Annotated in this window: 92 protein-coding genes, 1 tRNA gene and 1 riboswitch (2 of these 94 cut by a window edge); of the genes, 29 read left to right on the top strand and 64 right to left on the bottom strand. The window is 59.3% G+C overall.

All coding sequences use genetic code 11. The annotated features are described in order from the left end of the window. The 4 genes from ugpC to HCG46_RS06635 all read right to left on the bottom strand — a co-directional run. On the bottom strand, positions 1 to 108 hold the start of the coding sequence (gene ugpC, locus HCG46_RS06620; RefSeq protein ID WP_023001182.1) for a sn-glycerol-3-phosphate ABC transporter ATP-binding protein UgpC. Its footprint begins 984 nt before the window's first position; 108 of the gene's 1,092 nt are visible here — the first part of the coding sequence; the start codon lies at positions 106 to 108; the stop codon falls past the left edge of the window. Between the two features lie 33 nt (positions 109 to 141). After that, on the bottom strand, positions 142 to 1,290 hold the full coding sequence (locus HCG46_RS06625) for a carbohydrate ABC transporter permease (RefSeq protein ID WP_055656415.1): 1,149 nt from the start codon (positions 1,288 to 1,290) through the stop codon (positions 142 to 144). Beyond that, positions 1,290 to 2,531, bottom strand: a complete 1,242-nt coding sequence (locus HCG46_RS06630) for a sugar ABC transporter permease (protein WP_075283675.1) — start codon at positions 2,529 to 2,531, stop codon at positions 1,290 to 1,292. Before HCG46_RS06630 ends, HCG46_RS06625 begins: the two co-directional genes overlap by 1 nt. Before the next feature lie 144 nt (positions 2,532 to 2,675). After that, entirely contained in the window at positions 2,676 to 4,043 is a 1,368-nt protein-coding gene (locus HCG46_RS06635; RefSeq protein ID WP_023001179.1) for an ABC transporter substrate-binding protein, read from the bottom strand. A 249-nt stretch (positions 4,044 to 4,292) separates the two neighbouring features. Here HCG46_RS06635 and HCG46_RS06640 point away from each other — a divergent pair, with 249 nt between their 5' ends. Next, positions 4,293 to 5,336: a substrate-binding domain-containing protein gene (locus HCG46_RS06640; RefSeq protein WP_023001178.1), complete on the top strand. Its 1,044-nt coding sequence runs from the start codon at positions 4,293 to 4,295 to the stop codon at positions 5,334 to 5,336. On the opposite strand, the gene HCG46_RS06645 is transcribed toward HCG46_RS06640, so the two are convergent. After that, a complete protein-coding gene (locus tag HCG46_RS06645; protein WP_168685268.1) occupies positions 5,337 to 6,005 on the bottom strand; it encodes a GntR family transcriptional regulator in 669 nt (222 codons plus the stop codon). Positions 6,006 to 6,679: 674 nt separating this feature from the next. Between HCG46_RS06645 and HCG46_RS06650 the strand changes: the two genes are divergently transcribed. After that, the gene (locus tag HCG46_RS06650; RefSeq protein WP_168685270.1) at positions 6,680 to 8,719 is read left to right on the top strand and encodes an EAL domain-containing protein; all 2,040 of its coding nucleotides are present in this window, start codon (positions 6,680 to 6,682) and stop codon (positions 8,717 to 8,719) included. A gap of 196 nt (positions 8,720 to 8,915) precedes the next feature. After that, positions 8,916 to 10,406 carry a TolC family outer membrane protein gene (locus tag HCG46_RS06655; RefSeq protein ID WP_209009332.1) on the top strand — a complete coding sequence of 497 codons (1,491 nt, stop codon included), beginning with the start codon at positions 8,916 to 8,918 and terminating at the stop codon, positions 10,404 to 10,406. A 54-nt stretch (positions 10,407 to 10,460) separates the two neighbouring features. Here HCG46_RS06655 and HCG46_RS06660 read toward each other — a convergent pair whose 3' ends face one another. Next, positions 10,461 to 16,010, bottom strand: a complete 5,550-nt coding sequence (locus tag HCG46_RS06660; RefSeq protein ID WP_168685272.1) for a cadherin domain-containing protein — start codon at positions 16,008 to 16,010, stop codon at positions 10,461 to 10,463. Between the two features lie 177 nt (positions 16,011 to 16,187). Here HCG46_RS06660 and HCG46_RS06665 point away from each other — a divergent pair, with 177 nt between their 5' ends. From HCG46_RS06665 to HCG46_RS06675, 3 genes are read left to right on the top strand one after another with little or no spacing between them, the layout of a single operon-like run. Then, the gene (locus HCG46_RS06665; RefSeq protein WP_168685281.1) at positions 16,188 to 17,951 is read left to right on the top strand and encodes an ATP-binding cassette domain-containing protein; all 1,764 of its coding nucleotides are present in this window, start codon (positions 16,188 to 16,190) and stop codon (positions 17,949 to 17,951) included. A gap of 9 nt (positions 17,952 to 17,960) precedes the next feature. Next, complete coding sequence (locus HCG46_RS06670; protein ID WP_168685290.1) at positions 17,961 to 20,147, top strand: ATP-binding cassette domain-containing protein; 2,187 nt, start codon at positions 17,961 to 17,963, stop codon at positions 20,145 to 20,147. 51 nt (positions 20,148 to 20,198) lie between these two features. Then, on the top strand, positions 20,199 to 21,539 hold the full coding sequence (locus HCG46_RS06675; RefSeq protein ID WP_055661245.1) for an HlyD family type I secretion periplasmic adaptor subunit: 1,341 nt from the start codon (positions 20,199 to 20,201) through the stop codon (positions 21,537 to 21,539). A gap of 163 nt (positions 21,540 to 21,702) precedes the next feature. On the opposite strand, the gene HCG46_RS06680 is transcribed toward HCG46_RS06675, so the two are convergent. From HCG46_RS06680 to HCG46_RS06695, 4 genes are all read right to left on the bottom strand, one after another. Next, the gene (locus HCG46_RS06680; RefSeq protein ID WP_077291809.1) at positions 21,703 to 22,734 is read right to left on the bottom strand and encodes a glycine betaine/L-proline ABC transporter ATP-binding protein; all 1,032 of its coding nucleotides are present in this window, start codon (positions 22,732 to 22,734) and stop codon (positions 21,703 to 21,705) included. Then, positions 22,727 to 23,611: a proline/glycine betaine ABC transporter permease gene (locus HCG46_RS06685; protein ID WP_023003361.1), complete on the bottom strand. Its 885-nt coding sequence runs from the start codon at positions 23,609 to 23,611 to the stop codon at positions 22,727 to 22,729. Before HCG46_RS06685 ends, HCG46_RS06680 begins: the two co-directional genes overlap by 8 nt. Positions 23,612 to 23,694: 83 nt before the next feature. Beyond that, positions 23,695 to 24,687 (bottom strand): ABC transporter substrate-binding protein, encoded by a 993-nt coding sequence (locus HCG46_RS06690; RefSeq protein ID WP_023003362.1) that lies wholly within the window; start codon positions 24,685 to 24,687, stop codon positions 23,695 to 23,697. Positions 24,688 to 25,165: 478 nt separating this feature from the next. Beyond that, positions 25,166 to 26,038, bottom strand: coding sequence for a LysR family transcriptional regulator (locus tag HCG46_RS06695; protein WP_168685292.1), 873 nt, complete (start codon positions 26,036 to 26,038; stop codon positions 25,166 to 25,168). A gap of 90 nt (positions 26,039 to 26,128) precedes the next feature. On the opposite strand from HCG46_RS06695, the gene HCG46_RS06700 reads away from it, so the two are divergent. The 3 genes from HCG46_RS06700 (at position 26,129) to HCG46_RS06710 (ending at position 28,390) form a co-directional block, all read left to right on the top strand. Continuing rightward, on the top strand, positions 26,129 to 26,542 hold the full coding sequence (locus tag HCG46_RS06700; RefSeq protein WP_023003365.1) for a VOC family protein: 414 nt from the start codon (positions 26,129 to 26,131) through the stop codon (positions 26,540 to 26,542). Then, positions 26,539 to 27,486: a glyoxylate/hydroxypyruvate reductase A gene (locus HCG46_RS06705; RefSeq protein ID WP_168685295.1), complete on the top strand. Its 948-nt coding sequence runs from the start codon at positions 26,539 to 26,541 to the stop codon at positions 27,484 to 27,486. The genes HCG46_RS06700 and HCG46_RS06705 overlap by 4 nt, the downstream gene beginning before the upstream one ends. An 85-nt stretch (positions 27,487 to 27,571) precedes the next feature. After that, on the top strand, positions 27,572 to 28,390 hold the full coding sequence (locus HCG46_RS06710) for a sugar phosphate isomerase/epimerase family protein (protein ID WP_168685297.1): 819 nt from the start codon (positions 27,572 to 27,574) through the stop codon (positions 28,388 to 28,390). Positions 28,391 to 28,515: 125 nt separating this feature from the next. Here HCG46_RS06710 and gndA read toward each other — a convergent pair whose 3' ends face one another. Both gndA and HCG46_RS06720 read right to left on the bottom strand, forming a co-directional pair. After that, positions 28,516 to 29,940 (bottom strand): NADP-dependent phosphogluconate dehydrogenase, encoded by a 1,425-nt coding sequence (gene gndA / locus HCG46_RS06715; RefSeq protein ID WP_208997645.1) that lies wholly within the window; start codon positions 29,938 to 29,940, stop codon positions 28,516 to 28,518. 102 nt (positions 29,941 to 30,042) lie between these two features. Further along, the gene (locus HCG46_RS06720) at positions 30,043 to 30,882 is read right to left on the bottom strand and encodes a LysR family transcriptional regulator (protein ID WP_168685299.1); all 840 of its coding nucleotides are present in this window, start codon (positions 30,880 to 30,882) and stop codon (positions 30,043 to 30,045) included. Positions 30,883 to 30,985: 103 nt separating this feature from the next. Between HCG46_RS06720 and HCG46_RS06725 the strand changes: the two genes are divergently transcribed. The 3 genes from HCG46_RS06725 to HCG46_RS06735 all read left to right on the top strand — a co-directional run bounded on the left by HCG46_RS06725 (position 30,986) and on the right by HCG46_RS06735 (position 35,030). After that, complete coding sequence (locus HCG46_RS06725) at positions 30,986 to 31,906, top strand: MBL fold metallo-hydrolase (protein WP_168685301.1); 921 nt, start codon at positions 30,986 to 30,988, stop codon at positions 31,904 to 31,906. 189 nt (positions 31,907 to 32,095) lie between these two features. Beyond that, positions 32,096 to 33,076 carry an ABC transporter substrate-binding protein gene (locus HCG46_RS06730; RefSeq protein ID WP_168685303.1) on the top strand — a complete coding sequence of 327 codons (981 nt, stop codon included), beginning with the start codon at positions 32,096 to 32,098 and terminating at the stop codon, positions 33,074 to 33,076. A 253-nt stretch (positions 33,077 to 33,329) separates the two neighbouring features. Next, positions 33,330 to 35,030 carry an iron ABC transporter permease gene (locus HCG46_RS06735; RefSeq protein WP_168685305.1) on the top strand — a complete coding sequence of 567 codons (1,701 nt, stop codon included), beginning with the start codon at positions 33,330 to 33,332 and terminating at the stop codon, positions 35,028 to 35,030. Positions 35,031 to 35,101: 71 nt separating this feature from the next. Here HCG46_RS06735 and HCG46_RS06740 read toward each other — a convergent pair whose 3' ends face one another. Then, positions 35,102 to 36,148 (bottom strand): ABC transporter ATP-binding protein, encoded by a 1,047-nt coding sequence (locus HCG46_RS06740; RefSeq protein WP_168685307.1) that lies wholly within the window; start codon positions 36,146 to 36,148, stop codon positions 35,102 to 35,104. 55 nt (positions 36,149 to 36,203) lie between these two features. Beyond that, on the bottom strand, positions 36,204 to 37,121 hold the full coding sequence (locus HCG46_RS06745) for a phosphotransferase (protein ID WP_062491377.1): 918 nt from the start codon (positions 37,119 to 37,121) through the stop codon (positions 36,204 to 36,206). A 253-nt stretch (positions 37,122 to 37,374) separates the two neighbouring features. Between HCG46_RS06745 and HCG46_RS06750 the strand changes: the two genes are divergently transcribed. Further along, the gene (locus HCG46_RS06750) at positions 37,375 to 38,952 is read left to right on the top strand and encodes a trimethylamine methyltransferase family protein (protein ID WP_168685309.1); all 1,578 of its coding nucleotides are present in this window, start codon (positions 37,375 to 37,377) and stop codon (positions 38,950 to 38,952) included. Positions 38,953 to 39,018: 66 nt separating this feature from the next. Beyond that, complete coding sequence (locus tag HCG46_RS06755) at positions 39,019 to 41,454, top strand: FAD-dependent oxidoreductase (protein WP_168685311.1); 2,436 nt, start codon at positions 39,019 to 39,021, stop codon at positions 41,452 to 41,454. A gap of 647 nt (positions 41,455 to 42,101) precedes the next feature. On the opposite strand, the gene HCG46_RS06760 is transcribed toward HCG46_RS06755, so the two are convergent. Together HCG46_RS06760 and HCG46_RS06765 are read right to left on the bottom strand one after the other, a co-directional pair. Next, the gene (locus HCG46_RS06760) at positions 42,102 to 42,410 is read right to left on the bottom strand and encodes a hypothetical protein (protein WP_062487112.1); all 309 of its coding nucleotides are present in this window, start codon (positions 42,408 to 42,410) and stop codon (positions 42,102 to 42,104) included. A gap of 122 nt (positions 42,411 to 42,532) precedes the next feature. After that, positions 42,533 to 43,435, bottom strand: coding sequence for a LysR substrate-binding domain-containing protein (locus tag HCG46_RS06765; RefSeq protein WP_062487111.1), 903 nt, complete (start codon positions 43,433 to 43,435; stop codon positions 42,533 to 42,535). A 168-nt stretch (positions 43,436 to 43,603) separates the two neighbouring features. Between HCG46_RS06765 and HCG46_RS28540 the strand changes: the two genes are divergently transcribed. After that, positions 43,604 to 43,732, top strand: a complete 129-nt coding sequence (locus HCG46_RS28540; protein WP_267480514.1) for a hypothetical protein — start codon at positions 43,604 to 43,606, stop codon at positions 43,730 to 43,732. Between the two features lie 78 nt (positions 43,733 to 43,810). Here the strand turns inward: HCG46_RS28540 and HCG46_RS06770 are convergent, their stop codons facing one another. After that, positions 43,811 to 44,638, bottom strand: coding sequence for a PhnD/SsuA/transferrin family substrate-binding protein (locus HCG46_RS06770; RefSeq protein WP_209009336.1), 828 nt, complete (start codon positions 44,636 to 44,638; stop codon positions 43,811 to 43,813). Next, positions 44,635 to 45,570 carry a fatty acid desaturase gene (locus HCG46_RS06775; protein WP_168685313.1) on the bottom strand — a complete coding sequence of 312 codons (936 nt, stop codon included), beginning with the start codon at positions 45,568 to 45,570 and terminating at the stop codon, positions 44,635 to 44,637. Before HCG46_RS06775 ends, HCG46_RS06770 begins: the two co-directional genes overlap by 4 nt. A 284-nt stretch (positions 45,571 to 45,854) precedes the next feature. On the opposite strand from HCG46_RS06775, the gene HCG46_RS06780 reads away from it, so the two are divergent. Together HCG46_RS06780 and HCG46_RS06785 are read left to right on the top strand one after the other, a co-directional pair. After that, the gene (locus tag HCG46_RS06780) at positions 45,855 to 47,177 is read left to right on the top strand and encodes an FAD-dependent oxidoreductase (protein WP_168685315.1); all 1,323 of its coding nucleotides are present in this window, start codon (positions 45,855 to 45,857) and stop codon (positions 47,175 to 47,177) included. Positions 47,178 to 47,584: 407 nt separating this feature from the next. Next, positions 47,585 to 48,706, top strand: coding sequence for an ATP-dependent RecD-like DNA helicase (locus tag HCG46_RS06785; RefSeq protein WP_023003383.1), 1,122 nt, complete (start codon positions 47,585 to 47,587; stop codon positions 48,704 to 48,706). On the opposite strand, the gene HCG46_RS06790 is transcribed toward HCG46_RS06785, so the two are convergent. Then, positions 48,690 to 49,340 carry a TetR/AcrR family transcriptional regulator gene (locus HCG46_RS06790; RefSeq protein ID WP_075284087.1) on the bottom strand — a complete coding sequence of 217 codons (651 nt, stop codon included), beginning with the start codon at positions 49,338 to 49,340 and terminating at the stop codon, positions 48,690 to 48,692. The two genes, HCG46_RS06785 and HCG46_RS06790, sit on opposite strands and share 17 nt — an antisense overlap. A gap of 407 nt (positions 49,341 to 49,747) precedes the next feature. On the opposite strand from HCG46_RS06790, the gene HCG46_RS06795 reads away from it, so the two are divergent. Beyond that, positions 49,748 to 52,198 (top strand): Tex family protein, encoded by a 2,451-nt coding sequence (locus HCG46_RS06795; protein ID WP_168685317.1) that lies wholly within the window; start codon positions 49,748 to 49,750, stop codon positions 52,196 to 52,198. 43 nt (positions 52,199 to 52,241) lie between these two features. Here HCG46_RS06795 and HCG46_RS06800 read toward each other — a convergent pair whose 3' ends face one another. Further along, positions 52,242 to 53,180 (bottom strand): MliC family protein, encoded by a 939-nt coding sequence (locus HCG46_RS06800; RefSeq protein WP_168685319.1) that lies wholly within the window; start codon positions 53,178 to 53,180, stop codon positions 52,242 to 52,244. A 252-nt stretch (positions 53,181 to 53,432) separates the two neighbouring features. Between HCG46_RS06800 and HCG46_RS06805 the strand changes: the two genes are divergently transcribed. Both HCG46_RS06805 and HCG46_RS06810 read left to right on the top strand, forming a co-directional pair. Continuing rightward, entirely contained in the window at positions 53,433 to 54,119 is a 687-nt protein-coding gene (locus HCG46_RS06805) for a DUF2270 domain-containing protein (protein WP_023003387.1), read from the top strand. 204 nt (positions 54,120 to 54,323) lie between these two features. After that, positions 54,324 to 54,749 (top strand): GNAT family N-acetyltransferase, encoded by a 426-nt coding sequence (locus HCG46_RS06810; protein WP_168685321.1) that lies wholly within the window; start codon positions 54,324 to 54,326, stop codon positions 54,747 to 54,749. A 42-nt stretch (positions 54,750 to 54,791) separates the two neighbouring features. On the opposite strand, the gene HCG46_RS06815 is transcribed toward HCG46_RS06810, so the two are convergent. Further along, positions 54,792 to 56,033: an FAD-dependent oxidoreductase gene (locus HCG46_RS06815; protein WP_168685324.1), complete on the bottom strand. Its 1,242-nt coding sequence runs from the start codon at positions 56,031 to 56,033 to the stop codon at positions 54,792 to 54,794. A gap of 192 nt (positions 56,034 to 56,225) precedes the next feature. Here HCG46_RS06815 and HCG46_RS06820 point away from each other — a divergent pair, with 192 nt between their 5' ends. After that, the gene (locus tag HCG46_RS06820; RefSeq protein ID WP_168685326.1) at positions 56,226 to 56,873 is read left to right on the top strand and encodes a GntR family transcriptional regulator; all 648 of its coding nucleotides are present in this window, start codon (positions 56,226 to 56,228) and stop codon (positions 56,871 to 56,873) included. On the opposite strand, the gene arsB is transcribed toward HCG46_RS06820, so the two are convergent. From arsB to HCG46_RS06870, 10 genes are all read right to left on the bottom strand, one after another. Beyond that, on the bottom strand, positions 56,870 to 57,916 hold the full coding sequence (gene arsB, locus HCG46_RS06825) for an ACR3 family arsenite efflux transporter (RefSeq protein WP_168685328.1): 1,047 nt from the start codon (positions 57,914 to 57,916) through the stop codon (positions 56,870 to 56,872). The two genes, HCG46_RS06820 and arsB, sit on opposite strands and share 4 nt — an antisense overlap. Before the next feature lie 158 nt (positions 57,917 to 58,074). Then, on the bottom strand, positions 58,075 to 58,428 hold the full coding sequence (locus tag HCG46_RS06830; protein ID WP_055661220.1) for a metalloregulator ArsR/SmtB family transcription factor: 354 nt from the start codon (positions 58,426 to 58,428) through the stop codon (positions 58,075 to 58,077). A 193-nt stretch (positions 58,429 to 58,621) separates the two neighbouring features. After that, on the bottom strand, positions 58,622 to 59,452 hold the full coding sequence (locus HCG46_RS06835; RefSeq protein ID WP_023003393.1) for a dipeptide ABC transporter ATP-binding protein: 831 nt from the start codon (positions 59,450 to 59,452) through the stop codon (positions 58,622 to 58,624). A 1-nt stretch (position 59,453) separates the two neighbouring features. Then, the gene (locus tag HCG46_RS06840; protein WP_168685330.1) at positions 59,454 to 60,290 is read right to left on the bottom strand and encodes an ABC transporter ATP-binding protein; all 837 of its coding nucleotides are present in this window, start codon (positions 60,288 to 60,290) and stop codon (positions 59,454 to 59,456) included. Positions 60,291 to 60,293: 3 nt separating this feature from the next. Then, positions 60,294 to 61,223, bottom strand: a complete 930-nt coding sequence (locus tag HCG46_RS06845) for an ABC transporter permease subunit (RefSeq protein ID WP_168685332.1) — start codon at positions 61,221 to 61,223, stop codon at positions 60,294 to 60,296. A gap of 16 nt (positions 61,224 to 61,239) precedes the next feature. Continuing rightward, complete coding sequence (locus tag HCG46_RS06850) at positions 61,240 to 62,247, bottom strand: ABC transporter permease subunit (protein ID WP_168685333.1); 1,008 nt, start codon at positions 62,245 to 62,247, stop codon at positions 61,240 to 61,242. Between the two features lie 118 nt (positions 62,248 to 62,365). After that, positions 62,366 to 63,970 carry an ABC transporter substrate-binding protein gene (locus tag HCG46_RS06855; RefSeq protein WP_023003397.1) on the bottom strand — a complete coding sequence of 535 codons (1,605 nt, stop codon included), beginning with the start codon at positions 63,968 to 63,970 and terminating at the stop codon, positions 62,366 to 62,368. A gap of 297 nt (positions 63,971 to 64,267) precedes the next feature. Beyond that, the gene (gene glpK, locus HCG46_RS06860) at positions 64,268 to 65,761 is read right to left on the bottom strand and encodes a glycerol kinase GlpK (RefSeq protein WP_023003398.1); all 1,494 of its coding nucleotides are present in this window, start codon (positions 65,759 to 65,761) and stop codon (positions 64,268 to 64,270) included. A gap of 76 nt (positions 65,762 to 65,837) precedes the next feature. Beyond that, a complete protein-coding gene (gene glpD / locus HCG46_RS06865) occupies positions 65,838 to 67,358 on the bottom strand; it encodes a glycerol-3-phosphate dehydrogenase (protein ID WP_168685335.1) in 1,521 nt (506 codons plus the stop codon). Positions 67,359 to 67,529: 171 nt separating this feature from the next. Further along, positions 67,530 to 69,833 carry a mechanosensitive ion channel domain-containing protein gene (locus HCG46_RS06870; protein ID WP_209009338.1) on the bottom strand — a complete coding sequence of 768 codons (2,304 nt, stop codon included), beginning with the start codon at positions 69,831 to 69,833 and terminating at the stop codon, positions 67,530 to 67,532. A gap of 298 nt (positions 69,834 to 70,131) precedes the next feature. Between HCG46_RS06870 and HCG46_RS06875 the strand changes: the two genes are divergently transcribed. Next, positions 70,132 to 71,247, top strand: a complete 1,116-nt coding sequence (locus HCG46_RS06875; protein WP_023003401.1) for a DUF2336 domain-containing protein — start codon at positions 70,132 to 70,134, stop codon at positions 71,245 to 71,247. Between the two features lie 86 nt (positions 71,248 to 71,333). Here HCG46_RS06875 and HCG46_RS06880 read toward each other — a convergent pair whose 3' ends face one another. The 3 genes from HCG46_RS06880 to fliI form a co-directional block, all read right to left on the bottom strand. Beyond that, the gene (locus HCG46_RS06880) at positions 71,334 to 71,768 is read right to left on the bottom strand and encodes a paraquat-inducible protein A (protein ID WP_055661214.1); all 435 of its coding nucleotides are present in this window, start codon (positions 71,766 to 71,768) and stop codon (positions 71,334 to 71,336) included. A 208-nt stretch (positions 71,769 to 71,976) separates the two neighbouring features. Continuing rightward, positions 71,977 to 72,384 carry a flagellar export protein FliJ gene (gene fliJ / locus HCG46_RS06885; RefSeq protein ID WP_023003403.1) on the bottom strand — a complete coding sequence of 136 codons (408 nt, stop codon included), beginning with the start codon at positions 72,382 to 72,384 and terminating at the stop codon, positions 71,977 to 71,979. A gap of 28 nt (positions 72,385 to 72,412) precedes the next feature. Then, complete coding sequence (gene fliI / locus HCG46_RS06890; protein WP_031270495.1) at positions 72,413 to 73,738, bottom strand: flagellar protein export ATPase FliI; 1,326 nt, start codon at positions 73,736 to 73,738, stop codon at positions 72,413 to 72,415. A 372-nt stretch (positions 73,739 to 74,110) separates the two neighbouring features. Here fliI and ctrA point away from each other — a divergent pair, with 372 nt between their 5' ends. Beyond that, positions 74,111 to 74,803 (top strand): response regulator transcription factor CtrA, encoded by a 693-nt coding sequence (ctrA, locus tag HCG46_RS06895; protein WP_031270498.1) that lies wholly within the window; start codon positions 74,111 to 74,113, stop codon positions 74,801 to 74,803. An 83-nt stretch (positions 74,804 to 74,886) separates the two neighbouring features. On the opposite strand, the gene HCG46_RS06900 is transcribed toward ctrA, so the two are convergent. The 9 genes from HCG46_RS06900 to HCG46_RS06940 all read right to left on the bottom strand — a co-directional run bounded on the left by HCG46_RS06900 (position 74,887) and on the right by HCG46_RS06940 (position 84,885). Continuing rightward, positions 74,887 to 76,242 carry a lamin tail domain-containing protein gene (locus HCG46_RS06900; protein WP_168685337.1) on the bottom strand — a complete coding sequence of 452 codons (1,356 nt, stop codon included), beginning with the start codon at positions 76,240 to 76,242 and terminating at the stop codon, positions 74,887 to 74,889. Between the two features lie 141 nt (positions 76,243 to 76,383). Beyond that, entirely contained in the window at positions 76,384 to 77,355 is a 972-nt protein-coding gene (locus HCG46_RS06905; protein WP_168685339.1) for an MBL fold metallo-hydrolase, read from the bottom strand. A gap of 310 nt (positions 77,356 to 77,665) precedes the next feature. Next, complete coding sequence (locus HCG46_RS06910) at positions 77,666 to 78,556, bottom strand: protein-glutamate O-methyltransferase CheR (RefSeq protein WP_023003408.1); 891 nt, start codon at positions 78,554 to 78,556, stop codon at positions 77,666 to 77,668. Then, the gene (locus tag HCG46_RS06915; protein ID WP_023003409.1) at positions 78,553 to 79,776 is read right to left on the bottom strand and encodes a chemotaxis response regulator protein-glutamate methylesterase; all 1,224 of its coding nucleotides are present in this window, start codon (positions 79,774 to 79,776) and stop codon (positions 78,553 to 78,555) included. The genes HCG46_RS06910 and HCG46_RS06915 overlap by 4 nt, the downstream gene beginning before the upstream one ends. A gap of 20 nt (positions 79,777 to 79,796) precedes the next feature. Continuing rightward, a complete protein-coding gene (locus HCG46_RS06920; protein ID WP_031270504.1) occupies positions 79,797 to 80,162 on the bottom strand; it encodes a response regulator in 366 nt (121 codons plus the stop codon). Between the two features lie 36 nt (positions 80,163 to 80,198). Then, positions 80,199 to 80,690, bottom strand: coding sequence for a chemotaxis protein CheW (locus tag HCG46_RS06925; protein WP_023003411.1), 492 nt, complete (start codon positions 80,688 to 80,690; stop codon positions 80,199 to 80,201). Further along, positions 80,687 to 83,485: a chemotaxis protein CheW gene (locus HCG46_RS06930; RefSeq protein WP_055661212.1), complete on the bottom strand. Its 2,799-nt coding sequence runs from the start codon at positions 83,483 to 83,485 to the stop codon at positions 80,687 to 80,689. Before HCG46_RS06930 ends, HCG46_RS06925 begins: the two co-directional genes overlap by 4 nt. 134 nt (positions 83,486 to 83,619) lie before the next feature. Continuing rightward, positions 83,620 to 84,264, bottom strand: coding sequence for a histidine phosphotransferase ChpT (gene chpT / locus HCG46_RS06935; RefSeq protein WP_023003413.1), 645 nt, complete (start codon positions 84,262 to 84,264; stop codon positions 83,620 to 83,622). 183 nt (positions 84,265 to 84,447) lie between these two features. Continuing rightward, positions 84,448 to 84,885, bottom strand: coding sequence for a YHS domain-containing (seleno)protein (locus HCG46_RS06940; RefSeq protein ID WP_023003414.1), 438 nt, complete (start codon positions 84,883 to 84,885; stop codon positions 84,448 to 84,450). A gap of 171 nt (positions 84,886 to 85,056) precedes the next feature. Between HCG46_RS06940 and HCG46_RS06945 the strand changes: the two genes are divergently transcribed. The 3 genes from HCG46_RS06945 to HCG46_RS06955 all read left to right on the top strand — a co-directional run bounded on the left by HCG46_RS06945 (position 85,057) and on the right by HCG46_RS06955 (position 88,043). After that, entirely contained in the window at positions 85,057 to 85,662 is a 606-nt protein-coding gene (locus HCG46_RS06945) for a DUF1134 domain-containing protein (RefSeq protein WP_023003415.1), read from the top strand. Between the two features lie 139 nt (positions 85,663 to 85,801). After that, positions 85,802 to 87,112, top strand: a complete 1,311-nt coding sequence (locus tag HCG46_RS06950) for a hypothetical protein (RefSeq protein WP_209009340.1) — start codon at positions 85,802 to 85,804, stop codon at positions 87,110 to 87,112. Positions 87,113 to 87,260: 148 nt separating this feature from the next. Then, positions 87,261 to 88,043: a DeoR/GlpR family DNA-binding transcription regulator gene (locus HCG46_RS06955; protein WP_031270508.1), complete on the top strand. Its 783-nt coding sequence runs from the start codon at positions 87,261 to 87,263 to the stop codon at positions 88,041 to 88,043. Between the two features lie 91 nt (positions 88,044 to 88,134). Here HCG46_RS06955 and HCG46_RS06960 read toward each other — a convergent pair. Both HCG46_RS06960 and HCG46_RS06965 read right to left on the bottom strand, forming a co-directional pair. Continuing rightward, positions 88,135 to 88,210 (bottom strand) — tRNA-Glu (locus tag HCG46_RS06960). 135 nt (positions 88,211 to 88,345) lie between these two features. Next, a complete protein-coding gene (locus HCG46_RS06965; protein ID WP_023003421.1) occupies positions 88,346 to 88,702 on the bottom strand; it encodes a hypothetical protein in 357 nt (118 codons plus the stop codon). On the opposite strand from HCG46_RS06965, the gene HCG46_RS06970 reads away from it, so the two are divergent. Continuing rightward, the gene (locus HCG46_RS06970) at positions 88,701 to 89,726 is read left to right on the top strand and encodes an RluA family pseudouridine synthase (RefSeq protein WP_075284841.1); all 1,026 of its coding nucleotides are present in this window, start codon (positions 88,701 to 88,703) and stop codon (positions 89,724 to 89,726) included. The two genes, HCG46_RS06965 and HCG46_RS06970, sit on opposite strands and share 2 nt — an antisense overlap. 177 nt (positions 89,727 to 89,903) lie before the next feature. Beyond that, positions 89,904 to 90,788: an RNA polymerase sigma factor RpoH gene (rpoH, locus tag HCG46_RS06975; protein ID WP_023003423.1), complete on the top strand. Its 885-nt coding sequence runs from the start codon at positions 89,904 to 89,906 to the stop codon at positions 90,786 to 90,788. A 74-nt stretch (positions 90,789 to 90,862) separates the two neighbouring features. Here the strand turns inward: rpoH and HCG46_RS06980 are convergent, their stop codons facing one another. The 5 genes from HCG46_RS06980 to HCG46_RS07000 all read right to left on the bottom strand — a co-directional run bounded on the left by HCG46_RS06980 (position 90,863) and on the right by HCG46_RS07000 (position 97,802). Then, on the bottom strand, positions 90,863 to 91,804 hold the full coding sequence (locus HCG46_RS06980; RefSeq protein WP_023003424.1) for an ABC transporter substrate-binding protein: 942 nt from the start codon (positions 91,802 to 91,804) through the stop codon (positions 90,863 to 90,865). A 22-nt stretch (positions 91,805 to 91,826) separates the two neighbouring features. Next, entirely contained in the window at positions 91,827 to 92,672 is an 846-nt protein-coding gene (locus HCG46_RS06985; protein WP_353621812.1) for an ABC transporter permease, read from the bottom strand. A gap of 57 nt (positions 92,673 to 92,729) precedes the next feature. Beyond that, positions 92,730 to 92,836: riboswitch (TPP riboswitch) on the bottom strand. Positions 92,837 to 92,917: 81 nt separating this feature from the next. Beyond that, on the bottom strand, positions 92,918 to 94,690 hold the full coding sequence (locus HCG46_RS06990; RefSeq protein WP_168685341.1) for a hypothetical protein: 1,773 nt from the start codon (positions 94,688 to 94,690) through the stop codon (positions 92,918 to 92,920). A 264-nt stretch (positions 94,691 to 94,954) separates the two neighbouring features. Next, the gene (locus HCG46_RS06995; protein ID WP_023003427.1) at positions 94,955 to 96,247 is read right to left on the bottom strand and encodes an adenylosuccinate synthase; all 1,293 of its coding nucleotides are present in this window, start codon (positions 96,245 to 96,247) and stop codon (positions 94,955 to 94,957) included. Positions 96,248 to 96,530: 283 nt separating this feature from the next. Beyond that, complete coding sequence (locus HCG46_RS07000; RefSeq protein ID WP_077291776.1) at positions 96,531 to 97,802, bottom strand: MFS transporter; 1,272 nt, start codon at positions 97,800 to 97,802, stop codon at positions 96,531 to 96,533. A 317-nt stretch (positions 97,803 to 98,119) separates the two neighbouring features. Between HCG46_RS07000 and HCG46_RS07005 the strand changes: the two genes are divergently transcribed. Next, the gene (locus HCG46_RS07005) at positions 98,120 to 99,016 is read left to right on the top strand and encodes a DMT family transporter (protein WP_168685343.1); all 897 of its coding nucleotides are present in this window, start codon (positions 98,120 to 98,122) and stop codon (positions 99,014 to 99,016) included. 158 nt (positions 99,017 to 99,174) lie between these two features. Here the strand turns inward: HCG46_RS07005 and serA are convergent, their stop codons facing one another. The 14 genes from serA to HCG46_RS07075 all read right to left on the bottom strand — a co-directional run. Beyond that, positions 99,175 to 100,761 carry a phosphoglycerate dehydrogenase gene (gene serA, locus HCG46_RS07010; RefSeq protein ID WP_023003430.1) on the bottom strand — a complete coding sequence of 529 codons (1,587 nt, stop codon included), beginning with the start codon at positions 100,759 to 100,761 and terminating at the stop codon, positions 99,175 to 99,177. A gap of 78 nt (positions 100,762 to 100,839) precedes the next feature. Further along, on the bottom strand, positions 100,840 to 102,018 hold the full coding sequence (locus HCG46_RS07015; RefSeq protein ID WP_168685345.1) for a phosphoserine transaminase: 1,179 nt from the start codon (positions 102,016 to 102,018) through the stop codon (positions 100,840 to 100,842). Between the two features lie 276 nt (positions 102,019 to 102,294). Next, positions 102,295 to 103,116: an outer membrane protein gene (locus HCG46_RS07020; protein ID WP_168685347.1), complete on the bottom strand. Its 822-nt coding sequence runs from the start codon at positions 103,114 to 103,116 to the stop codon at positions 102,295 to 102,297. Between the two features lie 434 nt (positions 103,117 to 103,550). After that, positions 103,551 to 104,894 (bottom strand): phosphoglucosamine mutase, encoded by a 1,344-nt coding sequence (gene glmM, locus HCG46_RS07025; RefSeq protein WP_023003434.1) that lies wholly within the window; start codon positions 104,892 to 104,894, stop codon positions 103,551 to 103,553. A gap of 186 nt (positions 104,895 to 105,080) precedes the next feature. Beyond that, entirely contained in the window at positions 105,081 to 107,000 is a 1,920-nt protein-coding gene (gene ftsH, locus HCG46_RS07030) for an ATP-dependent zinc metalloprotease FtsH (RefSeq protein WP_023003435.1), read from the bottom strand. 169 nt (positions 107,001 to 107,169) lie between these two features. After that, complete coding sequence (gene tilS, locus HCG46_RS07035) at positions 107,170 to 108,543, bottom strand: tRNA lysidine(34) synthetase TilS (protein WP_168685355.1); 1,374 nt, start codon at positions 108,541 to 108,543, stop codon at positions 107,170 to 107,172. Beyond that, positions 108,527 to 109,474: a tol-pal system protein YbgF gene (gene ybgF, locus HCG46_RS07040; protein ID WP_031270520.1), complete on the bottom strand. Its 948-nt coding sequence runs from the start codon at positions 109,472 to 109,474 to the stop codon at positions 108,527 to 108,529. Before ybgF ends, tilS begins: the two co-directional genes overlap by 17 nt. Positions 109,475 to 109,719: 245 nt before the next feature. Then, positions 109,720 to 110,205 (bottom strand): peptidoglycan-associated lipoprotein Pal, encoded by a 486-nt coding sequence (gene pal, locus HCG46_RS07045; protein WP_023003438.1) that lies wholly within the window; start codon positions 110,203 to 110,205, stop codon positions 109,720 to 109,722. A 151-nt stretch (positions 110,206 to 110,356) separates the two neighbouring features. Further along, positions 110,357 to 111,706, bottom strand: coding sequence for a Tol-Pal system beta propeller repeat protein TolB (gene tolB / locus HCG46_RS07050; protein WP_023003439.1), 1,350 nt, complete (start codon positions 111,704 to 111,706; stop codon positions 110,357 to 110,359). A 45-nt stretch (positions 111,707 to 111,751) separates the two neighbouring features. Continuing rightward, a complete protein-coding gene (locus HCG46_RS07055; protein WP_023003440.1) occupies positions 111,752 to 112,702 on the bottom strand; it encodes a cell envelope integrity protein TolA in 951 nt (316 codons plus the stop codon). 6 nt (positions 112,703 to 112,708) lie between these two features. Further along, positions 112,709 to 113,161 carry a protein TolR gene (gene tolR, locus HCG46_RS07060; RefSeq protein ID WP_023003441.1) on the bottom strand — a complete coding sequence of 151 codons (453 nt, stop codon included), beginning with the start codon at positions 113,159 to 113,161 and terminating at the stop codon, positions 112,709 to 112,711. A gap of 3 nt (positions 113,162 to 113,164) precedes the next feature. Further along, a complete protein-coding gene (tolQ, locus tag HCG46_RS07065; protein WP_023003442.1) occupies positions 113,165 to 113,869 on the bottom strand; it encodes a protein TolQ in 705 nt (234 codons plus the stop codon). A 265-nt stretch (positions 113,870 to 114,134) separates the two neighbouring features. Beyond that, on the bottom strand, positions 114,135 to 114,602 hold the full coding sequence (gene ybgC, locus HCG46_RS07070) for a tol-pal system-associated acyl-CoA thioesterase (RefSeq protein WP_023003443.1): 468 nt from the start codon (positions 114,600 to 114,602) through the stop codon (positions 114,135 to 114,137). 84 nt (positions 114,603 to 114,686) lie between these two features. Further along, on the bottom strand, positions 114,687 to 115,343 hold the 3' end of the coding sequence (locus HCG46_RS07075; RefSeq protein ID WP_023003444.1) for a methyl-accepting chemotaxis protein. It continues 1,398 nt past the right edge of the window; 657 of the gene's 2,055 nt are visible here — the last part of the coding sequence; the start codon falls outside the window, past its right edge; its stop codon occupies positions 114,687 to 114,689.

Raw genomic sequence — 115,343 nt, forward strand, 5'->3', positions numbered from 1 at the left:
ACCGACGAAAACGATCAGCTCGCCTGCGTTGATCTCCATGTTGATGTTGCGCAGAACTTCGACCGATCCATAGGACTTGCTGACATTCTTCAAGGACAACGATGTCATGCCGGCTGCTCCCGATTGTTGATTTTGTTCATGTTATTTCACCGACCCGGCCAACAGGCCGCGCACGAGATAGCGCTGCATCGCGAAGAACACGAAGAGCGGCACTGCGATGGACACAAAGGCCGCCGTCGCGAGAATTTCCCAGTTGCCGCCACGCGTTCCCAGGAGTTCGACGATCTGGTTGGTCATCACCGTGGTCGAGCCTGTGGCATCGATCAGGAACACCTTGGCCACCAGCAGATCGTTCCAGGTCCACAGGAACTGGAAGATGGCGAAGGACGCCAGGGCCGGAAAGCTGAGCGGCAGGATGATGCGGGTGAAGATCTGGAAATCCGTCGCTCCGTCCACCTTGGCATTCTCGATGATGTCCCGTGGCAATCCGACCATGTAGTTCCTGAGCAGATAGACCGCGAGCGGCATGCCGAAGGCCGTATGGGCCAGCCAGACCCCCATGTAGCCCTTGCCGATACCGACGGCGAGATGGAGCCGCAGCAGCGGAATGAGCGCCAGTTGCAACGGCACGACGAGCAGCGCCACAACGGCGGCGATCAAGAGGGCGCGGCCGGGAAATTCCATCCAGGCAAGGGCATAGGCTGCGAACGCCGCAATGACGATCGGGATGATCGTCGCCGGAATGGTGACCGTCAGCGTGTTGAAAAACGCCTTGCCCATGTTGTCCTGTCCGGTGCCGGAAAAGAGGATGGTCTGGTAGTTTTCCAGCGTGAATTCCGGCGGCACGGTCGCGGTCACGAAAACACGCTGGCCACGGCCGGAGATCTGCTTGTCATTGCCCTTCCAGACATAGGACCCGTCGGCGAGGAGCGTCAGGCTTTCGCCATCGCCCATATCCGCCGTTTCGCCCGGCTGGTAAGCAGACACGTCTCTGGACGAGACGCCCCACGAGCGGATCTCGCGCGGCTCACCTTCGAAGATGTTGCCCGACACGGTGAAAAGGTCTCCATCGGCAACACGGGTCTCGTCCGGATCCGAAGTCCGGTAGACCTCGTTCTGTTCGGCCGGAAACAGCGCCGCCCACCAGCCGGAGCTGGAGATCTGGTCCGCGGTCCGGAAGGACGAGACGAACAGCCCGACGGTCGGAAACAGCCACAACAGAACGAGCGCTGCGACGGAGATCTGAACGGCCCAGGTCAGGCCGGATTTTTTCCCAGCAATACTGGCCATCACTTCATCTCCTTCCGGGCGTTGTAAACGTTCCAGACGAGGATCGGCGTGACGAGCAGCATGATGATGATGGCACTCGCCGACCCCACTCCCCAATCGTTGGCACGGAAAAGCTTGTCGTACATGTAGTTGGCCAGAACCTGCGTCTCCCACTGGCCGTTGGTCATCGCGAAGACGATGTCGAACACCTTGAGCACGGTGAGCGTGATCGTGGTCCAGACCACCACGATGGTCCCCATGATCTGCGGCACCTTGATCTTGAAGAAGATCTGGAACGGATTGGCACCGTCAACGATCGCAGCTTCCACGGTTTCCTCCGGAATGCCACGCAGGGCCGCGGACAGGATCACCATGGCAAAACCGGTCTGGATCCAGATCAGCACCACCATCAGGAAGAAGTTGTTCCACAGCGGCAAGGTCAGCCAGGTCTGCGGTTCGCCGTAGGGCACTTCGGCAATCCAGACACCGAGCGCGGAACTCAGCGAAATCCAGATCAGCCAGATCCCGCCAACGGCGACCAGAAGGCGCAGGGGCAGAAGCCAGATCGACTTGTCCTCCCCCCGGGCGACAATGCCGCGCACGAAGGTCCAGGCCACATAGGCAACAACAACAGCGAATGCCAGCAGGAGAAGGGTCGGCAGAAGCTGAAGAAAGACAACGGAGCCAATGCCACCGTCAAACTTCAGCCAGATCGCGTTCAGAACGCCGATCTGGTTCTGATCGGCGGCGCGCGTATCGTAGATCAGCTTGAAGATGACCGATGCGCCAACGAAAGAGATCGCCATCGGCATGAAGATCAGCGACTTGGCGAAGTTGCCCCATCTGATCCGGTCCGTGAGCTGGGCGACCAGCAGCCCGAAAGCCGTCGAGGCAGCCGGCACGACAATCAGCCACAGCATGTTGTTGCGCACCGCTTCCCAGAACTTCGCCTCGTTCATCATCTGGCGATAGTTGGCAAGGCCGACAAAAGCCCCTCCCTGAGAGCGGTCTGTCAGCGACAGTCGCAAAGTCTCGAAGACCGGATAGGCAAGATACAGCGTCAGCGCGAACAAGGCCGGGAACAGGAACAGCCAGGGCCGGATCATGTTGGCCCGGTTGATGTTCTTTCCTGCATTGGGGCCGCGCGCCGGAAACAGGACCTTGTCGAGAAAGACATTCGAAAAGAAGAAATAGGCAAGGCAGGCTCCAACGCCAACGACGATGGTAAAGAGCCCTAACAGTGCCGGATTGTCCGATAGCATGGCCGTTCCCTCCCATTATTGATTATGGGGAGGCACCCGGAAGACCGGGGGCTTCCTGCGTTTAGGAACTTTGTTTGTTGGACGTTTTCGCCGATCCGTCAGAAGAACGGCCAGCCTCCCTGGGGAGACCGGCCGCCTGAAGGATTACTTGAGGGCGTCCCAGCTTTTCTGGATTTCCTCGGCGACGGCTTTTGCGTCCTTGCCGCCGGTATAGTCGACCATTCCGGTCCAGAACGTGCCCGCGCCAACGGCACCCGGCATCAGGTCGGAGCCATCGAAACGGAAAGTGCTGGCATTGACCAGGATCTCGCCCTGACCGCGCAGCGTGTCGTCCTTGTAGGCTGCCGGGTTGGCACCCTTGTGAGGCGTGAGGAAGCCGGTCTGGGCCATCATCACTTCATGCGAGAGCGGCAGTTCGAAGAACTTCATCAGTTCGTTGGTCGCGTCGGACGGATTGGTGATCGCCATCAGCGTGCCACCACCGAGGACCGGGCTGCCGAGATCCTTTTCCGCGTAGGCCGGGAAGTAGAAGAAGTCGACATCGGTGCCGAACTCGACGCCATCCGGGAAGAAGGCCGGCACGAAGGAAGCCTGGCGGTGCAGGTAGCACTGCGGCGGCGAGGAGAAGAGACCCTTCGGGCTGTCACGGAAATCGGTGGAAGCAACGGCTCCCGCACCGCCCGCGACCTTGGCATCGTCGCGTGCGAACCAGCCGAATTCCTCGATCGCGGCAACGACACGCTCGTCGTCAAAGGGGATCTCGTTGGTGGTCCACTGGTCGTAGACGTCAGCCGGCTGCGTGCGCAGCATCAGATCCTCGACCCAGTCGGTTGCCGGCCAGCCCGTGGCAGCACCTGAACCCAGACCGATACACCAGGGTGTTTCGCCATCGGCAACGATCTGCTCGGTCAGCGCCTTCAGCTCTTCCATGGTCGTCGGCACTTCATAGCCGGCGTCCTCGAAGTTTTCCGGCACGTACCAGACAAGGCTCTTGACGTTGACGTTGTAGAAGAAGCCGAACAGCTGATCCTGGCCGTCGGCATCCTTGTAGGTGCCGAGGTTGACCCAGCTTTCGCCGGCCCCGTAGTTGTTGGCGACCCAGTCGGCCATGCCTTCCGGAAGCGGCTTCAGCAGGCCGCGCGCAGCCATGTCGGCGGCAAGGCCCGGCTGCGGGAAGACAGCGATATTCGGTGCGGCGCCGGCTTCTGCATCAATCACGATCTGCTGTTCGAAGGAATCCGAACCGGTGTAAATGACTTCAGCGCCGGTAGCTTCGGTGAAATAGGCTAGCACGTTGCGGAAATAGCCGTCTTCCGGCTGCAGCCACGGGCCGGCGATCGTCACGGTCTGCCCCTTCAGGTCAGGCGCGCTCTCAGCCCATGCGTTGTAGCTGTCCCAGTTGAACGGGCCTTCGCCCGGAGCGAATTTCAGGTCAGCCGCGGATGCAGAGCCCGCGCCAAGCCCGATGGCAAGCGCCAGACCTGCCGTGCAGGCTTTCAAACGTAGTTTCATATCTGTCCTCCCAGATTGTCCCTATGCTGGAACACTCCACCCAAGGTGGCATACCTCGCCACCTTGCAGCAATACCTACCCGTTTTTCCAGGTCGGCAATTCTACCAGAACCCTTTATCCAAACCGCTTTGGATTTGGCCCTAACCATGTCTTCAGGCTTCGGCCTTGTCAAGCGCGCAACTCGCGAATTAATGTTGCATTTCAATAACAGCCTGTTGGGAGGGCGCTTTCAAAGCGTTTTGGGCCAGAATGAGCAATGGCGTAAACCTGAAAGAACTGTCGCAACGGCTGAACCTGTCTCAGACCACGGTAAGCCGCGCACTCAACGGCTATCCGGAAGTCAGCGAAGAAACGCGCAAACGCGTGACCGAGATGGCCGACAAGCTCGGCTACGCGCCCAACAGCCAGGCACGGCGGCTTGCAACCGGCCGCGCAATGGCCATCGGCCATGTCATACCGCGCTCAATTCACGAGATGATGAACCCGATCTTTCTGGAGTTCATAGCCGGCGCCGGGGAGACCTATTCGCGCCACGGCTACGACATGATCATTTCCGTCGTCGACGATGCCAAGGAAGAAGACGCCTACCGGCAGATCGCTTCACGCAAGAAGGCCGACGGCGTGATCATTCACGGCCCCGCAAATGACGAGCGCAGGCACAGGCTTCTGAAAGAACTCAATCTGCCCTTCGTCGTTCACGGACGCATCCCGGGCGCCGAGGAAGAAACATCGTGGATCGACATGAACAATCGGCGGGCCTTCGAGCGGGCGACGAACCTGCTGCTGGACCTCGGCCACACCCGGATCGCACTGTTGAACGGTCTGGAACATATGGACTTTGCCAACCGGCGCCGGCGCGGCTTCGAGGAAGCGCTGGCAGCACGGGGCCTGACACCGGACCCGGCCTTGATGCGCAGTGCGGACATGACCGAACCCTACGGCTGCGACAATGCGATGGAGATGCTGAAGAGCGACAATCCGCCGACCGCCTTCCTGATTTCGTCCATGATATCGGCGATCGGTGTCGCCCGCGCTGTCGGCCAGTGCGGATTGAAGACAGGCAGGGACGTGTCCATCATCACCCATGACGATGCCCTGTCTTTCCTGCCCAACAGCGGAGAAGTGCCAATTTTCACCTGCACCCGCTCCTCGGTGCGCTACGCCGGGGAAAAAGCTGCCGAGCTGCTTCTGAACATGATTTCCAACCCGGCCAGCAAACCGGCTTCCCTGCATCTGGACGCGGAGCTGATCATCGGACAGTCCACCGGCCCCGCCCCCGCCGCGCCAAAATGATCAGACGTGGCTGAGCCCGCAGTCCTGCAGCACATCCTTCATCCTGAGCATTCCGTTGAGACGGTGTAATCGCGCCGTCTCCGTGGCGCTGTCGGTGTCGCCGTCCCGGATCGCCTGTACAATCTTGCGATGATCGGCAGCATTTGAGGCCGGTGCCTTGTTCAGGCGCAGCAACACGGTGTTGGCGCGGTAGACCTGATCGAGAAACCCCTCGATTTCCGCTTCCAGACGCAGATTGCCGCTCGCCTTGGCCATCAGCCTGTGGAATCTGTCGTCGTGAACGGCCCAGGCCTCGATATCCTGACGTTCCAGCGCATCATCGGCCTCGTTGAGCACTTCTTCGATTTCCGCGAGCGTCTCGTCGCCCGCCTTGCGGCAAGCGGTGCCTGCGGCAAGGGCTTCAAGCGCCGAAAGGATCTGGTAGATCTCGCAGATGTCCTGCAGCGAAATCGGCAGAACCTTTGCTCCGCGGCGGGGCACGAGGTCCACCAGACCGTCAGCCTCCAGCCGGATAAGCGCTTCGCGAACCGGTGTCCGGCTCATGCCCAGCCGTGTCGCGATGTCCGGTTCCGGCGCCTGAAATCCGGGCGGCAATTGCCCGTTCAGGATCTCGGTTTTCAAGCGTTCATAAGCGTTGTCGACGCGAGTGGATCTGGCTTTCGTTGGCATTGCGGGATGCACCCGTTCTCCTGACGTGTCTTAAACAGTTTGCATTGTCCCGCACCTCTCGCTCGAGGCCGGAGCGGCATTTCTGATCGCTGAAGGCATTGCCCTCCGGCGCGGCCGCCCTGTTTTGGAAGCAAATCAATGCCGTATTGCTAATTATATCGATAGAATTTTATCCATCCCCATGCCCTGAGGGCACCCGGGCAGAGTCGCGACCTTTCGGATCCGCTCATTTGCTGGATTTTGCACGAATTTCGGGCTTTCTTGAGGCTCAAAAAATATTGTCAAAAATTACGGTGACTTAAGGACATGCTCCAGTTACCGAGGCGTCAAGTCAGTGCTGCAGAACGCGCCACTACCTGAAAATGCCGCGCTTTTGGCGGCAGATGTTTACGAATTTGCCTGGCTCAGGCAAAGGGCGGGTGCCGCCACGCTCTTCAGAAGCAGCTCTTCCGCTCCAATCGCACGCAGGCAAACCGGTAGCGGCACCCATGCACCCCAAAGCTGCTCGTAAAACAGGTCAATACTGACAATAAAAGCCACCAATTGCCGGATACTTCATGCGCAATTACAACAATACCAGATTAAACAAAGAGCAATACTTGAAATACACCAAAAAAACACAGTTTGTTATGCTTTTTAAGCTTTCATGAAATCAACCGTCGGTGGGAGCTTTTATGGAACGCGTCGCAACAGTTTTGTCTTTTGAGCATGACCATGCTCTTTTGACACTTGCGATCGCAACGTGTCTCTTCGGATGCGCCTTTTCCTTCCTGCTCCTTGCGAAGGTTGACCGCGATGCAAGCCCTGCGCGGGTCATCTGGCTCATCTGGTCTGCACTCGTCGGCGCCTCGGCAATCTGGGCGGCCCAGATCATCGCCTTTTCTTCGGTAAAGCTTCCCGCGGAATCAGGGTACCGGCTTCAAACGGCTCTGCTTGCCCTGCTTGTCGTCTTTGCCGGCCTCCTGTCAGGTTATGCACTTGCTGTGCGGCGAAACATCCGGCTCGCACCGGAACTTGGCGGCATCCTCTTTGGCCTTGCCATTGCAGGAATGGGTCTGACGCTGACGACGGCCAGGGAGATCGCCGGTTTACCTGATACGAGCGAAGCCTTCGGACTTTGGACATTTCTGTTCGGAACGTGCCTTGGGGCAATTGCAATGAGTTTCGTTCCGCAGCTGCAGTCCAGGCGCGCATATGTAAGTGCAACGCTGTTCCTTTTCCTGTCAGCAGTTTCGATACACTTGCCGGTGCATTCCCCGGCCACGCCCCTTCGCGAAGTCAGTTTCCCGCGCGAAATCATGCTCATGTCCGAAAGGCACATGATGGTGATGTCGCTGGTCATCTTCGGCCTATGCACCTTTGTGGCTGCAACTGGTGCGCTGCTCGACCGGTACAGGAAAAACGCGGCCAGGCGAGCTTATAAACACCTGTCGCTGCAGGATTCTCTGACACGACTTCCAAACCGGCATTTTGTACAGAAGGCTGCGGCAGACCTTCTGGAAAAGGCCGAACTGGAGGGCAAGACATGCGCCGTCGTGCTGATCAGCCTGGACCAGTTCAAGGCCATCAACGACCTTCACGGCTACGAAGTCGGCGACACTGTCCTGTGCACCCTGGCCAACACACTGAAAAACAACCTGAGCGACAGTGTCTTCATCTCCCGCTTTTACGGTGACGAATTTCTGGTCATCAATCCGTCGCTCGACACTTTGGATGACGCCGTAGACTTCGCCCGTCTGGTTCGCTCCCTTGCCCGAAGGCCGGTTCAGTGGAATTCCTACCGCCTGTCCATCCGCTCCAGTATTGGCCTTGCCGTGTTTCCGCGCGACGGCAAGGACCTGAACAAGCTGGTGCAAAGGGCAAACCTTGCTGCCAAGCAAGCAAAATCGATCGGCGGCAACCTGATCCAGCCCTATGTCACGGGCATGGAGGAAACCAATCGCTGGGAGGCGGGCCTGGCGGCTGACTTGCGCAATGCAACGCTCGAAAACCAGCTCAACCTGGTCTTCCAGAAACAGAATCTGACAAAGACCGGCGAGCTGATTGGCTACGAAGCGCTTGTCCGGTGGCGCCACGCGGAAAAAGGCCCGATTCCGCCGGAGGACTTCATTCCGATTGCCGAACGGTCAGGCATCATCCTGGATATCGGCAACTGGGTTCTGGAAGCAGCCTGCAAGGAAGCTGCCTGCTGGGAAAACCCGGTAACGCTGTCGGTCAACGCTTCCCCGCTGCAGTTCTCCCGTTGCGATTTTGCCGGTCTCGTTTCCACCGTACTTATGAAGACAGGCCTGCCGGCGGAACGCCTGGAAGTAGAACTCACCGAATCCACCCCGATCGAGGATCACGAACGGGTTCACGAGACGATCCTCTCGCTGCGCAAAATGGGCGTGCGCGTTGCCATGGACGACTTCGGCAAGGGCTATTCCTCGCTCAACACGCTGCAAGCCTTTCCCTTCGACAAGATCAAGGTCGACAGAGCCTTCACCCAGTCGCTGGAAACCAACCCTCATGCCCGGGCAATCCTGCGCTCTGCCGTTCTGCTCGGCCATAGTTTCAAGATCCCAGTAATCGCCGAAGGTGTCGAAACGGAACGACAGCTGCAATTCCTGCAACAAGCCGGATGCCTGCAGGTGCAGGGCTTTCTGTTCGGGAAACATCTACTGCCTTCGCAGATCAAAAAGTTTCACCCGAGTTTAGACAGAACGGGAAGCTGACTTATCACTGAATTCAACTTAAATTATTATCAAATTAAACCTTGATATTAATATCAATATCCTAAAAGAAGCAACGCCAAACAAAGATTACCCTAGGTAATTACTGAAAATTCTTGACCATATTCTCTAAGCTCAACTTACTTTTGATTAACTATAAAATTTTACCTTAAGGGCAGACAACGATCACGGTGCTGCAATGACGACCTTCCCTGCCCCTGCCAAACTGATGCACGGATTGAAAACCCGCCTTGCCGTTCTGCTGGCAGGCGCGTCACTGATCAGCCTGTCCTTCGCCAGCGCAACCGTATCCGCCCAGTCGCTCGAAGAAGCCATGGGGTCGGCCTACGCCATCAACCCGGGCCTCAAGGCGGAACGGTCGCGTTACGAAGCGACCAACCAGGACGTCTGGACCGCAAGGTCCGAGTTTCTGCCGACGGTTACCGGCACCTACCTGGGAGAACAGAACGCCTTCCGCAGCGAGCGCAGCGGCAACAGCGACAGGTCGTTCTTCCACGAGCTGGGCATCTCCATGTCCCAGACGGTGTTTCAGGGTTTTGCGGGTGTCAATCGGCTGAACCAGGCTCATGAGGAAGCGAATTCCGGTCGCAACCAGCTCATTGGCGCCGAACAGACGCTGCTGTTCAATACAGCTGATGCCTATCTGCGCGTTGTTCGCGATCGGGCGATCCTCGCTCACCTGCGGGCCTATACCAACGTGGTGCAACGGGAAGTGAACGCCGCCCGCGCCCGTTACAAGTCGGGAGACGCAACGCGCACCGATATCGAGCAGGCGCTTGCCCGTCTCGGTGAAGCGCAGGGGAATTCCGACCAGGCGGTCGGCGATCTGGAAGCCTCCGAGGCTGTCTATGAGCGCCTGACCGGACAAAAGCCGGGCAAGCTCGGCTGGCCTGGCATTCCGCAGACAATCGAGCCCGCCGGTCTGGATGACGCGATCAACGTCGCGCTGCAGAACAATCCGTCCATCCGCGCCGCAACGGCAGATGCAAGGGCCGCACGTTACGCCGCACGCGCCGCAGTCGGCGACATGCTGCCGCGCGTCTCGCTGGAAAGCGAATGGCAAACAGGTTACCAGGGCAACCTTGGCAATCAGGACGAAGAAGACTTCCGCTTTGGCGTGCGCGTCACGGCCCCTTTCTTCACCGGTGGCCGCAACATCGCCGCGGTCAAACGCGCAAACTTCACGGCAGCCCAACAGGAATACGAGCTGGACGACACCCAGCAGATCATCCGCGAGAACGTTGTCCGTGCGATGAAGCAGCGGGCTGCCTCAAGACTGAAGGTAAAGGCGGTAAAGCGCGCGATTGAGGCCAACCAGCGCGCGGTCAAGGGCCTGCAGGTGGAATTCGACAGCGGTCAGCGGTCCCTGCTCGATGTTCTGGACGGCGAGCGCGAACTATTGCTCAGCAAGGTCGACCATGTCCGGGCACGCTATGACAGCCGCATTGCCGACTTCTTCCTGCTGGCCAACATTGGTCGGCTGGCGCCGCAGCATTTCGGGATCATCGAAGAACGGCCGGCACCGGTCCCGCGCCTCATGCCTGAGTTCAATACCTGGGACCTGCGCCTTGGACCGTCGGAAAACGATGTCTTCCAGTCGACCGTTGTCGAGGTCGTGACCAGCGACACCGTCTTTATCGAGACAGAACCACTGCCTCCGATTCAATAACAGGCAACACAAAAAGCGGGCTTAACGAGCCCGCTATTTTTGCCTTCCTGCTGATCAGTACTGAACGCCTTCCAGATCCGTGAAGTCGATGCGTCCGCCATCGGCAAACTCGATGTAGCCCCCCGAATCCTGCGAAAGGGTGATCTCGCCCGCCGCTGCATCGATGCTCTCGATGGAACCTTCCGTCATGGTGATGGACCAGTCGACACCGTAGGTTCCGATATCGGTGCCATCGGCGGACTTGCTCAGATCGACGATATCGATCCAGCTCCCGCCGGCACCGCCGTAAATGCTGTCATGCCCGTCGCCGAGCATGTAGGCGAACAGATCCGACCCGTCACCGCCGGAAAGAACGTCGTCGCCCGCGCCACCCCGGATCACATCGTCACCAGCCCCGCCATAGATGAGGTCGTTGCCCCCCTGACCCAGCAGGATGTCATTTCCGCCAAGTCCGGAAATGCTGTCCACGAAATCGCCCCCAACAATCGTATCGGCATTACTTGTCCCGACCTCGCACAGGGGCACATCATCAAAGTCGACCACGTCCAGGGTAATTGTCTCGGTATCCGACAAGCCTCCGCTGTCCGTCGCGGTAACGTCTATCGTGATACTTTGCTCCGTTTCGTAGTCGACTGCCGCGTCATCCTTCAGCTTCAGCAGATAGCTGTCGCCGTTGCTGACGACTTCAAACCGGTCATCCGACACCGTGAAAGTGTGCGTGTCGCCGATATCGGGGTCCACTACCGAAAGCTCTATAAGTTCGACACCTGTCTGGTTTTCCGGAACGTGATACTCGTTGCCCGTACAGTCGTCGTCGTGGCCGTGATAGGTTTGACCGTGGACACCGTCATCTTCATGATAGTGTCCCGTTTCCCCGTCCTGGATATGCCCCCAATGGCCATCATGATGATCGTCCCAGTGCTTGTTGCCCTGGTCCGGCCGGTAGATCGCGTTGCCGACGATCAGATCAGGCGGCGCGTTCTCAGTCACACCCGAAGTCACCGTCACGGGAAAAACCGCGCTCGACTGGGATCCGTCACTTGATGTGGCGGTGATCGTCACGTCGATGATCTCGCCTGCAACCAGCGCTGCACCACTGGCGAGGGTCACCACACCGGTGTCTGCGTCGATATCAAACCGGCTGTCGTCGATGGAATAGGTCACCGTGTCTCCGGCATTAGCATCTTCCGCGAATGCCGTCAGGCCGATCACCATTCCGGCAGCAGCTGTCGCCGCAACCAGATTCTGGGCCGTATCGACATCCCGGACAGGCCCGATCGGCTCATTGTCGTCGGCAGGCCCTTCCGGCTCCACGTCGATGACGTCGATCACAATGGTTTCCGTGTCCGACAGCCCGCCGCTATCGGTAACGGTAACCTCAACGGTCACCTGGGTCTCGGTCTCATAATCGAGCGCCACACCGTCCTTCAGTTTGAGAATGTTCTCACCGTTGATCGATATGACCTCGAAGCGACTATCGGAAACCGTGAAACTGTGCGTATCGCCGACATCGGGATCGAATACCGACAAGGTACCGATTTCCGCCCCCGGATCTTCTTCATAAACCGCGGCACGAGCCGTGGTTTCGAAAGTTGTCTGGTCGAAGACGACGTCGTCGAAATCCTCGTCACCCCCGCCGGCAATGTCCTCAAAGCCGATCCTGATGCCGCTTTCCACCGTGTAGTCGTATCCATCGGGATTGAGTGACCCGTCACCGGAGAAAAGAACATTGGCCTCGGCCCCGACCAGCAGCGTCCCGTCAGGTCCGACGGCCTGCCAGTTCCCCTGCCCGTCTTTCTGGAACGTCACCTTGTCACCGGCAAGAAGACCATTGTTCGTGTCTGCACCATCCGGGATCAGGAAATAGCCGACTTCGCTCGCTTCGACGCCTTCCAGATAGAGGGTCGCCGTATCGCCCGGCGTCAATTGGTTCTGGTTGACCCAGACGATTTCGCCGGCCATGGGATTGCCGTTGCCGTCCACGTAGAAGACACCCAGCACATTGCTGTGGCCGGCGTATTCCTCGACAAAGGTCAGCGTCACGGAAACGCCAGGTCCAAGCTCCGGATCGAAGTCGAGGTCCGGCGCCTCATTGGCATCAGCAATCGCAATCGTGAAAGTTTCGGTCGAGACTGATCCGTCAGTCGAAGTAGCCGTCACCAGAACATCGATTTCCGGTTCGGTTTCCTTGTCGAATCTTGCCCCATTGGCGACGGTGATCACCCCCGACACCGGGTCGATCTCGAAGCGCGCGTCACCGCTGAGCTGATAACTCACGCTGTCGCCTGCATCCGGATCGTTTGCAAAGGCAGTTAGACCCACGACGGCACCTGCAGCGGCGTTTTCAAGAACCTGGTTTGCGCTGGCATCAATGTCGGTGAGCGGACCGATGGGAGAATTGGTGTCGTCGATATCGATCACGTCGATCACCACGATCTCCGTGTCGGAAAGGCCGCCCTGGTCAGTTGCCGTCACCTCAAGGCTCACCTGAGTCTCGGTTTCGTAATCGAAGGCCTGATCATCTTTCAATTTGAGCAGGTATCTGTCGCCGGAAACGACCACCTCAAACCGGTCGTCCGAAACCGTGAATGTATGCGTATCGCCCACATCCGGATCGAACACAGACAAGGGCGCAATCTCTGCGCCGTAATATTCCTCGACGACCGCAGTGCGGTTGTCGGAAACAATGGACACACTGTCGATCAGCGCACCACCCAGGTTATCGGAACCGATCTCAACGAATGTCAGCGTATTGGAGCCGTCGCCGGATCCGCCAACGATGTCATAGGCATAGGCCTGCCAGCCCGTTCCCGTTGTGGCCGGATCGATCGTGTCGATCAACTCGCCGTTCCAATAGACCTCGGCGACACTTTCCCCCACGCCGCCGCGCGATTTCATGTCGAATGTCAGATGATAGACCTGACCATCAAGCTGCCCCTCTATTTGCTGAGAAGCCCAGCCATTGTTCATGGCTGCAAGGTCCAGATGATGACCGCCGTCTGTCGCGCCGTAACTATTGTGCCCCGCCTCATGCACATCGACGTTGTCGTAGGCCCAACCCTCTATCGAAGTTGGGTTTTCGTACCAGCCGGACCCGGCGGGTCCGCCGTGAACCCCGTCATGGATTTCGAAACTGCCGTTGACGACAAACTGTTCTGAGCCGTTTTCCAGATGAACGATCAGATCCGGTGCTTCATTGTTGTCTGTCACGGCCACGGTGAAGGTCTTCGTTGAGGAAGAGCCATCCGTTGACGTTGCGGTGACAGTCATCTCGATGGAAGGTTCTGTTTCCGCATCGAACGTCGCGCCATCTTTTACGGTGATGACACCTGTGTCCGGATCGATCTCGAACCTGTCGTCACCAGTCAGCTGGTAGGTGACACTGTCCGCCGGATCAGGATCCTCGGCGAAGGCAGTGATCCCGGCAAATTCGCCCCCATTGGCGGTCTCTGAAATGCTGTTGGCTTCCGGGTCGATGTCGCTCACCGGCCCGATATCGAATTCGTTTTCGTCGCCCACAATAATCCGGAAGGTACCAGTCGAGGTTGACCCATCCGTTGACGTCGCCGTCACTTCAATATCGATAAAAGGCGTCGTCTCGCGGTCGATCACCGCGCCAACGGCAACGGTAATCACGCCCGTGTCCGGGTCGATCTCGAACCGGCTGTCTGTGATGGAATAGGTGACCGTGTCGGTCGCATCCGGATCCTCGGCAAACGCCGTCACACCAACGACTGTACCACCGGCAGAGTTCTCCTGGACGAAGTTGTCAGCACCATCAACGTCCGTCACCGGGCCAATGTCGAACTCGTTCTCGTCGCCCACCGTGATCCGGAAGGTTCCTGTCGAAGTCGATCCATCCGTGGACGTCGCCGTCACTTCAATATCGATATAGGGGGTCGTTTCGCGATCAATCACCGCGCCATCAGCAACGGTAATAACGCCCGTATCCGGGTCGATATCGAACCGACTATCGGTGATGGAATAGGAAACCGTGTCCGTCGCATCCGGATCTTCGGCAAACGCCGTCACGCCGACAACCGTGCCACCGGCCGAGTTCTCCTGAACGAAGTTGTCGGCACCATCAACGTCCGTCACCGGTCCAATGCCGAACTCGTTCTCGTCGCCCACCGTGACCCGGAAGATGCCGGTCGAAGTCGATCCATCCGTGGACGTCGCCGTCACTTCAATATCGATAAAAGGCGTCGTCTCGCGGTCGATCACCGCGCCATCGGCAACGGTAATCAAGCCCGTATCCGGATCGATTTCGAACCGACTATCGGTGATGGAATAGGTGACCGTGTCCGTTGCATCCGGGTCTTCAGCAAACGCCGTCACGCCGACAACGGTGCCGCCCACGGAGTTCTCCTGGACGAAGTTGTCGTCTCCGTCCACGTCCGTCACCGGGCCAATGTCGAATTCGTTCGCGTCTCCGACAATAATCCGGAAGGTCCCGGTCGAGGTTGACCCATCCGTTGACGTTGCCGTCACCTCGATGTCGATATAGGGGGTTGTCTCGCGGTCAATCACTGCGCCATCGGCAACGGTAATCACGCCCGTATCCGGGTCGATCTCGAACCGACCATCGGTGACGGAATAGGAAACCGTGTCCGTTGCATCCGGGTCTTCGGCAAACGCCGTCACACCGACGACTGTACCACCGGCGGAGTTCTCCTGGACGAAGTTGTCAGCACCATCAACGTCTGTCACCGGGCCTATATCGAACTCGTTCGCGTCGCCCACCGTGATCCGGAAGGTGCCGGTCGAAGTCGAGCCATCTGTCGAGGTGGCAGTGACTTCAATATCGATATAGGGGGTCGTCTCGCGGTCGATCACCGCGCCATCGGCAACGGTAATCACGCCCGTATCCGGGTCGATCTCGAACCGACTATCGGTGATCGAGTAGGTGACCGTGTCTGTCGCATCCGGATCATTTGCAAAGGCGACTACGCCGACAACGGTACCTCCTGCGGCGTTTTCCGTTACAAAATTGTCGGTGCTGTCGACGTCCTCGACAGGGCCGACCCCGGTGTTCCCACCATCGCCGCCTTCACCAGCACCTCCGCCTCCGCCGCTGGTTCCCTCACCAACCTGGGAGCCCGATGACTGAATGCCATCGCCGCCCAGATCGAATTGAGACAACGTCGGGTTGAGACCACGCGCTTCCGGAACGGCACCGTCGCCAAGGCCGCCGTCATCGTTTGGACCACCATCGGCGGTTTCGGCCACTTCGGTACCGCCGTCCGGCAGTAGCGTGTCACCGGTTCCAGCTCCGCCCAACCCCTGCCACAGATCCCCATGCGCACCCTGGCCGTCTCTGCCGCCGTCACCGCCAAGTCCCTCGGCATCCTGGGTTGAAGCACCAGATCCTCGATCTTCGAGGGGCACAGCCTGATAAAGGTTCGCCAAGGTTGCTTCACCGGTATCTTCCGGTTCCACGGACAGGGAATAATCATTGCCACCGGCTGGGCGGTAGGGATCGCCTGCTTGAGCCTCCATGCGTGCAGGCGACGGTTCTGATCCGCCGTTGGACTTTGCTGCGGTCTCCGTTGAAGAAGAAACGCCGGGCTTGCCTGCATTCGCTGAAGTATCGGTGTCGGCCATGACTTGCACGTGCTCCGTTAAAACCTAACGCCATCACACGCAGGGTTACCTTAATAAAAACCAACTTCAATCTTCGAATTACATGTATAACTTGATGTAAATTTAGAATTTGTGGTATTTTTGGTAAACGATTTTGAAACAATTACGCGCCTTAATGTATTCAAGGAGGCGCTTACTATGGCATCTTTTATCACTGATACTTTTTCCAGTATCAAACTGCCACAACTGGAGTTTTTTTCCTCCGAAACCGGAGAAAAAGTATCAACACCGAAACTCCCGCGCTCAGTGGTAACCGCTTCCATCCTGATCAATATCCTCGGTCTGGCGATGCCACTGACCATCTTGCAGGTCTATGACCGGATTCTGCCGAACAAGTCGACCGACACTCTCGTCATCCTGATCGCAGGACTGGGTTTCGTTCTGGTGATCGATGCGGTTCTGAAAACGACACGGTCCTATCTGACAGGCTGGCTTGCAGCCTCTTTTACCCATCAGGCCAACGTCGAAGCGGCCAGACGTCTTCTGCACTCCAGAGCGGACATCAACTCTGAGGCGACGGTCACCAAACATCTGGACTCGCTGCGCTCGCTGCAGGCAATGGGCGACCATTACGGTGGTCAGGCCCGCCTCCTGGCTATCGACCTTCCCGCCAGCCTCCTCTTTCTTGCCGTCCTGTTTCTTATTGGAGGGCCGATCGGCTTCGTCCCGCTTGTTCTTCTGGCCTTGTTTGCCCTGAGAACCGCGACCTTGAATACAAGGATCGACAGCCTCATTGAAAAACGTGCGGAGCAGGATCAGCGCAAATACGATTTCATCTTCGAGGTCCTGTCCGGCCTCAACACCATCAAGGCCATGGCTTTCGAGCCCGTCATCCTGCGCAGGTTTGAACGCCTGCAGACGCAAAACTCACGACTTGGCTACGATTATATCGATCTCACCAACCGGGCACGGAATTCCTCCGGGTTCTTCACCGTCCTCACAACAGTCTGCGTAGTGTCGGCCGGGGCCCTCATGGTCATGTCCGGGTTCATCAGTGTCGGGGCGGTTGCGGCCTGTACCCTGCTGGCAGGTCAGGTCGTGCAGCCGCTGCTGCGCGGCATCAACCACTGGACGGACATGCAGCGGGTCAAACATGATTTCCGCGAAGCGCGCGCCCTGTTCGATTTGCCAAAGGAAGAGCGGTCAGGAAACAGGAACCTGACAATTGCCGGCAACATCAAGCTGCAAAATGCCGGCTTTGCAGCGCGCAGCGATGCGATCGTGCCTGTCCAGAATCTGAGCCTGACGATCAATGCCGGAGAAACGGTTGCCTTTGAGGGCAGCGACGGCAGCGGCCGAACGACGCTAGCTCGCCTGATTTCCGGTGATATCGAACCGACCTCCGGCAAGATCATGATAGACGGACAGGATCTTTACGGTGTCGACCACCGGTATCTGTGCCGGCACATCGCCTACGTCAGCAACGACGCCCAGATGTTCGCCGGCACAATCCTGCAGAACCTGACTCTCTTCGGATCTCGCGCAAGCCCGCAAAAAGCCCGCATGGCCGCTGACCTGATCGGCCTTGAAAAGGACATTCACCTGCTGCCGCTGGGTTACGACACTCCGCTCGGCAACGCGATCGAGGAAAATCTCACCGACAGCATGGTACAGCGCATCGCCATTGCGCGCGCACTCGCGGGCGAACCGAAGATCCTTATCCTCAACGATGCCAACGGCGCTCTCGACCACAAGAGCGAAGCCCAGCTCGTTGAAGCGTTGAAGCGGCTCAAAGGCCAGTTGACGACATTGATCGTCAGCCACCGCCCTTCTTTCCGCGCCATTGCCGACAAGCAGTTTCTGATGGAGCACGGCCGGGTTAGCGCCTTGCCGGACACGCCGAACACCCCTCGATACAAATTGCGGCGGCGCGAGCCTGCCGACACCAAAAAGCAGGCTTAGGAGCTGAACATGTCCCTGGCGGCTTTTGAAAACGCGGACTCGATCTTTCAGAATCTGAACCCGGCAGAGAGCCGGATGAACCTGGAAACCCGTGTCCAGCAGCATTCAGGCAGTACGATCGACCGCGCGTCTCCGGCAGAGGCCTGTTTGCTGCCCCTGCTGGAAGCTCTCGGTTGGGATGGCATGGAACGCCATCTCTTCGAAGCCCTGCCTCACCTTGAAGGCATAAAGGGCATCTTCGACCTTCGCGCCGTGCTGACCCGGCTGAACTTTCGGGTCACTCCGACCGGACGGTCCGCAAAGCAGCTGACCGCGGAACAGTTTCCCTGCCTGGTGAAACACGGAGACAATCTACTGGTCGGTCTGGGGCGCACAAGCGACGGCCGGTTCCAGGCCTACAGTGGCGAAGCCCATCGCACGGTCGCCATTGCCTTCAGCGAACTCAAGGATGCCGAGATCTTCGTGATCGAGCCGGATGACAGCACCGAAAGCGCCGGTTTTCAGCACTGGTCCTCCCGCCTGTTCCATCAGTTCAGGGGCACGGTGCTGTCGATCATGACCGTCGGCCTGCTATCGAACATCCTGGCGCTCGGTCTGCCGCTCTTTGTCATGAGCGTTTACGACAAGGCTATCGGCGCCAAATCCGTTTCCGTGCTGGTCACGTTGCTGATCGGCATTGCGCTTGTGCTGATCATGGACTGGATGGTCAGAGGCACCAAATCGCATCTCCAGGCCTACCTGGGCGCCAGGCTCGACGCGGTGGTCGCCAACACCACCTTCCGCCATTTCCTGCATTTGCCGCTCCCCCTGATTTCGTCCGCCCCCATCGGAGCGCAGATCACCCGTCTGAAGCAGTTCGACGGTGTGCGTGACGTCTTTCACGGCAATCTCGCCAATGCATTGATCGACCTTCCCTTCTCGGTGATTTTCGTCATGGTTCTCGGCTTCATAGGCGGGCCGCTTGCACTGCTGCCGGCTGGGCTGCTGGTGCTCTATGTCCTGTCGGCCATGCTCATCGTTCCGCGCATGAAACAGGCAATCAATCAGGCCGGCGATGCAAAGTCGCGCATGCAGAACATCACCGTGGAGATCCTGTCGAAGCGAAAGGCCATCCGGGAACTGTCCGCCGACGACATCTGGGTCGAGAAATACCGGGCGATTTCCGCGGACTTTGCGCTGAAGAACCTGAAGACGAGGCAACTGTCGCAGGTCATGCAAGTGGTCTCGCAGATGTTCATGACCCTGTGCGGCATCGGTGTCCTCGGTTTCGGAGCCGTTCTGGTCATGAACCAGGACCTTTCTCAAGGCGCGCTCATTGCCGTCATGGCCCTTTCCTGGCGTGCGCTCAGCCCGATGCATCAGGCCTTTCTCAGCGTATCGCAACTGGGCCAGGCCCAGCAGACAATCGAACGGATCAACAGCCTTCTGAAAATCGAAATGGAACGCCAGCCCGGCAGGCTGCCGAGCCTGCACCGCCAGTTCCAGGGCACGATCCGCTTTTCCAACGTCGTGCTGCGCTATCCTTCCCGCCAGGAACCGGCCTTGCGCAATTTTTCGCTTCAGATGGAGCAGGGATCCGTAACCGCGATCACAGGCCCAAGTGGTTGCGGCAAGACCTCGCTCGTGCGGGCCGTGCTCGGGCTTTATCGACCCCAGATGGGCGCTGTCCTTGTCGACGATCTCGACATCCGCCAGCTCGACCCGGGCGAATGGCGCAACTCCATTGGCTATGCACCGGAACACCACGATTTCTTCTACGGTACGATTGCGCAGAACTTCCGCATGGCCAATCCGCAGGCGGACAACGATCAGGTTCGCAAGGCCTTCGAGGAATTCGGCCTCAACGCCTATGGCGAGCTTCTGCCTCAGGGTGTGGAGACCCGGTTGACCAGCCAGCTGATCGAAGTGCTGCCGGACAACGTCAAACAACGCCTGCTGCTGGCCAGGGCCTTCATGCGCCCTGCCCCGATCTATCTGCTAGACAACCCTGCCGGAAATCTGGATTTCGAAGGCGACAAGTTCCTGATGAAGAAGATCGACCAGGTTCGCGGCAAGTCGACCGTCGTCATCACGACCTACCGCCCCAGCCACATGCGCATGGCAGACAACCTCGTCTACATGCAGAACGGCATGGTGGCGATGGCCGGCGCTCCGAAGGACATCCTTGAAGACGTGCTCAAGCAGCAATCGAAATAACGTAAGGGGCCGTCGCCGGCCCGCCGCAAGACAACCGCCGAGGACTTTCCAATGGCAGCAAAAGACGATCCCGACACACTCCGCAAGGCGGTCTACGGCCGCGTCGGCCTTCCGCTGGAATTGGAAGACGGCGTGCCCCCAGCCTTTTATTCACGCCTCCTCATGGGACTGACCATCGCGACCGGCTTCCTGTTGCTGTGGGCTGCCATCGGCCAGATCCGGGAAGTGGCCAACACGATCGGGGAGATAGCGCCTGCCGGCCAGATTTTGAAAGTGGAGCACCTGGAAGGCGGCATCGTCTCGGAGATCCTTGTTGAGGAAGGCCAGCTGGTACAGGCGGGAGACCCACTCGCCCACCTGGAAAAACAGGATACGACCACGGAACTCGCCCGCATTCAAAGCCGTCTCAGCTATCTGGAACTTGAGGAACGCCGTCTGCTTGCACAGGAATACAGCGACGCCAACACCGTTGGCCTGCGCCTGGACCCGTCGGTGGATGGCCTGAGCACCCAGCAACGGGCTGCCTTGACCGCCAACCGCAAGGCGGTTGCCGACGAACAGGAAGCCTACACCGCACGTGTCGCCCAGAGGCGTGCCGAAGTGGTCAGCCTGGAAGCACAGGTCGAACTTCAAAAATCACAGGTCGAACTGGAAAAGGAAAAATTCCAGATCCAGGAAGGTTTGCTGAAAGACGGCTACACGTCGCGTCGCCGCTTCCTGGAGGCCAAGGGGGATTTTCAGCGGTCGCAGGTCACACTGGAACAGCTGTTCGGCAATCTCGCACAGGCCCGTGAAATGCTGACCGAAGCCCAGGCCAGCCTCAGTCAGGCCGGCGCCGAAGTGAACCGGGATGTCGCCGACGAGCGCGCCAGGATTGCCCAGGAGCGCGACGAACTGAAACAGGAAATCGCCAAACTGAAAGACCGGCAGGACCGCCTGTTCGTGAAGGCGCCGGTGGCAGGTTACGTCAAGAGCCTTGGTCCGACCGGTCGTGGTGCAGTCGTCAATCCCGGCGATCTGATTGCCGAGATCGTCCCCCTGTCCGAAAACCTCGTTGCCGAGGTGAAGGTCAATCCGAAGGACGTCGGCCATATCAACATCGGCGACAGGGCCGACATCACGATCACCAGCTACGACCCGAACATCTATGGCACCGTGGCCGCGGAAGTGGAGACCATTTCCGCCTCGAGTTTCCAGGACGAATTCGGCGAATACTACTTCAAGGCAACCCTCGCCTTTCCCGGCCAGGTCATCGGCGCCGGTTCACACGAACGGCCGATCCGCCCTGGCATGCAGGTCAACGCCCAAGTGGTCACCGGATCGAAATCGATCCTCCTTTACCTGCTGCACCCTGTAACACGTGCGGCACGAACGATCTTCACAGAGCGCTGAAGTCGAGTTTTCCGGAAATCCTGAAGCCCCGGAAACACTCCGGGGCTTTTTCTTCTTACAGATACACCGGGGCTTCTTCCGAGAAAGAGTGGAGGTCGCCGCCCAGGACACAAAAAACCCCGGAGCGAACTCCGGGGTTTTGACGTTTTCACACTTCATTGGCTCAGTGGGTTGCCGGCGTCACCATCGCGTAGATCGTGTCATGCACGTTGAGCACGCCGATCGGACGGCCATCGCTGTTGACGATGTTTGCCTCGCCCTCGCCCGTGTCGGCAAAGGTCCGGGCCGCTTCTTCCAGCAGGATGCCGCTGGAAATCGTCGGTCCGTTTTCCAGCGTCCGGGACGTATCCATGACCGTATCGACCAGGATCACCCGGCCACGGTTCACTTCCTTGACGAAGTCGGCAATGTAGGCGTCCGCAGGCTTCAGAACGATTTCCTGCCCGGTCCCCTGCTGCACGACTGCCCCGTCGCGCAGGATCGCGATCCTGTCGCCAAGGCGCAGCGCCTCGTCCAGATCGTGGGTGATGAAGACGATGGTCTTGTGCAGCTCTTCCTGAAGGTCGAGAAGCACCGTCTGCATGTCCATGCGGATAAGCGGGTCGAGCGCCGAGAACGCCTCGTCCATCAGCAGAATGTCGGCATCGTTGGTGAGCGCGCGCGCAAGCCCCACACGCTGCTGCATGCCGCCGGACAGCTGGTTGGGATAGTGGTTCTCGAACCCTTCCAGCCCGACGCGGGCAATCCAGCGGGCCGCACGCTCTTCAGCTTCCTTGACCGGCACACCCTGGATTTCCAGACCATAGATGGCGTTCTTCATCACCGTGCGGTGTGGCAGCAGCGCGAACTTCTGGAACACCATCGCCGTCTTGTGGCGGCGGAATTCCCGAAGCTCTGCCTGAGACATCTTGCAGACATCATCGTTGCCATAAAGCACTTCGCCATCGGTCGGGTCGATCAACCGGTTGATATGGCGGATCAAGGTGGATTTGCCCGAGCCGGAAAGGCCCATCACCACCTGGATCTTGCCACCTGGCATGGAGATGTTGATGTCGTTGAGGCCAAGCACATGGTTGAATTTCTCGTTCAACTCGGACTTGGACATGCCGTCCTTGACCTTCTTGACCATCTCCTTGCCGTTCGATCCGAAGATCTTGTAGAGATTCTTGATCTCGATACCCGTTGCCTCAGCCATGAACCACCTCCGAGTGTTTCTGAAGGCGCTTGCCGAAAGCCTGGGTTGCGCGGTCGAAGATGATGGCGATCGCGACGATGGACAGGCCGCTGAGCATACCTGCGGTCAGGTACTGGTTGTTAATGGCAACAAGCACTTCCTGCCCAAGTCCACGTACGCCGATCATGGAAGCGACAACAACCATGGAAAGCGACATCATGATGCACTGGTTGATCCCGGCCATGATGGTCGGCAAAGCCAACGGAAGCTGAACGTTCATCAGCTTCTGACGGGCGCTGGATCCAAAGGCATCAGCAGCTTCAAGCACATCCGTATCGACAAGCCGGATACCCAGATTTGTCAGGCGGATCATCGGCGGAATGGCGTAAATCACGACGGCTATCAGACCCGGGACCTTGCCGATACCGAAAATCATCACAACGGGAATGAGGTAGACGAAGCTCGGCATCGTCTGCATCAGGTCCAGGATCGGATTGACGAAACCCTGAACACGATCGGACCGCGCCATCACGATGCCGATCGGAATTCCCAGAACAATTGCCAGCAAGGTGCATACGGTAACCATGGCGACGGTGCGCATGGTGTCTTCCCAGAGCCCGAACACCCCGATGAACACCAGGGCCAGTACCGTTCCGACCGTAACACTGATCTTGCGGCTCAAAAAGTAAACCGCCAGCGCGAAAACCGCGAGAATGATCGGCCAGGGCGAGTTGATCAGAAGGTTTTCGAGGAAGACCAGGAAATCTTGCAAGGGGTTGAAAAAGTTGTCGATATAGTCGCCGTAGGTTCTGGTGAAACCTCTGAACGAACCGTCGATTGTCTTCTTGATCGCCAGCAGGTCTGTTCGACCCAGCGATGGAAATTCTATCCAATCCATCTTTGTTGTCCCGATGGTTTAGTTTTTGCCCCAAATGGTTGGGGCCGCACCATTGGAGCGGCCCCTGTTGTTTCTTTTGCCTGTCAGAGCGCGGCTTTCACTTTTTCAGCGACTTCCGGGCTGACCCACTGGGTCCAGACATCTTCGAAGTTTTCGAGGAAATAGTATGCGCCATCTTCGTTGGCAGCCTGGTTGTCGGTCATCCAGGCAAGAACCTTGCCGGCCGTCCGGTTATCCCAGGTGCGGCCCTTGATGTACTCCATGGCCGGGCCTGCCTTGTTGGCGAAGTCGTCGGTGACGACGGTAAAGACTTCAGACTTCACCCAGGAGTTCGGCTTCGGCTCCGGGCAGTCCTCGATCACGGTGCAGGTGTCCCACTCTTCCTTGTCATGCGGGACTTCGAAGTCGAGCAGGGTCATGTCGTACTTGCCGAGGATCGCGGTCGGTGCCCAATAGTAACCGAGCCAGCCTTCCTTGCGCTCGTTGGCTTTTGCCAACGCACCGTCAAGGCCCGCAGCGGAACCCGGATCGACCAGTTCGAAACCGCCCTTGTCGAAGCCGAAGGCGCGGAACAGGTTGCCGGTGGTGATGCGGCAGTTCCAGCCTGCAGGGCAGGTGAAGAAGGCACCCTTGCTTTCGTCTTCCGCGCCAGGGAACAGTTCCGGATGTGCCAAGGCATCCTTGACGGTGTAGATGTCATGCTCTTCGGCGATATAGGTCGGGACCCAGAAGCCTTCGACGCCGCCTTCGTTCAGGATTTCACCGCCGATGATCAGGGAACCTTCGGCAACTGCCTTGTCGAGAGGCTCGCGCACGGCGTTGATCCAGAGTTCCGGAGCCATGTCCGGTTCGCCTTTTTCATTCATGGAGGTGAATGTCGGCATGGTATCGCCACTCACCAGTTCAACGGTACAGCCGTAGCCGTTTTCCAGAATGATCTTGTCGATCTGCGAAATAGCGCCTGCCGACGCCCAGTTCATTTCCGCAACGGTGACCGTGCCGCACTCTTCTGCCATGGCGGACGAGGCCATGCCGATAAGAGCGGTCGCGGCGACCGAGACAAACAACTTCTTCATGAGGATGCTCCTGTGCAGTCTGTTTGCTTGAGATTGAATTGGGCGCGGCGCGCGAAAGCTTCCGTGAAAGCAATCACCTCCCTGCGCGTCCAATGGAAAAGAATAACGAGTTGAGAACAGAATTGAGCCGTGAAGGCCTCTAGATTAAATCTTATTAATTCAGCCTTCATTTGACGCATATACGTTGTTCTTGCTCGAAATAAGCCTGACCGCCGTCTCTACTTGAGAAGAAGGTCATACTCGGTATTTGTACCGAGCTCAGGCCCAACGACCAATACAATTGCATTAAGAGGCTCCTAGCACAACAGTATAGTCGCAATTCTCATACCATTCATACGTCAAATTTCGTGAACATGCCTGCAAACGACATTTTAATGCCGGTATTCGTCATGACACATAATTTTCTTACTATGACAGTGATTCTTTTCACCCTTAAAAGGTGTTTAAACTCAATAAGATCAACCAGTAAGTGCCGAGTTTAACCATATGTACTGATGACCTGATCGCGCAACACCTTGTGCACGAGGTCGGCAAGTACCGGTGCGGCACAAGTGTGCTTTCGCAAGAAAACCATTTCGCGGCCGGCGCCGCCCTGAAGATCTTTCAAGGTCATCTCCGGACCATGCATCCGCAACCCTCGCCAGACGGGCAAAATCGCCTGTCCTGCTCCCTGAGACACCATCTGCGCGATCGTTTCCGGAGCATCGAGCTCACAAAGGATGTGTTCTTCGCCAACCAACACGCCAAAATCCGCCCAGAGTTTGCGGCCGCCCCACGATTGCCTGTCATAGACAATCCAGGGCAGTTTTCCGGCCTCGGTTTTGGATAGATCGCCTTCGGGCGGCAAGGCATGAACGATAGCCTGAGCCTCCAGTGTTCTGCAGATGATGTCCTTGGGCAATTCAAATGGGGCGGCAACCGTAATGGCCGCGTCCAGCGCCCCGCTGCGCAATCCCTCGTAAAGATCGGCCGACGTGCCGGGCCGAACGGTCAGCACCGCCTGAGGCGCCTTTTGCCGGAATTGCTGGATGACCGCGGGCACGTTGTCCGAAAGGGCCGTCGATACCGCCCCAAGCCGAAATGGACCGCTTAATCCATCAGCATCTATGCGGTTTGTCAGCTGCTCCGCGTCCCGCACAAGGCGACGTGCTGCGGGCAACAGCCGGAAACAGGTTTCGGTCGGCAGGGCTGCGTGTGCCGTTCGGTTGAGAAGCGTTGCCCCAAATTCGGCTTCCAGCACACGAATACGCTGGCTGACGGCAGCGGCCGTGAGCCCCTGCTGCCGCGCAGCCGCAGCAATGGATCCGGTTTCGGCAACGGCCAGCAGGCTTTCGAGAAATCGGGTATCCAAAACATTTTCCTTCGCTCAGAAGCAGAAAAACATCTTAAATGTTTTGAATCGGATCTGCTACTCAACATCCGTTTTCAAAGGAGCCGAGCGATGCAACCCTGTTTTCACCTTGCCTATCACGTAACCGATCTGGACGAAGCCCGCGCGTTCTACGGCGGCCTGCTTGGCTGCAAGGAAGGCCGCAGCACGCAGACCTGGGTCGACTTCAACTTCTTCGGCCATCAGGTGTCCCTCCATCTCGGCAAGCCTTTCGAGACGACCAACACCGGCAAGGTCGGTGATCACATGGTGCCGATGCCGCACCTGGGCGTGGTGCTGGACATGGAGACCTGGAAGACGCTTGCGCAAAAACTGACAGACGCTAACCTCGCCTTCGTCATCGCCCCGACCGTCCGGTTCGAGGGCCAACCCGGCGAGCAGAGCACCATGTTTTTCAAGGACCCTTCCGGCAACCCAATCGAAATCAAGGGCTTTGCCGATGAAGCCGGGGTTTTCGCCGCATGAGGCCCGTCGTTCCCTTTGTTTCCTCTGCAAGCCCTGATGAGCGCCAGAGCTGGCGCGAAGCACTGCCGAAGGCTCTCGTCGGCATCGCCGACGTCAAGCCGTTCGAAGACCTGACGGAAGACCAACGATCTGAAGCGCGCGTTGCCATCGTCGCCAATCCGAACCCCGCCAATGTGGCGGCACTTCCCAATCTGGTCTGGGTACAAAGCCTGTGGGCCGGGGTGGAGCGCCTGATGGGTGAGCTTCCCGTAAACGGTCCGAAGATCGTCCGCCTGACGGATCCGCAAATGGCGGAAACCATGTCGGAAGCGGTTCTTGCCTGGACGCTTTACTTGCACAGGGGCATGCCCCGTTACATTGCCCAGCAGCGGCAGAAGGTCTGGCAGGACCATGTACTCGAACGTCCACAGGAACGCACGGTTGGTGTTCTGGGTCTTGGCAAGCTCGGCGCAGCCGCCGCCTTGCGGATGAAAGCCAACGGCTTCAACGTGCTCGGCTGGAGCCGTACCGAAAAATCAATTGAAGGCATAGCCTGCCGGCATGGTCGCGCCGGGCTTCTGGAGGTGCTCGGCCAGTCGGATTTCATCGTCCTGCTGGTGCCGCTGACGGATGAAACACGCGGGCTGATCGGCCAGGACGAATTGAGTGCCTGCAAGAAGGGCGCCTCGATCATCAACTTCGCCCGAGGCCCTATTATCGACACTGCCGCTCTCATCAACAAACTCGACAACGGGCCGCTCGGCCATGCCGTTCTCGACGTCTTCGATGAAGAGCCCCTGCCACCGTCAAGTCCGCTGTGGGATCATGACAAGGTCACGGTGCTGCCGCACATATCCGCCCCGACCATCATCAGCACAGCGTCCAGGATCGTGGCAGACAACATCGGCCGGTATTTTGAAGACGGTACGGTTCCCCCAGCCGTCGACCGGGACCGTGGATACTGAAATTTGATCCGCTCTCCGTCGCAATAGTGTCAAGGATCAGCCTCTAATCAGGCGACAACCGTTTCGTCTCCTTCAAAGGTGTTTCATGACCGATATTCCAATTCTTGGTGCCGCGCTGACAGTTGACGCGCTGGAAACCCATCGCAATCTGATGCTGGACAAACCGCGGGATCTGGAACTTCAGGACTTCTGGCCGGCCGAAGTGCTGAACGGCGACTGGAAACCGATTGTCGAGAAGGCCCGAAAACTGCTGGACGGCCATCAGGGCCGTGTCGGCATTCACGGCCCCTTCTTCGGCTTCACCGTCGACAGCATGGACGTGGATGTCCGCGAGATCGTACGCAAGCGCCTGTTGCAGGGACTGGAAGTCTGCGAGGCACTGGGCGGCACCCACATGGTCGTGCACAGCCCCTATACCACCTGGGACTTCAACAACCTCGACAATTATGAAAATGCCCGGCAGCGCAAGATAGAGCTCTGTCACCTGACCATGAGCGACGCAGTCAAGCGGGCAGAAGATATCGGCTGCGAACTCGTCATCGAGAACATCGAGGACAAGGACCCTTATGCCCGGATAGAGCTTGCCGAGAGCTTCGGTTCACAGGCGGTGAAAATCTCAATCGATACCGGACACGCGCATTATGCTCATGGCACGACTGACGCTCCGCCCGTCGATTACTACGTCAAGGCCGCCGGCAATCGTCTGCGCCATATCCACCTGCAGGACGCGGATGGATACGCCGACCGCCACTGGACGCTTGGGCAGGGCACCATCAACTGGCACTCGGTGTTCGGCGCGCTTTCCAAACTCGAGAGTGATCCCCGTCTGATCATCGAACTGCGCGACCATTCCGGTCTGCCGGCATCGATTGCCAACATGGCGGCACTTGGACTGGCGCAGTAACCACCAGGATGGCACTGCGAGGCGGCGCATATCCGTGCGCCGTCATTGCGGACAAGTGCTTCGCAGGGCGCACGCCAAGCCGCAATGACGCCCAGGCGAAAGCCTGAGCGTCTGATTTTTTGGCCTCAGCCCATCGCCCAGGGGCCGTGGTAGCCGCCGCCGTCCTTGTCGGTGCGTTCAAAGCCATGCGCGCCGAAGAAATCGCGCTGGCCCTGAAGCATGTTTGCGGTGGAACGGCCTGTGCGCATGATGTCGAAATAGGACAGCGCCGCCGAAAGGGCCGGTACCGGCAGACCATGTAGCGCGGACTGGGCAACGACCTGGCGAAGCATCGCTTCGGTTTCCTTCAGCTTTGCCGAGAAGAACGGCGCCAGCATCAGGTTGCGTTCAGCATCGTCGGATAGTGCGGACGACATGTCGTTCAGCATGGACGAGCGAATGATGCAGCCGTTACGCCAGATCTTGGCGATTTCCGGCAGAGGCATTGCCCAGCCATATTGTTTGGCCGCTTCCAGGATCAGACCGAAGCCTTGCGCATAACAGATGATCTTTCCGGCAACGAGAGCTGCTTCCAGCGCATCGATCGTCACGGCCTCGCGGTCCATGCCGCTCGGAGCCGCGCCAAATTCGGCTTCGCCTTCCTTGCGCTCCTCATATCGCGCGGACATGTTGCGTACGGCAACGGCCGCCTCGATGGCGCTTGCCGGGGTGCCCAGCATCAGCGCCTCGATGGCCGTCCAGCGACCGGTGCCTTTCTGGCCGGCCTTGTCCAGGATTATGTCGAGCATCGGTTTGCCGGTGTCCGGATCCGCCGTCTTGGCAACCTTGCCGGAAATCTCGATCAGGTAGGACTGCAAGATGCCGCCATTCCACTTCTCGAAGACATCCCCGATCTCTGAAGCCGACATGCCGAAACCGTCGCGCATGACGCCGTAGACCTCGGCAATCATCTGCATGTCGGCATATTCGATGCCGTTGTGGACGGTCTTGACCAGATGACCCGCGCCCGCTTCACCCAGAAAGGCCGCGCAGGGCGTTTCTTCGTGTTTGGCGGAAATCGCTTCCAGAATATGGCCGACCTGATCCCAGGCGTCCTTCGCACCGCCGCCCATGATGGACGGACCAAAGCGTGCGCCTTCCTCGCCACCGGAAACACCGATCCCCATGAAGCGAGGGCCTTTTTCGGCAGCTTCCGCCGCGCGGCGGTTCGTGTCGTGGTAATTGGCATTGCCAGCATCGATGATGAGATCGCCTGCATCGAGCAGTGGCCGCAGAGCCTCGATCTGTGCATCGACCGCTTCACCGGCCGGAACCATCAGGATCACCGCGCGCGGGGTCTTGATGGATGCAACGAAGTCTTCCAGCGTCTTGGTCGGAACCAGTTTCGGCGCGAGTTCCCCGGCCTTCGCCATGAATTGGTCGGTCTTCTCCGTGGTCCGGTTGAACACCGCGATCTGAAAGCCATGTTCGGCAATATTGAGCGCAAGGTTGCCACCCATGGTACCGAGACCGATCAGGCCGATTTCCGCGGCCGCGCCGTTTGAGCTCATGAACATGCCTTTCATAAATCGATTAATGTCTGGTGGGGCGGTGATAGCCGACAAGCTGCCCAACGGCAATGTCTGGTTGGGGCAAGACCGTGTAAAATCCGATCAACCGAAAGCACTTGCCAGATGATCCACCAGCAGGCGAACGCGCTTGGGGATGAACCGTCGTGACGGCAGGACCGCAAAGAGCGGCAGCTCCGGCAGATCGACCGGACACGCAGCCTCGGCCAAGCGTCCATCCGCCAGGAATTCGGCACACATCGATTTCGGCAAGATACCCGCCACACCGCCATTCAGCACCAGGGCCAGCGCAAGCTGCAGGTTCCGCGTCCTGTAAACAGGGGCACCTACTCCTTGCCCCGCTTCCTCCAGCACTTCGGCGGGATCGATCACCCGTCCTGACGTCAACAGCTCGTCGAAAGACGCCTCTTCCATGAGCTCCGGCCGGGCGACAAGAACAAGGAAACTGGAGGCGATCTTGCGGACGATGACACTTTCCGATGCAACCCGGTTGCCGCGGAGGGCGAAGTCGAACCGCTCGCCGGTCAGATCAACGGGTCGATCGCTGACATGCACTTCGACCCGGACTTCCGGATATCGCAAATTGAAGCTGGCCATCGCCTCTGCCAGAACATCCAGCGGCAGGTCGACCGGGACGGACATACGCACCATCCCCTGCGGTGCCTGCGCCGATTTCAGCTGTTCTCCGGCCTCCTCCAGATCCCGCAAGGCCGGCTGCACTTTTTCCCGGTAGGCCTCGCCTTCCACCGTCAGGCGCACCTGCCTGGTCGTGCGCTGGAACAGGGCGACGCCAAGCTCTTCCTCCAGTGCCTTGATACGAGCCGTGACTGTCGACCTCGGCAAGTCGAGCTGCCGGGCGGCAGCAGCGAAACTGCCAAGACTGGCCACTTCAACAAAGGTTTCCAGATGTGCCAGCGTTGTCATTGCGCGATATTTTCAGCCAGATTGTTCATTTTTATACATCTATACCGAACAATATCTGCGGTCTACCTACAACGCACCATCAACGGTCCCAAGAGGTATTCCCATGAAACGGCGCAGTTTTCTGAAGTCAGCCGGCACCATGTCGCTGGCTGCTCCGGCAATCTTGACCGGTGTTTCGTCCGCTCCCGCAAGAACCGCAACAGGATCTCCCCGGCTCGACATCACCTGGCTCGGCGGTGCAACGATGCTGATCGAATGCGGGGACCTCACCCTCCTGACCGATCCGGCCTTCGGCGAAGGTGAGGAAGCTTTCCGCATGGGTGATCCCAACGAGATGTTCGATCTCGCCACGGGACCCGACGTGGTGGCACACAAACGGCTGACCCCGTTTCGCGGTGTCAATCTTTCCAGGGTGGATCAAGTCCTGCTGTCACACCTGCATGAAGATCATTTCGACCAGACGGCGGAAAGCGCAATTGCCCCGGACATGCCATTCCTCGTTCCCTCTCATGACCGGGAGCGATTGACCGCAAAGGGGTTCACGCAGGTTCAGGTGGCCGACTGGATGAAACCTCACGTGATCACCAAGGGCGACGTCACGCTCTCGCTGACCGCACTACCTGCCGAACACTCGGAAAACCCGGAGATTGCCTCGCTGCTTGGCCCAGGTAATGGCTACTGGCTGGAGATCCGCCAGGGCGACTGGGCAAAGTCGATCTATTGGACCGGTGATACCTTCCCGACGCCAAATGTTCTCGACGCGCTCAAGGGCTTCGGATCGCCGGACGTGTTCATTCCACATCTTGGCGGCGTCGGCACTTCAGGACCTCTCGGGCAGATCAGCATGGGCGCTAATCATGCCGCCGATTTCGTGGATAGGCTCCGGCCTGGCAAGGTGCTGCCGATCCATCACTCCACTTACGCGCTCTATCTTGAACCCGTCACCAGCCTGCCGACTGCGCTTGCCGGCAAGACGCAAGGCCTGGATCTTGTTTCGGAAGGCACCTGCGTAAGTTACGTCTGACCACGAAAACAACGGGGCACCGGGGTCTCCAAAGGAGATGCCGGCTGCCGCAAACGCCTCCCACATAATAAACTTAGCCGGCTAAATTACTCGTAAAAAGACTCGCTGCCTGAATAAAACTGTCATGTAGAGCTGATAGGCGATTTTCATCCGCAACCCTTTTGCTGCTCTGTGCAAAGGATCTGTCACATGAAAAAGCTTCTGATCGCAGCCGGCCTCCTGGCCGCGGCATCCGCCTCCGCTTACGCCGACGATGTTACCGGCAAGCTCGTGCTCTACACCTCCCAGCCGAACGCCGACGCCCAGGCAACCGTCGATGCCTTCACCGCGGCCCATCCGGGCGTTGAAGTCGAGTGGGTCCGTGACGGCACCACCAAGATCATGGCGAAGCTGCTGGCCGAATTCGAAGCCGGTGCGCCGAAGCCGGACGTACTGCTGATCGCCGACATGGTGACCATGGAGAGCCTGAAGCAGGAAGGTCGTCTGATGGCGCATGAGGCGGCCGACGTTTCCGCCTACGATCCGGCGATCATGGACAAGGACAAGAGCTACTTCTCCACCAAGCTGATCACCACCGGCATCATGTACAACACCAACGCGCCGATGAAGCCGACGTCCTACAAGGATCTCCTGAAGCCGGAAGCAAAGGACAAGCTGGCAATGCCATCGCCGCTGACGTCCGGCGCCGCGACCATCCACATGACTGCGCTGACCTCCAACCCGGAGCTTGGCTGGGCCTACTACGAAGGCCTCGCAGACCAGGGCGCCAACCCGCAGGGCGGCAATGGCGGCGTCTACAAGGCGATTGCCGGTGGCGAGAAACTCTACGGCTTCGTCGTCGACTTCCTGCCGATCCGCGAAAAGGTAAAAGGCGCACCGGTTGAGTTCGTCTTCCCGGAAGAAGGCGTCTCCGCCGTCACCGAGCCGGTTGCGATCCTCTCCACTGCCCAGAACCCGGATGCCGCCAAGGCATTTGTCGACTTCCTGATTTCCGAAGACGGTCAGAAGCTTGCCGCTTCCCAGGGCTATCTGCCGGCGCACCCGGGCGTCCCGGCTCCGGAGGGCTTCCCCGCTCGCGACCAGATCAAGCTCATGGATTTCGATCCGGCCAAGGCCCTGGAACGGGACCAGGCCGACAAGATGAAATTCTCCGAGATCTTCGGCGGGTAAGGCCAACGCCTCCTTTCGACAACGGGCAGCGTGGCGGAAGCCTCGCTGCTTTTTTCCGTTCCCCCGTCAATCCGGACAAATGCGGCGTTGCTGCATGCTGATCCGGAAGCCAGACATCAGCATGAGCAAAGCGAATACTGTACCATTTGGAATTTGGCCGCGCCTCCGGCGCGAAACATGTCTGGATTCCGGATCATCGCTCGGCTACGCCTCACTTGTCCGGAATGACTGCGAGAAGCAACGGCAAATCCCTGTGCAGCTATCGAAGCTTTCCGAAAAGACCACCCTTCTCGCGCTTGTTCTCGGCGCAACGCTGATCTGCGGGCTGCCGCTGCTGCTGTTGTTCAAGACCGGACTGACGGGTGACGGCGGTCTCGACCTTGGCCCGTTGACGGAAGCCGTGCAGAGCCGGTCGGTCCGAAGCGCGCTATGGCATTCCGTTGAGAGCAGTTTCTTGTCGGCACTGGCAGCAACCGCACTCGGCACCCTGCTCGCACTCCTGATCGGCCTCACCGATATTCGCGCCAAGGGCCTGCTGGTCTTCCTGATCCTGCTGCCGATGATGATCCCGCCGCATGTAACGGCTATTGCCTGGATACAGGCGCTCGGCCCGGGCAGTCCGGTGTTGCGCTGGCTTGGGCTGGCTCCGGAACTCGGCTCCACCCACCCTCTCTACTCCCGTGAAGGCCTCGTCCTGCTGCTGACCCTGCAGCACAGCCCGCTGGTGTTCCTGCTTGTCCGTGCCGCGTTGAGGTCGTTTCCGCGCGAACTCTCAGACGCAGCCCGCGTTTCCGGCTCCGGAAGCCTCTTGATGTTGCGCAGGATCACCTTGCCATTGCTCGCGCCATCCCTGCTGGCCGGTTTTGCGCTCGCCTTCGTTGCCGCACTTGGCAACTTCGGCATCAATGCCCTGATCGGCATTCCGGCACGCTACACCACGTTGCCCGTTCTGGTCTGGCGGAGACTGGCGAGCTTCGGTCCGGATGTCCTGCCAAACGTGGCGGTCATTTCGGTTATCCTGGCCGTTGTCGCCCTTGCAGCGATCCTGCTGCAAGGTGTGCTCCAGCGGCGCCTGCGCACCAGCCTCATCGGTCTGCCGCAAGACCCTCTGGCGATCTCCCTTGGCCGCAAGCGTCCCTTTGTGGAAGCCACTCTCTGGCTGTTCGTCGCCTTCGTGCTGCTGTTGCCGGCAACCTCGTTGCTGGCGACCTCGCTGGTCCGCACTTACGGCCTGCCGCTGTCTGCGGAAACCCTGACACTCGAAAACTTCACCGAGGTGCTCTGGCGCCAGTCCGTCACGGTCAGGGCCTTCGCCAACTCAACTCTCGTTGCCGGGGTTGCCGCACTTGTCATTGCTGTCATCAGCCTGTTCCTGGCCTATTTCCTTGCCCATCGGAAGCCAGCTCACAGAACCTGGGCGAGCCTTGCGCTCACACAGTCCGAAATCGCCTTTGCCGTGCCCGGCCTGGTGATGTCGATCGCCTTCATCCTGGCGTTCATCCGCCCCCTGCCGCTTTTGAACATCTCGCTCTACGGCACCCTCTGGATAATCCTGATTGCCTATGTCTCCGTTTTCCTGGCGGTGGGCCTGAAACCGGTTGCCGCCGCCTTCCTGCAAATGGATGGTTCATTGGAAGATGCGGCTCGGGTGGCTGGCGCCGGATTCTACCGGCGCATGACAAGGATCTTCACCCCGCTCGCAGCTCCCGCGGCTGCCTCCGGTGCAATCCTGGTGTTCCTGACCGCTTACAACGAGGTCACGGTCTCCGCCCTGCTCTGGTCGACCGGCAACGAGACCATCGGCACGACAATCTTCAACTACGAAGACGGCGGCTACACTACGCTTGCCGCCGCCATGTCGGTTGTGGTCGTCGCCGCAACGATTTTGATCATGCTGACAATGAATGCACTGGCCCGCAGGGTTCCGGCCGGGACGATCCCCTGGAAGGGTTGAGGGATAGTCGAAGCTCTTGTCATCCCGGGTCTGCGCTGCGCTTTACCCCGGGTGACAACAAGGAACAAAACTCACTCCGGCAACACCCATCCGCGCAGGATATCGAGCTGCAGGAGCTCGCCAGGTTCCGCCTTTCGGTGAAGCACCATGAGAAGCGGCTGCGAAAGGCCTTCGAGACGGACGAAGACTTCCCAATAGCCACCCCGGTAGATCGTCCGTTCGACCGTTGCCTCGAAGCCGGAAGTGCCCGTTGCGAGCACCAGATGTTCCGGCCTGAGCAACAACGTTGCTGGGCCCGAACCTGTTTGGTCTGGACAATCGACGACCGCGATGACATTGCCGAAGCGCACTTGCGCCTCGCCGTTTTCAACTCGCAGCACATCCACCGGAACGAGGGTGCTGCGGCCGATGAAACCGGCGACCTTCTTCGAATTCGGACGGCGGTAAAGCGTGTCGGGATCGTCCGCCTGCAGGATGCTGCCATCCCACATCACCGCCACCTTGTCGGCAAGAGCCATCGCTTCGCGCTGGTCGTGGGTAATGAAAAGCGTCGTCGCGCCGCTCGCCCTGTGGAATGCCGCCAGCTCTTCTTCCATCGTGCTGCGCAGATGCGGATCGAGATTGGCGAGAGGCTCGTCCATCAGGACGGTGCGCGCGCCCTGCGCCAGGCACCGCGCCAGCGCCACCCGTTGGCGTTGACCACCGGAAAGTTCGGCCGGCTTGCGCTGCCGGAACGGTGTCAGAGCCACCGTTTCCAGGCACTCCGCCACACGGGCCGTCACCGCGCTCCGCGTTTCACCCGCCGTCTCCAGCGGAAAGGCGACATTGGCGGCAACATTCATGTGCGGCCACAGCGCATAGGACTGAAACACCACTCCCACCTGGCGCTGCTCGGGCGGCAGGTGCAGGCCCTTGCCGGCAACGGCCTGCCCACTGAGTTTGATCTCTCCCGCATCGACCGGCTCCAGCCCGGCAATGGCGCGCAGCAGGGTCGACTTACCGCAACCGGACGGGCCGAGCACCACGAAAAACGTGCCGTCCTCAATCGAAAGGGACACGCTGTTCAGCGCCTTATGGGCATCGAAGGACTTGGAAACGGAAGCAAGCTGGATGGACATGCCTCCCGTTAGCCTTCTCCCATGACAGATTGATTACAACTGCTGCAAACGCCCCTCATCGGCCCCGCAAACGCAGCAGCAGATCGACTTCCTCTTCCAGCGCGCGGCCATAGGCCCTGGCCGCCGGGGCGTTGGAATGCATCAGTGTTTCGTGGCGGAACAGGCAATAGGCTGCAAGGCACCAGTGATAGGCGCCGCGCTCCTTCAGAAAATGCTCGACTGTCTCCTGGTCAGGATAGCGCGTCAGAAACATTTCCTCCGCATGGGCGACAAGCGGATGAAGGCCATAGAGCGTTGCAAGACCGGGCGAGACGAAACAGGCGATATCCTCGACCGGGTCACCAAGCCCGGCGAATTGCCAATCGATCAGCCGGGCACCATCGCCGGTTGCCTGGATCGTGCCGAGACAGAAACTGCGATGAACGAGCGAACGCTTGATCTCGCGTCTTTTGACGGCGCCATCGGCCGGACGCGACCGCTTCAGGTTCGCCGCCTTGCGACTATGCGGAATGAGCGCCAGCATGGCATCGCCCCGCGCCAGCACCTCGTGATATCCGGCCGGAACGGTCTGGTGTCCCGGTACAGGTTCGCTCAAGGCGGCAAAGCGACCGATCAGCTCGGCGGCTTCTCCGACATCGATCTCGTTGTCGACCGGGGTCGGATAGCCATAGATCAACAGCGGTGTTTTCGCCGGACTGTAGGTGAAAGCTTCAAGCTCCGGCGACAGGCCATGGCGGGCTAGTACGGCAAGGGCGTCCGCTTCCTGCCTCGGCAAGGTCGGATACAGAGGGTTGTCTTCATTTTCGGGGAAGAACTCCTTGATGACAAAGCTTCTGCCCGGCGTGTCCAGCCGCCAGAACCGGGCGGTATAGGCGACCGGCAACGGCCGCAGCCGCGCAACTGACCAGTCCTTCACCGGCAGGAGCGTTTTCAGAAAAGCCAGCAGTTCCGAATCCGACAGCAACACGCGCACCAGGGGTCCCCACGAAAAGTCTCCTTGTTCTGATCGCTTTGAAGTCCCTTTCCGTCAAGCCCCCCGATGGGCGAGATCACGGCTGGATCGAGGACACGGTGCCGGATGTCGGAGTTGAAGCACTGGCCGTCGTTCTGAGACTGCCCGCTGAAAGTGCCCTCTCAAGTAACGTCTGATGAAATGGTGCAGACCGGGCCGCGCCCAAGCCTTTCCAGGGCATCAGGTCCGGCTTTCAGGAATAGTGGCGGACGACATGACGCATGACATCGAAACGGCCTCGCTTGCCGAGACGGCTCCCGCGCGGCGCGGACGGCGGCGCAGGGGCGGCGAGAAGACCGGTCCGGATCTCTTTCCGCAAAAACCCTTCAAGCAGCCGCGGCATATCTTCAAGCCGTTGGAAGCCGTTTCCGCTGACGAACTTGAAGCGATCCACGACGCATCCATGCGCGTTCTGGAAGAGATCGGCATCGACTTCCTGCACGAGGAAGCAAAGCAGATCCTGAAGGATGCCGGGGCCGACATCAAGCCGGGTGAAGACCGTGTACGCATGGACCGGGCGATGGTGGAAGAGCTTGTCGCCAAGGCCCCGGCCGAATTCACGATCCGTGCGCGCAACCGGGCGCATGATCTGCAGGTGGGCGGCAATGCCCTTGCCTTTTCCTGTGTGGCCAGCGCGCCCAATGCCGTCGACCGCGACCACGGCCGCCGCCCGGGCAACCAGGAGGACTATCGCAACTTCCTGAAACTGTCGCAGTTCTTCAACATCATTCACTGCGTCATGGGCTACCCGGTCGAACCGGTCGATATCCACGCTTCCGTGCGCCATCTCGACTGCGTTGCAGACATGCTCCGGCTCACCGACAAGGTCTATCACATCTATTCGCTCGGCAAGGAGCGCAACCTAGACGGTCTGGAACTGACCCGGATCGGCTACGGCCTTACCCCGGAAGAATTCGTCGAAACGCCGTGCGTGGCAACGGTCATCAACACGTCCTCGCCGCTGAGGCTCGACACGCCAATGCTGCAAGGCCTGATCGAAATGGCCAAGGCCGGACAGGTTTCCATTGTCACGCCTTTCACTCTTGCCGGTGCCATGGCTCCGGTCACCGTTGCCGGCGCGCTGACCCTGCAGAACGCGGAAGCCCTTGCCGGGATCGCCTTCGCCCAGCTTGTCCGCCCGGGTGTGCCGGTGGTCTATGGCGGCTTCACGTCCAACGTCGACATGAAATCCGGCGCGCCAGCCTTCGGCACGCCGGAATACATGAAGGCAGCAATCGTCGGCGGCCAGCTCGCCCGGCGCTATCATCTTCCCTACAGGTCGTCAGGCGTTTGCGCGGCCAACACGGTCGACTATCAGGCAGCGCTGGAAACCACCTTGTCGGAATGGGGCGCGATCAACGGCGGGGCCCATATCATCAAGCATGCCGCCGGTTGGCTGGAAGGCGGACTGAGTGCCGGTTTCGAGAAATTCATCACCGACATCGATCTGCTCCAGAAGATCGCCGAATACCTGACGCCGCTTGATGTGTCAGAGGCAGCCCTTGCCGTCGATGCGATCCGCGAGGTCGGACCGGCGGGCCACTTCTTCGGCACCCAGCACACCCAGGACCGTTACAAGGACGCTTTCTACGCGCCCATCGTTTCCGACTGGCGCAATTACGAAAGCTGGTCGGAAGCAGGCAGCCCGACCGCCTATGACAAGGCGAACATGCTCTACAAGAAGGCTCTGGAAGCCTATGAGCAGCCCCCGCTTGATCCGGCCATCGACGAGGAAATCATCGCCTTTGTCGAGAGGCGAAAGGCCGAGGGCGGCGCCCCGACCGACTTCTGATCTTTTCACGTTTCACGTTCGAACACGGCCTGCCGCGCAAGAGCAGGCGCTTCCGGAGCAGATTGCATGAATACCCACACTCAGGTTGTTGTCATTGGCGGTGGCGTTGTCGGCTGCAGCGTTCTGTATCACCTGACCAAGCTCGGCTGGAAAGACGTCACGCTGATCGAGCGCGACGAACTGACATCCGGCTCCTCCTGGCACGCAGCAGGCGGCTTCCACACTCTGAACGGCGATCCGAACGTAGCCCAGCTGCAAAGTTACACCGTCGACCTCTACAAGGAACTGGAAGAAATTTCCGGTCAGTCCTGCAGCCTGCACCTGACCGGCGGCGTCATGCTGGCCGATACGCCCGAGCGGATGGATTTCCTGCGTCTTGCCCAGGCCAAGGGGCGCTATCTCGGCATGGACCTGGAGCTGATCTCGGTCTCCGAAGCCAAGAAGATGTTCCCGCTTCTGGACGAGAAACACTTCATCGGCGCGCTCTGGGACCCGATTGAAGGCCATCTCGACCCCTCCGGCACCACCCATGCCTATGCCAAGGCGGCCCGCGTCAACGGCGCGACAGTCCTGCGCCACACCAAGGTGGAAGAACTGGTTCAAACGCCCGACGGCACCTGGGATGTCATCACCAACAAGGGCACGATCCACGCCGAACACGTGGTCAACGCCGGTGGCCTGTGGGCACGCGAATGCGGACGCATGGTCGGCATCGAACTGCCGGTGCTCGCCATGGAGCACATGTACCTCCTGACCGACGAGATGGAGGAAGTGACATCACACAACGAAGCCACCGGCAAGGAACTGATCGGCGTTCTGGACTTCGGCGGTGAGATCTACACCCGTCAGGAAGGCAAGGGCGTACTGCTCGGCACCTACGAGCAGAACTGCCGCCCGTGGAGCCCGCGCCAGACCCCCTGGGATTTCGGCCACGAACTGCTGGCGCCGGATCTCGACCGGATCGCGCCGGAGCTGGAAGTCGGCTTCGAGCATTTCCCCGCCCTGCAGAATGCCGGTATCAAGCAGATCATCAACGGGCCTTTCACCTTCGCGCCGGACGGCAACCCGCTGGTCGGCCCGGTTCGCGGTCTTCGCAACTACTGGGTTGCCTGCGGCGTCATGGCCGGGTTCAGCCAGGGCGGCGGTGTCGGCCTGACGCTCGCCAACTGGATGATCAACGGCGATCCTGGTTACGACATCTGGGGCATGGATGTTGCCCGCTACGGCACCTGGGCAACGCTCTCCTATACCAATGCCAAGGTACAGGAAAATTACCGTCGCCGGTTCCGGATCCGTTTCCCCAACGAGGAACTTCCGGCCGCCCGCCCGCAGCAGACAACCCCGCTTTACGACCGCATGCTGGCGCAAGGCGCCGTCATGGGCGACAGCTGGGGCCTGGAAACACCGCTCTGGTTCGCTCCGGAAGGCGTGGAAGCCAGGGACATCGTCTCCTACCACCGCTCCAACGATTTTGAGCACATCGGCGCCGAGTGCCGGGCTGTGCGCGAGAGCGTGGGCGTGACGGAGACGGCCAACTTCGCCAAATACGAGATCACTGGGCCAGGCGCGGAAAGCTTCCTGTCGCTATTGATGACCAACACAATGCCGAAGGTCGGCCGCATCATCCTGACGCCGATGCTGAACGAGAACGGCAAACTGATCGGCGATTTCACCATCGCCCGGGCCAGCGACCAGAAGTTCTACATGTGGGGCTCGTCTCAGGCCGAGATCTATCACATGCGCTGGTTCGAGAAGCACCTGCCAGAGGACGGCTCGGTGACGATCCGCGCAATCAACCTCGGCTGGGTTGGCCTCTCCATCGCCGGTCCCAATTCGCGCAAGGTTCTGGAGAAGATCACCGGAGACGATGTCTCGGGCGAGGCCTTCCGGTTCATGGACTTCCGCGAAATGGACGTTGCCAACGCCCCCTGCAAGGTCAACCGCATCACCTACACGGGCGACCTTGGCTACGAGATCTGGATGGCGCCGGAGTACCAGCGTCGGGTCTATGATGCGCTGATGAAGGCCGGAGCCGAGTTCAACATCGTCAACTTCGGCATGCGCGCCCTGCTCTGCCTGCGACTGGAAAAGAACTTCGGCACCTGGTTCCGCGAATTCCGCCCGATCTACGGCGCATTCGAAGCCGATCTCGGCCGGTTCGTGAAGCTGTCCAAGGACACCTTCATCGGCAAGGAGGCGGCTCAGAAAGAATTCGATGAAGGCCCGAAGCGCCTGCGTGTCAGCTTCGTGGTCGACGCGTCGGACGCCGACGTCATGGGCGATGAGCCCGTGTGGCACGATGGCAAGGTGATCGGCTGGGTGACTTCCGGCGGCTACGCCCACTACCTGCGGAAATCCCTCGCACAAGGGTATATTCCCTCGGAACTGGCAACGAACACGCAGGAAGGCGCCTTCGAGATCGAAATCCTCGGCGAGCGCCGCAAGGCCACCATCATCAGCGAACCGCTGTTCGACCCGAAAGCCGAACGCATGCGCATGTAAATGCATCCGGTCGTCGGACCAACACCCCGACGACCGCCTCCCCCTCCTGAACTCCACCTCCCCCTATCCTCCCGGGCTCCCCTCCCCTCAACCTCATCCTGAGGAGGCGCAAAGCGCCGTCTCGAAGGATGGGCAGCATACTCGGGAACAAGCGGCCCATCCTTCGAGACGGGCCTCCGGCCCTCCTCAGGATGAGGGGTTGGTGTAGGGAACGATTAGGATTTACCGGAGGTGGGGTCGGCACGAAAAGGCAGGGAAGACGAGGACAGTTGAGCGGACAAGAGCGTTCCAGCACTGAGGATACCTGCCGAGTTCCGAAGAGCGCAGAGCGCAGAGCGACAGATCGTTTCAGAGACCTGCGCAGTCACTCCATCCGGAACACCCCGATTCTTCGCCTTTGCTGAACTCCGCTTTCCGCTCCCCTCATCCCGAACTTCTCCCCCCTCATCCTGAGGAGGTGCGAAGCGCCGTCTCGAAGGATGGGCGACAAACGCCAACACAAGTGGCCCATCCTTAGAGACGGGCTTTCAGCCCTCCTCCGGATGAGGAGTTTGGTGGGGACTGGCAGATAATAATGCGACCTAAGCAAACCGATGGCAGAAACCAGTCGGCTTATCAGAACACGCCTGCAGACCGGTTCTCGGACTTTACTTCAACCGGATGATCTTCGGGCCGAGGGCGCGCACGTAATCGCTTTGATCGGCAAAAACCATCACGTTGGTCTCGGTCACTTCGGTCTGCTTCAGTTCCAGCGGCGTCTTGCCGTCCGGATTGACGATTACCTTGCGGGTCGGTGGCAGGCCGCGGAACACCAGCACACCGGCTTCCTTGGTCACGATGGCACCATAAGGTTCGTCGTGGACAATGCGCGTCGTGCCGCTTTCGGCCTGCGCTGCGGCTCCAAGGGCGATGCTCATGCCGGCTGCGGCCAGCAGGGTTTTGCAGATGGAATTCATGACACGTCTCGCTGTTAACGCTTCATTTACCATGAATCGTAACCGCTCGTTAACTTTTGCGCCAGAGGTCCTGCGGGTTTGTCCCGTGAAACGGAAATTATGGTTAACGCGACAGACTGACTTCAGACCGAGACGCCGTGGCTGAGGTCCTTGAAGCTTTCGGCAACATGCTTGGCGAACGCATGAGTGGCTTTGCCCGCATGGGCCCGCTCGGCCATGAGAATGTGATAGTCGCCGATTTCCGGCAGGCCATGCCGTTCGTCCAGAGCCATCAGGGGCGCCTCGACCACACTCGCCGGAAAGGGAGCCACGGCAAGGTCCGCCAGAAGTGCGGCTTCCTGGCCGGCACTGTGAAAGCTGGTGTAGGAAACGCGGTAAGGCTTCTGGGCATCGTCCAGCGCAACCCGCGCAGCTCTGCGCCAGGGGCACCCGGGCGTGGAAACGGCAAGCGGCAACGGATCGCGCTCATAGGCGATACCACCTTCCAGTCCTACCCAGACCAGCGGCTCGGTGAAGACGATTGTGCCTCCCCGCGCCAGTGCGGTACCTGGACGGGCGGTAAAGAGCGCAAGGTCCAGCTCCCCCTTCTTCACTTTCTCGTCCAGCATCGGACTGCCATCGAGATGCACGTCCACATTCACACCAGGATGAGAGCGTGCAAAGCGTGAAAGAATGTTGGGCAGGAACCTGGTGCCGAAATCGGACGGCGCTCCGAAGCGGACTTCGCCTTCCACTTCAGGAGACAGGAACAGCGAAACAGCTTCCTCGTTCAGCATCAGGATACGCCGCGCATATCCAAGCAAAGCTTCGCCTTCCGTAGTCATACGTACAGTGCGCCCTTCCCGGGCGAATACCGAAACCCCGAGGATCGATTCAAGTTTTTTGATCTGCATTGAAACTGCTGACGGCGTTCGCCCAACAAGCTCGGAAGCTTTTGAAAAACTTGAGGTTTCCGCGATCACCAAAAAGGTCCTGTAAAGATCCAGATCGATCAGCGGCATGCCGGTGCCGGGCAACTTTTGCATGGTCCAGATTTCCCGGAAGTTCAGTTCAATTTTTTTGAACGAATAGATGAATACTATTCGATTGATTGAACTGCAAGTTCTGCCCATATAGCAGGCAAGCGGCCTCGCGTTTAAGCAGTGGACCGCACTTTCTTGTAACAATCGAATACGCTCAGGATTGGCAACGCCATGACCTATCTTGCACAAGCCCTCGGCACCAACCTCATGGGTGTCGTCAGCGGACACACCACGGCAGAGCTGGCTCGTATGAACCAGGCCCTGCGTCAGCGCGAAGCTCAGAAGTCCAAGAAACGCTGATCTGACGACCTGGAGGACTGCCGATTGCCGGCCTGAAGCCGGCAATCTGACAATTTTCCAGAGAGTGCGAAACCAGCGTCAGGCCAGCACGGGATACCCGCGCTCTGCCGCCTCGGCTTCCATCTTCAAGATGACCGCGTAATCGTCGGAAGACAGTTTCGAAAAGCCGTGAATGCCAAGGCGTTCACGGCTTTGTTGCGTTTCAGGCGCTGAAATCACCTCGGCAACGGCCTCACTGATAAGAGCGTGTTCCGCATCGCTGAAACGGCGGGAAGTGATCAGAGGCAACCCGGGCGCAGATGCTGTGCGGGCAAGCGGCCGGACTTGCGCCGCCAGCTCCGGTATTTCCCGGCAGACCAGTGCCCAGCAGACTGCATCGATGGAAGCGATGTCGGCCTTGCCCTCCGCAACGGCCTTCACGGACGCCAAGTGACTCCCGCTCACAATGACGTCCGAAAAGAAAGCCCCTTCAGTATCAAGCTGCGCCACCGCGTGACGGAAAGTATTCATGCCTGACTGGCTGTCCGATCCGTTGAAAACCGCCCGGTGACCGTGCAGGCCCTCCAGGTTTTGGTGGGAGCTGTCACGCTTGACGATCAGCTGACTGCAATATCGTGGACCATCGCACCCTTCCGCGTCGTAGTGAGGCGTCCCCACGAGCCGGACCTTGCCTGCGAGCGCATGGGTCAGGGGGTATCCGCAGGTTTGCGACAAGAGGAGATCCGGGTCCGTCCAGGCCTCTGCCAGATCTTGCCCATCCTGCCATGGCCGAATATCGCTTTCACTCAGTCCCAGAACGCGGCAAAGCGCGCCCTGGAGCGCGCTTTCAAGTTCCCGAGTGGCATGACGTACCTCCGGCCAGTCGTACATCGGCAGCCGGACAGCTAGAAAAGATCCACCGGTCAAGACACCGCCTTTTCCGCGGCAGAAAAACCGCTGGTCTCATTGTATTTGATCGGGTGCACAACGGGCTCCTTCACCTTGAAAAAATAGTGCCTGGCCAACTGGAAATAGCTCGCAAAGACATAGCCGCCGTTCCGCTCCTGCCATTCCGAGCGGGCAGCGCGGTAGATCTTCGGAAGATGATACCAGGGTGCCCGCGGATTGGCGTGATGAACGACATGGAGGTTATTGTTCAGAAACAGAAGCGAGAACACCGGGCAGAACTCGACGATGATCGACCGCGCTTCCGCATGTTCATGCGCACGGTGCTCCGCATAGGTGCGCAGCATCAACAGGCTCATGCCCGGATAGGCGACGCCGAGAACATACAGCCAGAACGGCATGCCGCCGACCAGAGTGACAAACAGGACAAGCGGCACCACACCGGCAACATGATGTGCCCAGGCGCGCATGACGACCTTGTCCCCCGCAAGCATCATCCGGATTTCGGCTCCCACGAAACCGACCATCGAGACCACCGGCCCGATCAGCAGCCGGCCCAATAGGGTGTTGTTGATCGTCAGGATCATTTGTATCGGACGAGGAAGGCTCTGCCAGTCTGCCCAGGCCAGATAGTAGCTTTCCGGATCGTCATAGGGATCCGTCAGCCGGTCGTTGTTATGATGGCGCAGGTGAAGAGACTTGAAGCGGCGATACGGCACGCACAGGCCGAACGAGCAGTAGACCAGGGCTTCGTTGAGTGCGGGACTGCGCGTGGGGTGACCATGAAGTACCTCGTGTTGTAGTGAGGATTGCAGTGTCACCAGGATCGCCGCCAGGGGGCAGACCACGAAAGGTCCAAGCTCGGAATAGAACCCTATCAACAAAAACCAAGCCGACGAGGTGGCCAGAATCAGGGCCAATGTCGGCCACTCGCAGAATTTCGCGCGCGGCAAGGAAGTCTCCAAATGTTTGAAAAATCGGCGTAAACCGACATGAACTGGCTTGACTATGCGCGCAGGCCATCTTCAGGACAATTTGAGACTTGAGAACAAATTCCACGATATTTAGCAAACTCATCATGATGGTTTTATTTGTAAACAGATGATGATTTTTAACTGCATCTGCAGCCTTTCCGACAAACGATATGACTGGATCGGAACATCAAGTGGCGGTTTTGCCGCTAGACAAAAAAGGGGCTGTCCTCTGTTCTGGGCGAAACGCCGAAGGAAGGACAGCCATGCCAACATCAAACGAAACGCCGAACCGCCATGACGTGATTATCATCGGCGCAGGCATCATCGGTTGCGCCATCGCACTGTCCATGACACGCAAGGGCTACAAGACACTGAACGTCGACGCCCTGCCGGCAGCCGGCTATGGCTCCACCTCCAGCTCCGCGGCGGTGATCCGCACCTATTATTCCACGCGCGACGGCACGGCGATGGCCCTTGAAGGCTATCACGACTGGAAGAACTGGCAGGCCTATCTGGAAACGGAAGACACCGGGGAACTGGCGCATTTCATCGAGACCGGCACCTTGGTGATGAAGACAGCATCCGACAACTACCAGAAGCATGTTCTGGAACATGCCGACGCCCTCGGCATTCCTTATGAACACTGGTCGGCTGACCGCATCACACAGGAACTCCCCGGCTACAACCTGGACTGTTTCGCCCCGGCGAAAACCATGGATGACGACGACTTCGGCATGCCGACCGGTGGCGCGCTTCAGGGCGGTGTCTTCTTCCCGGCAGGTGGCTACGTCGACGATCCGCAAATCGCCGCCCGCAACCTGAAGGATGCGGCAGCCAGGCTTGGGGCGCAGTTCCGTTTCAAGACCAGGATTGTCAAGATTCCGGTAGAGAACAACCGTGTCACCGGTGTTCTCACTGAGAACGGCGAACATATCCCGGCAGCCATCGTCATCAATGTCGCCGGCCCGCATTCCGGCAAGGTGAACGCGCTCCTGGAAGGTGAGACCGGACTGAAGATCGGCCACCGCCCGCTGCGCCAGGAAGTGGTTCAGATCGCCCCGCCCCAAAGTCTGAATTATTCCCGCGAAGGTCTGGTCGTTTCAGACAACGACATCTCCGTCTACGTCAAGCCGGGTGGCGGCGGCCAGTTGATGATCGGCAGCCAGAACCCTGCCTGCGACCCGCATCTCGTGGAAGATCCCGACGATTTCGCCATGGACCTGACCGACCGCGGTCTCACCTATGCCTACCGCTACTCTCAACGAGTACCCGAGTTGGGCGTTTCCCAACACCCTGTGGGGGTTGCGGCGCTCTATGATGCGACGGACGACTGGCTTCCGATTTACGACCGCACCAATGTCGATGGCTACTACCTGGCCATCGGAACCAGCGGCAACCAGTTCAAGAACGCAACCGTTGCCGGACGTTTGATGACAGATCTGATCGGTTACTGCGAAGCTGGCAACGATCATGACGCAACGCCATTGCAATTCAAGCTGGAGCATGTCCCCCACACGCTCAACACGGCGACGTTCTCCCGCAAGCGCGAGTTGACGAAGGAAAGCTCGTTCTCGGTGCTCGGGTAATTTCACTCAAGCTTCTGTTCTTCTGAGCCGAAATCGTAGGAGCGATCCCCAACCCTCCCCCTCATCCTGAGGAGCACACGAAAGTGCGCGTCTCGAAGGAAGGGCCACTTGCTCCTGAGTGTGCTGCCCATCCTTCGAGACAGGCCTTCGGCCCTCCTCAGGATGAGGGGGAGGTTGGGGCCAGGGCTGGGTTGGGGCTGAGTCTGGGTCTACGGCTGCGGCTGGGGTCGGAACAACGGCAAGGTCTGAGGCTGGCGTGTGGATTGGAAACGGCTCCTGTCTGGCTTCGCTGGACGAACGCCCGGTGCGCGCGCCTGAACATAACGGCCTCAAGCCCCCCAATTCCGCCGTGGTCGAATCGCCCGTTTCGGGGTAAGCAACCGGTTCTGATCCTGAAGGAGCATTCCGTGGCATGGTCCCCGCAACAAGATGAAGCCCTGAAAGAAGCCGCTGCCTGGCTAAAGCGCGGCGACAGGCAGGTGTTCCGCCTGTTCGGCTTTGCGGGCACGGGCAAGACAACGCTTGCCCGCCATCTGGCGGAAGGCATCGACGGCGACGTCTGTTTTGGCGCTTTCACCGGCAAGGCTGCGCATGTGCTGCGCCAGAAAGGCTGCGAGGATGCGGGCACGATCCATTCGCTGATCTACCGCCCCCGTTCGGCCAAGGAAGAAGACGACCTTGACGACGATGATGACGACAGCGGCCCGCAGTTTGCCATCAAGCGGGACAGCCAGGCTTCGACCGCGAGCCTGATCGTCATCGACGAATGCTCCATGGTGGACGAAGACCTGGGCAAGGACCTTCTGTCCTTCGGCACGCCCGTTCTGGTGCTGGGTGACCCGGCACAGCTGCCTCCGGTCAAGGGCGGTGGCTTTTTCACCGAAGCAGAACCCGACGTGATGCTGACCGAGGTTCACCGGCAGGCGCAGGACAATCCGATCGTGCGCATGTCGATGACCATTCGCGACGGTGGCCAGCTCGACTACGGCACATTCGGCGAAAGCCGGGTGATCCACCGGCGCGACATCGACAAGGACCAGATCCTTGCCGCCGATCAGGTGCTGGTCGGCACCAACAAGACGCGCAGGCTCTACAACGCCCGCATTCGCGAGTTGAAGGATTTCTCCACTCCCATGCCAGCGGTCGGCGACAAGCTGGTGTGCCTTAGGAACGACAAGACCAAGGGGCTTTTGAACGGCGGTCTTTGGACGGTCAAGCGCCTGCGACCCCCACGTGGCAACACGTTGCGCTTCGATGTCGTGTCCGAGGACGAGCTCTCGAGAAACGCCGTCAAGGTGAAGGTGTTGCCGGCCATGTTCGAGGATGGCGCGGAAAGCATTCCCTATGCCATCCGGCGCAAGGCGGACGAATTCGACTACGGCTATGCGCTGACCGTCCACAAGGCCCAGGGCTCGCAATGGGACAACGTTGTCCTGTTCGATGAAAGCTGGGCATTCCGCGAGCACAAGAGCCGCTGGCTTTATACCGCAGTCACCCGCGCCGCCGAGCAGATCACTGTCGTAAGATAGGCGAGTTGAACGCGGCTTCGGAAATCTCCTGCAGATCATTGCTGGCAGGAAGTGCCTGAAGACCGGTCTCGATAAAGGTTCTGAGGTCGTTCTCGCTGCTGCCACTGCGCCCGAGCAGGGCAATTGCCGAAAACTGTCCGTCGATGAAGGTTGCCGTCCGGTCCACGTCGGTATCTTCAGACATCTCCCCCGCGGCAACCGCCTTTAAAAGGCGATCCCTGATGGCCTTGAACCGTGCAGCCCTCAGGTTCAGCACGACTTCCTGATGCCGCTGAGCGCCATATGTGCAGTCGACAAGGGCATTGACGAGAAAACATCCAGCCGGCGTTTCCTTGTCCAGCGTCAGGTCCGCGACGGCACTGAGAAAATCCCGGAAGTCCTGGACAACGTGTTTTTCAGCCCGTTTCAACCTGGCAAAAACCGGCCCGCCATAGGTTTCGAAATAATGCAGAAGCGCCTTTTCGAACAGTGCTTCCTTGTCGCCGAACGCGGCATAAAGGCCCGGTTTGGCCATGCCTGACGCATCGGCAAGATCGCTCATGGATGTGCCGGTATAGCCGTTCTGCCAAAAGGCGATCATCACGGAGTGAAGAGCGTCTTTGGTATCGATTTTTCTTGGCCGTCCGCGCGCCATCGGTCTGCACTCCTCATAACAAACCGTGTGATCCGGTTATTAAAGCTCGGGAACCTTGAACCTCGGCAGGATGTGCGCCCTTGCCCACCATGCGCACCACCAACCGACCACGACATCTTGTTGAAAGAATAGCTGCTCGTTTTCAACGCAGAATACGCAATTTATTGCAATTCGTACAGGAACTACCCACCATTCAACCTAAAAGTGCATACCAAAACAATTTCACTGCACTGCCTGCGGTGAAATTGGTTCGCCATTGGGCTCAGCTCGTTTCAATCCGGCGCGCCCGATCCGGCAATCTTTAGGTATTTCACAGTGGACGGAGCTCATCGGTCCCTTTTCCGCCCGATTGAGGGGGCTTATCGTCTGCGGCTCAGATTTTTCTCGACGGAAAGTACCCTTCGTAAATGGCAAGCGTATCGATGACCGACCCGACCACGTCCACTCCCAAGGCCGACCTGTCCGCCCAGACCGCCCTGCGCATCGCACAGAGGATCGCGGATGAAATCGGTTGCAAGGCCGGCCAGGTGAATTCGGCCGTCCAGATGCTGGACGAAGGTTCGACGGTGCCGTTCATCGCCCGCTACCGGAAGGAAGCCACCGGTGGGCTTGACGACACCCAGCTGCGCAAGCTCGAAGAGCGACTGATTTATCTGCGTGAAATGGAAGACCGCCGCGTCGCCATAACCAAATCAATCGAAGAGCAGGGCAAGCTCACAGACGATCTTGTTGCCAGCATTCAGGCAGCCGATACAAAGTCCCAACTTGAGGACATCTATCTGCCGTTCAAGAAGAAGCGTCGTACCAAGGCACAGATTGCCCGCGAAGCCGGCCTGGAACCGCTGGCCGACACTCTTCTGGGTGATCCCACCCGAGACCCCGAGGCCGAAGCGGCCGCTTACGTGGATGAAGGCAAGGGCGTTGCCGACACCAAGGCGGCGCTTGACGGCGCTCGCCAGATCCTGATGGAACGCTTTGCCGAAAACGCCGAGCTGGTCGGCCGCCTGCGCCGCCATGTCGAGGAACGTGGCGTCGTTCAATCGAAACTCATCGACGGCATGGCAGAAAAAGGAGCGAAATTCGCCGATTATTTCGACTATTCCGAACAATGGTCCAAGATCCCGAGCCACCGTGCCCTTGCGTTGTTCCGTGGTCGCAACGAAGGCATCCTGTCTGTCGACCTGACGGTTGATGCTGACGACGTCTCCCCTGTCCTGCCCGCCGTAAAGATGGTTGCTGACACCTATGGCATCGCCGACCGGGGTCGTCCTGGCGACAAGTGGCTTATGGAAGCTGCGCGTTTCGCCTGGAAGGTGAAGCTTGCCCTGCACCTGGAACTCGACCTGATGGGTGTCCTGCGTGACAAGGCGGAAGAAGAAGCCATCCAGGTTTTTGCCCGCAACCTCAAGGATCTGCTGCTGGCAGCGCCCGCCGGTTCCAGAACCACACTCGGCCTCGATCCCGGCATCCGGACAGGCGTGAAGGTTGCCGTTGTCGATGCAACGGGCAAGCTTGTCGAAACCGCGACCATCTATCCGTTCCAGCCGCGCAATGATGTCTCCGGCTCCCGCGCCGCTCTCCTCGCCTTGATCGCGAAACACAAGGTCGGCCTGATCGCCATCGGCAACGGCACGGCCAGCCGTGAAACAGACAAGCTGGCGGGCGATGTTCTTGCCGACATCCCCGCCGCCCAGCGCCCGGTAAAGGTCATCGTCAACGAGGCCGGCGCTTCGGTCTATTCGGCCTCGGAACTGGCGGCGAAGGAAATGCCGGATGTCGACGTTTCCCTGCGCGGCGCGGCCTCCATCGCTCGCCGCCTGCAGGACCCGCTTGCCGAACTGGTCAAGATCGAACCGAAGTCCATCGGCGTCGGCCAGTACCAGCACGACGTCAACCAGACCAAGCTGGCCCGTGCGCTGGATGCGGTTGTCGAAGACGCGGTGAACGCCGTCGGCGTTGATCTCAACACCGCCTCTCCCGCCCTGCTGTCGCGCATTTCCGGCCTGTCGGACAGTCTGGCAAAGGCGGTCGTCGAACACCGTGAAGCCATCGGCCGCTTCGACAGTCGCACCCAGCTCAAGGAAGTCCCGCGCCTCGGCGCTAAGGCTTTTGAACTCTGCGCAGGCTTTCTGCGCATCAACGAAGGCAAGGAACCGCTCGACGCCTCCTCCGTCCACCCGGAAGCCTATCCGTTGGCAAAACGGATCGTGAAGGCCTGCGGCCGCGACGTGCGCCAGATCATGGGCGACGCCTCACTGCTGAAAGGCCTCGAGCCGTCAGAATTCACCGACGAAAAATTCGGCCTTCCAACCGTGAAGGACATCCTGTCGGAACTGGAAAAGCCGGGCCGTGACCCGCGCCCGGAATTCAAGACCGCCACCCTTCAGGACGGTGTCGAGGAAATTTCCGACCTGAAACCGGGCATGAAGCTGGAAGGCACGGTCACCAACGTCACCAACTTCGGCGCCTTCGTCGATGTTGGTGTTCATCAGGACGGGCTGGTGCATGTCTCCCAATTGGCGGACCGTTTCGTCGATGATCCGCACAAGGTCGTGAAGGCCGGTGACATCGTCAAGGTAACGGTCCTGGAAGTGGATGTTCCACGCAAGCGCATCTCCATGACCATGAAGTCCCAGGCAGATTACCAGGGCCAGCGTGAGCGCGGTGGTCAGGAAAGGGGCGGCCAGAACCGGAACGGTCCGGGAGGCAGAGGCCCCGGCGGCAAGGGACCCGGCGACGGTAACAGCCCGCGCGGAAATGGCCCCCGTGGTGGCGGCGCGCCGAAGTCCTCCGGCGGAGACAGCGGCAACAACGCCTTGGCCGCGGCACTTGCCGCAGCGATGAACAAGAAGAAATGACGGACCGATCCAGCGGCGTTATCAGCGCCGCTGGATCAACCTGTTACTGATTTTCGTAACAGTTATCGATGCCCGAAGGCGACTGGAGCAAGAGCTGACGTCCCTTGCTGTGAACCGTGTACTGACCGTCCGTATAACGCGCGCCTGACCCTGAGACGACCTGCTCGAGCCGTCTCGGCGTGTGACCGTCAATGGTATAGATCAGGTGGCCGTTGCCGCTTTGCACGTAGGTGGCGGTCAAAGGCAATCCTTCGGTGCACGTGTATTGCACCGTGATTGAGTCACCAGCGGCCGGCTGCGCCACATTGCCAGCTGCTGCCGGTTGATAGTTGCGCGCCGGAAAGGCATCGGTGATCTGGTAAAGGTCCGACCGCGGACCATTTCCCTGCGCATAAAGGATCATGCGCCGATGCAGATCCAGCTGCAGCGTCACATTTCTTGAAGCATCGTGTAAATACACCGACCAGTCGTCCCGGCCGAATTCCTGAAAATGGAAATTCACGGTGCCGTAGACGTCCGCTTCCTGCCACTGGCCGTTTCCAACGTTTGTGAAACTGCCGCCAGAATGCCGGACGACACCAACATTCTGGCCATTCACACCAGGAGCTGCCGACAGTTGACCGCCAGGTTGCTGCGGAACCGGGTTCTGGACCTGAGGCCGGCCTCCGCAGACCTCGTATATCCCCGGGTATGGGCGCTCCGAGCAGAACAGCCCGCCCCAGTGATAGCCCGTCTGTCCATTGCGATACCTGACCTGGAACCACTCGTATCCATTCATCATGACCCCGGTACCGTTCAGGATCAAAATGGCATCTCCCTGACGGAGACTGCCGCTTTGCCCGTATTGCATACCAGGACCACTGCGAACCTTGCCGCCGTAGGATGCCCCATTCTGCGGGAAATCGACGTCCGGTGAGGCGAAAGCGAAATTGGGCGACAAAACAAGTGCTGTCAGCACGACAAAAAGAGAAAACTTGCTCATCAAAATGCCTGTTCTATTGATGTTTCTTAAGAGGAAATGCAGCGTCTTCGAAGAAAAATACTGAATTCAAAAACGAACTTTAGGTCACACGAACAGGAAAGGGAACCTCGTTTTGCGGCTGCCTGCGCGGCACTTTGTCAGATTGGCAGCGCGCCCCCTGCCCCGGCTTCGCCATGGTCAATTTTGCGCCTCTGGCAATAGCGGGAAACTGCATTACTCTGTTTTAAAAGGAAGTCCGTTTAGGAACGGAATATGTCTCAGAAGGATCAGGAACAGGACTGGCCCAAGCAGGACATGGAGTCCGGCACGCTCACCGCGCTTGCCCACCTTTACCGCGCGGAGGTGTTTCGCAGCACCCATTGGCGCACCCGCCTCGACAACACCACCAACTGGGCCGTCGTCACCACCGGCATCGCCCTGTCCGCGACATTCTCCAACAAGGAAGCCTCACCCTTGCCCATGGTGCTGGTGGGGCTGCTGGTAACTGTTTTCCTGATCTTCGAAGCTCGCCGCTACCGCTACTACAACATGTTTCGGGCGCGGGCTCGGCTGATGGAAACGGACTTTTACGCGCCTATCCTCGCCGGAGGCAAAGTGCCCATGCGCGGAAGCTGGGCAACGATGCTCTCCGACGACTATGAGATGCCGCATTATCATATCTCGCTGGTCAGGGCGGCAGGACGGCGCTTGCGCAGCAACTATTCCTGGATCCTGGCGATCCAGGCTGTCGCCTACTACGGCAAGCTGGCGATACACCCCGTCCCACTGACCAGCCTTGCCGACGTGTTCCAACGGGCGGCGATAGGGCCGATCCCCGGATGGACCGTCATGCTTGCAGGTCTTGTCTTTCATACCAGCTGGGTGGTGTTCGCCATCGTGACCTTGCGGCTGGACAAGCTCTACCGGGAAAAACGCCGCTCACCGATGCAGTCGATCTGAGACAGCACAAGTCTTTTCCTCTGGCAGCAGGGTGTGGTATGGGCCCCTCAGTCCACTTCGGAGATTTTATGTCCTGACCTCTCGGGCACCCATCGGTGCCCATCTGCAAATCGCCTCCGGCTGCTCCGGACTGCGTTTGCCAAACCTGAAGAGAGACACCACCCGGTCGTGACCTCATGATCGGACGAGGACAATGTTATCCAAATGATCAGACCCTATGTCAGCCAGGACGCTGAACGGATCATCCATATCTGGCGCAAGGCCAGTGAATTCGCCCACCCGTTTCTGAGCGACGACTTCCACGACATGGCCGCTATCGCCATCCGCGACATCTATCTGCCAAAGGCGGAAACCTACGTCACGGAGATCAATGGTGTTGCCGTCGGTTTCATCTCGCTGCTGGACAACTACATCGGCGGCCTGTTTCTGGACCCGCAATATCATGGACGTGGCCTCGGAAGGGCCCTCGTGGATCACGCGGTCAAACAGAAGGGGCCACTCACTGTTGAAGTCTTCAAGGAGAATGCTCGCGGCCGGCGCTTTTACACCGCCTATGGCTTTGTGCCGACCGAAGAATACTTCCACGAACAGGCACAGCACATCAGCATTAAAATGGCGATGAAGCCCTGACAGAAAAGCGGCGGCCTGTGGGCCGCCGCAACTGGCTTTGGCTCAGAACCGGCTTGCCGCAAAGGGCGCTGGATCGATATCAGGCCGCGCGCCCTCGATCATGTCCGCAATCATCTGCCCTGTGACGGCAGACTGCGTAAGACCGTGGTGGGCGTGGCCAAAGGCATAAAAAATGCTGCTATGCCGTGTTGCCGGCGAGATGACCGGCAGGCTGTCCGGAATCGACGGGCGGAACCCCATCCAGCGTTTGCCGCCTTCCGACTTGAGCTCCGGGAAAAACAGCTTTGCCTTGGCCAGCATTGCGTCCACGCGGCGCCAGTTCGGCGACAGGTCGAGACCACCGAATTCCACCGCCCCGCCGACGCGCAAGCCGCTGGACAGACGCGACAGGACGAAACCGTGACCGGACAGCATGATCATGCGGTTCACGTTAACGCCGGGGTTCGGGATGGTGATGTTGTAACCGCGCTCCGTATCCAGCGGGATCGGATCTCCCAGCTGCGCGGCAAGGGCCTTCGACCATGCCCCGCAGGCAATCACCAGTCGCTCGGCCGCGATCGTGCTGCCGTCTTTCAGGATCACGTCACAGCCCTTGTCATTGGGCTGCAAGCGGCTGACCTCACCAACCTCGAACTTGACACCCTGAGATGACAGCCACTCGGCAACCGAAAGGCAAAGGACCTTGGGCTCATCCACCTGCACCCAGTCCGGCACAAGTGCCCCGCCGACAACACGGGAAGAAAGGTCCGGTTCCAGATCCCGGATCGCTGATGCATCCAGTTCCTCAACCTTGATGCCGTAGTCGCGCTGCTCCGCCCAGCCCGCGCGCGAAGCTTCAAGCGACTGCACCGTGTCGAACAGTTCCAGACAGCCGTCCCGGCGCACCTGGTCGTGGGTTCCCGTTGTCCGCCAGAGCGCTTCCCACGCCGGAAGAGCGCCTCCATTCAGATCCGCCAGCGCCTTCGTGCTCTGCGCCACCTTTGCAGGGTTTGAAGCCGCCATGAAACGCAGCATCCACGGCAGGATCTTGAGCGCATAAGCCGGACGGACCGACAAGGGACCCAGCGGATCCAGCATCCATTTGAAGGCTTGTTTCCAAAGACCAGGCGAAGCAAGAGGCGCAACGTCTGTCCAGGCGATGGCAGCCGCGTTGCCCTGGCTTGCGCCTGCCGCAGGGCCTTCGCGGTCCAGCACCGTCACGCCGTAACCGCGTTGCACCAGGCTGGCAGCAGTCGCCAGCCCGACGATGCCCGCACCAATCACATGGACATGTCCCTTGCTCATTCGGCGTGTCTTTTCTCGTTCGCGATCAACGACCTGTTCGGCGAAACAATGCGGGTGTCGCAAGGATCCACCGTCCAGACCCACAGTCTGTTTTCAGGTTCACCGTCCTGCCAGAACCGGCAAGGCTCGTCTAGCGGCTAATCGTCTGATATATCACTCGCACATCTGAAACATATAAAGGCCCAGACTTTCATGTCCGCAGATTTCAGCCGATCCACTCAGGCTTATCGCCTGCTGGAAGAAGAAATCGTGACCCTGAAACTGAAACCAGGGGCAACCGTAACGGAAGCTGCGCTTACACAGAGACTGGGTTTTGGCAGAACACCCATACGCGAAGCCATTCAGCGTCTTTCCTGGGAAGGCCTTTTGAACATCCGGCCGCGGCTTGGCATTGTCGTTGCGGAAATGAACCCGTCCGATTTTCTGAAGGTTCTTGAGGCCCGCCACGCCCTGGAACGTCTCGTTGCAGGGTTGGCAGCGCGGCTTGCCAGCAAGGACGACCGCAGAACCCTGGAAGCGATTGCACTAGACATGCGCGAGGCGGCTGCAAAGCCGGACGTGGCGGACTATCTGCGCCTGGACAAAGCCTTCGACGAAGTCGTCTCGGCCGCTGCCTGCAACCCTTTTGCAGCAAAGGCCCTGGCCCCTTTGCAGACGCAGAGCCGCCGGTTCTGGTACCGCCATTTTGGTGAGGAGGATCTCACCCCGGCAGCCTGGAGCCACATGGAGGTCATGCGCGCCGTTGCCGCCGGAGACGAGGCCGCCGCGATGGATCACGCGGAAAACCTGATGCTGTACCTGCGCCGTCAGGCAACGACGCTGGTCAGCGGCTCCGGTTAGGCAGCCGCCGGAAAGTGAGACCGTGTCCGGTTTGCAAAGGCGACCAGCGACAGCATTACCGGTACTTCCACAAGAACACCGACAACCGTCGCAAGGGCAGCGCCCGAATTCAGACCGAACAGGCTGATGGCAACGGCCACGGCAAGTTCGAAGAAGTTGGACGTCCCGATCAGCGCTGCCGGCGCAGCGGTGTTGAACGGCACCCGCCACAGGTACCCCCAGGCGTAGGCGACGAAGAAAATGCCATAGCTCTGGATCAGCAGAGGCACGGCAATCAACACGATCACCAGCGGCTTTTCCAGAATGGTCTGCGCCTGAAATCCGAACAGCAGGACAACGGTTGCCAGAAGACCCATGACGGAGAAGGGTTTGACCTTTCCCGTGAACTCGGCGATACGCTCATCGCTCCCCGATCCATCCAGCGCCTTGCGGGTAAAATAGCCGGCCACCAGCGGAATGATCACATAAAGGATCACCGACAGCAGCAAGGTCTGCCACGGTACGACAATGTCGGTCACACCAAGCAGCAGCGCTGCGATGGGCGCGAAGGCAAACACCATGATGATGTCGTTGATGGAGACCTGGACAAGCGTGTAGTTGGCATCGCCGCGCACCAGCTGGCTCCAGACGAAGACCATGGCCGTGCACGGCGCGACCCCGAGCAGGATCATGCCGGCGATGTACTCTTTCGCAGTCTGCGGATCCACCAGCCCCGCAAATACGTGCTCGAAGAACAGGATCCCGAGCGCAGCCATCGTGAAGGGCTTGACCAGCCAGTTGACGACGATCGTGATGCAGAGCCCCTTGGGCTTGCGGCCGACATCCTTCAGCGAGGCAAAATCGACGTTGACCATCATCGGGTAGATCATCACCCAGATGAGTACGGCCACAACCATATTGACGCTGGCATATTCCAGTGAGGCGATCGCCTCGAAGACCCCGGGAAAGAGGGCGCCGAGCCCGACCCCGGCGGCAATGCACAAGGCAACCCAGAGCGACAAGAAGCGCTCGAAGAGCCCCATGGGTGACGTTTCCTGTGTCATTCCAACTCTCTCTCACATCGGCATTTCAGCAAACCAGGGAGCAGCGTGGAAAACCTGCCCGAGCTGTCTCAACATCAAATCGCTCAAAACCGGTCACGCAGCTTGTCTTGCAGCCGAAAGGAACCTTCCGGCATCCAGGCATATCTGTTTCCTGAATGTCAGCACTTCCCACCTGGTTCACAGCCGCCACCCGCCACAAGCGATGCGATCGGTGCGCAGAGTTCCGGGTTGCCGCCGCAGCAATCCTGCAACAGGTAGGTCACGAGGCCCTGCATCGCTTCCAGGCTCGCCCGATAACAAATCGAGCGCCCGTCCCGTTCGGCGTGCACAAGGCCGGATCGGGACAAGGCGCCCAGGTGGGTCGACAGGGTATTCGGACGCACATCGAGTGCATCTGAGATGGCACCGGCGGTCATGCCTTCTTTTCCGGCCTTCACCAACAGGCGAAAGACGTCGAGGCGAGTTTCCTGACCAAGAGCTGCCAATGCATTCAGGGCGTCTTCTTTTTCCATATTTCGAGAATACTCGAAATATGGAACTATGCAACCCAAAAATTGCTGCGTTGCGAGAAGTTGCAAACCGAAGCTGCGACCGGGCCGGAATCTGAGCGCAGGTCAATCCCGGTACCTCCGTGACCGAAAGTAAAAGACCCCCGCTCCGGAAAGAGCGAGGGTCTTGTTTTCAGCGTCTGACAGAACTGCCGGTTCAGGCAGCCTTTGCAGCCAGTCGTTTCCTGATGCTTTCCACATCCGCATTCGGCGTCGCGGCGAACAGTGTCTTGGTGTAATCGTGCTGCGGGTTCTCGAAAACCTCGTCCCGCGTGCCGTATTCCACCACTTCACCGAAATACATCACCATTACCTTGTCTGCGATGTAGCGCACCACCGACAGGTCGTGAGAGATGAACACATAGGTGAGGCCCATCTCTTCCTGCAGGTCCGCAAGCAGGTTCAGAATCTGCGCCTGGACCGACAGGTCAAGCGCGGAGACCGGCTCGTCGAGCACCAGCAATTTCGGCTTCATCATGATTGCCCGCGCAATCGCGATGCGCTGGCGCTGGCCACCGGAGAACATGTGCGGATAACGGCCGTAGTGCTCCGGCTGCAACCCGACCTTCTCCAGCATCTGCAGCGCCAGGTCACGGCGCTCTGCCGACGGCATGTCCGTGTTCAGGAGAAGCGGCTCTTCCAGAACATGGCCGATTTTCTGGCGCGGGTTCAGCGAGCCATAGGGGTTCTGGAATACGATCTGCACCTTCTGGCGCATTTCGCGGGAAATACCGGTCTTGGAGATATCGATCGGCAGGCCGTCGATCTCGATAAGGCCGGAAGACTGCGCGTCGATCATGGTGAGCATGCGCGCAAGGGTCGACTTGCCACAGCCACTTTCGCCGACCACGGCAAGGGTGGTGCCGCGTTCCACATCCAGGTTCACACCCTTGACGGCGGTCAGGGTCGACGCCTTCTTGAACATGCCGCCCTTGATGTCATAGGTCCGGTACAGATCGCGGACCTTGAGGATCACATCGTCAGCCATCTCAGAAACCTCCCGCTTCGGCAAAGTCGCTCACCGTCGGCAAGCGGTCGCCCGTGGCATTTTCCGGCAGCGCTGAAAGCAATGCCTTCGTATACGGGTTCTTGGGGTTTTCGAAGAGGGACAGCACGTCGGCCTCCTCCATCTTGCGGCCCTTGTACTGCACGATGACACGATCGGCCGTTTCGGCCACCACGCCCATGTCATGGGTAATCATGATCAGGCCCATGCCGCTGTCCTGCTGCAGCTTGACCAGGAGATCCAGGATCTGTTTCTGGATCGTCACGTCGAGGGCAGTCGTCGGCTCATCGGCAATCAGCAATTTCGGGGCACAGGCAATTGCCATGGCGATCATCACGCGCTGGCACTGGCCGCCGGACATCTGATGCGGAAAGGCGGAGAGACGCTCCGACGGGTTCGGAATGCCGACGGAGGTCAAAAGTTCAACCACCCTGTCCCTCGCCTGCCGACCCTTGAGACCCATATGGGTCTTCAGCGTCTCGCCGAGCTGGAAGCCGACCGTGAAACACGGATTGAGGCTGGCAATCGGCTCCTGGAAGATCATCGAGATGTCCTTGCCGATCACCCGGCGCCGGGCCTTGGCCGACAGGGTGCGCAGGTCGAGACCCTCGAACTCCATCTTGTCCGCGGTGATCGTCGCCGTGTTCGGCAAAAGGCCCATCGTCGCCAGCATGGCGACGGACTTGCCGGAGCCGGATTCGCCGACGATCGCCAGCACTTCGCCGGCATCGACGGTGTAGTCGACGCCGTCGAGCGCCTTGAACGGGCCCTTGGCGGTGTTGAACTCGACCTTCAGGTTTCTGATTTCAAGAAGCGGCATCGCTTAGCTCCTCTTCAGCTTCGGATCGAGCGCATCGCGCAGGCCGTCGCCGACCAGGTTGATGGCAAGAACGGTGATGAGGATCGCAAGGCCCGGGAAGGTCACGACCCACCAGGCGCGCAGGATGAATTCCCGCGCCTCGGCGAGCATGGTTCCCCATTCCGGCGTGGGCGGCTGCGCGCCCATGCCGAGAAAGCCGAGCGCGGCTACGTCGAGGATCGCGTTGGAGAAGGACAGCGTCGCCTGCACGATCAGTGGCGCCAGGCAGTTCGGCAAAATGGTCTTGAACATCAGCCGGATATGGCCGGCACCGGCCAGTTTGGCGGCAACGACGTAATCTCTCGACCGCTCCGCCAAAACCGCCGCCCGCGCAAGTCGAACAAAGTGAGGCAACAGAACGACGGAAATCGCGACCATCGCACTCCCAAGTCCTGGCCGCAGGATCACCGCAAGGACAAGAGCAAGCAGGAGCGCAGGAAACGACAGGATAATGTCCATCACCCGCATGATGATGACATCGACAACACCACGGATATAACCTGCCAGCAGGCCCAGGGTCACACCGGTCGAGACCGCAAAAATGACCACCATCATGGCGATACCAAGGGAGTAGCGGGCACCGAAGATAATGCGGGAGAGAATGTCTCGCCCCAGTGCGTCTGTTCCCAGGAAAAAGGCAGCCTTGCCGCCTTCTTGCCAGACGGGAGGCGTCAGGAAACTGTCCCGGTATTGCATGTCCGGACTATGCGGCGCCACGAGCGGTGCCAAAATAGCCATCAATACCAACAAGAGGAAGATCAGAAGTCCGAGGACTGCTCCCTTGTTCTGCGAGAAATAATACCAGAACTCTTTCAGTTGTGCCTTGGTGGCATTGCGGCTTTCCGCTTCGAGTTTGGCTGTATCGGCCTTTGCGGCCGGCGAGGTCATTGTCATTTTTCTTGTCCCCGGCTCAATTGTGGCGGATGCGCGGGTTGATCAGGCCGTAGAGCACGTCGACGATCAGATTGACCAGCATGATGATGCCTGCAATCAACAAAAGCGCGCCTTGAACAACGAAGTAGTCTCGTCGTGAAATGCTCTCGATCAGCCACTTTCCGATCCCCGGCCACGAAAAGATCGTTTCCGTCAGGATAGCGCCCGTAAGAAGGACGCCCACTTGGAGCCCGATGGTGGTGATCACGGGAATGAGCGCGTTGCGCAGTGCGTGAAGGCCGATAACGGAACGCGGCGGCAGGCCCTTGGCGCGGGCCGTTCGAACATAATCCTCGCCCAGCACTTCCAGCATCGCGGATCGGGTCTGGCGGGCAATCACGGCAAGCGGAATTGTCGCGAGCACGATCGACGGCAGAATTAGGTGACGGACAGCCGACAGGAACGCCCCCTTCTCGCCAGATAGAATACTATCGATCAGCATGAAACCCGTGACTTGCGGGAAGAAGTACATCAGCGAAATCCGGCCTGAAACCGGGGTCCAGCCCAAGATGCCTGAAAACAGAACGATGAGAAGCAGGCCCCACCAGAAGATCGGCATCGAGTATCCCACGAGCGCTGTGCCCATGATTGCCTGATCCAGCACTGACCCGCGCTTCACGGCGGAGAAGATGCCCGCAGGAATGCCGAGGCAGACAGCGAGAATAATTGCGCACAGAGCCAGTTCGGCCGTCGCAGGAAAGAGGGTCAGAAACTCCGTTAAGACGGGTTTCTTTGAAGCAAAGGACGTTCCGAGATCGCCTTGAAATATACCCAGTACGTAGTTGAGATACTGCTCCCACAAGGGCTTATCAAAGCCCATCTGAACCATGAGCTGAGCCTTTCGCTCGGGGGTAACTCCGCGTTCACCGGCAAGTAGCTCAAGAGGATCTCCGGGCAGCAGCCGTATGAAGAAGAAGGCGACGACGGTGACGCCGATGAATGTCGGTATCAGCAGGCCGAGACGACCTAGAAGAAAGCGAAGCATGTCAGGTTCCAGATACGAAGAGCCAGCGGAAACGACCTGATGTCAGGAAAGCATCCGCCGGCCAGAATGTCCGAAGGCGCCGGCATTGCTGCCAGCGCCCTCTTCGAGTTAGGCGGATTTACTCCGCAATGTCCACGCCGTCAAACCAGTGGCCGCCGAGCGGGTCCATGACGTAGCCAGAGACCTTGGAGGACATCGGCATGAAGACCACGGAGTGCGCGATGGTTGCCCACGGAGCCTGCTCCTTGAACACGACCTGTGCCTCTTCGTAGAGCTTGGTGCGCTCTTCCTTGCTGGTCACGGTCTTTGCCTTCTTGATCAGCGCGTCGAACTCTTCGTTGCACCACTGGGCGCGGTTGGAGCCGCCGACACCGTCACAGCCGAGCAGAACGGCCAGGAAGTTGTCCGGGTCGCCGTTGTCACCGGTCCAGCCGAGAAGCACGGCACCGTCGCGGTTCTCGTCCTTGGAACGGGACAGGTATTCACCCCATTCGTAGGAAACGATCTCGACGTTCACGCCGACGTTCGCGAAGTCGGCCTGCATGACTTCAGCCATACGACGAGCGTTCGGGTTGTACGGACGCTGTACCGGCATTGCCCAGATCTTCATGGAAAGATCGGAGACACCAGCTGCTGCCAGCATTTCCTTGGCCAGTTCCGGATTGTAGTCGTCGTCTTCAACGGCGTCGTTGTAGGACCACATGGTCGGCGGGATCGGGTTCTTGGCAGCCTGGCCGGAGCCCTGGAAAACTGCGTCGAGGATCGCCTGCTTGTTGATCGCGTGGTTCAGCGCCTTGCGGACTTCCGGCTTGTCGAACGGTGCCTGCTTGGTGTTGTAAGCGAGGTAACCGACGTTCAGGCCCTGCTGTTCCATCAGGGTCAGGTTGCCGTCAGCCTTGATGTCGGCGATGTCGGCCGGTGCCGGGTACGGCATGACGTGACATTCACCGGCCTTCAGCTTCTGAAGACGCACGGCTGCATCCGGAGTGATCGCGAAGATCAGGTTGTCGACCGGCTGCTTGCCACCCCAGTAGTCCGGGTTTGCCGCATAACGGATCACGGCGTCCTTCTGGTAACCCACGAAGGAGAACGGACCGGTACCGACCGGCTGCTGGTTCAGCTGTTCCTTGGAACCGGCTGCTTCAAGCTGGGCTGCGTATTCGGCGGACACGACGGAAGCGAAGTCCATCGCCAAGTTGGCGATCATCGGTGCTTCCGGGCGGTTCAGGACGAACTTGACCGTGTAGTCGTCAACCCTGACGATTTCCTTGATCAGGTCCGGCATGGACATGCCGTCAAAATATTCCCACGCGGTACCGGCGGTGTATTCGTGCCACGGATGATCCTTCTTCAGCTGACGCTCGAAGGTGAAGATCACGTCGTCTGCATTGAATTCACGGGTCGGCGTGAAGAAGCTGGTGGTGTGGAACTTCACACCCTGACGCAGCTTGAAGGTGTATTCCAGACCGTCTTCGGAAACTTCCCAGCTTTCAGCCAGGCCCGGCAGCACTTCGGTCGTGCCGCGCTTGAACTCGACAAGCCGGTTGTAGATCGGCTTGGAGGAAGCGTCGAACGTCGTGCCTGCGGTGTAAAGTGCAGCATCAAAGCCTTCAGGCGAACCTTCAGAGCAATAAACCAGGTTTTTTGCAGAAGCGCCGGTCGCTGCAATCACAGCAAGGCTTACGCCAAGAAGGGATGCCTTCAAGGTTTTTTGGAAATTCATCAAACTGTTCTCCCCTTGATGAAGAGCAAGGGCCTTGCATCGTTGAATCGCGCAAAGGAGTTAAGCCCAAGCCAGCGCAAACTAAGGCGTTTTTTTGGCAGAAAATCAACTGCCAACATATTTCTAATTTGAGGATGTTTTTGAAATTTTTTTGCTAGGTAAGAGTTGCTGCCGTAAATTTTTAATGCGGCAACGTTAACTCACGAGAAACAAATACCGCTACGGCAGCGTTTTTCAAGCTTCATCTAACCGCCTGAAAACAAAAGGCTCCCGCAATAACGGGAGCCTCTGAATTTCTCAATCCTGCGTAGAACGGGTTCGTTTGACAGCGTCCTGCCATCCGGCAAGCAATCTGGCCCGCTCACTTTCCTGTAAACGCGGCTCGAAACGCTTTTCCAGCTTCCATTCTGCCGAAAATGCCTCGGCGCCAGGCCAGACACCTGCCTTCGATCCGGCGAGCCACGCTGCCCCGAGCGCCGTCGTTTCCGGGACAGTCGGCCGGTCGACCGGTGCGCCCAGAATGTCGGCCAGGAACTGCATCGTCCAGTCGGATGCCGTCATGCCGCCATCGACACGGAGCACCGGCTGTTCGGCCTCCGGCCAGTCTGCCCGCATGGCTTCAACCAGGTCGCTGGTCTGGTAACCGACGCTTTGCAGGACCGCCCGGGCAATTTCCTTCGGACCCGTGTTTCGCGTCAGACCGAACAGCGCGCCCCGGGCTTCCGCGTCCCAGTAGGGAGCGCCAAGACCAACGAAGGCAGGAACGAGGTAGACGTCCTGGTTGGGATCAGCCTGTTCGGCAAGCGACTGCGTGTCGCCGGCACTTTCGATGAGCCCCAGACCGTCGCGCAGCCACTGGACGGCAGCACCGGCAACGAAGATCGACCCTTCGAGCGCATATGTGGTTTCGCCGTTCAGCCTGTAGGCGATGGTCGTCAGCATGCGGTTGTTGGACCGGACCGGTTTGGACCCGGTGTTCATCAGTGCAAAGCAACCCGTGCCGTAGGTTGACTTGACCATTCCCGGTTTGAAGCATGCCTGCCCGACCGTCGCGGCCTGCTGGTCGCCGGCAACACCGAGGATAGGTATTGCCCGGCCGAACAATTCCGTATCCGTGACGCCGAAATCATCCGCACTGTCCTTGACCTCGGGCAGCAGGTTCTGCGGGATGTTGAGGAGCTTGCAAAGCTCTTCATCCCACTTGTTTTCGTGAATGTTGTAGATCAGCGTCCGGGAAGCGTTGGTGGCATCGGTTGCGTGTACCTTGCCGCCCGTGAGTTGCCAGATCAGCCATGTGTCGACGGTGCCGAAGGCAAGCTCACCGCGTTCCGCACGCTCGCGCACACCGTCGACATTGTCGAGGATCCAGGCGATCTTGGTTCCGGAAAAATAGGGATCCAGCAACAGGCCCGTCTTGGCGGAAAAAACGCCTTCGCGGCCTTCAGAGCGCAATTTCGCGCAGAAATCGGCCGTACGCCGGTCCTGCCAGACAATGGCGTTGTAGACCGGTTCGCCCGTCGATCGGTCCCAGACAAGGGTGGTTTCCCGCTGGTTGGTGATCCCGATCGCGGCAACATCCGCGCCACCGGAGGGTGCCTTTTCCAGCGCTTCCCGACACACGCGCAGCGTGCTCGTCCAGATATCGGCCGGCGAATGCTCCACCCAGCCCGACTTCGGGAAGTGTTGCGGAAACTCCTGCTGCCCCACACTGATTGGATGGAAATCGTCGCCGAAGACAATTGCCCGGCTCGACGTCGTGCCCTGGTCTATTGCCAAAACACATCCGGCCATGGCGCACCTCCCGTTTTCTTCTTGTCATGAAAACTGCCGGCAAGGCCGGCAGGTCATCTGGTTCCGTTTGATAAAACTATGCCGCAGCGCCGGCCTGCTCCGCAAGATAAGCCGACAGATAGGTGTCCAGCTCGGCAGCTTCCTCCCCGCTGAGCCGCAAACCCAGTTTCGTCCGCCGCCACAGGATGTCCTGCGCGCTGCGGGCCCATTCGCGGCGGACCAGCCATTTCACTTCCGCTTCATGAAGATTGTAGCCAAAGCTGCGGCCGAGATCTTCGAGCGTCTTCGCTTCCCCGAGTATGAAGCGCGCATCCGTGCCGTAAAGACGGGTCAGACGAGTAGCGAAGACCTTGTCGAGGAACGGATAATCAGCCTCGAGGCGTGACACTTCCGCATCGAACTCGCTCACCTTGAAATCACCGCCCGGCAGCGGCGCATAGGCCGTCCATACCCCGCGCTTGAAAGGCAGATACGGCTCAAGCTTTTCCAGGACATGCTCGGCAAGCTTGCGATAGGTCGTGATCTTGCCACCGAAGACGGACAGGATCGCCGGCTTTGCATCGCCCGCATCCAGCTCAAGCACATAGTCGCGCGTCGCCGCCTTGGCATCCTTTGCGCCGTCATCGTAGAGCGGGCGAACGCCGGAATAGGTATGGACCACGTCTTCAGGCGTGATCGCGTTTTCCAGATACTCGCTCGCCGCCTTGCACAAATAGGCGATTTCGTCCTTCGAGATCTCGACCTTGCTCAGGTCATCCTGGAAATCGACATCGGTCGTACCAATCAGCGTGAAGTCGTTTTCATAAGGAATGGCGAACACGATCCGGCCATCACCGTTCTGGAAGATGAAGCAACGGTCGTGTTCGAACTGGCGCTTGACGATGATGTGGCTGCCCTTGACCAGCCGGACGCTGGAACTGTTGTTCGCCCCGGTAACGCCGCTCAGCATGTCCGCAACCCAGGGCCCGGCGGCATTGACCAGCACATTGGCAGTGACGGTCTTTTCCTCGCCGCTTGCAAGGTCTTTCAGAACGACCTGCCAGACGTCGCCGTCGCGCCGCGCGCTGATGCATTTGGTGCGCGTCTGGATTTCGGCACCGCGATCAGCCGCATCGCGCGCATTCAGAACCACCAGTCGGGCATCATCCACCCAGCAGTCCGAATATTCGAACCCCTTCTTGAAGAGCTTCTTGAGCCCTTGCGAGAACGGAGCCTGATCCAGACGCACGGTCTTGGTGGCCGGCAGCAGTTCCCGCCCGCCGAGATGGTCATACATGAAGAGGCCGAGCCGCAGGAGCCATGCCGGACGCAGGGCCTTGTGATGCGGCAGAATGAACCGCAGCGGCCAGGCAATATGCGGCGCTGCGCGCCACAGCACTTCACGCTCTTTCAGCGCTTTGCGCACCAGACCGAACTCGTAATATTCCAGATAGCGCAGCCCGCCGTGGATGAGCTTGGTCGAGGCCGACGATGTGGCGCCGGCAAGGTCACCCATTTCGACCAGAAGAACCGAAGCCCCCCGGCCGACCGCGTCGCGGGCGATGCCCGTTCCGTTGATGCCCCCACCAATGATCAAAAGATCGTAATCCGCAGCCATAACTGTCCCCGGCCTGTGTTTTTGCGTCTCAGGATTGAAAATGAAAATAAAACGAAACTTCTCGAAATTCAATCAACAATTTCGCACACCAAGACGAAACACCCCGGCAAGAAGCTCGCGCCTCCGCCGGGGTTAAATAGACCACTCAGAAACTACAAGGCATTGATCTGCCTAGTTTTCTCCGTCCTCAGCCGGAGCATCGTCCTCCAACTGGGTCGAAGAAACGTCAACCTTCTTGCGCTGTTTCGGTTTGTTCCCGTCTTCCACGAAGGGAGGCGTCGCGGCGTGATAGGTCACTTGCGGGAACGGGATTTCGATATTCCGTTCGTCAAAGACCTGTTTGACGAATTCGTTATACGCACGCCCAACGCCCCACTGATCCCCCGGGACGGTCTTGATGCGGCCGCGGATATCAATGGAACTGGCACCGAAATTGGTAACGCCGTGCATTTCGAAATCACCGATGATCTTGGGTCCGAAATCCGTTTCCTTCAGTCTGCGGAAGGCTTCCAGCATGGCGTCCTTGGCGTGGGTGATATTCGTGTCGTAGGCAACACCGATCAGCGCGACATGATAGGAGAAGCCGCGCATGAAGTTGGACACCATGTCGACCGACGAGAACGGAATGATGTGGGTTGTTCCGTCGATGTCGCGCATGCGCACCGACCGGACGGTGATCCCCTCGACCGTTCCCGTTATCCCGGCAACAGTGACGACGTCGCCCTCGTTGATGGCATTCTCGACCTGGATGAAGGCTCCGGTGATGATGTCCTTGACCAGGGTCTGTGCACCGAAGGAAATCGCCAGGCCGACGACACCGGCACCGGCGATCAGCGGACCGATATCGACACCGACTTCCGACAGCGACAAGAGCAGTGCCATCACCACGATGACGACCGTCGATGCATTGCGGAACAACTGGAACAGCGTGCGTTCGCGCGCTGTTACGATGTATCCGGAGCGTGACTGCAGCCTGAGGTCCACCCACGACATGACGGCGAGCCAGATCATGAAAGCCACAAGCAGGACCAGGAAGGCTGAACCGTAGCTGCTCAGAAGTTGCACCCCGGCTTCGCTAACCAGCCATTCGGCAACCGTCAACAGACCCCAGATCTCCAGAAGCAGCAACACCGTCACCAGGAAAACGGCGAACCGGATGAACTTCAGAAGGCGCGGCACAAAGGCGTTCAGCCGGCTCTGAAGCGCCGGAAGGGTCCGGTTCAGGTCGTCCGGCAGGCGTATCCCGCCCTTGATGGCCTTGGTCACGACCAGCGAAATGGCCATCCCCGCCATGATGGTGAGGATCGACAGTCCCGTTGCCCGCAGAATAATGGTTGTCGCGTCAAACGGCCGGGTCACCCAGATGATGAAAACCGCCGCGATATAGCCGTAGGCAGCCAGGTGCCAGAGCTGACCGACGAGCACGAGCGCCCGCTTGGCAAGAGCGCTTTGCAGATGCTCGGCGTAATCCCGCGCCCCCTCGTTTACCCGGTGCCTGTTCTGGTGCACCAGCACCAGAAGATAGATCATCCCGAGAAGCACGACGAGGAACCGCAAGGCGTTGCCGAGCACGAAGGATACCGCAACATTGGCGATCGGCACGGCCAGGAACAGGCCGAAGACCATCCAGTACATGAACAACCGCAAACGGCCGTACCAGTAGAGCGAACTTTCATCGGTGAACGGCAGCAACCGCAGTTCCGGCCGCCCCGGCGCAAATATGAAGCGCAGCGAGACGTTGGCCATGCCAAGGATGAAAAACGCGTTCAGCGCGAGACTTTCCTGAAGTGTTACGCCTGCATTTATTCCACCGAAGCTTGCCAGGGCCGCCGCGTTGCCGACGGCCCAACCGACGCCTACCGTCACTGCATCGACGACCGATGTCAGAACAAGAATGAAACTGCGCGTCAGCCCACCGCCGTAACGCGCATAAAGCGACATGCGCGGATAGAGTGCCTTCGCGATCAGCTGGCTGGCAAAAAAGCCGAGATAAGCCGCAAGAAGCACGATGCCGACCTGGATCGCGATATCCTCGACCCGGTCCCATTTCACCGGAATATCGCCGCGCGCGACCAGAACCAGGCCGTTCAACGAGCGCATTGCCTGCTCCAGCAGATACCCCGCGTCATCTACCAGAACCCGTGTGTATTCACCGATCCGCAGGGCAAAGTTTTCCTGTTGCAGGGGTTGGGAGATACCCTCAACCGGAATTGCAGCTTCATTCCCGGGAACCTGCCTGTCACCATCAGCAGGCTGACCGTTCCCTGTGCTTTTCTGCAAGAGATCGATCAACGCCGCCCGGCTTTCAGGGTCGTTCAGGACCTTTATCAGGGCCTGGCTCGCCTGTTCGACATCGGCCGGTGGCGTCTGCTCCTGCGCCGGGGCTTGCCCCCCGCTTTCCTGAGCCAGAACCGGAGCCAACCCGGCAAGCATCATTGTCATCAGGGCAAAGAGGCAGCAGCGCAAAATCTTCATTTCAAACTCTTGTCAATTCCAGGAAGACCGGCGGGGATCCGGCCATGGCAGGGACAATATGGAGGAACGCTCGCGGATGAAAAGGGTTCAGACTGCTGTCTTCGGACATTTTTTAGGTACTATTATAAAACGCAAGTTTCCCGTGCAGTAACGACCGTGTCAAAACCAGCAGAAACAAGGATTCACTGGAAATCGCAAAAAGATTTCACCTTTACGCAAGGTAATATGCCAGCCTCCATTTATCGGGTAACGTAATAATAACAATATGGGCGCCAATCTGGCCCGACGAGGAGGAAGGATGCCCAGGTCCTTGATCAAACTTGCACAGGAAGGCACAGACGAGGCGCGACGACGGCTGTTCGCGCAGGTGAGCGAACTTGTGATCGCGAACCTCGATGAGCGGACCGACCGGGAACTGGCAATCTTCTCCGAAGTGATCATCAAATTGTACAGTGTCGGCTCGCCCAGGGATCGTGCCAGGCTGGCGCACAAGCTCGCTTCGCAAGTCAACACGCCGCCGGAACTTGCCCGCAAGATCGCCGAAGACGACGTCAATGTGGCCATGCCGCTGCTTGCGCAAAGCCCCGCGCTGACCCAGGAAGACCTGATCGACTTTGTCGAACGGCTGAGCAACAGTCACCTGCAGGTGATTGCCCGCCGCACCGACCTCTCGCCCGAAGTCTCAGATGCCATTGCCGAAAAAGGCGACCGCCCGGTGCACCGCATTCTGGCCGGCAACCGTGAGATCAAACTGTCCCGCGAAACCATGCTGAGTTTCGTCAAATACGCCACGGAAGACGTGGTCCTGCGCGAGGACCTGTGCCTGCGCTCCGATCTTTCCCCTGCAGTGTGCCGGGCCTTGCTGCCGCTTGTGGACGATGAAACCAAGAAGCGCCTGCGCAGTATCATCGAAGGCTCCCTGTCGCAGGATCAACTGGACCAGATCGCAAGACTGAAGGTGCTGCGCCGGGAGTTCGGCGATGCCCTCAACAATCCGGACATGACCCTCCTGTGGCGGGAAGCGGAGCGTGCGGAAATCACCGTCAACGAGCTTATGATTCTGTTGCTGCAGGATGGCCGCTTCAATCACGCGATCGAACTGCTCAGCGCGCGCGGACGAACGGCCCAGAAGGCACTCAAGGATGCGGTCTTCAACGGCAAGAAGGATCTGGTTCTCAGAACCGCGGAGAAAGCCGGCCTCGACACGCCGACCTTCGCCCTTTTCGCCAAGGTTCGCTGCGACCATTTGAAGATCCCGGCAACGCAGGGCTCCGAATGGACGGCCACCTACAAGAAGTTTCTCGACAGCACGGCACAGACCAAACAATCCCGATGCGGTGATTTCCAGGCGAACCGGCGGGAAAAGAAACCAAGACCCACGGGTGATCGTCCCGGACGTGTCGCGGCAATGTAGCGACAACGCCAGCGTTGCTTCGCGCCAACCGACTCATCGAAGAGCAACCTTGTCAGCGCTTTTTCTAGCCCGTGTTTTTCGAGAGTTCAGCTTTTGGAACAAAGCGTCGCGGCGATTGCCGTCGACAGGGTCGCGGCCGCGTAGAACCAGAGGCCCGGCAAAATGGCGGCTGCCGCCAGTCCACTTGTCTTGGCGGCAAAAAGCACCAACGCCACCAGCATGACATCCAGCATCGACCACTTGCTGACCATCGACAGGAGCGCAAGCGAACGCGTCTTGGCACCACTAAGCACGGCCACATGGATCAGAAGGATCTTCAGCGCAGGAAACCCGATCGAAAACAGCGCCACGATCGCGGCAAGAACCGCATCGCCCTCGTGATAGAGGCTGGTCACCATTTCGATCAGCGTCGGTCGGTCTTCCAGAAAATAGAGGCGCTCGAACCGCATGAGCGGCTGCGTCAGTCCGAGGGCGAACGAGAAAGTGGAAACGGGAAGCAGCAAAGCCAGAAAAAATCGCATTGAAACTGCCGTACCCTGGCTATCGCGTAAACTTATAGCGGCACCTGCGCCCGGCAACACCGGGAGGAGCACCAATTCCTATATCACCCGGATCGGAAAGCACAAAACCTGACCGCCGCGAGCAACGATCAGGAATATAAGAACGTATATCAAGCCCTGCCAGCCCCCATTCGGAGACCGGCTGTTTTTAGGGAAGTTCAGTAAGCCGTTATCGGCCTCGAGCCCGCGCAGCAACTTCGTCGAGCTGATCCTGCTCCGCCAGTTCCTGGGCTGTGCGCTCGCGCTGCTGGTCGCGTTCTTCCAGCTGCTCGAACTTCTTCAGCTCCTCGATCGCCTCGCTGAGCTCGTCCTGGGCACGTTGCAGCTGGTCGTCCAGTTCATGCGCGGAATTGCGCAGGTTGTCGCGACGGTCCGCTGCGGCCTTGGCAAACGTCGGATAGGCAAAATGCGTGACATCCGTAATACCGACCCGCTCCTGCTCCGACCGGATCTGGTCATCGAGTTCATCGGCCATACGGTTGAACTCGGCGATCATGCTCTCGATCTGAGCAAGCTGTCGTCGTTTCTCGTCAACCTGAAACCGCTTCAAACGGATCAAACTGTCTCGGGTTTTCATTACTCAATACTCCCCTAACACGGGCAGTCTACCCCTGAGTCATTTCCAAAAGGTTGGCAAGTTGCTCATACCCGTCAGAAAGTGATGTCGCTTCGTCTTTTCCCTGATTCAGGAATTCGTCGATCATGTCGAACCTGTAGATGGCTTCGTCCACGGTCGGGTCGGATCCCTTCCGGTATGCGCCCAGCCGGATCAATTCTTCCATGTCCGTATAAGTCGACAGAAGCTGTCGGGCCCTGCGCAGAACCGGGAGCTGCTCCGGCGGCACACAGCGCGGCATGGTTCGCGACACGGATTTCAGCACATTGATTGCAGGATAACGGCCACGCTCGGCAATGCCGCGCTCCATCACCACGTGGCCATCGAGAATACCGCGCACCGCGTCGGCCACAGGCTCGTTGTGATTGTCACCTTCCACAAGAACAGTGAAAAGGCCGGTGATCGATCCGCTGTTCTCCTTGCCGGGGCCGGCCCGCTCCAGAAGTCGCGGTAATTCGGTGAAGACAGTCGGCGTATAGCCCTTGGAGGTCGGCGGCTCGCCGATCGACAAGCCGATTTCGCGCTGTGCCATGGCGAATCGCGTTACCGAGTCCATCATGCACAGCACGTTCTTGCCTTCATCGCGGAAATGTTCGGCAACAGTCATGGTCAGATAGGCGGCCTGCCGCCGCATCAGAACACTTTCATCTGAGGTCGCGACGACAACCACGGAGCGCTCCAGCCCCGAATCGCCCAGATCGTCCTCGATGAACTCCTGAACCTCTCGACCGCGTTCGCCGATAAGGCCGATCACCGCGACATCACACTTTGTGTTGCGCGCCAGCATGGACATCAGCACGGACTTGCCGACGCCGGAGCCGGCAAAAATGCCCATTCGCTGCCCCTCGCAACAGGTTACGAATGTATTAAGTGCGCGAACGCCGAGATCCAGGGGCGGTCCAACTCGTTTACGTTCGGAGGCCGGCGGAGGCGAACTTCGCAATTTGCGAGGCACTCCGCCATGAACAAGACTTCCTTTACCATCAATCGGTTCACCAAGTGCGTTAATCACTCGGCCAAGCCAGGCATTTGCCGGATGAACCACGCTGTCACGCGATTGAATCACGGCTTTGCAACCCATTCGCACGCCTTCGAGCCCGGAAAAAGGCATGCAAAGTGCGTGTCCCTCACGAAAACCCACAACCTCTGCGGGCACTTTCGGGTTATCCTCACCGTTGTCGATCAACAATCTCGAGCCGACACTCATTTCGTGAATAGGGCCCGCAATCTCGACGAGAAGTCCCTGAACCGCAGTCACCCGGCCATAAATTTCGGTCGGCATGAGCGAATCAATCTCGGCGAAAAGCGCCTTCACGTAAGATTCCTTCCCTCGTTAACGGTTTTGGTAACCGATCGTTTACGACTCTGGTTAATCTTAACCTTTGGAAGGCTGACAAGCGAGAGCCATTTCGAAGTCAAAACGGCTTTGTTGAAAGGAATCTGAACGGAATCGGTTAGCGCCGGTTCTTAAAGTTCAACATTAAGATTTGTGAATCCGAATTTTTTCTGGGGATTCAATAAGTTGAGTGTTGTTCACAGTTTCCTCTCTCCAGAGCTTGCCGTTACGAATCATATTTTGTTAACCATTAACCGATAGCTTTGAGTCGGGGTTAACATCAGTCCTTCGTAGCAGGCACCGACAGAGCCGTTGCGACTTGCCCAGGAAAGGCAGAACAAGGGGATTGGCATGCGTGTATTGTTGATTGAGGATGACAGCGCCACGGCGCAGAGCATCGAGCTGATGCTGAAGTCCGAGAACTTCAACGTCTACACGACAGATCTTGGCGAGGAAGGCATCGACCTCGGCAAACTGTACGATTACGACATCATTATGTTGGATTTGAACCTGCCGGACATGTCCGGTTACGAGGTTCTCCGGACACTACGCGTTTCCAAGGTCAAGACACCGATCCTGATCCTTTCCGGTAACGCGGGTATCGAAGACAAGGTTCGCGGCCTCGGCTTCGGCGCCGACGATTACATGACCAAGCCGTTCCACAAGGACGAGCTGGTCGCGCGTATCCACGCAATCGTCCGCCGCTCCAAGGGGCACGCACAGTCGGTCATCGTCACTGGCGACCTGAAGGTCAACCTGGACACCAAAACCGTCGAAGTCGGCGGCCAGCGTGTGCATCTGACCGGCAAGGAATACCAGATGCTGGAGCTTCTCTCCCTGCGCAAGGGAACGACGCTCACCAAGGAGATGTTCCTGAACCATCTCTATGGCGGCATGGACGAGCCGGAACTGAAGATCATCGACGTGTTTATCTGTAAGCTTCGCAAGAAGCTGGCAGCTGCAACCTCCGGCAAGAACTACATTGAAACGGTGTGGGGCCGAGGTTACGTTCTGCGCGAGCCGGACGTCGAAGCAGCCGCCTGATCCAGCATCAGACGTTGACGTTTTAAAAGCCCCGGCACTGCCGGGGCTTTTTGTTGCTGAGGGTTGGATGTGACAAGGCTGTTCTAGCCTTGGCCACCTGCGCGCTCGGCAAAGGTCAGCACAGCCCCTTCCCCCGCCTGCCCGTAATTGACTGACGCCAGCATCTCGCCGGAACTGTCATGCAGGGTAATCAACCCTTTGCGGTTCGACATCTGCATGTGATGGACCGTCGCCCGCGTCACCGACACTTTCAAAACGGCACCTGCAATCAGAACAACCGCCTCCACCGGCTGCGGCCTGCCCATCTTGTCCCGCAGTTCGTAGCCCGTGAGGTCGATGTCCGCTGCACCGGCATTCCAGATCTCCACCCATTCCGTGCCCTGGTCATCCCCCGGCGGGTTCGGCAAAGCCGAAAGAATGCGAAGCGGACCGTCATTCTGCATTTCAACGGTTCTTGGACGCACGACCACATTGCCAGAATCGTCCGTGCGGGTGCTGCCGTCGCCAAGGAACACAGGGTAGAATGAGCGGATGTGCTGTCCCAGCGAGCCATCAGCCGTGGTCTCGTGATACATTACCAGATCGAACTTGCCCTCACCGAGCTGAACGCGCTTCTTCTGGTTGGTGAGCAAGCCGTGCAGGCCTTCGTAATAGGCAAGCGTGCCGAGTGCGAATTCGCACGCAGGACTGCTGCCGACAAAAAATCCACCCTTGCTCTTGAAGAGCTCAGCGACAAGGTTGCCGGTCATGTCCTGGTGGTTCCAGACCATCTGAAGCGTCACGACATGGGGATTTTCCGGTCCAGGACCTCCGAGATCGTATTTGTAGCCAAGGTAGTCGACCCGGTTGTTGAGCTCATCGAGCGCGAATTTCACCCAGGAGTGATAACCGGAGATTTCGCCCTTCTCCGAGGCGGAATTCGCCCCTTTCTTGTATTTGCCCTCGCCGACGAAAACATGCTCGAAGCCGGTGCAGAAGTGGGTCGACTTGCCCCGGAAGAAGTTGGTGTAGACCTCGAACCACATCCGGAACAGATCCTGCCGGAAGGTTTCAGCGGTCATGTCCCTGACGAGCTCGGCAGAAATATGCTCGAAGGCGATCTGCATCGGCCGGCTTGCAATCACCAGATCGAGAAACCCTTCGATCTCGTCTCGCTCGGCAGGCGAAATGGTTTCCGGATCGCGAAAGTGGACCGCGTAGTTGTCCAGAAGCCGGATGAAAGTCTGGTACAGGTCGCTCGCCGCCATCTTGTCGAAATCGACCCGGGCAAAGAGCGGGTTCGCGGCCAGGTCGATCTGGCGGGACCCTTTGGCCTTCACCTGCTCGTCCAGCAGAATGTCGGCTGTCATGTCCGTCCAGTCGCCATCCACGTTGCGCGTGCCGACGCTGAACCGTTCGGCATCTTCGTTCCAAATGGCCTGATAGATATGGTCTGACATGCGCGCCTCAACCTGAAGTAACGAGAAGAAGGCTTTCACACGTTTATGACATTTTCACTACCAGACGGAAACTCGTAACTGTCCGGCGAAAACAAAAAAGCCGGCGTTGCCGCCGGCCTTTCCGCACTTGCGCTGGCAGGATCAGAGCTGCAGCTGGTATGACGCAGGGACATAGCGGAAACCGCTGTCGTTGGTCTCCACGTAGCCGACCGCCGGGAACGGCATGTGATAGCCCACGAACGGGATCTTGTCGGCGGCCAGCATGCCGAACACCGTCTTGCGGGTGGCCGCGGCGCCTTCCTTGTCCATGTCGAAACGCACTTCCCATTCGGGATGCGCCAGCGACCAGACGTAGTGGTTGGCGGTATCCGCTGTTATGGCAAGCTGCTTGCCGTCGCTTTCAAGCATGTAGATCATGTGACCGGGGGTATGACCTGCAGCAGCCATCGCGGTGACACCCGTCGTCACGCTGCCGCCGTCATCGAGGAAAGTCATTTTCTCCGCCAACGGTTTGACGTGGCTCGCCATCAGCTTGGTCACCCCATTGGCTTCGGCATCCATTGCCGCCCAGAAGTCATATTCCTTCTGCCCTGTCACATAGCGGGCATTGGCAAAGGTCGGCGAGCCACCTTCCATCAGACCGCTGACGTGGTCGGGATGCATGTGCGTCAGCACCACCACGTCAACCTGCTCCGGCGTGTATCCCGCATTTTCCAGCGCAGCACGCATCTTGCCACGACCTGGCCGGGCACCTTCGCCATTGCCGGTGTCGAACAGGATCAGTTCGCTGCCCGTGTTCACGAGCGTTGGCGTGAAACTGATCTGGAAACTGTCGTTGGGCAGGAAGTTATCGGCATTGGTCGCAGAAAATGTATCCGCGTCCACATTCATGGCGAAGGTCTTCTGCGGTTCGGTCAGGGAGACCGCACCGTCGTGCAGGGTGGTCACCTCGAACCCGCCTACGGAATAGCGGGCGACGGGTGCCGGCACAGCGGCCTGCTTCTCTGCAGCCGCATGGACAACGGTGGTTCCGGCAAGACCTGCCCCGGCAAGCGCTCCACCTGCTCCCAGAAGCGCCGCGCGACGTGTGAGTTCAACTTTTATCTCGGTCATATTCCCACTCCCTGCAATTCCGATTCATGAAAACAGTCCCGCAGTCGAACACCCCGAGTGCCCGGCAGGACGCAAAGCTTACGTTCGTGAAAATGGAATGGATGCAGATGCAGACAAGTGCTGTTCGCCGCCAGCCGGATAAACTTCACGAGAGCGAACGAACAAAATGAATTTCAAAACCTTGCTCACGCGCAACAGACCGCTTTTTTGACGGGATTCCTTCACGGTGCAGCGAATGAAAAAGGCGGCCAGAGGCCGCCTTTGAACTTGATCCGAAATGTCCGAACCGTGCTGAAGGAGGGACGCAGGTTTAACGCTGCAGACCCAAGCCTGCTCCAGCTCCCACGGCCAGGCGCGGCGTTGCTGCCGTGCCGGTCGCGGCCTGTGCAGCCTGTTTCTTCTGGAAGAGGCCTCGCTTACCGGGCACCGGCTTGAAGGCATCCGTCAGACCGACCACGGTTTCTGCGGCACCGAGAACGAGATAACCGTCATCCGGCAAGGATTTCGCCAACCGGCCGAGGATTTCCGTCTTGGTTGCCTGATCGAAGTAGATCAGCACGTTGCGGCAGAAAATGATGTCGAACTCGCCCAGATGGGTGAAGCTTTCCAGCAGGTTCAGCTTCTTCCATTCGATCATGGCGCGCATGCCGGCATTGATCTGCCACATGTCACCCTTCTGCTCGAAGTATTTCAGCAGCATCTGGATCGGCAGACCACGCTGAACCTCGAACTGGCTGTAAAGGCCGGTCTTGGCCTTTTCCAGCACTTCGTTGGAGAGGTCCGTACCCAGGATCCGGGTTCGCCAGCCAGCCATCTTGGCCGCATCTTCCTTCAGGCAGATGCCAAGGGAATAAGGCTCCTGCCCGGTCGAGGCAGCCGCACACCAGATCTTGATCTGCTTGCGTGTCGCGCGGCTTTCCAGCAGCGCCGGCAGCATCGTGTCCTTGAAGTGCTCGAACGGTGTCTTGTCGCGGAAGAAGAACGACTCGTTGGTCGTCATCGCCTCGACGACGTCCGTTTCCAGCGCTCTGTTGGTGCCGCGCTGAAGCTGCTGGATCACCGCACTGAGTGTTTCCAGCTTGGAACTGCGTGCAATCGGCAGAAGACGGCTTTCGACCAGGTATTGCTTGTCGTTCGACAGAACCAGGCCGGAACGGGTCTTCAGGAAGTTTTTCAGAAACTCGAACTCGCTCGGGGTCATCTCGTGTTCCCCTTCAGAACGCGCGAGATCTTCGGGCCGATCTCCTTCAAGGGTAGAATTTCGCTGCAGACGCCCGTTTGTGCAGCTGCGCCCGGCATGCCCCAGACCACGCTTGTGGCTTCGTCCTGCGTGATCACGCTGCCGCCGCCTGCTGCAATCGTCTTGACGCCTTCAGCGCCGTCATGACCCATACCGGTCAGGATGACACCCAGGCTTGCCGAACCGAATACCTTCGCAACGCTGTCGAACAGGGGATCGACGGCAGGCTTGCAGAAATTCACGGGAGGACCGTCGGTCAGCCGGATCTTGGCGACACCGCCGTCCTTTTCCACGATCATGTGCTTGCCGCCAGGCGCGACATAGATATTGCCGGGCTTCAGCACTTCGCCATCTTCACCTTCCTTGGACGGACGCAGGGCAGCCTTGCCCATATGCTCGGCCAGAATGGCAGTGAAGGTTGGCGGCATATGCTGGGTGATGACCACCGGCACATCATTCATGGCCGTACCGACTTCGCGCATGACTTCCTGCAGCGCCTGCGGACCGCCCGTCGAGGAACCGATCGCAAGGATGCGCGGACGCGCGGAAGAGTACGGACGTGTCTGGTACTTCACTGCACCGGCAGCAGCTCCCGCCGGTTGAGCAGCTCCGCGAAAGGTCGCCCGTGTATCCGTTGCCGGACGCGCAGAAATCGGTCTGACCGGCTGCGCGGTGCGGCCTGCGCTGGTTTCTGCACGCATGGTGCGCGCGGGACCGCGCATGCGCAGTGCACGTGCCCCAAGAGCCTTGACCTTCTCGATCAGCTCACGGCGAAAATCGATGGACGTCGTGACCTCGGAAGTCGATTCCGGCTTCGGCACATAGTCGGCCGCGCCCAGAGACAGGGCCTTCAAGCTGATTTCCGCGTTGCGGCGGGTCAGCGTCGAAGCCATGATCACGACGAGATCGCGCTTCTTCGCCAGCATGAGCGGCAAGGCCGTCATGCCGTCCATTTCCGGCATCTCGATGTCGAGAACGACGACGTCCGGATTGCTTTTTTCGATATCTTCTACAGCAAGCTTGCCGTTGCGATGCGAGCTGACGACTTTCAGACTTTTGTCTTCACCGAGCCAGCGTGTCAGGAGTCCGCGGATGACGACAGCGTCATCTACGACCATGACTTTGATGGGGTCGCTGCCCGGACTCGTGCCCGCAGTTATGCTTCTTTGCGCAAACGCCATTTAGACTGCCCAACTCGAAACTAGATAAGACCGACTTCCTGAAACTTGGCTTCCACGATTTCGCGGTCAAACGGTTTCATGATGTACTCGTTTGCACCGGCGCGGATGGCGCGGGCAATGTGAGCAACATCGTTTTCGGTCGTGCAGAATACGACGATCGGGTTTTCTCCGCCTTCTTCCGCACGCAAGCTGGTCAGGAACTCAAGTCCGTCCATGACGGGCATGTTCCAGTCCAGCAGGATCGCGTCCGGCATGGTCTTGCGGCATTCGTCAAGCGCCTTCTGGCCGTCTTCCGCTTCCGTAATCTCGAAATTCATATCCTCGAGAATGCGGCGAGCCACCTTCCGGATGACGCTTGAGTCATCTACTACGAGGCACTGTTTCATCAGGCGTAACTCCACTCAATGGCCATTGCGGCCCAGTTATGCTGCAGCCATGGGTTCGGTGAACATCGCACCAAGCAGACGGTCGACATCCAGAATGACCATCAGGCGGCCGTCCAGACGATGGACGCCTCCGGAGATCTCGGCCCAACGGCGATCCAGGTTCGACGGGTTGGGCTCTGCAGATGCGGACGGCAGCGTCAGCACCTCACCAACCGTGTCGATGACAAGGCCGTAGCTTTCCTGCTTGTACTCGATGCCCACGGCCATCATCTGCCCTTCCTTCAGCGGAGGCAAGTGAAGGCGGCGGCGCATGTTGATTGCGGTGACGATGCGTCCACGGAGGTTCAGGACACCCTGAACCTCGGGTGCGGACATCGGCACGCGAGTTACGCTTTCCGGCACGAACACGTCGTGAACCTGGGAAATGGGCAGGCCGAACAGCTGGCCGCCGATGACCACGGTCACATACTGGATCATGTCACTTGCGGCTTTTTGCTCCGCGGTCAGTTTGTGTTCCAGCACACTCATGCTGCAGCTCCCATTTCACCGGAGAAGACGTCTTTCAGGGCGGCGATCAGGCCCGGACGGTCGAATTTGGCGACATAGTCGTCAAAGCCCGCCTGGCGGCCGCGTTCGATCGAGGCCGGCGTCACCATGGACGACAGGGCCAGGATCGGAATATTGCGGAACCGGGGATCGCGGCGCAGCGATTCACAGAACTCGAAGCCGTTGATTTCCGGCATTTCGATGTCACTGACGATCGCATGGAACTTGTCGCCGTTTTCCAGAAGTTCGAACGCCTGATGTGGACCGGTACAGGTGGTCACATCGTAGCCGGCAGCCTTCAGAACCGGTGTCAGCATGTTGCGGAAGAAGGACGAGTCATCCACGAAGAGAACCTTCTTCGTCAGCGCCTCGATGTCCATTTCCTTGCGCATGAACCAGTCTTCAAAGGCCTGCGGCAGATAGTAGCCGAGGTCGATGATCTCGGTCGCACGTTCCTTCACCACGGCAGAGCCGAGGATGCCCGGACGTTCCGAACCGACTTCGATGTTCATGCGGTCCTCGACGATGTCGACGATCTCGTCGACCACGAGGCCCATGGAGCGTCCCGCATCGGAGAACACCAGCATCGGCTGCGTGCCTTCCGACTTGTGGCTGTCGCCTTCGTTCAGATAGACGAGCGGCATGAGCGCACCGCGGTACTGGACCAGATCGCGGCCGTTCGACCGTTCGATCTTGGAGACCTCGAACTCCTCCAGGCGCGTGACCAGAGACAGCGGCACGGCCTTGGGTTCCGGCGCACCGGCACGGAACAGCAGAAGCGAGATCGAGCTCTGGCCGGAAATCGCGCGGCTCTGCAGGTCTTCCCGTTCGTCTTCCTGATTCTCGGTGACCGCGCTGGATGCATGGCTTGCCATGGCACCGGCGATGCCGTTCGGATCGATGATCATGATCACGGAACCGTCGCCCAGGATGGTGTTGCCGGAGAACATGCCGAGGTTGCGCAGCATCGTCGACATCGGCTTGACCACGATTTCCTCCGTATGGAAGACACCGTCGACAACCACGCCGAATGTCTGGCTACCGACCTGCATGACAACGATAAAGCCGTTGTCCGCATCAATCGCCTCGTCCGCGTTTTCGCCCTCATAGATACCGAGGAGCTGGGACAGGTGCACCAGCGGCAGCAGCTTGTTGCGCAAGCGCAGGACCGGGGTGTCCTTGATCCGCTCTATACGGTGTTCCGAATTGGTCTGCACGCGGACCAGTTCGACAACGGAAAGCTGCGGGATGGCGAACCGGTCGCCGCCGGCTTCGACGATCAGCGTCGAAACAATGGCAAGCGTCAGCGGGATCTTGATGATGAAGCTCGAGCCCTTGCCCTGGGTAGAGCGCAGGTCGACAGTACCGCCGATCAGTTCGATGTTGTTGCGAACGACATCCATGCCGACGCCGCGGCCGGACACGCTCGTGACCTTTGCGGCCGTGGAGAACCCGGCTGCGAAGATGAACTTGTGGATCTGGGCGTCCGTCATCTTGTCGACTTCGGCTTCCGACGCCAGGCCGCGTTCCACGACCTTCGCCTTCACCTTGTCGACGTCGATGCCCTTACCGTCATCGCGAACTTCGATGATGATGTGGCCGCCTTCATGGTAAGCCGCCAGGGTAATGGTACCCTTTTCAGGCTTGCCTGCGGAGCGGCGCTCATCCGGACGCTCAAGACCATGGTCGGCCGAGTTGCGGACCATGTGCGTGAGCGGGTCCTTGATCATCTCGAGAACCTGGCGGTCCAGTTCGGTATCCGCACCGATCATTTCCAGTTCGATCGGCTTTTCAAGTTCCTGGCTGAGATCGCGAACGATGCGCGGCAGTTTCTGCCAGGCATTGCCGATCGGCTGCATGCGCGTCGCCATGACGCCTTCCTGCAGTTCGGCAGTTACATTCGACAGACGCTGCAGCGGCACCTTGAATTCGCTGTCTTCATGGCGGCGTACGATTTCCAGAAGCTGGTTCCGGGTCAGCACCAGTTCGGACACCATGGTCATCAGGTGCTCGAGCGTGTCGACCGCAACGCGGATGCTCTGGTTGGAAACACCGCCACCGGAGGATTTCTTCTCGCCGCCTTCGCCGCCAGCCTTTTTCGCCGGGGCTTTCGCAGCCGCCTTGGCTTCTGCCTTGACCGCAACGGGAGCAGGCTCTGGCTCATCGGCTTCGTCGACGATCTCTTCGAGTTCCGGAACTTCCGGCTCGGCGACTTCGACTTCAACTTCGGTTTCGCGGAACGCGCGCTCCAGTTCGTCCAGCGACACTTCGCCAGGACGGAGCGGACGTTCAAGAGCTTGCTCGGCGGCAGCTTCTTCGGCAGGCGCTTCAGGCTCTGCCGCAACGGCTTCAGCCACAGGCGCTTCCGTAACGGCTGCGCCACCCTTCATGGCAGCATCAGCTTTCGCGGACATCTCTTCCAGCTGGCCGATCAGCTCACTGTCGTCGCCTTGCGGCTCTTCGCCTTCGGCAGCTTCCAGTTCACCCAGAATGTCCTTGATCTGGTCGATCGAGGTCAGAATGAGGGAAACGGCCTCTTGCGTGACAGGAGCGCCATCGCGGAACTTGCCCATGAGGGTTTCAGCCGCATGCGCGATACCTTCAAGACGGGGAAGACCCAGGAAGCCACAGGTGCCCTTGATCGTGTGCACCAGGCGGAAAATATTATCTAGGATAGTCGCGTTGTTCGGTTCCTGCTCGAATTTTACGAGCTCAACGTCAACAACATCGAGACTTTCGTTCGTCTCTGTAATGAATTCCCTGAGGAGGTCGTCCATGGCCTGCTCTCACCCGACTTGTTACTGGTTCCGCATCCCAAAAGGGACGTCTGGACCGAGAAGTCCATGAGAGCTAGGTTGACGGCAAACAGTTAAGATACGCTGAAGCGGATGGAGACTTTTGAAGGCCTTGTTTATTCTGCCAAGAGGGCCGTTATTTTTACCAACTCTTCTTGTTTATCTATCGTTAATACCATGCCGCATTCACGGGCGAGCAGCAACGTGTAGATCGGCTGAACCGAGTGCGCATCGACCCGTTCAGGCTCTTCTCCGCTCAGAGTTTCCTTCATTCCGAGCGGAATGCGCGGATTGAGACCGCTGGCCTGAAGCGTGAAGGACGGAGATTGTGGGTCGCCTTCCATTTCAACCTTGATTTCTCCACCGCGCGGAACGCACTGGTTGGCGATGAGGATCAAGTTGAGAAGTAGTTTTACGTAGTTCTTCGGCATCAGGTGCCGGGTCAATTGCCAATTTAGATCGGATTTTTCGTTTTCCATGAACCCGGTGGCAACGACCTGAGCGTCCCCCAGGTCGATCTCCGCGCCTGCCGAGCCTGCAGCACCGAAGGCAAGACGGGCGAACTGCAGTTTTGCAGATGCCTGGCGCGCGCTCTTGCGGATGAGGTCCATGGCGAATTCACGCATGTCCTCCGACCCCTCCTCGTCAAGCACTTCCAACCCGTTGGTTATCGCCCCGACAGGAGAAATGATGTCGTGGCAGACGCGGCTGGCCACCAGGGCGGCAAGATCAAGAGAGGAAAGCTCTTTTAGTGCAGACATGGCGTTTTGAGGCTCTTCTTGAGGAGGCGGCGGAAACTGATTCGATATTGTGGCTGCAAGAGTTACACATCCGCACAGCGGCTGCCAAGGCAGCGGCGGGCAGCAAACCATGTCATCCAGATGAAAGTTTGCCCCGAAATCCGCCTTTTCCGGCGTCCGGGAGCAGTTTAACCGGGTAACCACCTACCGCATCGGCACGCAGCCGACCCGTTCGGCATTGTCTTGGGCCGCCGTCATCAGCTGGCTGCCGTTGACGACGAACAGGAACCGGTTGACCACCGAATGGAAAAAGACCAGTCGTCCGTCGACAATGGCATAGATGAACGGATTGCCGGCCGTGCCAAAGCCCTCGGACAGCGCATACCCGCCGCAGGCGGCAAAAAGCGGCGCATAGGCTTCAGGATCCCGCTTGAAGGCGGCAAGATTGCCTTCATTGACGAAGATCCATTCCGTGCCACCCCATTTGTGCACATGGTTCCGCTTTCCCTTGCGCGGGTAACCATCGACGAAATAGCTCACCGGGTCATGTCCGCCGAGCGCGTATCCCGTGATCGGATCGGGAACGAAAACCTGGGGACGTGCGAAGACTTTCCCCGCAAAAAGACAGGAGAGCAGGATCAATACAGCACAAAGACATAACCTTGTCTTTTTTTGAGGCCAGCTTTCCATTGATTCGGCTTATGTAAGGTGCACCATCTCATGCGAATCAGCATGATATTGCATCAGTTTAACATTGCGGTCTGACCGAGCGGCAACAATCGGCGCGGCCAACAGATTTTGGGAGAATATCGAATGGCACAAAGTTCCCGGCGAGTTGTATCCCTGATATCGGCTGCGTTCCTGGCCTTGTGTGCATTTGCGTTTTCCAACCCGGCGTACTCCCAGAATTCCGGCAACGAGCCCATTCCGTCTGGACAGACCTACGACCAGGACGAAATCCTGCAGGCAGGTCACCAGTTCTTCGGCTCTGTTTCGGGTGGGCTTGCATCAGTCGTCGAGAAGGCCTTCTCCAGCTACGGCGAACCGAACGGTTACGTGCTTGGGGAAGAAGGCTCCGGAGCGCTCATCGCCGGCGCCCGCTATGGCGAAGGCAACCTCTACACACGCAACGCCGGCACTCACAAGCTGTTCTGGCAAGGCCCGTCCGTTGGCTGGGACTTTGGCGCGGATGGTGCCCGGGTGATGATGCTGGTCTATAACCTGCCCACCGTGAACTCCCTCTACACCCGCTTTGCCGGTGTCAACGGATCGGCTTACCTGGTCGGCGGGGTCGGCATGACCGTGCTCTTGAACAACGAAATCGTGCTGGTGCCTGTGCGCGCCGGTGTCGGCGCCCGTCTCGGGCTGAACATGGGATACCTGAAGTTCACCGACAAGCCGACCTGGAACCCGTTCTGATCGGACCAGGAAGGCGGCTGTCGCAACCTGGCGACGAAGACGGGTTGCATTCGTTCCACGCAGGACACTTGGCGGCAGGCCTACTGTCGTCTAATGATGGAGTTGTGGGCGTTTTTTAGAACGTAACCGGGAGCCGGACTTGATTGAAGCAGCGATGTATGTGGCGCTGGGGTTTTGCACCGCCGGCCTGATCGGACTGGCAATCCTGCCCGCATTTTACCGCCGGGCCGCCCGACTGACCGAAGAAGCCCTGCGCGCCGTCAATCCGACCAGTTACGCTGAAGTCCGCGCTGCCCAGGACCAGGAACGCGCGCGCCATGCGGTCGAATTGCGCCGTGTCGAGAAGCGTCTCGACAACGAGCGTGAGAAGGCTGCGAAGTTTCAGCTCGAAACCACGCGGATGCGGGCGGAAGTTGAAGCGCTGACGAAATCTCACAAGCAAACGATTTCCGGCCTGGAAGCCAAGGTCGCCGCCCAGGCAAGTGATCAGCACGCTGTCGACATGCTGTCGTCCGAAGTGACCTCCCTGAAAAAGAAGCTGTCGGAAGCCGAACGGGCTCTTGCGGAAAGCTGGACCAAGACCCCCGAAGACACGCCTGCCGAGGCGAAGCCGGAAGAACCCGCAGAAGACGACAGCGGCTGGCTGCCGGCGTCCGGCACCATGGCACTTGCCACAATAACCGGACTTGAAGCGGAAGTTGCCACTTTGAAGGCCAAGCTGGCCCGGTATGAGCCGACTGTTGCAGGCCAGATGGATGCAGCGCGCAGCGAAACCGCCAAGACGAGGCTCGCCGAACTGGAAGCCCAATTGGTTGACACCGAATCCAACTATGTGTCCGCACAGGCTGAAGTCACCCGTCTGTCGCTGATGCTGGACGCAGCCAGGCTCCCGGAAAACGAGCGCCAGAAACATCTTGATGCCGAGCTGGAAAAGCTTTCCGGCGAAGCTGCCCGCTACCAGGCCGACGCTGCTGAAAAAGACCGTGCGCTTCAGCGGATCACCGCCCAGATGGCAAAGCTGCAGAAGGACCTGTCCTCGGTTCCTGCTCTCGTGGATCTGCGCCGCGATTTCCGCGCCCTTGCCGAAAAGCTGACCGGTCAGGCGTCTCCAGCCGTCAATGCTTCTGCCGCAAGCGCTCCCGCAAAGCCGGCACCGCCTTTCGTCCCGGTTTCTTTTCAGACCAAGGACAGCCCACCGGAAGATCGCAACCGGCCTGAGACATCCTCCAAGGAAAATCTGCAGGCCGACGCGGACCAGGGCACGACACAAGCTCAATCAAGATCCGGCGATATCGCCAACGCGGCTGAAGCGCTGGTAAGCAGGATCGTTGCCTCCAGCCGGAACAAGCCAAAGCCGGAAGCGGAAACAACGCCGGCAAGCACAGGCGCCGCGCAAGACAGCGACCGGAAAACGAAAGCCACGAAACAAAAAAAGAAAGATGTGGCTTGATCTGAGCAGGTCGCTCCGGTCATCTAGTCCGATGGACATTCGTCCGAATATTGAACGAACCTGACGCGCTGTTGCTCCTCGCCCGCATTTCCGTTTGCAGATGCAGGAACGCAGCCAGCCCGTCATGCACAGGATGAGTCTGCCGTACATGTTGATCGAACGCCACAACGCCATTCTCGAACTCGCACGGCAGATGGGCCGCGTCAGCGTCGACGATCTCGCCCGGCGGTTTGATGTCAGCCCGCAGACGATCCGCAAGGACCTCAACGAGCTTTGCGACCGGCGCCTGCTGGCGCGCACCCATGGCGGGGCCCTGCTGTCGTCCGGCATCGAAAATGTCGGCTACGAGGCCCGCAGGATCATCTCCAGCAGGGAAAAGGCAGACATCGGCGAGAAGGTTGCCTCGCTCATTCCCGACAACGCGTCCATCTTCATCAACATCGGCACCACCACGGAAGCGGTCGCACAGGCGCTGCTCCAGCATCGCGGCCTGATGGTGATCACCAACAACATCAACGTCGCCAGCCTGATGCGCGGCTATTCCCAGATCGAGGTGGTGATTGCCGGTGGCGTGTTGCGCCATTCCGACGGCGGCATTGTCGGCGAGGCCGCGGTGGACTTCATGCGCCAATTCAAGGTCGATTTTGCCGTCATCGGCGCTTCCGCGATCGATCCCGACGGCTCCCTGCTCGATTACGACTACCGGGAAGTGAAAGTCACCAAGACCATCATGGACAACGCCAGGCACGTCATTCTGGCCGCCGACAGCACCAAGTTCGAGCGCACTGCACCGGTCCGTGTCGGACACCTGCGACAGGTCACTACTTTCGTGACGGATTATTGCCCCTCGCCAGACTTCGCGCAGATCGCGCAAGACGCGGAAGTCGAGCTGATCGAGACCGGCCAGCAGGAAGACAGCACTGCCAGCTGATCGAACACAGCACTCCGTGTAACCGGTGCACAAACGGGTGGAGAACCCTGTGCGCAGGATGTGGATATGCTGTTTGTGCCTTGGGGAAAAATGGCACGCCCAACGGGACTCGAACCCGTGTTTCCGCCGTGAAAGGGCGGCGTCCTAGACCGCTAGACGATGGGCGCGCGGGGCTTGAGAAGCTCAGTGCCTCAAGCCGAGGACCGTGCGTATACGGCTGCATGACAAAAGACGCAAGCCCTAATTTTCATTTTTCTGTCACATGCCTGTTCATAACCGCGCGCCGTATGCGCGACGCTACGTCAGCGCGCGACAAAATCCGTGCGACCCAGTTGCTTGCCCGTGACAGGATCGAAGCGCAGTAGCGCCGTCTTGCTGCCTTCGCGCACCAGAACCAGCAAGAGACCGTTCGAAAGGTCGGCCTGCAAAATTTCCGCGTCAGCGCCAACTGCCACTGTTGCAGCATATTGATCGGCTGAAACATCGGACTTATTGGAGTTGATCTTGTAGAGAATTGCTGCAAAGACAGCGATAAAGCCGGCGATCATGACGAGGGACGAGCCGAGCAACAGACGCTTCAGCTTGGCCTGGATGCGTTCGGCCGCAGGATCAAGCGGCTTTTCACCCGGCCCCTCATCCCGATAATCAGGTTGTGACATGACAGACAATTCCCTCGAGTATCCGGCCGGTCTGGACCAGGATTTCAGTTTAACAGTTGATGCAGCCGATGCCGGGAAACGGCTGGATGCGGTGCTGGCGGCTCATCTGGAAGCCCTTAGCCGCAACAGGATCCAGTCCCTGATCAAGTCCGGGGACGTCACCGTCGGCGGCGCGAAAATAGTGGAGCCGAAATACCGGGTCAATGAAGGCGATGCCCTGACCCTCACTTTGCCGCAGGCGGAAGACCCCGAGCCCAAGGGCGAGGACATCCCCGTCTCGGTCGTCTTTGAGGACGAACACCTTATCGTGGTCGACAAACCGGCGGGGCTTGTCGTCCATCCTGGCGCCGGCAACTGGACCGGCACCCTCGTCAATGCACTCATCCATCATTGCGGTGACAGCCTTTCCGGCATCGGCGGCGTGAAGCGCCCCGGCATCGTTCACCGGATCGACAAGGACACCTCCGGACTGCTTGTCGTCGCCAAGACCGACCAGGCCCACAAGGGCCTTGCAGCCCAGTTTGCCGACCACGGCCGCACCGGACCGCTGGAACGCGCCTATTCGGCTCTGGTCTGGGGAGCACCCTCCGGCCTGAAAGGCACGATCAACGCCAATCTGGCCCGCTCACAGGCAAACCGTCAGAAGATTGCCGTCGTCAAGACTTCCGGCCGCCACGCCATTACCCACTGGCAGGTGAAGGAGCGCTTCGGCAATGCCGAACAGCCTGCGCTCGCCTCGCTGCTGGAATGCCGTCTTGAAACCGGACGCACCCACCAGATCCGCGTTCACATGGCCCACATTGGCCATCCGCTGATCGGAGACGATGATTACGGGTCGGGTTTCAAGACCAAGGCAAACAGGCTCGATGAGCCGCTCAAAAGCCTCGTGAACGGTTTTCACAGGCAAGCCCTGCATGCCGGCCTGCTGGCTTTCGAACACCCGGCAAATGGTAAAACCTTGCGCTTTGAGAGCCCTTACCCGGATGATTTCGCAAATCTTTTGTCCGGATTACAAAAATTTTAGGATGCGTTTTCGTTTTCTGACCATGCAATCGGCCAATTTGGACCTATATTAGAAGCTTCTGTGTGCCTGTACGGACACTATTGTGCGTCCGCCTTCCCTCAAAAATGGCTTGCTTGCGTATCACTGCGGGGCAGCGGGAGGAAGGGGTCGCAAACTTGACGAAAGGGGGTGCATGTTATGGCCCAGAACGTTCCGACGCTTACAGCAGGGGAAGGCGGTCTCAGCCGGTATCTGGACGAGATCCGCAAGTTTCCGATGCTTCAGCCGCAGGAAGAGTACATGCTCGCCAAGCGCTACAAAGAGCATGAAGACCCTGAAGCTGCAGAACGCCTAGTCAATTCCCATCTACGCCTCGTCGCCAAGATTGCCATGGGTTACCGCGGGTATGGCCTACCGATCGGAGAAGTCGTTTCCGAAGGCAACGTCGGCCTGATGCAAGCGGTCAAGCGCTTTGAACCGGACAAGGGGTTCCGGCTCGCGACCTATGCCATGTGGTGGATCAAGGCGGCTATCCAGGAATACATCCTGCGCTCATGGTCCCTCGTGAAAATGGGGACCACGGCCAACCAGAAACGCCTGTTCTTCAACCTGCGTCGCCTCAAGGGCAAGATCCAGGCGCTGGACGAAGGCGATCTGAAGCCGCATCAGGTCTCTGAGATTGCCACCAAACTCGGGGTGTCCGAGGAGGAAGTGGTGTCCATGAACCGCCGTCTGGGCGGCGATGCCAGCCTGAATGCGCCCGTGCGCGCGGAAGCTGATGCCGGTGAATGGCAGGACTGGCTTGTCGATGAAAGCGACAGTCAGGAAACCCTGCTTGCCAATCAGGAAGAGCTGGACATGCGTCGCAAAATGCTGAACGACGCGATGGACGTGCTCAACGAGCGCGAACGGCGCATCTTTGAAGCACGTCGCCTGGCCGAAGACCCGATGACGCTGGAAGACCTTTCGGGCGAATTCGGCGTCAGCCGCGAGCGCGTCCGCCAGATCGAGGTTCGCGCTTTCGAAAAGGTTCAGAAAGCCGTGCGCAACAGCGCCCGGACAATGGACCAGCCCGCCGCCTGAGGCACTCGGACAAAGAGAACCCAAAAAAGCGCCGGAGCTGTGCTCCGGCGCTTTTCTTTTGCCTAAGCTGATGTTCAGCGGATTTCGGCTGTGTAGCTCTCCACCGGCACGACCTTGCTGATCAGACCGGCTTCGGCCATGAATTCCGCAAAGCGCTGGTAGCGGCCTTCATCAAGTGCAGCGGGACGCTTGGCGAACCGCGGCAACGTATCGAACCATGCCCGCCTGTTCAGCTCGTCATTGAGGTTCGGATACGCTTCTATGAAGGCATTCCAGGCTTCTTCCGGGTGATTGCTCAGATAGATCGTGGCCGCTTCCACGGCTGCCAGGAACTTGGCGAAGCGTGGATCGTCCGTCTTGTCCTTGTTGACGACATAGATCAGCTCATCAAAGATCGGCACGCCGTTTTCTTCGGGGAAGAAAGCCTTGCCGGGTTTGCCTTCGATTTCGAGCTGGGTGAGCTCGAAATTGCGATATGCGCCGATCACCGCATCCACCTGACCGGCAAGCAGAGAGCCTGACAACGCGAAATTCACGTTCACCAGCTCCACATCATCCATGGTCAAACCGGCCGAACGCAGCATCTGGCCCAGCATCGCGTCCTCGAAGCCGGAAACGGAAAAGCCGACACTCTTGCCCTTGAGGTCCTTCAGTTCCTGTATCGGGCCGTCCTTGAGCACGATGAGCGAATTGAGGGGCGTCTCCACCAGCGTACCGATCCATTTCAGCGGCAGCTCTTCCTCGATTTGCGCATGAAGCGTCGGCTGATAGGACACCGCGATATCGCCCTGCCCGGCAGCAACCAGTTTCGGCGGCATCGCCGGGTCCGCCGGTTCGATGATCTCAACCTCGAGGCCTTCTGCCTCGAAGAAACCCTTGGTCTGCGCAGTTACCAGCGGCGCGTGATCCGGATTGATGAACCAGTCGAGCAGCAAGGTCAGTTTCTCACTGGCCTGTACCGGCCCCGATGCCAGCAGCCCGGCGGCCAATGCTAGTGACAGGATTTGTTTTTTCATAAGGTCCTCCGTAAAGCGGCAGCTAGGTGAGCGGCTGCCAGGGAACAAGAAGTCGGGTGAGATGGTTCACGGCAAAGCGCATGATCAGCACCATCGCCGCGAGCAGGATCAGGGCGGCGAACATCATGTCCGCCTGCATCCGGTTGCTGCTTTGAAGCATGATGAAGGCAAGGCCTCCTTTTGCCCCGGCCCATTCGCCGATGATCGCCCCCATGGGAGCGAACACCGCGGCCACCCGCAGGCCGGAGGCAAACGCCGGCAAGCCTGACGGCAGGCGAAAGAACCAGAGTTCCTTCAGGCGAGACAGACGATAAAGCCGGGCGAGATCGCACAAACCCGGGTCAAGCCGCTGCAGGCCATCGAAAAACGTCGATGTGACCGTGAAGAAGATGACCAGGATGATGACGACGATCTTGGAGGCCAGCCCGAAACCGAGCCAGAGCACCAGGATCGGCGCGATTGCGAAAACAGGCAGGGCCTGCGTCACCAGAATGGGCGGCATGGCAAATCTTGCAGCAATCGGAAACAGCCACAAAAGAACGGAAAGCAATGCCCCGGCGGCTGCCCCCAGCACAAACCCGAGCACCGTCTCATAGGCGGTGATGCCGGCATGATGCAGAAGGAAGCCTGCGTGTTTGACAAAGGCCGTAAAGACGCGGTCCGGACCCGGCAGGATATAATGCTGGGTGTCGAACACATGGACGATAGCCGCCCAGATTGCGACAGTCAGCAGCAGGCCGAGTATGGTCCTGGCAACAGCTTTCACAAACGCCATCATCCAGCAGCCCCCGCCGCCGTTGGCCAACAGGAACGCATGAAAGCCGATACCGGCATTCGGATGTGCGGCGACCGCAGTGGTCGCAGACAAGTACGCATAGGATCTCCCGTCTTCGGACAAGCCGAAAATGACAATGGAGATCCGGGAATAGGCTAAGGATTCCGTCCCTTCGCCGGCATGACCCGGATCAGGTTCTAAGGGTTCGGCATTACGCCATCTCAGCTCCGGTAACCGGAACACCCCTCGGACCAAGGCGGACCATGCCTTGTGTGACGGAAAAAGGCAAGCCGCCGTGAGGCGGCTTCTTCAGATTTTGAAAGGCGGCAGGCTGGCGCTTAGCCGGCTTGCCAGGACGTGATCGCCTTTTCTACGGCTTCTGCACCGGCGGTTCCCTTTTCCAGGGTCAGGATGCCGCGCTTGCCGTTTTCGTAAAGCATCGGAATGTCGATCCAGCCGCGTTCACGCAGCAGGGCGAGATTGCGTTGCTGCTCGTTCGGCAAGCTGGAAAGGGCAATCCAGAAAAAGCCCGGAGACACTTTCACGGAAGCGCCGATCAGAGCATCGCCACGAGCTTCTTCCGTAGGCTTCATGACCAGGCCTGGCACGTTGACGACGTCACCCGGAGCGAAGTTTTCCGGGAACTCGTACTTGATCTCGACCAGATGGCTGGCGGGCAAGGAAGTATCGTCATTCGGCTTGATGCGAATGTCGACCTTCACATCCCGCTCGGGGATTTCAATGGAGGCGCTCAGAACCGCGAGAGCCTTGCCGTCCAGATTCGTTTCTTCATCGACACCCCAAACGACAGCGCCTTGCGCAGCCGTTCCGGCACCGCCGGACTCTTCCCCTTCTTCGTAAAGGATAGAGCGCTGCACCGAGGAATCCGCCGCCGTGGCGGACGGAGCCGGTGAAGTTTCGTCAGGCGAAATGGCCGAGAGATTGTCTTCCGGCACCGCAATCGGGCTTTCGGTGGTCGCAGAAGACTGATCGTTTTCTCCGCTCGTCACGATGGACGGCTGGGAAGGTTCGGGCGCAGCGGAAGCTGGTGTATCGACCTGCGGTGTATCGGCCGGCGCAGGCGAATCAGACTGTCCGGTAATCGTCGTCGTCGTTACCGTGCGTGCATCCGGGGCAACCACATCCGTCTCGCCTTCGTTCAACAGGCGGTCGGTGTTTTTCGAAGGCTCTTCACCTTCTCCGGCAGGGGCAGCGGTCGAAGGCTCCGGCGTGGTGTCCGGCTGCGTATCGACAGGCGTTTGCGAAGAAGACGCGACCGGCACGTTGCCGCTGTCGGCTGTCTCATCGCCCGCAGGCATCAGGAAATAGGCTCCGGCGCCCAGGAGCACCAGCAACAGGACACCCGCAGCAATCGCGATCGGAACGGTGCGGCTGCCGGAAGAATCACCACGCAGCGCATCCGAAGCACTCGGCTTGGCGCGCTTGGAGCGGCTTTTCTTGGAGGTCGACTTGTCCTTCGGCTTGGCTGTCTCGTCGCCAGGATAAGCCTGATCGGCGGGATCGGCCGCACCGACGTTATCTGCAGGCTCGAACAGGCCATCATCTGTCTGTTCCGGCTGCACAGGTCCGCCGAAAGAGGGCTCCTGGCGCAAAGGCGCAGCGCCCGGGTCGGCAGCTTCCTTGGCGTGGTGAACAGCCTGGCTGGCCGCGGTGCCAAGCGCTTCGGCCTGTGTCAGGGTTTCCTTCAAGGGTGACGGAGCCGGGGTATCCACCACCGGTGCTGCAGTTGTTTCAGGTTCCTGTGGCGCAGGCGCAGGCGCTTCCGGCGCAGCCTCTGCCACCGGTTCAGCCGGAGGCTGTGTCACCGGCGGCGCGGAAACCTGCGGCGCCGGGGTCGGCGTTTCGACCTTCGGAACAGTGGGGCTGAGACCGAGGCTTTCGCGGGCGGCTTCGGCTTCCACCTTGCGAATGGCTTCTTCCAGACGCAGCTGCTCGGCCGTGATCTCGGACGGCGCCAGCGGCGGCTCATAGGCTTTCAGCTGATTGACGATGGCATTGCGCGCACGGCTGTAAACGCTTCTGCGTGCAGCACCATTGTTTTCAGGTAAAGACGCGATCGTTTTCTTCAGAATTGAATAGTAATCAGCCATCTTCCTGCCTACCGGCCGACTGCAAGGATCTGTTCTGCGGGCCCGAGATTTCGTTTCATTCTCAGGCTTATAGCAAGTTTTTCGAAAACCGGTGCTATTTCTTCAATAACTTCGCCGCGACAGAGAACCTCGCAGTACCCTTTTCCTAACACAGATTGTTTGTTCGGCACACACATGGAACGCCGAAAACGAAAGGTGGTTGCGTGCGGTGATTCGCAGCACGCAACCGCAGTCCTTAATAATGTGCTTCTAACGTCACAGATCTCAATCCTGGAAGGGATTCTGCACAAGAATTGTGTCGTCCCGTTCCGGACTTGTCGACAGAAGAGCGACCGGAGCACCGATCAGTTCTTCGACGTGACGCACATATTTGATCGCCTGCGCCGGCAGATCGGCCCAGGTGCGAGCACCTTCGGTCGATTCCTTCCAGCCCGGCAGGCTTTCGTAAATCGGCTTCACGCGCTCCTGGGCACCCTGCGAAGCCGGCAGATAATCGATGCGCTCACCATCCAGTTCGTAGCCGATGCAGATCTTGATTTCATCAAGACCGTCCAGAACATCCAGCTTGGTCAGCGCGATGCCGGTGATGCCCGAGGTGCAGACGGTCTGGCGCACCAGCACAGCGTCAAACCACCCGCAGCGGCGGCGGCGGCCGGTAACCGTACCGAACTCATGGCCGCGCGTACCGAGGAACTCGCCGATCTCGTCCTTCAGTTCGGTCGGGAACGGGCCCTCGCCGACGCGTGTCGTATAGGCCTTGGTAATACCGAGCACATAGTTGATCGAATTCGGGCCAAGGCCACTGCCTGCCGCAGCCTGGCCGGCGACCGTGTTGGACGACGTCACGAAGGGATAGGTGCCGTGGTCGATGTCGAGCAACGCGCCCTGTGCACCTTCGAAAAGGATACGCTTGCCCTGACGGCGCAGATCGTCCAGCAGGTACCAGACCTTGTCCATGTAGGGCAGGACCTTGTCCGCAACGCTGGCGAGTTCGTCGTAGATCGCCTGTGCGGAAACCTCATCCTGGCCAAGACCCCGGCGCAGCGCATTGTGGTGCGTCAGCAAGCGGTCGATCTTGGCTGGCAGAGTGGCAAGATTCTTCAGGTCCATCAAACGGATAGCGCGGCGGCCAACCTTGTCTTCATACGCCGGTCCGATACCGCGCTTGGTGGTGCCGATGCGCGTTCCGGTGTTGGAATTCTCGCGCAACGCATCAAGCTCGCGGTGCAGAGACAGGATCAGCGTTGCGTTCTCGGCAACACGCAGGCTTTCCGGCGTCACCACGACGCCCTGCTTGCTGAGGCGTTCGACTTCCTCTGCCAGCGCATGCGGATCCAGCACGACGCCGTTGCCGATGACGGACAGCTTGCCTTCGCGTGCAACCCCGGACGGCAGGAGAGACAGCTTGTAGCTGACACCGTCGATGACAAGGGTATGACCGGCATTGTGCCCGCCCTGGAACCTTACGATGACATCGGCTTGTTCCGACAACCAGTCGACAATCTTGCCTTTGCCTTCGTCACCCCATTGCGAACCGACAACAACCACATTCGCCATCTAGACTTTGCTCTCCTGAAGCAGCTTCCGCACCATCCGAAACTTGTCCGGGGTGCCAACACGACAAGCCCCGGCAACCGGACCGGGGCAAACGGCGCGGACTATAGACAGGTTTCCCTGCTCATGCGAGTCTCCGCAGGGAGATTGAGAGCCAAAAGCAGGTTTTTTTGCCAGCTCTCCTGATCGGCCCGGTCACCCCTGTGACAATTGACCAGTCATACCGTGCACCTGAACGGACTTTTCCCGGATTAGACTGCATTTGCGGCAATGTCGCGACGGCAGATTATTTAGCCGGTGGCTCACCTGCATCCGGCTTGTCGTTGCGCGCAAGCCTGAAGATCATCGGCGACGTGCGCAGCAGCCAGACAAAGCGATGCCGCTTGCTTGCGGGAACAGCGTCCCGGCTGACGATCCGCGCGAAGATGAACACAACGAGCGACAGGTGCAGTGTGGCGGTATAGAGGAAGAAGGCCGAGGGGCCGAATTGCTCCATCACCAGTGAGGCAATGAACGGCCCCGCCATGGCGCCGACGCCATAGGCAAGCGTGAGCCCCGCCACCACATCGATGAATTGCCCCGGCTCGGCATTGTCGTTGGCATGGGCCGCACAAAGGGAATAGAGCGGCAGGGCAAATCCGCCGAACAGGAAGACGCCTGCAAAAAGCTCCAGCCGGGTCGAAGACCCCGAAATGAAGAGACAGGCCAGCCCGGCACCGACGGTAAAGACACCGAGCACCACACGCCGGTCGAGCCGGTCGGACAGCCAGCCTGCGGGATACTGGAAGATCGCCCCGGCAAAGACCCAGATCGCGATGAACGCGGCAACCGTTTCAAGCCCCAGCCCAATTCCTTCCGCATAAACCGGGCCAACCATGCGGAACGCACCGTTGGTGAGGCCAATGGTGAAGACGGCGACAAGGGCGACCGGAGACACGCGCCACAACATGAGCGGATCGAAGAACCGCGCGGGCGGCGCTGCGGGATTGCGCTCACTTGTCAGGGAGATCGGCACCAGCGCGAAACAGAACAGGATGGCCAGAACGATCAGAATATCCGGACCAAGCGGACCGAACGCAGGCAGCATGAACTGACTGCCCATGACGGCGATCATGTCGACTATCCGGTAGACGGAAAGGATCCGCCCGCGGGACGAATTGGTGGCGATGGAATTGAGCCAGCTTTCCAGAACCATCGTTGTGCCGCAAAAAGCCGCCCCGCTCACCAGACGCACGACCATCCAGAGCCAGCCGGCGGGTGTGAAGGCAATCGCCAGAATGGCGATGGCGCTGATTGCAGCCAGCGTGGAAAAGACGCGAATGTGCCCTGCCCGCGCGATCAGAAACGGTGTCAGCAGCACACCGACGATCATGCCGCCGAAATAGCACGACCCCAGCAACCCGATGAGCGCATCGGACATGCCTTCCGATTTGGCGCGCACCGAAATCATTGTCACGGAAAGTCCGTTCGCGCCCAGGAGGCAAGCGGCGGCAACCAGCAACGGTGTCAAACGTCCGGCAAGCGATCTGGAATCCGCTGCAGGGGCAACCTGGGTCATGAATGAAGAACTCTTCCGAGCAGCCGAAGAAAACGCGGCCTCGATACTGTTGCCGGAGTGAACCGACTGCGCAAGCCCAGGACCGACGCTTGCACAGACAAAACGGACAGGCCGTCTCAATTCGTCGTCGAAAGCAGGAAGGCAGCCCGGACAACGCCCACCTTCACCTCTCCGGTCTTGACGGCCCAACGAACAAGGGGCGCCCCAAAGCATCACGCCCCATCCTCACAAGCGACCAGTCCTCTACTCGCGTTTCGGGTGTTCTTCCTTCCGGTGGGGTGCTACCTGAGAAACATCACTCAATCAGAGATCGTGCAATGCCACTTCGTAACTGGATCATGCTGACCGTCCTTGGCGCCATCTGGGGCGGGTCCTTTTTGTTCGCAAAGGTGGCCGTTGCCGAAATCCCGCCGTTTGTTCTCGTGTTCCTGCGTGTTTCCATTGCTTGCACGGTCCTGCTGATGATCCTTTGGCATCGTGGCATGTTGAACCGGCTGGAGAAAAAATATGCCGTGCCGTTTCTGGTCATGGGACTGCTGAACAACGCCATTCCCTTCTCTCTCCTGTTTCTCGGACAGACAGAAATCGGTGCGGGCCTCGCATCCATCCTGAATGCAACGACGCCTGTCTTCACGGTGATCGTGGCTGGTCTGCTGACGAAACAGGAAACGCTTCAGGGCAACAGGATTGCCGGTGTGGTGCTGGGTGTTGCAGGTGTCGCCATCATGTTGTGGAGCAGCCTGTCGGGCCTTGCGAGCGACCCGTTGTGGGCACAGCTTTGCTGCCTGGGTGCCGCGATCTCCTATGCCTGCGCGGCGACCTTCGCCCGCCGCTTCAAGACGCTGCCGCCGCAAGTGACGGCAACGGGTCAGTTGCTCGGCTCGACCACCCTCATGCTGCCGGTCGCTCTTCTGACTGCCGGTAGCTGGACCATGGCCGATCCCAGTCTGACGGCCTGGCTCAATGTGCTCGCGCTCGGCATATTGGCAACCGCCCTTGCCTACCTGATCTATTTCCAGATTCTGGCCGAAGCCGGCGCGACCAACGCTTCGCTGGTCACGCTCCTTGTCCCGGCAAGCGCTCTCTTCTTCGGCTGGCTGATCCTGGGAGAAAATCTGGGTGTGCTTCAGCTTGGTGGCTTTGCCGTGCTGCTGGCAGGCCTCGTCGTCCTTGACGGACGCATCCTCAAAAAGCGCCGCGCGCCGGCAGTCTGATCGGTTCGGGAAAAAAGGAGCCTTCTGCAAAAGGCAGAAGGCTCAAGCGCCAGGAACTTGGGCTGCACCTGACGTACATCCGGAAGGCGCGATTAGGGGCACGCACCCTTTTTGACCGGATAGCGGATCAGCGGGCGTTCCGTCGAACGCCAGCCATTCTAGAAATGCAGGGCCTTGACCTGCTTGACGTGGGAAACGGCCTCCAGCCGTGCCAGAACCTCCGGAGACACGTCGCCATCCACCTCCACAAGGCAGATCGCATCGTCCCCAGGGGCCAGACGGCCGAGATGGAAGGTCGCGATGTTGACGCCGCTGTTGCCGAGTTCCATCCCGAGGTGTCCGATGAAGCCCGGCTTGTCCTCGTTGGTGATGTAAAGCATCTGCGGGCCGAGCTCGGCCTCCATGTTGATGCCCTTCACCTGGATGATCCGCGGTTTTCCGTCGGCAAAGACTGTGCCTGCGACCGAACGTTCCTGACGCTGGGTGATCACCGTAAGGCGCATGTAGGTCTCGTAGGCGCCGTCTTTTTCGCGGCGGATTTCCTCGATCTTCATGCCCCTTTCCTTGGCAAGGATGGGCGCGGAAACCATGTTGACCGTCTGCAGGAGCGGTGTCAGCAGCCCCGTCAACGCAGCTGCAGTCAGCGCCTGCACGTTCATCTCGGCAACGGCACCGGCATATTCCAGGCGAACCCCTTCGATGCCGGTCTCCGTCAGCTGCCCCGCGAAGGAGCCCAACTGTTCGGCCAACCGCACGAACGGCACCAGCTTGGGTGCTTCCTCGGCAGTAATGGACGGCATGTTGAGCGCGTTGCGGACTGCGCCCTGTAGCAGGTAGTCGCACATCTGCTCTGCCACTTGCAGCGCAACGTTTTCCTGGGCTTCCGTGGTGGAAGCACCCAGGTGCGGCGTCGAGACGAAGTTCGGTGCGCCGAACAGCAGGTTTTCCTTGGCTGGTTCTTCGACAAAGACGTCGAACGCCGCCCCGCCGAGTTTGCCGGCGTCCAGGGCCGCCCGCACTGCCGCCTCATCCGCAAGCCCGCCTCGGGCACAGTTGATCAGATACGCGCCCTTGCGCATCTTCTCGATGGCCTTGGCATCGATGATGTTGCGCGTCTTGTCGGTGAGCGGTGTGTGCAGTGTGATGAAGTCGGACCGGCACAAGAGGCCGTCAAGCTCGACTTTCTCGACACCTAGCGCAACGGCCCTTTCCGGCGTCAGGAAGGGATCGAAGGCGATCACTTTCATCTTCAGGCCGATGGCCCGGTCCGCCACGATAGAACCGATATTGCCGCAACCGATCAACCCGAGCGTCTTGCCGGTAAGTTCACGGCCCATGAAACGGGATTTCTCCCATTTGCCTGCCTGGGTCGAGGCATCCGCCGCCGGGATCTGGCGCGCAACCGCCATCATCATCGAGATGGCATGTTCGGCAGTGGTGATCGCGTTGCCGAAGGGCGTGTTCATGACGATGATACCGCGCGCGGTCGCCTTGGGAATGTCGACATTGTCGACGCCGATCCCGGCACGGCCGATCACCTTCAGATTTTCAGCCGCTGCAATGATTTTTTCCGTAACCTTGGTGGCCGAACGGATTGCCAGACCATCGTATTTGCCGATGATCTCCAGCAATTTTTCCTTGTCCTTGCCGACGTCCGGCAGGAAGTCCACGTCAATGCCGCGATCCTTGAAGATCTGCACGGCAGCGTCCGACAGCTTGTCGGAAATCAGTACCTTGGGAGCCATTGGAGCCTCTCCTTGAATACGAGAAACGATCCGGGCAGCGCACCGCCCGGGACTTTTGTCGTTGAAGGATGAACAGGCTCAGGCGGCCTGGGGCAGCTTCGCTTTTTCCGACTGGAATGCCCAGTCAAGCCAATGGGTCAAGGCCTGAAGATCGCTCGTCTCGACGGTCGCGCCGGCCCAGATCCGAAGACCGGACGGTGCATCGCGGTAAGCGCCGATGTCATAGGCGATGCCTTCAGCGTCGAGCGTACCGGCAAGAGCCTTGGCAAAGGCGGCCTGCTGGTCTGCAGTGAGCGAAAGAATGCCCGGATCCGTGACCTTGAGGCAGACGGACGTGTTCGACCGTGTTGCCGGGTCAACTGCAAGAAAATCGACCCAGGAGGTCTTTTCCGCCCAGTCGGCAAGCACCTTGAGGTTCGCATCAGCGCGGGCACGCAGGCCAGACAGCCCACCCAGACCGTCGGCCCACTTGAGGGCGTCGATATAGTCCTCGACACAGAGCATGGACGGCGTGTTGATGGTCTCGCCCTTGAAGATGCCCTCGATCAGTTTGCCGCCCTTGGTCATGCGGAAGATCTTCGGCATCGGCCAGGCCGGCGTATAGCTTTCGAGACGCTCGACCGCGCGTGGGCTGAGGATTAGCATGCCATGTGCAGCTTCCCCGCCCAGCACTTTCTGCCAGGAGAAGGTCACGACGTCGAGCTTGTCGAACGCAACGTCCTGCGCAAAGGCGGCGGAGGTCGCATCGCAGATGGTCAGGCCTTCGCGATCGGCCGGGATCCAGTCGCCGTTGGGAACACGGACGCCGGAAGTGGTGCCGTTCCAGGTGAAAACAACGTCCTTGGAGAAATCGACCGAGGCAAGATCCGGCAGTTCGCCGTAAGGCGCTTCAAGGACCCGGGCATCATCGAGCTTGAGCTGTTTGATGACGTCGGTAACCCAGCCGGAGCCGAAGCTTTCCCAGGCGAGCATTTCGACGCCACGTGCACCGAGCAGCGACCAGAGCGCCATCTCGACAGCGCCGGTGTCGGACGCCGGGACGATACCGATCCGATAACCGTCCGGCACGTTCAGCACCTTGCGGGTCAACTCGATGGCTTCGGCAAGTTTGGCCTTGCCGGGCTTGGCGCGGTGAGACCGCCCGAGCGGCGCATCGCCCAAAGCCTCAAGCGACCACCCGGGACGCTTGGCACAGGGACCAGAAGAAAAATTGGGATTGGCCGGACGCACGTCCGGCTTGGCGGTGAGGTCTGTCATATCTGTCTACCCTCGCAGATAGTTGCCTCTCGTTGGGGAGAGGTGGCCCACCTATGGGGATAGGACCTTCCTGACCTTTGGTCAATTCAAATCACGGGTGAACGGAAAAATTCGGTCACGCCCCCTCGCCTTCCGGAGGCGTTCTCTCAGACAAGCCACCCGCACCTGAAATCAGGATTGGCTTCGCTTGGCTCAAGAGAACGCAAGGGAAAGTGTGAGCGCAAACAGGAAAAGGCCGGTCGATTGACCGGCCTTTCAAATTCGCTGATCGGAAGATCAGAAGTTGCTGGTGATCGGACCCTGCGGCTCGTAGTAGACCGGGCCGGCTGGAACACGCGCGCCAGCACCGAAGTTGTAACGAACACCGAGCCGAATTTCGTGCGCAGTCAGATCGTCCCACTCAACGCGAGTCTCTCCGGTACCCGCATCATGAAGTTTGACAGTCTTGGCATCACCGAGATCGCGATACTGATAACCCGCATCGATTGCCCAGTTGTCGGTAACAGCGTAGGACGCACCGGCCATAAGTGCCCATGCGAAGTTCCATTCACTATGTGATCCGTCATAGTCCGTGCGACCAGTACCACCTGGGTTGATCGAATAGGTGTTGTCGGTAGTCACGTAGGAGGCACCAATACCGGCACCAACATATGGTGTGATGCGGTTCCATGTGCCCAGGTCAACATAACCGTTCAACATGACAGTCCAGACGTCGACATCAGTTGATTCTGTCGAAAAACCACCCGCACAGGTACCGCAAACTGCGTAACCTTTAACATTTGCCGAGGTTTCGTAGTCGATCGTGACATCAGAACGGAAATAGTCGTTGAACTGGTAACCGACACCAACCCCGATCATCCAGGCATCATCCATGGACTCGCGCTGGAATCGCAGGTCTCCGATCACCGGATCGTTAAAACTGCCACTTGGATCGTTGTAGAATTTGTATCCGATATCACCACGCAGGTACCAACCACCAACGGCCGGGACTTCCGGGATGTGCTCGATGACCGGGGTTGGCAAATCCGCGGCATATGCAGCAGTGGAAAGCGCAACAGCAAAGCCGGTCAAAGACAAACGCTTAAAGAAATTGTCCATGTCCTCGTCCTTTTCCAGTGAGCGTCCGCGTTAACCAATGCCGGACACATCAAACTTGAAAGCATACTGACGGGAATTCATTAATTGTGACTTAACTCTGTTCTTTAACCGCGTTTTTTTACCTTAAGGAAACCTTAACGATCGAAGAAACGTCGAAAGATCAGAAACAGGCGTGCAAAATTATCAGGCAGGCCGGGGACATAGCTGCCAAAGCTGCCGATTATCATCCCGGTTAAGTGAAACAGAAGGCGGAACCGAGGATCCACCTATCGCCACGTTTTCTGAAGCTTGTTAGGACTTTTCGAGAAAATGGCATCCGGTCGCCCTGTCTCGAGCCTGCATCCCAGGTGTCATCCGGGGGTGTCCGCGGATAAGGTGCAACAAAAAAGCCGCCTCAAATGGGCGGCTTTTCTCGTCACTTGCTGTCTCGCCGATCAGGCCGCGGTTGTTGCCACCACGCCGGCGATATCATTGACCACCTGCTTGACCAGCTCCGCATCGTCGCCTTCCGCCATCACGCGGATCAACGGTTCGGTGCCGGAAGCTCGAATCACGAGGCGGCCTGAATTGCCGAGGCGGGCTTCGCCATCCTCGATCGCGGATTTGACCAGATCCTGCTCAAGCGGCTTGCCGCCCTTGTAGCGCACATTCTTGAGGATCTGCGGTACGGGTTCGAACCGGCGGCAGACTTCCGACACGGGCTTGTCCTGATCCTTGACGCACGCAAGAACCTGCAGGCCCGCGATCAGGCCGTCGCCGGTCGTGGCAAAGTCGGACAGGACGATGTGGCCGGACTGCTCGCCCCCGACATTGTAGCCGTTGGCGCGCATATGCTCGACCACATAGCGGTCACCGACCTTGGTCCGGGCAAGGCCCAGCCCGAGGCTCTGAAGGTATCGCTCCAGTCCAAGATTGGACATGACCGTCGCCACGATGCCGGGCGCGGACAGGCGGTTGCTTTGCTGCCAGGACTGCGCCACCACGGCCATCAGCTGGTCGCCATCCACCACTGAACCGTTTTCATCGACGATGATGACCCGGTCCGCATCCCCATCGAGCGCAATGCCGATGTCGGCGCGTACTTCATGCACCTTGCGGGACAAGGCATCGGTCGACGTCGAGCCGCATTCCTTGTTGATGTTGAAGCCATCCGGCGTGACACCCATGGTGATCACATCCGCACCCAGCTCCCACAACGCCTCGGGCGCGACCTTGTAGGCAGCCCCGTTGGCGCAATCGATGACGACGCGCAGACCTTCCAGGCTCATTTCCCTTGGCAGCGTCCGCTTGGCAAATTCGATGTAGCGCTGCTGCGCACCGTCGATCCGCTTTGCACGGCCTAGCTCGCTGGCGCTCGGCAGACGGGATGTCAGGTCGCTTTCCATCAGCTCTTCGATCGTCTTTTCGATCTGGTCGCTGAGCTTGAAGCCATCCGGGCCGAAGAACTTGATGCCGTTGTCCTGGAACGGATTGTGCGAGGCAGAGATCATCACACCGAGATCGGTTCTGAGCGAGCGTGTCAGCATCGCAACCGCGGGCGTCGGCAGCGGGCCCAGCAGGAACACATCCATGCCGACCGAAGTGAAGCCTGCCACGAGGGCGTTTTCCAGCATGTAGCCGGAAAGGCGGGTGTCCTTGCCGATAACCACCCGGTGGCGGTGTCCGCCGTTCTTGAAAGCCAACCCGGCGGCCATGCCAACCTTCAGCGCCATCTCGGCGGTCATGGGATAGCTGTTCGCCTGACCGCGGATGCCGTCGGTGCCGAAAAACTTGCGCATCAAATATGCCTTGCTGATCTATCTGTCTTGGTTGCGCTCTTTGTAACGCAATCAGCCGAAGTCACGATTCAAAATATGTGAGCAATTGTTACCATTCCCTGATGGCTGGCAACCCTGTTCTTTCACCGCAAACTAAGATGCCCGGCGCAGGCCGGGCATCTGGGTTGTTCAGAATATCGGAACCGATCAGGACTGCGGCTGCGGCTCCATGCCACCACTGGCCTCGTCGCCGCCACGCTTGGCACCGGCGGTCGGTACCGCGGACGACCGGCCGACCGGCTGGTCGTCGTCCGTGTCGCGCACCGGCGGCTTGCCATCGAGCAGGCCCTTGATCTCGTCACCCGACAGGGTTTCGTACTCCAGGAGACCCTTGGCGATCGTATGCAACTGGTCTTCGTGGTCGCCCAGGATCTTCTTGGCGGTTTCATAGCCCTGGTTGACGAAGGACTTGATTTCCGCATCGACGATCTTCTGGGTTTCGTCGGAAACGTGCTGGTTCTTTGCCACGGAGTGTCCCAGGAACACTTCTTCCTGGTTTTCACCGTAAAGCAGCGGACCGAGCTTGTCGGACATGCCGAACTGGGTCGCCATCGCGCGGGCCAGCTTGGTGGCCATCTGGATGTCGCCGGACGCGCCCGAAGTCACTTTCTCGTAGCCGAAGATCATTTCTTCGGCGACGCGGCCACCCATGGCAACGGCAAGGTCGGCCTTGCACTTGGCGCGGGTAAGCGACACCTGGTCCTTCTCCGGCAGGCGCATGACCATGCCAAGCGCACGTCCGCGCGGAATGATGGTCGCCTTGTGGATCGGATCGGAAGCTTCCTGGTGCAGAGCCACCAGCGCGTGACCTGCTTCGTGATAGGCGGTCAGCTTCTTTTCTTCCTCGGTCATCACCAGCGTACGGCGTTCCGCACCCATCATGACCTTGTCCTTGGCGTCTTCGAACTCTGCCATGGTCACCAGTCGCTTGGAGCGGCGGGCAGCCAGAAGCGCGGCTTCGTTGACGAGGTTCATCAGGTCCGCACCGGAGAAGCCCGGTGTACCGCGTGCCAGCGTCTTGACGTCGACATCCGGTGCCAGCGGAACTTTCCGCATGTGCACTTTCAGGATCTTTTCGCGGCCGGTGATATCCGGGTTCGGTACAACGATCTGGCGGTCGAAACGGCCCGGGCGCAGCAGCGCCGGGTCCAGAACGTCCGGCCGGTTGGTCGCAGCGATGATGATGATGCCTTCGTTCGGCTCGAAACCGTCCATCTCGACCAGCAGCTGGTTGAGCGTCTGTTCGCGCTCGTCGTTACCGCCGCCGAGACCGGCGCCACGATGACGACCGACCGCGTCGATTTCGTCGATGAAGATGATGCACGGAGCATTCTTCTTGGCCTGTTCGAACATGTCGCGGACGCGGGACGCACCCACACCGACGAACATTTCCACGAAGTCGGAACCGGAAATGGTGAAGAACGGAACGTTGGCTTCACCGGCAACCGCACGCGCGGTCAGCGTCTTACCGGTACCCGGAGGGCCAACCAGCAGAACACCGCGCGGGATCCGGCCACCAAGACGCTGGAACTTCTGCGGGTCGCGCAGAAACTCGACGATTTCCTGAAGGTCTTCCTTGGCTTCGTCGATACCGGCCACGTCTTCGAAGGTTACCCGGCCGTGTGCCTCGGTCAGCAGCTTCGCCTTGGACTTGCCGAAGCCCATGGCCTTGCCGCCGGAGCCCTGCATCTGGCGCATGACGAAAATCCAGATACCCAGGATGATCAGCATCGGCAGCCAGGAGAACAGCGCACCAAGCAACGGAGAGCTTTCCGCCGGCGGGCGGGCATTGATCAAGACGCCCTTGCTGCGCAGCTCATCGACATATTGCGCGCCGTCAGGAGCGTAGGTCTGGAAGGCACTGCCACTGCTGTAAGTACCGGTGATCTTCTGTTCCTGAATGATGACCGATCGGATCTCGCCGTTGTCGACCTGCTTCATGAAGTCCGAATAAGCAATGTCATTCGTTGCGCCATGCTGCGCGGGACTTTGAAAAAGCTGGAACAATGCGATCAATAGCAGGGCGATGATCACCCAGAGAGCGAAGTTGCGAAAATGTGCGTTCATTTCGTTTCCTTAACCGCCCAACGCGACTAACTGCACGCGGTTACGTTTCTTTAGAGCGAAGATAGGTCGCCCAAAGCCCGCTGCCAAGGCGGTGCGCCATAGTTGCGCAGATGCGCTGACTATTTTCTTAAGCACGGACCTCTAACAGATGTTCCAGATGGGGAAAACCTCAGATTTCCTCGTCTGCGTCCTCATTGTCCATAAAGTTATCCGGCAATTTACCTTGGATCGGCATTCGCTCCAAATTCAAATCTGCGCTGCTGCAGGAATTGCCAATGGTCAAAACAGCCGCTGCGGAAGCCGGGGTCAGGATCTCCCCTGCCCGCCACAGGACCGGCGCGCAGTCGAAGGCGGCCTTGGGCCAGCCCGCCGGCCAGTCGATTTCCCGGGACGCTACAGGCGCGTTCATCAGCGGCCCAAGACACAAGGGGGCATCACTTTCGCCAACAGGACAAGTGGGGACCTGGTAAAGGAAGCGGCCATCCCATGAGCCGGATCCAGCAAGACCCGTGAGAATGCCCGGCGGCTCGCGCCCCGGTTCTTTCCACACTCTGATGACGCTTGCGTCTGCGTCGAAAACCGATCCTTGAAAGGTCTGACGGTTCGTCTCACCGGACATCAGCACCCCGTCCAGAGCCTGAAGCCTGGCAAGTCTTGGTCGGGAATTCTTGCCCGAGACACGCGCCATCAGATAGACGAGTAGCCGGAGACGGAGTTCTTCCGGCTGCTCGCGATAGACTTCACGCTCCAGGCGAGCGGGTCCTGCCGGGTGTTCGGTGATCAGCCGAGCGACCAGGTCATCGGCGGTCCGCTCCAGGGCTTCCCGCGCCCGGCGGATATTGGCAGCGGTCTGCGCAAGACGCTCTGCGCTCAATCCCTCCTCGGCCAACAGCGACAAGATGGCGCGGAGCCGACTGCGCTTGTATTTCGGGTTCCGGTTCGAGGGATCCGTGCACCAGGAACAGCCACGCTCTTCAAGCGTTGCCTCGAGGTCGGATTTCGAAACACTCAGGAGCGGACGCAGCAGGCGCAGACCTTCCGGACCGCAGCCTTCGTCAGCCGCCATCCCGCTGAGGCCGGTAACGCCGCTTCCCCGGGTCAGACGGTCCAGAAAAGTTTCCGCCTGATCGTCAAGGTGATGACCAAGAACAAGCGCCTCCGCGCCGATGTCCCGCATACGCGCTGCCATCAACCGGTAACGGGCGATGCGTGCCGTTTCCTGGAGGTTTGCAGCCGGTTTGGTGCCGGTCCAGCGCAACACCGTGCAGGCAAGGCCGCACGCGCGCGCATTCGTCGCAACGAATTCCGCCTCCCGACCGCTTTCGGGCCGGAGTTGATGATCCACACACAGCACTTCGGCGGCACCCTGCCAGCCGGTGCGTTTGCGCCATTCATCGAAAAGGACAAGAAGACAAAGGGAATCCGAGCCGCCGGACACTGCCAGCGCCAGATTGGAAAAAGAGCTTAGCTTTGAAAAAAGAGCATCGACGCGATCGGCCGGGAGCCTCTCGGGCTCAACCGGCTCGTCAGGAGCACTGGGCACGACGGCGTTCATCCCGCGCCTGGGACAAAACGGCTGGAGCGGCATTCGGATATTTGTTCAGCAGTTCGGAAAACGTTGCGCAGGCCGCATCCGCTTCGCCGAGACCACGCAGCGAAACACCCAGCTTGAGCAGGCTGTCGGGGCTCTTGGCGTTGCCGGGATGGTCCGTATAGGTCTTCAGGAAGGCATCGGCTGCCTCGCGGTAGTTCTGCTGTGCCAGCAGGCTTTCGCCCAGCCAGTATTGAGCGTTCGCCGCCTGTGCATCGTCGGGATAGGTTTCCAGAAAATTCCGGAATCCGCGCTCGGCACCCGCGTAATCGCCATTGACCGCCAGGGAATACGCCTGATTGTAGTCAGAGCTCGGGTCGCCGCTGCCGATGACGCTCGCAATCTGGTCATCGTCGGTGGCAAGACCGGGATCGGGTGCGATTTCCTGACCGGTGCCAGGCAGATTTTCAAGACCGTTGGCCAGCCTCGAAAGGTCGATCGGACCGTCGCTCGGCAAACCGCTTTCATAGCCGCCGGACTGATCCCAGTTGCCGTCTCCAGATCCGTCCGTAGGGAGGGTCGCAAAACCTCCACCCGGCGCGATAAGGTTGCCCGACTGCGGAGTACCGTCCGGGCCTAGGCCCGGAGCGGTCGATCCTGGAGCGACATCCGAGCGCTTGCCCGGGGTGCCGCCTTCCAGCTGCTGGAAGCGGTATTCATTGTCTTCCTGCATGCGGCGCATCTGATCCTGCAATTCCCGCATCTGATAGGACAACTGTTCGATCTGACCGGTCAATACCCGGATCCGTTCCTCAAGCTGACCGATCCTCACGCTGGAATCGTCATTCTTGCGTCCGAACAGCTGGGCTTGCGACGGTGTGGCAGTGGCGAAGGTGATGACCAACGCCATGATGAGACCTGCCAGTCCCTTTAGTTTCAGCATTCGCTCCTCCGGTTGGATTTGCTGTACCAGTGTCTGGCCGTGGTCCGACAAACGCCAATACTCAAGCAGATCCACGCGCATGATGTCTTACCATGCCCGGCTTCTTACTCAAGTGCACAGAGCGCTTCGACTTCGGCCAAATTTTGACGTTACCGGCTGACATTGAAGTGATTTCGTCATTTCCGGCCAGCCCAACAAAAAAGGCCGGGCAAGCTGCCCGGCCTTTTTGTTCGGCATTTGCCGGATCAGTTGGTCGCGTTGTTCAGGACCGTCACCGCACGGCGGTTCTGCGACCAGCAGCTGTTGTCGTTACAGACAGCAACAGGCCGTTCCTTGCCATAGGAAATCGTCCGGACACGCGAGGCGTTCACGCCCTGCGCCACCAGATAGTCACGTGCGGACTGGGCACGGCGTGCTCCCAGCGCGATGTTGTACTGACGCGTGCCGCGTTCATCCGCATGCCCCTCGATCGTGATCGTGTACTGGGGATAGCGGTTCAGCCACTTGGCCTGATTGGCAAGGGTTGCCTGACCCTGCGATGTCACCACCGACTGGTCTTCTTCGAAGAACACGCGGTCACCCACGTTCACGACGAAGTCCTGGCCCGTGCCCGGCTTCACATTGCTCGACAGCCCGTCCGGTTTGTTCTGGGCACATGCTGCTGCGAACAGAACCACGAAGCAGACTGCAATCCAGCGCGCGCCCCGTCCGGCGTTTAAACTCTTGAACATTCCTGTCTCCTACACCCCAGCCCGCCAACCTGACATTTCATCCGTCCGGTTCTTGGTAAACGCTTTCTAGCCAAAACCGGTAAAAAACGCCTTTTCAAACATGGTTAGCGAAAGCTTAACACGGCCTGCCTTCACAGGCCGCATGTCTCCATCAGTCGATCAGCGGCGACCAGGAGGGATCCGACGCAAAGGCCGGGGTCTCCACCCGCTGTTCGTTGTATCCTGTCAGGTCTACGGTCCAGACCTGCGGCCCGCCATTGGCACCCGGCGTATCCCGGAAAAACACCAGCACACGGCCGTTCGGCGACCAGGCCGGACCTTCGTTGTGATAGCCTTCGGTCAGAATACGCTCACCCTTTCCGTCCGGCCGCATGACGCCGATCATGAATCGGCCCTGGTGCTGCTTGGTAAAGGCGATAAGGTCTCCACGCGGCGACCATACCGGCGTGGAATACCTGCCAGGCCCGAAGGAAATACGCTGCGCACCACCGCCGCCTGCGCTCATCACATAAAGTTGTTGTGTGCCGCCGCGGTCGGATTCGAACACGATCTGGCGTCCGTCCGGTGAGAACGACGGGCTCGTGTCGATGGCTGCGTCGTTCGTCAGACGCGTCGTCTGGCGAGAGCGCAGGTCCATCTTGAAGATGTTGGCATTGCCACCCTGCTGCAGGCTCATCACCACGCTCTGGCCATCGGGCGAGAACCGCGGGGCAAAGGTCATGCCCGGGAAGTTGCCGACGATTTCGCGCTGACCCGTTTCAATATTCAGCAGATAGACACTCGGATCGGCGCCGCCATAGGACATGTAGGTGACTTCCTGGCTCGTCGGCGAGAACCGCGGTGTCAGCACCAGATCGTCGCCGCGCGTCAGGTAACGCACGTTTGCGCCGTCCTGGTCCATGATCGCCAGGCGCTTGACGCGCTTGTCCTTCGGGCCGGTTTCATCGACATAGACGATCCGGGTGTCGAAGTAGCCCTTTTCACCGGTCAGCCGCTCATAGATCGCGTCAGCGATGATATGCGCCAGACGCCGCCAGTTTTCAGGTGTCGTGTAGAACTGCTGGCCCAGCATCTGCTCTGACGCGAAAACGTCCCACAGACGAAACTCCGCCCGCAGACGCCCGTCTGGCTGCTTGATCACCGTACCGGTGACAAGCGCCTGGGCACTGATCTGGCGCCAGTCGCCGAAACGCGGCGTGGAGTTCACGCTCATGTTCTTCTGAATGAAGCTGGCCGGGTCAAGCGGCCGGAACAGGCCGGATCGTTTCAGGTCGGCGGCAATGACGTTGGTCATGTCCGCGGCCAGCTTGCCGTCTCCGCCTTCGGCGGAAAACGACGGCAGTGCGATCGGCAAGGGCTCGATGTTGCCCTGGGTAATATCGATTTCGACAAGCGCTGCCGCCGGCAGCGGAGCAATCACCACAAAAGAAGCGAGAACAAATGCGAGCCCTCTGGCTTTCCGGCTTGTGAAAACAGAAAGTTTTTTCAGTATTCCGCGCATGAGCACAACAGCTCCCTTATGGACGTTTGAACTGGCCGGGCCAGTCTATCCCCCGAGCATCTCTCTGGGGTCGAAATTGATGATGACTTCCTGCCAAGCTTCATACTTGGAAATTGGCAGATTGTATGGCTGGCAGCGCATGATCGCGCGCACGGCACTGCTTGAGGCTGCTCCGAACGCCGGATTGCCGCTGGAATTCATGACTTCCGGCTGGCCCGAAACCTGACCGTCCTGGGACAGGTTGAAACGGACACGAACCTTCAGGTCTTCCGCACCGACGGCGCCCACCGGCGGGTTCCAGCATTGCGCCACCATTCCGCGCAGCGCATCCAGCTCGGACTGGCTCATACGCACGTTCTGCTCCCCGCGCCGGGAACCGAGAGAGGCCGGGTTCTGGCTGGTTTCGCCGGTCTGTTTGGCCGGCTCGACCTTGTTCAGAAGCGCAGCGATATCGGTGCTGTCGAAATTATCCTTCGGCGGCTCGGGCGCATTCCTCGGCGGCGTCGGCTTGGAGCGCGGCGAAACCTTGGTCACGATCGGCTGGGGCGCAGGCGCGGCCTCCTGCTGCGGCACAGGCTCCGGCGCCGGGGCAGGATCCGGTGCAGGCGCAGGTTCGGCCACCGGCGCTGGTTCGGGCGCAGGCGCCGGAGCCGGTTCCGGATCCGCAACGGGCGTTGGTTCCGGTGCCGGAGGAGGCGTCGGAGACGGCGAAGGTGTCGGCTGCGTCGGCTGCTCAACCTTGCTTTCACCCGGCTTGTCGGCCGGTTTCGGAGGTTCCTCGGCCGGGGTATCGCTTGGGTTCACCGCCGCGACGTCCCGGACTTCGGCGGTCTTTTCGCCGACCCGAAGCCTGGTGATTTCCTCGATGGGCACCAGTTCGACAGGCAGAGAATCCACCTGCGGAACCGCAAAGCTCTCAGCGTCCGGAAAGGCGATCAAGCCCCAGAGCAGGAAAGCCGAGTGACCGGCCAGAGACGCGATGAGACCTGCGCGCATGACGCGTTACGAGTCCCGTTCTTCCAGAGTGACAAGACCGAGGCGTTTAAACCCGGCCGCGCTGATGCGGCCCATCAGCTTCATCATGGTGCCGTAGTCGGCATCCTGATCGCCGCGCACGTAGATACGTTCCTCGTAACCATTGGCGGCAATGGCTTCGAGCTTTGGCACGATCTCCTCGATCGTGATCGGGGTATCCTGGATGAAGATTTCACCAGCCGCGTTCACCGAGATGGTTATCGGCTCGGTATCGCCTTCCAGGGCCTTGGCGCTGGTCTCCGGCAGATCGATCGGCACACCGACCGTCAAGAGCGGAGCAGCCACCATGAAGATGATCAGGAGCACCAGCATCACGTCGACCATGGGCGTGACGTTGATTTCGCTCATGGGTGCGTGGCGACGCCTGCGCCGCCCGCGCCGTCCGCTTCCTGCCTGACCTGAACCGACCTGCATGGCCATGGATCAGCCCCTCTCGTCGATCTGACGTGACAGGATGGCGGAGAACTCGTCCGCAAAGCCTTCCATGCGCGAAACCGCCTTGCCGACGTCGGCCGAAAACTTGTTGTAGGCGATAACAGCCGGAATCGCGGCCAGTAGACCAAGCGCGGTCGCAAACAGCGCTTCGGCAATACCGGGCGCCACGACGGCAAGGTTGGTGCTTTCCGATGCCGCGATCGCCTGGAACGCCGTCATGATACCCCAGACCGTTCCGAACAGACCGATGAACGGTGCCGCGGAGCCAACGGTTGCCAGGATCAGCAGCCGGCTTTCCAGCCGCTCGGCTTCGCGCTGGATGGTGACATCCATCACCCTGTCGATACGCTGCTGCAGGCTGCCGATGGCAGGCCGCGCGCCCTCGTGGCTGCGCTTCCATTCACGCATGGCTGCGACGAACAGTGCCGCCATGGAATGGTTCACACGATTGTGAAGCGTATTATAGAGTTCTTCGAGAGACTGACCGGACCAGAACACCGTTTCGAACCGGCTCATCTGGCGCCGTGTCCGGCCGACCAGCATGATCTTGTCGACGATGATCGCCCAGCACCACACCGAAGCGCCCAAAAGGCCGAGCATTACGACCTTGACGACGATATGCGCCTGCCAGAACAGCGCAAAAAACGAAATGCCGCTCTCTGGCGCCAATGTCGATTGGACAAGTGTTTCCATAAATTCAATGACCCCTTGGCCGTCTGACGCTGTTTTGCATTCAAGGTTTCGAAAACGACAGCGAGGAACCGGAATCAGCCGGCCGGCTCTTGTAACCTGCCGCCTCTCTGACGTTTGATTTTGTCAAAACTGGGACTTTTCCAATCAAAGAAAGTCCCTCTCTAAAGGAATCAATTAAGGTTACTGCAAGATTAACGCAGTAATGGGTTTTGAAAGTATTTTACCGCCGCCAAGCAGCTTGCCTGCTCTTTCAGAGCCAAGCCCTTCAACCGTCGGTGTTTTCTCCAGGTGCATGCTGCACGAGTTTTTCCGAAAGGACCTGCGGCAGTCGGGTCGGACGTCCCTGCGAGGTGATGATCGCAACGGTGACGGCAGCCGAAATCAGCAGCTCTTCGCCGCGGTAAATCAGCTGATCGAGCCGGATTCGGGCGCCTTTGTACTCCGCAAGGCTGGTATGAACTTCCAGCACATCGTCAATCCTGGCCGGTTTCTGGAAGTCCAGCGTCATTGTCTTGACCGCGAAGGCCAGCGAAGCACCGTGGGTCCCTTCGGCCATCTCACGATGGTGAATGCCGATGAGACGGAGGAAATCCGACCTGGCGCGCTCGAAGAAGCGCACATAGGCACCGTGATAGACGATGCCCGTGAAATCCGTGTCCTCGTAGTAGACGCGAACAGGAAGCACATGACCGCCATCTTCCAGGCGACCGGCGAGATCCGGCCAGTCCGACACGCTTTGTCCCTCGAAAGCTGAATGAAAAAGCCCCCCGGTCGACCGACCGGGAGGCTCGTACCTGGCCCTTACGTAGGCCGTATCTTATGCAGCGGCAACCTCGGAGAGGAATTTCTCGACGGACGCACGAAGCTGTTCCGCCTGCTGTTTCATCTCGATCGTCGCGTTCAGCATGTCGCCAACCGCTTCCGAGTTTTCGGCAACGCCTTCGTTCAGCGACGCCACAGTCTCCGCAACGCTGCGGGTACCTTCCGCGGCTTCTGCAACGTTTCTGGAAATCTCTCCGGTAGCAGCGCCCTGCTGCTGCACGGCGTCCGAAATCGTGGTGGTGTAGGAGTTGACCTCCTCGACCGATTCCGACACCCGGGCAATCTCTTCCACCGCTTCGGTGGTAGAGGCCTGGATAGCCGCGATCTGCGCGGAGATTTCTTCCGTTGCCTTGGCAGTCTGGCCGGCGAGCGACTTGACCTCGGAGGCAACGACCGCAAAGCCCTTGCCGGCATCGCCCGCACGTGCAGCTTCGATCGTCGCGTTCAGCGCCAGCAGGTTGGTCTGTTCGGCGATCTCTGAAATCAGCGACACGACGTCGCCGATCTTGTTGGCCGCTTCCGCAAGACCGGAGATCTTGGAATTGGAGCTCTGCGCGGCGGTCGTGGTCTGGGCCACGATGCTTGCCGTGGTTTCGACCTGACGGGAGATCTCCGAAATCGACGCGTTGAGTTCCTCGGTGGCGGAGGCAAC

It is taken from the genome of Labrenzia sp. PO1 (genome assembly GCF_012273635.1).
GTDB classification, from domain to species: domain Bacteria; phylum Pseudomonadota; class Alphaproteobacteria; order Rhizobiales; family Stappiaceae; genus Roseibium; species Roseibium algicola.

Coding starts and splice junctions, on each gene's coding strand:
- HCG46_RS06955 (WP_031270508.1), top strand. CDS start 87,261: ATGTTGATCGAACGCCACAACGCCATTCTCGAACTCGCACGGCAGATG.
- HCG46_RS06920 (WP_031270504.1), bottom strand. CDS start 80,162: ATGAAACAGTGCCTCGTAGTAGATGACTCAAGCGTCATCCGGAAGGTG.
- HCG46_RS06830 (WP_055661220.1), bottom strand. CDS start 58,428: ATGGAAAAAGAAGACGCCCTGAATGCATTGGCAGCTCTTGGTCAGGAA.
- HCG46_RS06925 (WP_023003411.1), bottom strand. CDS start 80,690: ATGAGTGTGCTGGAACACAAACTGACCGCGGAGCAAAAAGCCGCAAGT.
- HCG46_RS06990 (WP_168685341.1), bottom strand. CDS start 94,690: ATGGCTGATTACTATTCAATTCTGAAGAAAACGATCGCGTCTTTACCT.
- HCG46_RS06650 (WP_168685270.1), top strand. CDS start 6,680: ATGGAACGCGTCGCAACAGTTTTGTCTTTTGAGCATGACCATGCTCTT.
- HCG46_RS06800 (WP_168685319.1), bottom strand. CDS start 53,180: ATGAGCAAGTTTTCTCTTTTTGTCGTGCTGACAGCACTTGTTTTGTCG.
- HCG46_RS06820 (WP_168685326.1), top strand. CDS start 56,226: ATGTCCGCAGATTTCAGCCGATCCACTCAGGCTTATCGCCTGCTGGAA.
- HCG46_RS06670 (WP_168685290.1), top strand. CDS start 17,961: ATGTCCCTGGCGGCTTTTGAAAACGCGGACTCGATCTTTCAGAATCTG.
- fliJ (WP_023003403.1), bottom strand. CDS start 72,384: ATGAAAACCCGAGACAGTTTGATCCGTTTGAAGCGGTTTCAGGTTGAC.
- HCG46_RS06840 (WP_168685330.1), bottom strand. CDS start 60,290: ATGCCGCTTCTTGAAATCAGAAACCTGAAGGTCGAGTTCAACACCGCC.
- HCG46_RS06700 (WP_023003365.1), top strand. CDS start 26,129: ATGCAACCCTGTTTTCACCTTGCCTATCACGTAACCGATCTGGACGAA.
- HCG46_RS06725 (WP_168685301.1), top strand. CDS start 30,986: ATGAAACGGCGCAGTTTTCTGAAGTCAGCCGGCACCATGTCGCTGGCT.
- glpD (WP_168685335.1), bottom strand. CDS start 67,358: ATGGCTGCGGATTACGATCTTTTGATCATTGGTGGGGGCATCAACGGA.
- HCG46_RS06995 (WP_023003427.1), bottom strand. CDS start 96,247: ATGGCGAATGTGGTTGTTGTCGGTTCGCAATGGGGTGACGAAGGCAAA.
- HCG46_RS06665 (WP_168685281.1), top strand. CDS start 16,188: ATGGCATCTTTTATCACTGATACTTTTTCCAGTATCAAACTGCCACAA.
- HCG46_RS06780 (WP_168685315.1), top strand. CDS start 45,855: ATGCCAACATCAAACGAAACGCCGAACCGCCATGACGTGATTATCATC.
- arsB (WP_168685328.1), bottom strand. CDS start 57,916: ATGACACAGGAAACGTCACCCATGGGGCTCTTCGAGCGCTTCTTGTCG.
- HCG46_RS06730 (WP_168685303.1), top strand. CDS start 32,096: ATGAAAAAGCTTCTGATCGCAGCCGGCCTCCTGGCCGCGGCATCCGCC.
- glpK (WP_023003398.1), bottom strand. CDS start 65,761: ATGGCCGGATGTGTTTTGGCAATAGACCAGGGCACGACGTCGAGCCGG.
- HCG46_RS06655 (WP_209009332.1), top strand. CDS start 8,916: ATGACGACCTTCCCTGCCCCTGCCAAACTGATGCACGGATTGAAAACC.
- HCG46_RS06710 (WP_168685297.1), top strand. CDS start 27,572: ATGACCGATATTCCAATTCTTGGTGCCGCGCTGACAGTTGACGCGCTG.
- HCG46_RS06685 (WP_023003361.1), bottom strand. CDS start 23,611: ATGGATTGGATAGAATTTCCATCGCTGGGTCGAACAGACCTGCTGGCG.
- HCG46_RS06805 (WP_023003387.1), top strand. CDS start 53,433: ATGTCTCAGAAGGATCAGGAACAGGACTGGCCCAAGCAGGACATGGAG.
- HCG46_RS06845 (WP_168685332.1), bottom strand. CDS start 61,223: ATGACAATGACCTCGCCGGCCGCAAAGGCCGATACAGCCAAACTCGAA.
- HCG46_RS06795 (WP_168685317.1), top strand. CDS start 49,748: ATGGCAAGCGTATCGATGACCGACCCGACCACGTCCACTCCCAAGGCC.
- HCG46_RS06880 (WP_055661214.1), bottom strand. CDS start 71,768: ATGCGATTTTTTCTGGCTTTGCTGCTTCCCGTTTCCACTTTCTCGTTC.
- glmM (WP_023003434.1), bottom strand. CDS start 104,894: ATGCGCAAGTTTTTCGGCACCGACGGCATCCGCGGTCAGGCGAACAGC.
- chpT (WP_023003413.1), bottom strand. CDS start 84,264: ATGTCTGCACTAAAAGAGCTTTCCTCTCTTGATCTTGCCGCCCTGGTG.
- HCG46_RS06750 (WP_168685309.1), top strand. CDS start 37,375: ATGACGCATGACATCGAAACGGCCTCGCTTGCCGAGACGGCTCCCGCG.
- HCG46_RS06690 (WP_023003362.1), bottom strand. CDS start 24,687: ATGAAGAAGTTGTTTGTCTCGGTCGCCGCGACCGCTCTTATCGGCATG.
- HCG46_RS06720 (WP_168685299.1), bottom strand. CDS start 30,882: ATGACAACGCTGGCACATCTGGAAACCTTTGTTGAAGTGGCCAGTCTT.
- HCG46_RS06875 (WP_023003401.1), top strand. CDS start 70,132: ATGCCCAGGTCCTTGATCAAACTTGCACAGGAAGGCACAGACGAGGCG.
- HCG46_RS06755 (WP_168685311.1), top strand. CDS start 39,019: ATGAATACCCACACTCAGGTTGTTGTCATTGGCGGTGGCGTTGTCGGC.
- HCG46_RS06640 (WP_023001178.1), top strand. CDS start 4,293: ATGAGCAATGGCGTAAACCTGAAAGAACTGTCGCAACGGCTGAACCTG.
- HCG46_RS06740 (WP_168685307.1), bottom strand. CDS start 36,148: ATGTCCATCCAGCTTGCTTCCGTTTCCAAGTCCTTCGATGCCCATAAG.
- pal (WP_023003438.1), bottom strand. CDS start 110,205: ATGTTCAAGAGTTTAAACGCCGGACGGGGCGCGCGCTGGATTGCAGTC.
- HCG46_RS06915 (WP_023003409.1), bottom strand. CDS start 79,776: ATGGCGTTTGCGCAAAGAAGCATAACTGCGGGCACGAGTCCGGGCAGC.
- ftsH (WP_023003435.1), bottom strand. CDS start 107,000: ATGAACGCACATTTTCGCAACTTCGCTCTCTGGGTGATCATCGCCCTG.
- HCG46_RS06810 (WP_168685321.1), top strand. CDS start 54,324: ATGATCAGACCCTATGTCAGCCAGGACGCTGAACGGATCATCCATATC.
- HCG46_RS06760 (WP_062487112.1), bottom strand. CDS start 42,410: ATGAATTCCATCTGCAAAACCCTGCTGGCCGCAGCCGGCATGAGCATC.
- HCG46_RS07005 (WP_168685343.1), top strand. CDS start 98,120: ATGCCACTTCGTAACTGGATCATGCTGACCGTCCTTGGCGCCATCTGG.
- HCG46_RS06660 (WP_168685272.1), bottom strand. CDS start 16,010: ATGGCCGACACCGATACTTCAGCGAATGCAGGCAAGCCCGGCGTTTCT.
- HCG46_RS06680 (WP_077291809.1), bottom strand. CDS start 22,734: ATGGCTGAGGCAACGGGTATCGAGATCAAGAATCTCTACAAGATCTTC.
- gndA (WP_208997645.1), bottom strand. CDS start 29,940: ATGAGCTCAAACGGCGCGGCCGCGGAAATCGGCCTGATCGGTCTCGGT.
- HCG46_RS06905 (WP_168685339.1), bottom strand. CDS start 77,355: ATGACCGAGATAAAAGTTGAACTCACACGTCGCGCGGCGCTTCTGGGA.
- tolQ (WP_023003442.1), bottom strand. CDS start 113,869: ATGGAAACACTTGTCCAATCGACATTGGCGCCAGAGAGCGGCATTTCG.
- HCG46_RS06910 (WP_023003408.1), bottom strand. CDS start 78,556: ATGACCCCGAGCGAGTTCGAGTTTCTGAAAAACTTCCTGAAGACCCGT.
- HCG46_RS07055 (WP_023003440.1), bottom strand. CDS start 112,702: ATGCGCGCAGGTCTCATCGCGTCTCTGGCCGGTCACTCGGCTTTCCTG.
- HCG46_RS06675 (WP_055661245.1), top strand. CDS start 20,199: ATGGCAGCAAAAGACGATCCCGACACACTCCGCAAGGCGGTCTACGGC.
- HCG46_RS06815 (WP_168685324.1), bottom strand. CDS start 56,033: ATGAGCAAGGGACATGTCCATGTGATTGGTGCGGGCATCGTCGGGCTG.
- HCG46_RS06945 (WP_023003415.1), top strand. CDS start 85,057: ATGGCACAAAGTTCCCGGCGAGTTGTATCCCTGATATCGGCTGCGTTC.
- HCG46_RS06850 (WP_168685333.1), bottom strand. CDS start 62,247: ATGCTTCGCTTTCTTCTAGGTCGTCTCGGCCTGCTGATACCGACATTC.
- HCG46_RS07000 (WP_077291776.1), bottom strand. CDS start 97,802: ATGACCCAGGTTGCCCCTGCAGCGGATTCCAGATCGCTTGCCGGACGT.
- HCG46_RS06765 (WP_062487111.1), bottom strand. CDS start 43,435: ATGCAAAAGTTGCCCGGCACCGGCATGCCGCTGATCGATCTGGATCTT.
- ctrA (WP_031270498.1), top strand. CDS start 74,111: ATGCGTGTATTGTTGATTGAGGATGACAGCGCCACGGCGCAGAGCATC.
- HCG46_RS07020 (WP_168685347.1), bottom strand. CDS start 103,116: ATGGACAATTTCTTTAAGCGTTTGTCTTTGACCGGCTTTGCTGTTGCG.
- HCG46_RS06980 (WP_023003424.1), bottom strand. CDS start 91,804: ATGAAAAAACAAATCCTGTCACTAGCATTGGCCGCCGGGCTGCTGGCA.
- HCG46_RS06645 (WP_168685268.1), bottom strand. CDS start 6,005: ATGCCAACGAAAGCCAGATCCACTCGCGTCGACAACGCTTATGAACGC.
- HCG46_RS06790 (WP_075284087.1), bottom strand. CDS start 49,340: ATGGCGCGCGGACGGCCAAGAAAAATCGATACCAAAGACGCTCTTCAC.
- HCG46_RS06705 (WP_168685295.1), top strand. CDS start 26,539: ATGAGGCCCGTCGTTCCCTTTGTTTCCTCTGCAAGCCCTGATGAGCGC.
- HCG46_RS07015 (WP_168685345.1), bottom strand. CDS start 102,018: ATGACAGACCTCACCGCCAAGCCGGACGTGCGTCCGGCCAATCCCAAT.
- HCG46_RS06855 (WP_023003397.1), bottom strand. CDS start 63,970: ATGAATTTCCAAAAAACCTTGAAGGCATCCCTTCTTGGCGTAAGCCTT.
- HCG46_RS06630 (WP_075283675.1), bottom strand. CDS start 2,531: ATGCTATCGGACAATCCGGCACTGTTAGGGCTCTTTACCATCGTCGTT.
- HCG46_RS06900 (WP_168685337.1), bottom strand. CDS start 76,242: ATGTCAGACCATATCTATCAGGCCATTTGGAACGAAGATGCCGAACGG.
- HCG46_RS28540 (WP_267480514.1), top strand. CDS start 43,604: ATGACCTATCTTGCACAAGCCCTCGGCACCAACCTCATGGGTGTCGTC.
- serA (WP_023003430.1), bottom strand. CDS start 100,761: ATGGCTCCCAAGGTACTGATTTCCGACAAGCTGTCGGACGCTGCCGTG.
- HCG46_RS06930 (WP_055661212.1), bottom strand. CDS start 83,485: ATGGACGACCTCCTCAGGGAATTCATTACAGAGACGAACGAAAGTCTC.
- HCG46_RS06625 (WP_055656415.1), bottom strand. CDS start 1,290: ATGGCCAGTATTGCTGGGAAAAAATCCGGCCTGACCTGGGCCGTTCAG.
- HCG46_RS06970 (WP_075284841.1), top strand. CDS start 88,701: ATGACAGACAATTCCCTCGAGTATCCGGCCGGTCTGGACCAGGATTTC.
- HCG46_RS06635 (WP_023001179.1), bottom strand. CDS start 4,043: ATGAAACTACGTTTGAAAGCCTGCACGGCAGGTCTGGCGCTTGCCATC.
- HCG46_RS06870 (WP_209009338.1), bottom strand. CDS start 69,833: ATGAAGATTTTGCGCTGCTGCCTCTTTGCCCTGATGACAATGATGCTT.
- ybgF (WP_031270520.1), bottom strand. CDS start 109,474: ATGCTGAAACTAAAGGGACTGGCAGGTCTCATCATGGCGTTGGTCATC.
- tolB (WP_023003439.1), bottom strand. CDS start 111,706: ATGCGCGGAATACTGAAAAAACTTTCTGTTTTCACAAGCCGGAAAGCC.
- HCG46_RS06965 (WP_023003421.1), bottom strand. CDS start 88,702: ATGTCACAACCTGATTATCGGGATGAGGGGCCGGGTGAAAAGCCGCTT.
- tolR (WP_023003441.1), bottom strand. CDS start 113,161: ATGGCCATGCAGGTCGGTTCAGGTCAGGCAGGAAGCGGACGGCGCGGG.
- rpoH (WP_023003423.1), top strand. CDS start 89,904: ATGGCCCAGAACGTTCCGACGCTTACAGCAGGGGAAGGCGGTCTCAGC.
- HCG46_RS06835 (WP_023003393.1), bottom strand. CDS start 59,452: ATGGCTGACGATGTGATCCTCAAGGTCCGCGATCTGTACCGGACCTAT.